75 protein-coding genes and 4 pseudogenes are annotated in these 96,627 nt (G+C 66.9%); 43 read left to right on the top strand and 36 right to left on the bottom strand.

What is annotated here, in order from left to right:
- The first annotated feature begins 74 nt into the window (after nt 1-74).
- The 3 genes from AB4Y92_RS09900 (at nt 75) to AB4Y92_RS09910 (ending at nt 3,827) form a co-directional block, all read left to right on the top strand.
- On the top strand, nt 75-1,436 hold the full coding sequence (locus tag AB4Y92_RS09900; RefSeq protein ID WP_441819477.1) for an FAD-dependent oxidoreductase: 1,362 nt from the start codon (nt 75-77) through the stop codon (nt 1,434-1,436).
- Nucleotides 1,437-1,438: 2 nt separating this feature from the next.
- Entirely contained in the window at nt 1,439-2,890 is a 1,452-nt protein-coding gene (gene sbcB, locus AB4Y92_RS09905; protein WP_441819478.1) for an exodeoxyribonuclease I, read from the top strand.
- A gap of 250 nt (nt 2,891-3,140) precedes the next feature.
- On the top strand, nt 3,141-3,827 hold the full coding sequence (locus AB4Y92_RS09910; RefSeq protein ID WP_057943066.1) for a DUF2461 domain-containing protein: 687 nt from the start codon (nt 3,141-3,143) through the stop codon (nt 3,825-3,827).
- 92 nt (nt 3,828-3,919) lie between these two features.
- Here AB4Y92_RS09910 and AB4Y92_RS09915 read toward each other — a convergent pair whose 3' ends face one another.
- Both AB4Y92_RS09915 and AB4Y92_RS09920 read right to left on the bottom strand, forming a co-directional pair.
- Nucleotides 3,920-5,257: an XVIPCD domain-containing protein gene (locus tag AB4Y92_RS09915; RefSeq protein ID WP_441819479.1), complete on the bottom strand. Its 1,338-nt coding sequence runs from the start codon at nt 5,255-5,257 to the stop codon at nt 3,920-3,922.
- A gap of 63 nt (nt 5,258-5,320) precedes the next feature.
- The gene (locus AB4Y92_RS09920; protein WP_441819480.1) at nt 5,321-6,151 is read right to left on the bottom strand and encodes a hypothetical protein; all 831 of its coding nucleotides are present in this window, start codon (nt 6,149-6,151) and stop codon (nt 5,321-5,323) included.
- 292 nt (nt 6,152-6,443) lie between these two features.
- Between AB4Y92_RS09920 and AB4Y92_RS09925 the strand changes: the two genes are divergently transcribed.
- From AB4Y92_RS09925 to AB4Y92_RS09950, 6 genes are all read left to right on the top strand, one after another.
- Nucleotides 6,444-7,610, top strand: coding sequence for an MFS transporter (locus tag AB4Y92_RS09925; protein WP_441819481.1), 1,167 nt, complete (start codon nt 6,444-6,446; stop codon nt 7,608-7,610).
- Nucleotides 7,611-7,746: 136 nt separating this feature from the next.
- Entirely contained in the window at nt 7,747-8,202 is a 456-nt protein-coding gene (locus AB4Y92_RS09930; RefSeq protein WP_441819482.1) for a DUF6196 family protein, read from the top strand.
- Nucleotides 8,203-8,564: 362 nt separating this feature from the next.
- Nucleotides 8,565-9,473, top strand: coding sequence for a hypothetical protein (locus AB4Y92_RS09935; protein WP_441819483.1), 909 nt, complete (start codon nt 8,565-8,567; stop codon nt 9,471-9,473).
- An 11-nt stretch (nt 9,474-9,484) separates the two neighbouring features.
- Nucleotides 9,485-10,660: a DUF4785 domain-containing protein gene (locus AB4Y92_RS09940; protein ID WP_441819484.1), complete on the top strand. Its 1,176-nt coding sequence runs from the start codon at nt 9,485-9,487 to the stop codon at nt 10,658-10,660.
- Between the two features lie 417 nt (nt 10,661-11,077).
- The gene (locus AB4Y92_RS09945; protein ID WP_441819485.1) at nt 11,078-11,629 is read left to right on the top strand and encodes a DUF2939 domain-containing protein; all 552 of its coding nucleotides are present in this window, start codon (nt 11,078-11,080) and stop codon (nt 11,627-11,629) included.
- Nucleotides 11,630-11,830: 201 nt separating this feature from the next.
- On the top strand, nt 11,831-12,220 hold the full coding sequence (locus tag AB4Y92_RS09950) for a lysozyme inhibitor LprI family protein (protein WP_441819486.1): 390 nt from the start codon (nt 11,831-11,833) through the stop codon (nt 12,218-12,220).
- Between the two features lie 294 nt (nt 12,221-12,514).
- Here AB4Y92_RS09950 and AB4Y92_RS09955 read toward each other — a convergent pair whose 3' ends face one another.
- On the bottom strand, nt 12,515-13,435 hold the full coding sequence (locus AB4Y92_RS09955) for a 5'-nucleotidase (RefSeq protein ID WP_215058479.1): 921 nt from the start codon (nt 13,433-13,435) through the stop codon (nt 12,515-12,517).
- A 158-nt stretch (nt 13,436-13,593) separates the two neighbouring features.
- On the opposite strand from AB4Y92_RS09955, the gene AB4Y92_RS09960 reads away from it, so the two are divergent.
- Nucleotides 13,594-14,967: an amino acid permease gene (locus AB4Y92_RS09960; RefSeq protein WP_441819487.1), complete on the top strand. Its 1,374-nt coding sequence runs from the start codon at nt 13,594-13,596 to the stop codon at nt 14,965-14,967.
- 27 nt (nt 14,968-14,994) lie between these two features.
- Here AB4Y92_RS09960 and AB4Y92_RS09965 read toward each other — a convergent pair whose 3' ends face one another.
- Nucleotides 14,995-15,591: an NADPH-dependent F420 reductase gene (locus AB4Y92_RS09965; RefSeq protein WP_441819488.1), complete on the bottom strand. Its 597-nt coding sequence runs from the start codon at nt 15,589-15,591 to the stop codon at nt 14,995-14,997.
- Between the two features lie 168 nt (nt 15,592-15,759).
- Between AB4Y92_RS09965 and AB4Y92_RS09970 the strand changes: the two genes are divergently transcribed.
- Together AB4Y92_RS09970 and AB4Y92_RS09975 are read left to right on the top strand one after the other, a co-directional pair.
- Nucleotides 15,760-16,710 (top strand): LysR family transcriptional regulator, encoded by a 951-nt coding sequence (locus AB4Y92_RS09970; protein WP_441819489.1) that lies wholly within the window; start codon nt 15,760-15,762, stop codon nt 16,708-16,710.
- Nucleotides 16,707-17,132 carry an NUDIX hydrolase gene (locus AB4Y92_RS09975; RefSeq protein WP_441819490.1) on the top strand — a complete coding sequence of 142 codons (426 nt, stop codon included), beginning with the start codon at nt 16,707-16,709 and terminating at the stop codon, nt 17,130-17,132. Before AB4Y92_RS09970 ends, AB4Y92_RS09975 begins: the two co-directional genes overlap by 4 nt.
- 172 nt (nt 17,133-17,304) lie before the next feature.
- On the opposite strand, the gene AB4Y92_RS09980 is transcribed toward AB4Y92_RS09975, so the two are convergent.
- On the bottom strand, nt 17,305-18,084 hold the full coding sequence (locus AB4Y92_RS09980) for an NAD kinase (protein WP_441819491.1): 780 nt from the start codon (nt 18,082-18,084) through the stop codon (nt 17,305-17,307).
- 102 nt (nt 18,085-18,186) lie between these two features.
- Here AB4Y92_RS09980 and AB4Y92_RS09985 point away from each other — a divergent pair, with 102 nt between their 5' ends.
- Complete coding sequence (locus AB4Y92_RS09985; protein WP_441819492.1) at nt 18,187-18,309, top strand: DUF6053 domain-containing protein; 123 nt, start codon at nt 18,187-18,189, stop codon at nt 18,307-18,309.
- Here AB4Y92_RS09985 and AB4Y92_RS09990 read toward each other — a convergent pair.
- The 3 genes from AB4Y92_RS09990 to AB4Y92_RS10000 all read right to left on the bottom strand — a co-directional run bounded on the left by AB4Y92_RS09990 (nt 18,291) and on the right by AB4Y92_RS10000 (nt 25,027).
- Nucleotides 18,291-18,425 carry a DUF6053 domain-containing protein gene (locus tag AB4Y92_RS09990; protein ID WP_441819543.1) on the bottom strand — a complete coding sequence of 45 codons (135 nt, stop codon included), beginning with the start codon at nt 18,423-18,425 and terminating at the stop codon, nt 18,291-18,293. The genes AB4Y92_RS09985 and AB4Y92_RS09990 overlap by 19 nt on opposite strands.
- Nucleotides 18,422-23,296 (bottom strand): NAD-glutamate dehydrogenase, encoded by a 4,875-nt coding sequence (locus tag AB4Y92_RS09995; protein WP_441819544.1) that lies wholly within the window; start codon nt 23,294-23,296, stop codon nt 18,422-18,424. Before AB4Y92_RS09995 ends, AB4Y92_RS09990 begins: the two co-directional genes overlap by 4 nt.
- Nucleotides 23,297-23,866: 570 nt before the next feature.
- The gene (locus AB4Y92_RS10000) at nt 23,867-25,027 is read right to left on the bottom strand and encodes an acyl-CoA dehydrogenase family protein (RefSeq protein WP_441819493.1); all 1,161 of its coding nucleotides are present in this window, start codon (nt 25,025-25,027) and stop codon (nt 23,867-23,869) included.
- A 437-nt stretch (nt 25,028-25,464) separates the two neighbouring features.
- Between AB4Y92_RS10000 and AB4Y92_RS10005 the strand changes: the two are divergent.
- From AB4Y92_RS10005 to AB4Y92_RS10020, 4 genes and pseudogenes are all read left to right on the top strand, one after another.
- Nucleotides 25,465-26,394: pseudogene (locus AB4Y92_RS10005) on the top strand (ArsR/SmtB family transcription factor); the annotation flags it as partial.
- 43 nt (nt 26,395-26,437) lie between these two features.
- Nucleotides 26,438-27,565 (top strand): homocysteine S-methyltransferase family protein, encoded by a 1,128-nt coding sequence (locus tag AB4Y92_RS10010; protein ID WP_441819494.1) that lies wholly within the window; start codon nt 26,438-26,440, stop codon nt 27,563-27,565.
- Nucleotides 27,566-27,713: 148 nt separating this feature from the next.
- Complete coding sequence (metH, locus tag AB4Y92_RS10015; RefSeq protein ID WP_441819495.1) at nt 27,714-30,467, top strand: methionine synthase; 2,754 nt, start codon at nt 27,714-27,716, stop codon at nt 30,465-30,467.
- Nucleotides 30,468-30,584: 117 nt separating this feature from the next.
- Nucleotides 30,585-31,307: a hypothetical protein gene (locus AB4Y92_RS10020; protein ID WP_441819496.1), complete on the top strand. Its 723-nt coding sequence runs from the start codon at nt 30,585-30,587 to the stop codon at nt 31,305-31,307.
- A 144-nt stretch (nt 31,308-31,451) separates the two neighbouring features.
- Here the strand turns inward: AB4Y92_RS10020 and AB4Y92_RS10025 are convergent, their stop codons facing one another.
- The 3 genes from AB4Y92_RS10025 to AB4Y92_RS10035 all read right to left on the bottom strand — a co-directional run bounded on the left by AB4Y92_RS10025 (nt 31,452) and on the right by AB4Y92_RS10035 (nt 34,050).
- Nucleotides 31,452-32,303, bottom strand: a complete 852-nt coding sequence (locus AB4Y92_RS10025; protein ID WP_441819497.1) for a hypothetical protein — start codon at nt 32,301-32,303, stop codon at nt 31,452-31,454.
- A 155-nt stretch (nt 32,304-32,458) separates the two neighbouring features.
- A complete protein-coding gene (locus AB4Y92_RS10030; protein WP_441819498.1) occupies nt 32,459-33,265 on the bottom strand; it encodes a right-handed parallel beta-helix repeat-containing protein in 807 nt (268 codons plus the stop codon).
- A 194-nt stretch (nt 33,266-33,459) separates the two neighbouring features.
- Nucleotides 33,460-34,050, bottom strand: a complete 591-nt coding sequence (locus tag AB4Y92_RS10035) for a TetR/AcrR family transcriptional regulator (protein ID WP_441819499.1) — start codon at nt 34,048-34,050, stop codon at nt 33,460-33,462.
- Nucleotides 34,051-34,158: 108 nt separating this feature from the next.
- Between AB4Y92_RS10035 and AB4Y92_RS10040 the strand changes: the two genes are divergently transcribed.
- Nucleotides 34,159-34,947 (top strand): SDR family NAD(P)-dependent oxidoreductase, encoded by a 789-nt coding sequence (locus AB4Y92_RS10040; protein ID WP_441819500.1) that lies wholly within the window; start codon nt 34,159-34,161, stop codon nt 34,945-34,947.
- Nucleotides 34,948-35,081: 134 nt separating this feature from the next.
- A complete protein-coding gene (locus AB4Y92_RS10045; RefSeq protein WP_441819501.1) occupies nt 35,082-35,948 on the top strand; it encodes an alpha/beta fold hydrolase in 867 nt (288 codons plus the stop codon).
- A gap of 1,084 nt (nt 35,949-37,032) precedes the next feature.
- Here the strand turns inward: AB4Y92_RS10045 and AB4Y92_RS10050 are convergent.
- The 6 genes from AB4Y92_RS10050 to AB4Y92_RS10075 form a co-directional block, all read right to left on the bottom strand.
- Nucleotides 37,033-37,821, bottom strand: coding sequence for a DUF2058 family protein (locus AB4Y92_RS10050; RefSeq protein ID WP_441819502.1), 789 nt, complete (start codon nt 37,819-37,821; stop codon nt 37,033-37,035).
- Between the two features lie 14 nt (nt 37,822-37,835).
- A complete protein-coding gene (locus tag AB4Y92_RS10055; protein ID WP_251047346.1) occupies nt 37,836-38,069 on the bottom strand; it encodes a SlyX family protein in 234 nt (77 codons plus the stop codon).
- 45 nt (nt 38,070-38,114) lie between these two features.
- Nucleotides 38,115-39,461 (bottom strand): UDP-glucose dehydrogenase family protein, encoded by a 1,347-nt coding sequence (locus AB4Y92_RS10060; RefSeq protein WP_441819503.1) that lies wholly within the window; start codon nt 39,459-39,461, stop codon nt 38,115-38,117.
- Nucleotides 39,462-39,625: 164 nt separating this feature from the next.
- Nucleotides 39,626-40,456, bottom strand: coding sequence for an FKBP-type peptidyl-prolyl cis-trans isomerase (locus AB4Y92_RS10065; RefSeq protein WP_441819504.1), 831 nt, complete (start codon nt 40,454-40,456; stop codon nt 39,626-39,628).
- A gap of 136 nt (nt 40,457-40,592) precedes the next feature.
- Nucleotides 40,593-41,537, bottom strand: a complete 945-nt coding sequence (locus AB4Y92_RS10070) for an FKBP-type peptidyl-prolyl cis-trans isomerase (protein ID WP_441819505.1) — start codon at nt 41,535-41,537, stop codon at nt 40,593-40,595.
- Nucleotides 41,538-41,754: 217 nt separating this feature from the next.
- Nucleotides 41,755-42,393, bottom strand: a complete 639-nt coding sequence (locus AB4Y92_RS10075) for a glutathione peroxidase (protein ID WP_441819506.1) — start codon at nt 42,391-42,393, stop codon at nt 41,755-41,757.
- A gap of 180 nt (nt 42,394-42,573) precedes the next feature.
- Here AB4Y92_RS10075 and AB4Y92_RS10080 point away from each other — a divergent pair, with 180 nt between their 5' ends.
- The 6 genes from AB4Y92_RS10080 to AB4Y92_RS10105 all read left to right on the top strand — a co-directional run bounded on the left by AB4Y92_RS10080 (nt 42,574) and on the right by AB4Y92_RS10105 (nt 46,880).
- Nucleotides 42,574-43,068, top strand: coding sequence for a hypothetical protein (locus AB4Y92_RS10080; RefSeq protein ID WP_441819507.1), 495 nt, complete (start codon nt 42,574-42,576; stop codon nt 43,066-43,068).
- A gap of 3 nt (nt 43,069-43,071) precedes the next feature.
- A complete protein-coding gene (locus AB4Y92_RS10085; protein WP_215059955.1) occupies nt 43,072-43,464 on the top strand; it encodes a GntR family transcriptional regulator in 393 nt (130 codons plus the stop codon).
- Nucleotides 43,461-44,345 carry an ABC transporter ATP-binding protein gene (locus tag AB4Y92_RS10090; protein WP_441819508.1) on the top strand — a complete coding sequence of 295 codons (885 nt, stop codon included), beginning with the start codon at nt 43,461-43,463 and terminating at the stop codon, nt 44,343-44,345. The genes AB4Y92_RS10085 and AB4Y92_RS10090 overlap by 4 nt, the downstream gene beginning before the upstream one ends.
- Before the next feature lie 77 nt (nt 44,346-44,422).
- Nucleotides 44,423-45,364, top strand: a complete 942-nt coding sequence (locus tag AB4Y92_RS10095) for an ABC transporter permease (RefSeq protein ID WP_441819545.1) — start codon at nt 44,423-44,425, stop codon at nt 45,362-45,364.
- A gap of 121 nt (nt 45,365-45,485) precedes the next feature.
- Nucleotides 45,486-46,253, top strand: a complete 768-nt coding sequence (locus AB4Y92_RS10100) for a DUF4097 family beta strand repeat-containing protein (protein ID WP_441819509.1) — start codon at nt 45,486-45,488, stop codon at nt 46,251-46,253.
- 75 nt (nt 46,254-46,328) lie between these two features.
- Nucleotides 46,329-46,880 carry a DUF2884 family protein gene (locus tag AB4Y92_RS10105; protein ID WP_441819510.1) on the top strand — a complete coding sequence of 184 codons (552 nt, stop codon included), beginning with the start codon at nt 46,329-46,331 and terminating at the stop codon, nt 46,878-46,880.
- Nucleotides 46,881-46,971: 91 nt separating this feature from the next.
- Here AB4Y92_RS10105 and yiaA read toward each other — a convergent pair whose 3' ends face one another.
- The 3 genes from yiaA to AB4Y92_RS10120 all read right to left on the bottom strand — a co-directional run bounded on the left by yiaA (nt 46,972) and on the right by AB4Y92_RS10120 (nt 49,939).
- Nucleotides 46,972-47,394: an inner membrane protein YiaA gene (gene yiaA / locus AB4Y92_RS10110; RefSeq protein ID WP_441819511.1), complete on the bottom strand. Its 423-nt coding sequence runs from the start codon at nt 47,392-47,394 to the stop codon at nt 46,972-46,974.
- A 378-nt stretch (nt 47,395-47,772) separates the two neighbouring features.
- Nucleotides 47,773-47,952, bottom strand: coding sequence for a hypothetical protein (locus AB4Y92_RS10115; RefSeq protein WP_057943099.1), 180 nt, complete (start codon nt 47,950-47,952; stop codon nt 47,773-47,775).
- Nucleotides 47,953-48,466: 514 nt separating this feature from the next.
- On the bottom strand, nt 48,467-49,939 hold the full coding sequence (locus AB4Y92_RS10120) for a class II fumarate hydratase (protein ID WP_441819512.1): 1,473 nt from the start codon (nt 49,937-49,939) through the stop codon (nt 48,467-48,469).
- 262 nt (nt 49,940-50,201) lie between these two features.
- Here AB4Y92_RS10120 and purB point away from each other — a divergent pair, with 262 nt between their 5' ends.
- The 11 genes from purB (at nt 50,202) to AB4Y92_RS10175 (ending at nt 63,355) form a co-directional block, all read left to right on the top strand.
- Nucleotides 50,202-51,578, top strand: a complete 1,377-nt coding sequence (gene purB, locus AB4Y92_RS10125) for an adenylosuccinate lyase (protein ID WP_441819513.1) — start codon at nt 50,202-50,204, stop codon at nt 51,576-51,578.
- Nucleotide 51,579: 1 nt separating this feature from the next.
- The gene (locus tag AB4Y92_RS10130; RefSeq protein WP_441819514.1) at nt 51,580-52,008 is read left to right on the top strand and encodes a DUF695 domain-containing protein; all 429 of its coding nucleotides are present in this window, start codon (nt 51,580-51,582) and stop codon (nt 52,006-52,008) included.
- A 120-nt stretch (nt 52,009-52,128) separates the two neighbouring features.
- The gene (locus AB4Y92_RS10135; RefSeq protein WP_441819515.1) at nt 52,129-52,527 is read left to right on the top strand and encodes a VOC family protein; all 399 of its coding nucleotides are present in this window, start codon (nt 52,129-52,131) and stop codon (nt 52,525-52,527) included.
- 150 nt (nt 52,528-52,677) lie between these two features.
- Nucleotides 52,678-53,910, top strand: coding sequence for a ribosomal protein uL16 3-hydroxylase (locus tag AB4Y92_RS10140; RefSeq protein WP_441819516.1), 1,233 nt, complete (start codon nt 52,678-52,680; stop codon nt 53,908-53,910).
- 73 nt (nt 53,911-53,983) lie between these two features.
- Nucleotides 53,984-54,472: a DUF7931 domain-containing protein gene (locus AB4Y92_RS10145; RefSeq protein ID WP_441819517.1), complete on the top strand. Its 489-nt coding sequence runs from the start codon at nt 53,984-53,986 to the stop codon at nt 54,470-54,472.
- A gap of 665 nt (nt 54,473-55,137) precedes the next feature.
- Entirely contained in the window at nt 55,138-57,969 is a 2,832-nt protein-coding gene (locus tag AB4Y92_RS10150) for a 2-oxoglutarate dehydrogenase E1 component (RefSeq protein WP_441819518.1), read from the top strand.
- Nucleotides 57,970-58,032: 63 nt separating this feature from the next.
- Complete coding sequence (gene sucB / locus AB4Y92_RS10155; protein ID WP_441819519.1) at nt 58,033-59,241, top strand: dihydrolipoyllysine-residue succinyltransferase; 1,209 nt, start codon at nt 58,033-58,035, stop codon at nt 59,239-59,241.
- A 170-nt stretch (nt 59,242-59,411) separates the two neighbouring features.
- Entirely contained in the window at nt 59,412-60,836 is a 1,425-nt protein-coding gene (gene lpdA / locus AB4Y92_RS10160; RefSeq protein WP_441819520.1) for a dihydrolipoyl dehydrogenase, read from the top strand.
- A gap of 147 nt (nt 60,837-60,983) precedes the next feature.
- Complete coding sequence (locus AB4Y92_RS10165) at nt 60,984-61,577, top strand: TIGR00730 family Rossman fold protein (RefSeq protein ID WP_441819521.1); 594 nt, start codon at nt 60,984-60,986, stop codon at nt 61,575-61,577.
- Between the two features lie 353 nt (nt 61,578-61,930).
- The gene (locus AB4Y92_RS10170; protein ID WP_441819522.1) at nt 61,931-62,923 is read left to right on the top strand and encodes a YhdH/YhfP family quinone oxidoreductase; all 993 of its coding nucleotides are present in this window, start codon (nt 61,931-61,933) and stop codon (nt 62,921-62,923) included.
- Between the two features lie 60 nt (nt 62,924-62,983).
- Nucleotides 62,984-63,355: a response regulator gene (locus AB4Y92_RS10175; RefSeq protein WP_215059996.1), complete on the top strand. Its 372-nt coding sequence runs from the start codon at nt 62,984-62,986 to the stop codon at nt 63,353-63,355.
- A 64-nt stretch (nt 63,356-63,419) separates the two neighbouring features.
- Here AB4Y92_RS10175 and AB4Y92_RS10180 read toward each other — a convergent pair whose 3' ends face one another.
- Nucleotides 63,420-64,328 (bottom strand): DnaJ C-terminal domain-containing protein, encoded by a 909-nt coding sequence (locus AB4Y92_RS10180; protein ID WP_441819523.1) that lies wholly within the window; start codon nt 64,326-64,328, stop codon nt 63,420-63,422.
- 167 nt (nt 64,329-64,495) lie between these two features.
- Between AB4Y92_RS10180 and AB4Y92_RS10185 the strand changes: the two genes are divergently transcribed.
- The 3 genes from AB4Y92_RS10185 (at nt 64,496) to AB4Y92_RS10195 (ending at nt 66,712) form a co-directional block, all read left to right on the top strand.
- The gene (locus AB4Y92_RS10185; RefSeq protein ID WP_441819524.1) at nt 64,496-64,972 is read left to right on the top strand and encodes a peroxiredoxin; all 477 of its coding nucleotides are present in this window, start codon (nt 64,496-64,498) and stop codon (nt 64,970-64,972) included.
- Nucleotides 64,973-65,079: 107 nt separating this feature from the next.
- Nucleotides 65,080-65,667, top strand: a complete 588-nt coding sequence (locus tag AB4Y92_RS10190; protein ID WP_441819525.1) for a ferritin-like domain-containing protein — start codon at nt 65,080-65,082, stop codon at nt 65,665-65,667.
- A 319-nt stretch (nt 65,668-65,986) separates the two neighbouring features.
- Nucleotides 65,987-66,712, top strand: a complete 726-nt coding sequence (locus AB4Y92_RS10195; protein ID WP_441819526.1) for a hypothetical protein — start codon at nt 65,987-65,989, stop codon at nt 66,710-66,712.
- A 15-nt stretch (nt 66,713-66,727) separates the two neighbouring features.
- On the opposite strand, the gene AB4Y92_RS10200 is transcribed toward AB4Y92_RS10195, so the two are convergent.
- A complete protein-coding gene (locus AB4Y92_RS10200; RefSeq protein WP_441819527.1) occupies nt 66,728-67,786 on the bottom strand; it encodes an adenosine deaminase in 1,059 nt (352 codons plus the stop codon).
- A 265-nt stretch (nt 67,787-68,051) separates the two neighbouring features.
- Here AB4Y92_RS10200 and AB4Y92_RS10205 point away from each other — a divergent pair, with 265 nt between their 5' ends.
- A complete protein-coding gene (locus AB4Y92_RS10205; RefSeq protein WP_441819528.1) occupies nt 68,052-68,681 on the top strand; it encodes a hypothetical protein in 630 nt (209 codons plus the stop codon).
- Between the two features lie 21 nt (nt 68,682-68,702).
- On the opposite strand, the gene pbpC is transcribed toward AB4Y92_RS10205, so the two are convergent.
- From pbpC to AB4Y92_RS10220, 3 genes are all read right to left on the bottom strand, one after another.
- Complete coding sequence (gene pbpC, locus AB4Y92_RS10210; protein WP_441819546.1) at nt 68,703-71,036, bottom strand: penicillin-binding protein 1C; 2,334 nt, start codon at nt 71,034-71,036, stop codon at nt 68,703-68,705.
- A gap of 166 nt (nt 71,037-71,202) precedes the next feature.
- Entirely contained in the window at nt 71,203-72,255 is a 1,053-nt protein-coding gene (locus tag AB4Y92_RS10215; protein ID WP_441819529.1) for a hypothetical protein, read from the bottom strand.
- Nucleotides 72,252-77,231 carry an alpha-2-macroglobulin family protein gene (locus AB4Y92_RS10220; protein ID WP_441819530.1) on the bottom strand — a complete coding sequence of 1,660 codons (4,980 nt, stop codon included), beginning with the start codon at nt 77,229-77,231 and terminating at the stop codon, nt 72,252-72,254. Before AB4Y92_RS10220 ends, AB4Y92_RS10215 begins: the two co-directional genes overlap by 4 nt.
- A gap of 803 nt (nt 77,232-78,034) precedes the next feature.
- On the opposite strand from AB4Y92_RS10220, the gene AB4Y92_RS10225 reads away from it, so the two are divergent.
- Together AB4Y92_RS10225 and AB4Y92_RS10230 are read left to right on the top strand one after the other, a co-directional pair.
- Nucleotides 78,035-79,585, top strand: coding sequence for a M4 family metallopeptidase (locus AB4Y92_RS10225; RefSeq protein ID WP_441819531.1), 1,551 nt, complete (start codon nt 78,035-78,037; stop codon nt 79,583-79,585).
- 861 nt (nt 79,586-80,446) lie between these two features.
- Nucleotides 80,447-82,357: a M4 family metallopeptidase gene (locus AB4Y92_RS10230; protein WP_441819532.1), complete on the top strand. Its 1,911-nt coding sequence runs from the start codon at nt 80,447-80,449 to the stop codon at nt 82,355-82,357.
- A gap of 230 nt (nt 82,358-82,587) precedes the next feature.
- On the opposite strand, the gene AB4Y92_RS10235 is transcribed toward AB4Y92_RS10230, so the two are convergent.
- The 11 genes and pseudogenes from AB4Y92_RS10235 to ligA all read right to left on the bottom strand — a co-directional run bounded on the left by AB4Y92_RS10235 (nt 82,588) and on the right by ligA (nt 95,822).
- On the bottom strand, nt 82,588-82,944 hold the full coding sequence (locus AB4Y92_RS10235; protein ID WP_441819533.1) for a DUF1428 domain-containing protein: 357 nt from the start codon (nt 82,942-82,944) through the stop codon (nt 82,588-82,590).
- A 48-nt stretch (nt 82,945-82,992) separates the two neighbouring features.
- Entirely contained in the window at nt 82,993-84,456 is a 1,464-nt protein-coding gene (locus tag AB4Y92_RS10240) for an MFS transporter (RefSeq protein ID WP_441819534.1), read from the bottom strand.
- A 289-nt stretch (nt 84,457-84,745) separates the two neighbouring features.
- On the bottom strand, nt 84,746-85,300 hold the full coding sequence (locus AB4Y92_RS10245; protein WP_441819535.1) for a YceI family protein: 555 nt from the start codon (nt 85,298-85,300) through the stop codon (nt 84,746-84,748).
- Between the two features lie 298 nt (nt 85,301-85,598).
- Nucleotides 85,599-86,096, bottom strand: a pseudogene (locus tag AB4Y92_RS10250) (DNA gyrase C-terminal beta-propeller domain-containing protein); the annotation flags it as partial.
- A 123-nt stretch (nt 86,097-86,219) separates the two neighbouring features.
- Nucleotides 86,220-88,346: pseudogene (gene gyrA / locus AB4Y92_RS10255) on the bottom strand (DNA gyrase subunit A); the annotation flags it as partial.
- A gap of 1,007 nt (nt 88,347-89,353) precedes the next feature.
- A complete protein-coding gene (gene mtnA / locus AB4Y92_RS10260) occupies nt 89,354-90,412 on the bottom strand; it encodes an S-methyl-5-thioribose-1-phosphate isomerase (RefSeq protein WP_441819536.1) in 1,059 nt (352 codons plus the stop codon).
- A 51-nt stretch (nt 90,413-90,463) separates the two neighbouring features.
- Entirely contained in the window at nt 90,464-90,544 is an 81-nt protein-coding gene (locus AB4Y92_RS10265; protein WP_441819547.1) for a DUF6053 domain-containing protein, read from the bottom strand.
- A 76-nt stretch (nt 90,545-90,620) separates the two neighbouring features.
- A complete protein-coding gene (locus tag AB4Y92_RS10270; protein ID WP_441819537.1) occupies nt 90,621-91,406 on the bottom strand; it encodes a DUF3011 domain-containing protein in 786 nt (261 codons plus the stop codon).
- A 228-nt stretch (nt 91,407-91,634) separates the two neighbouring features.
- Nucleotides 91,635-92,369: a DUF3011 domain-containing protein gene (locus AB4Y92_RS10275; protein ID WP_441819538.1), complete on the bottom strand. Its 735-nt coding sequence runs from the start codon at nt 92,367-92,369 to the stop codon at nt 91,635-91,637.
- Between the two features lie 103 nt (nt 92,370-92,472).
- The gene (gene epmA, locus AB4Y92_RS10280) at nt 92,473-93,462 is read right to left on the bottom strand and encodes an EF-P lysine aminoacylase EpmA (protein WP_441819539.1); all 990 of its coding nucleotides are present in this window, start codon (nt 93,460-93,462) and stop codon (nt 92,473-92,475) included.
- Nucleotides 93,459-95,822 (bottom strand): NAD-dependent DNA ligase LigA, encoded by a 2,364-nt coding sequence (ligA, locus tag AB4Y92_RS10285; RefSeq protein ID WP_441819540.1) that lies wholly within the window; start codon nt 95,820-95,822, stop codon nt 93,459-93,461. The genes epmA and ligA overlap by 4 nt, the downstream gene beginning before the upstream one ends.
- A 706-nt stretch (nt 95,823-96,528) precedes the next feature.
- Here ligA and AB4Y92_RS10290 point away from each other — a divergent pair.
- Nucleotides 96,529-96,627, top strand: a pseudogene (locus AB4Y92_RS10290) (IS1595 family transposase); the annotation flags it as partial.

The raw sequence follows: 96,627 nt of genomic DNA on the forward strand, positions 1-96,627 counted from the left end.
CTGCGCGGGAATGACGGTCTGGAGGGTTTCACCCGACAACCAATCAACACGCAGTCGATGGCAGGGCTTACCACTTGAATACCCCCAACCACATCACCCTGATCGGCGCCGGTCTCGCCGGCGCCCTGCTCGCCACCCTGCTCGCCCGCCAGGGCTGGCAGGTGGACGTGTACGAGAAGCGCGGCGATCCGCGCCTGAAGGGTTACGCCGGCGGCCGCTCGATCAATCTGGCGCTGGCCGAACGCGGCCGTCACGCGCTGCGGCTGGCCGGCGCGGATGAGGCGGTCATGGCGCAGGCGGTGATGATGCGCGGGCGCATGGTGCATTTCCTCGACGGGCGCACCGATCTGCAACGTTATGGCCGCGACGACAGCGAGGTCATCTGGTCGGTGCATCGCGGCGAGCTCAACGTGATCCTGCTGCAGATCGCCGAAGACGCCGGCGCCAAGCTGCATTTCCACCGCGGCCTGAGCTCGGTCGATTTCGACGCGCGCATCGCCCGCTTCAACGACGATCGCGACGACAGCACGCACGAGATCGTCTTCGACAGTCTGGTCGGCGCCGACGGCGCCGGTTCGGCGCTGCGCGCGGCGATGAATCAGGCCACCGATCTGGGCGAGCGCACGGAATTCCTCGGCCATTCCTACAAGGAACTGGAAATCCCGCCGGCGCCCGACGGCGGCTTCAGCGTCGAGCCCAACGCCCTGCACATCTGGCCGCGCGGCCGCTACATGTGCATCGCCCTGCCCAACGACGAACGCACCTTCACCGTCACCTTATTCCTGCCCAACGAGGGCGAGCCGAGTTTCGACAGCATCCGCACCGGCGCCCAGGCGCGCGCGTTGTTCGAGCGCGACTTCGCCGACGCCCTGCCGCTGATCCCGCAACTGGAACGCGATTTCGAGCACAACCCGACCGGCCTGCTGGCGACCTTGTACTTGGATCGCTGGCATCTGGACGACCGCGCCGTGCTGCTGGGCGACGCCGCGCACGCGATGGTGCCGTTCCACGGTCAAGGCATGAACTGCGCCTTCGAAGACTGCGTCGCCCTGGCCGAGCGCCTGCTCGCCGGCAACGACCGCGCCCAGGCCTTCGCCGATTTCCAGCAGCAACGCCTGCGCAGCGCCCGCGCGATCCAGGCGATGGCGCTGGAGAACTATCTGGAAATGCGCGACCGCGTCGACAACGACGACTACCTGCTGCAACGCGCACTGGAACGCGAACTGGCCGAGCGCCACCCGGATCGCTTCATGCCGCGCTACGCGATGGTGACTTTCCACCGGATGCCGTACGAAGTCGCCTTCGAACGCGGCCAGCGCCAGCGCGAGCTCTTGGTCGAACTCACCCGCGGCCACGACAGCCTGGATTCGCTGGAATGGAGTGCGGTCGATGCGGCGGTGCGCGAACGCCTGACCCCGTTGCCGGCGGACGCCTGACCATGCCCGCGAGCTTTCTGTTCTACGACCTGGAAACCTTCGGCGCCGACCCGCGCACGACCCGCATCGCCCAGTTCGCGGCGATGCGCACCGATGCCGACCTCAACGAAATCGAAGCGCCGATCAGCGTCTTCGTCAAACCCGCCGACGATCTGCTGCCCTCGCCCGCGGCCACGCTGATCACCGGCATCGCCCCGCAGGACGCCCTGCGCGACGGCGTCAGCGAGGCGGAAATCTTCGCGCTGATCTTCGACGAAATGGCGCGGCCGGAGACTTGCAGCGCCGGTTACAACTCGCTGCGCTTCGACGACGAGTTCGTGCGCCACGGTTTGTTCCGCAATTTCTACGATCCTTACGAGCGCGAGTGGCGCGGCGGCAATTCGCGCTGGGACCTGCTCGACGTACTGCGGCTGGCGCATGCGCTTCGCCCCGACGGGCTGATCTGGCCCAAGCGCGAGGACGGCGCGACCTCGTTCAAGCTCGAACATCTGGCCACCGCCAACGAGGTCCGCATCGGTGACGCGCACGAAGCGCTGTCGGACGTGCGCGCCTTGATCGGCATCGCCCGCAAGTTCAAGCAGGCGCAGCCCAAGCTGTGGGAGTACGCGCTGCGGCTGCGCGACAAGCGCTTCGCCGCCGGCCTGCTGGACGTGATCGCGATGACGCCGGCGCTGCATGTCTCGCAGCGCTATCCGGCCGCGCGCCTGTGCGCGGCGCCGGTGATCCCGCTGTCGCGGCATCCGCGCATCGACAACCGCGTGCTGGTGTTCGATCTGGCCCAGGACCCGCAGGCGCTGCTGACTTTGGCGCCCGATGAGATCGCCGACCGCCTGTATACGCCGTTCGCCGATCTGCCCGAGGGCGAGGAACGCGTCGCGCTGAAGGAAGTGCATCTGAATCGCTGCCCGGCGCTGATCGCCTGGAATCATCTGCGCCCGGCCGATTTCGAGCGCTTGCAGATCGATCCGGCCGTGGCCGAACGCCGCGCCGCGCAGATTCGCGAAGCCGGCCCGGAACTGGTCGAGAAGGTGCGCCGGGTCTACGCCAACGATCAGGCGCGCGCGCCGTCGGACGTCGACGCCTCGCTCTACGACGCCTTCATCGGCGACGGCGACAAGCGCCTGTTCCGCAACGTGCGCACCACCCGGCCCGAAGCGCTGGGCGCGGCCGCGTTCGAATTCCGCGACGCGCGCCTGCCCGAGCTGCTGTTCCGCTATCGCGCGCGCAACTGGCCGCAAACGCTGAGCGCGACCGAGCACCAGCGCTGGAACGAGTATCGCCGGCAGCGTCTGTACACCGAGTCCGGGATGTCGGAATACAGCTTCGACCGCTTCCGCGCCGAGCTGCTGCAGGCCCGCGCCGCGGCCGGCGAGGACGGCGCCAAGCAGGCGCTGCTCGATCGCCTGGAAGCCTGGGCCGGCGAGATCGATCGGGATCTGAATGCTTCAGCTTGAATGCGATCCGGCCGGGCGCGTAACCGCATTGCCCTGCGTTCATGGCCGGCTCGCTTGGAATCTGTGCAGTCGCCGCTATATGTGAGGCAGGCGATGTTTGTGGGAGGGGCTTCAGCCCCGACGCTATCTCTCAGTCATCGGCGATCTGAGCCGAAAGCGTCGGGGCTGAAGCCCCTCCCACAAAACCCGCCGCAGTCGCCGCGCACGAACCGATGTCCGCCGCTTCGCTTCAAGCTTTCGAGACCTTTGAATGAGCCGCTACTTCTCCGAAGCCAGCTTCAAGTTCCTGCGTTCGCTGGCGCGCAACAACAATCGCGAATGGTTCCACGCGCACAAGGACGCCTACGAGCAGCACGTGCGCGGCCCGTTCCTGAGCCTGCTCGGCGACCTGCAGCCGGTGCTGGCGCAGGTCAGCCCGCATTACCGCAGCGAGCCCAAGACCGTCGGCGGCTCGCTGTTCCGCATCCATCGCGACACCCGCTTCGCCAACGACAAGACCCCGTACAAGAACTGGCAGGGCGCGCGCCTGTTCCATGAGCGCAGCCGCCAGGTCGAGGCGCCGTCGTTCTACATCCACCTGCAAGGCGGCGAATGCTTCATCGCTTCGGGCGTGTGGCATCCGCAGCCCGACTCGCTGCGCAAGATCCGCCACTTCGTGTTCGACAATCCCGGCAGCTGGAAGGCGGCCGCGCACGATCCCAAGTTCCGCCGCCGCTTCGATCTGGACGACAGCGAAATGCTGACGCGCTCGCCGCGCGGGTTTCCGCCCGAGTTCGAGTTCGCGGAGGACCTGCGCCGCAAGAACTTCGTCGCCCTGCGCGCGCTCGACGACGAAACCATGACCGGCCCGCGCCTGCTCAAGACGCTGGAGAAGGATCTGACCGGGCTGGCGCCGTTCACCGATTACCTGTGCGCGGCCCTGGATCTGGAGTTCTGAGCCGAAGGCGTTCGCGTCCTGCGATCGCCGCCGGCTGAAACGATGAAGGCGGCCATCGGCCGCCCTCATCCACTGCATACCGGCCGCGCCTGTCAGCGCCCGGGAGCGGCCATCGTGACCTGCTGCGGCTCCTGCGTCCGCGCCGGCTGCGCCACGTCCTGCTGCAACTGCTGCGAGGACTGCTGGATCGGCTGGTTCTCGGCCTGCTGCTTGTCCATCACCACGCGCTTGTGGGCGGGATCGTTCAACTCGCCCTGGACCGCGAACAGGCCGGTGCCGTTGGCGTTCTGGACCACGTGATCGATCTTGTTCAGCCCGCTCACCCGCGCTTCGTAGGTCATCGTCGCCGCCGCCCGTTCCAGCGCGTCGTGATCCTTGAACGCCTGCGGCCCGAGCTTCTCCAGTCCCTTGACCGCGTCGTTGTACATGGCGTGATCGGGATGGTTCGGGTTGTTCAACAACGGCGCGCGTTCGTTGCTGCTGCGCTTGATCGCTTCCAGCGTCGCCGGCCCGGCGATGCCGTCGTCGTCCAGCCCGTGCGTGCGCTGGAACGATTGCACCGCCTCGCGCGTGCGTTCGCCGTAGTTGCCGTCGGCGGTAAGCGGACGGCCGCGCGCATCGACGGCGCCCAGCGCGTTGAGCTGCTCCTGCAACTGGCGCACGTCGCTGCCGTGCTCGCCTCGCCGCAACACGCCGTCGGCGCTCGCGGGCGCGGCCGGCGCGTTGGGCGCGTGCGGAGCCGGCGGGACGACGCCCGGCGTCGCCGCCGCGGGGTTCTGCGCGGGCTGCCCTTGCTGGGCCTGCTGCGCATAGCCGTCGTACCGCGCCATGTGCTGGCCCATCACCGCATAGGCCTCGGCCACCGTGCGGCTGCCGTCGCCGTACAGCGCCGGATTGCCGCTGATGACGCGATCGCTCAGCACCGCATCCACGCGCTGGTTCGGATTGTTGCGCAGCGCGTTGAGAAAGGTCGGGCCGTCGCCGCCGCCGAGATTGTGCATGGCATAGACGTTGGCGTCGGGATTCGGCCCGCCCAGACGCGCGCCGGCGGCCATGTTGTCGCGGGTGTGCTCGGCCAGCATCGCGGCCTGCAGGCCGGTGTTGGCGCGAATCTCGGGCGCGTCGGTCTGGGCGCGGGTCATCTGCGCGGCGCCGGCGATTCCGTACTGTTCGCCGTACTGGCGAATCATCTGGTTCCAGGTGTCGCCGGTGAACTGGCCGTAGCCGTAAGCGCTGGAGATCGCCATCGTGCCGTCGAACTGGCGCACGGTATTGCGCGCCGGATCGCGCGCGATCGGCTGCGCCGCCGGGTTGTAGCCTGATTCGAAGCCGGCGATGCGGACCATCGTGCCGACATCGACGCCGGTGTGGCGGGCCGCTGCTTCCAATTCGGCCCGGTGCGCTTCCCATCTTTCGTCTCTGGTTGCCATGACTCCTCCTGAGCAGGCTGGGCTGACGGTTGAATCTGGATCGTTCGGATCAGGGTTTCGCCATCAATGCGCGGCCGGCAATTCGTAGCGGCCCTTGCCGGGGTCGAACTCCACCCGCACCGGCGCCGCCGCGGTCTTGCCGCTCTTGCGCGTCACCAGCAACGGGTACATCGCCTTGGCCGGATCGGAGGCATCGATGCTGAAGCTGTATTCGGTGCCTTGATCGCTCTCGGTCACGCGCGGGATCGCGCTGAGATCCTTGAAACTCTTGTCGCTCGGCGCGACCAGGCTGTACTTGGTGACCGCCACGCCCTGCCAGACGCCGCCGCTGGTGAATTTCCAGCCATAGGTGCCGGCGCCGAGGCGGACGAACTCGGCCTTGCGGCAACCGCAATCGCCGATCGTGCCGAAGTCCAAATCCTTGCTCGCGGCCAGCACGGTCCACTGCCCGGCCGCGTCGATCGCCAGCTGGAACGCCCCCATCAGGCCCGAATCGACTTGCGAATAGACGTAGCGCGGGTCGTCGTTGATGTCGGCGACACTGGAGGCGGCGATGTAAATCTGGGTCTGGCCCGCGGCTTCGACGGATTGGGTCTGGTCGGCGCGCATGCAGTAATCGTGCGAGTCGCCGTTGAATTCCAGCGTATAGGCCCAGCACGAGTGCTTGGCGTCGAAGCTCTTGCCGTATTGCTGCTCCATCAGTTCCTTGACGATGGCGGCGACGCGCTGCTGGTTCGGCGCGGCGGTTTTGGGCGGCGTCGGTTGCGCGGCCGCGGCCGGCGTTGCGGCGGCGGTCGGCGCCGCGGGAGCGGCCGAGGACGCCGGGGCGGCGGCGTTGCATCCGCTCATCATCACAGCCGCGCCGCACAGCGCCAGCGCCGAAAGCCGTTTCAATCTGATATCCGATTTCATCCTGAATTCCCGATGGTTCGATTCGATATACCGCGGTAACCATACTAGCTCCGGCCGGGAGCGAATATGACCGGATACTCCCGGGCGCATCTTTGCGCAGTGAAAACGCGGGTTCAGGGCGCTTGGCCTGAATCAGTCCGCGGCTCGATCGCGACCGGCGAGCATCGCCGTCCCGAACTTGCCGACCCGCCGCGATTCCGAGTGCAAATCTCGATGGGAATCCGCAGCCGTTCCGGTATCGTGAGCGCCAGTCCGCCCCATCGCCGAGCCGCGCTTGCCCACCGCCGAATTCCGCCGTTACGCGCTGTTCTACCTCGGCTACTACGGCGCGCTCGGCGCCTATACGCCTTACATCGGTCGCTGGGTCAGCGCCAACGGTCACGGCGCGTATGCGGTCGGGGCGATGTTGGCGCTGTGGTACGGGGGCCGCATCCTGGCGCCGCCGACCTGGGCGCGGCAGGTCGCCCGCAGTCCCGCGCCGGGGCATTGGCTGGTCGCCGGTTGCGCGATCGCGCTGGCGATGTTCGCCGGCTTCCTCCAGTTCGATCATGGCGCGATGCTGTTCGTGGTCATGGGCGCGTTCGCGCTGTTCTTCAACGCGGTGATGCCGCAGTTCGAGGCGATGACCTTGAACGCGCTGGGTACGCGCAATCACGATTACGGCAAGATCCGCATGTGGGGCTCGGTCGGGTTTCTGATCGTGGCCGCCAGCTACGGTTGGCTGCTCGACCGGCTCGGCAACGATGCTTTCGTCTGGCTCACCCTGCCCTGGGTGGCGTTGACCGTCGCGGCGGCCTGGCTGCATCGCGCCGACCCGCCCTCGCCCGCGCCTGAAGCCGGCGCGCCGCGCGAACCATTGTGGCGACGGCCCGGCGTGCGCGCCCTGCTCGGCACGGCGATGCTGATGCAACTGGGCTTCGGCCCGTTCTATGTGTTCTACACCTTGCAATTGCAGGCGCATGGCCACGACGGCTTCGCGGTCGGCTTGCTGTGGGCGATCGGCGTGCTGTGCGAGATCGTGATGTTCTGGCAGGCGCCGCGCTTGGTGCAGCGCTTCGGCGCGCACCGGCTGATGGCGGCGTGTCTGCTCGCCACTGCGCTGCGTTGGATTCTGGTCGCGTTCTTCGCCGACTCCTTCGCCTGGATGGCGGTGGCGCAGACCGGCCACGCGGTGAGCTTCGCCGCTTTCCACGCAGGCTGCATGCGGCGCATGGCCGAACTGTTTCCGGCGCGGCGCGACATGGCCTCGGCGCAAGGCATGCTGTACGGCTTCAGCGGCGGCATCGGCGGCGTGCTCGGCGCGGGCATGGCGGCGTTCTTCTGGCAGCACGGCGGCGGCGCGGCGGCGTTCGTGGCCGGCGCGGTCTGCGCGCTGTTGTCGCTGACCGTGCACTTGGGCACGCAGCGCCGGACAAGCACCGCGCCAGCCGCTGAGACATAAGCGAACACGCGGGCCGGTCGCGATCGGGCGCGTAACGGCAAGGAAGTCAGGGCCGCGCGGTTCAGCGGCTTCAGACGAGCCATGATTCCCAGTGTCTGTCTCTAGTTAGCCCTTCTTCGCCATCTGGAGTCGCAGCATGTACATAAGCCATGAGACTCCAAGCCAAACTCAGACGCGATTGCGGCGCGTCGTCGCCGCTGCGGATCTGGTCTGGTACGACGGTGCGTATGCGTTCTATGAGCTGCCGAAAAACGAACTCGGCCTCGACACGTTGAGCGGGGCTTTGGCGGCGGTCGCGGACGATGAGGTGTGGAGCATTCTCAAGCCGGCCGATCGCCCCGCGGCAGAAACCTTCGCTGTGTTTTCGTTCCACTTCCAGGACGGTCTGGACAACAGCGGCTTCGTCGGCTGGCTGGCGTCGGAACTCAAGCGGCGACTGGGCACGGGCGTGTTCGTGGTATGCGGCCAGAACTCCCGGCGTGGCGGCATTTTCGACTATTGGGGCGTGCCGGTGTCGATGCGCGATCTGGCTGCGCAAGCCATCGACGATCTTCGCGCTTCGCCCGTCGAAGACCATCGCGGCGGCGTCTAGGCCGCACCGGCGCGGATCGGTTTCCCGATCGAAGTCATCGCATCGATGACGTCGACAGGCCGGCGCTGCTTATCCGTCCTGCCCGCAAAAGAAATGACCAAACATCGCAGCTGCGCCCAGCCGCGACACGGTAGCCGCCAGAGCCCATTTGCGCTCGCGTTTGGCGTATCTGTGCGCTGAGTCGTTTTCGCTTCTGGTGGCGATCACGTTTTACCGCGCCGCGCTGCGGCGTTGCGGCATGACAGCAACATTCGCCCACGTATGCTCGGTCGATCGCCGTGCAGGAGCGCGCGGCATATCGACCGAAGGCCTGCGGGCAGGACGCCCGTGATCTCGCGCCCTCGGCCTCTTGGGGAGGAGACATGCATCAGCTTCGCATCACGCAGCGGCCGCTCGCCGCGGCGCTGCTCGCGGCCGCGCCTTTGTTCGGCCTGTCGTTGCTCGCCGCGCCTTCGCCCGCGCACGCCGCCGCCACCGGCGTCGCCTTCGTGCACGGCACCGGCAAGCAGACCAACGCCTATCAGGATTACTGGCAACCCACGATGGTCGACAGCGTCCGCGGCGGCCTGGCCAATCCGTCCAACTACACCGTGGTCAACTGCGATTTCGAGCAATACATGTGGGACAGCCGCGCCGCCGGTTGCCTGGCTCAGCAGCTCACCGACTTCATCAACGCCCGCGGCATCACCCAGCTGATCGTTATCACCCATTCCAACGGCGGCAACGTGATGCGCTGGATGATGTCGAACCCGACCTACGACAGCCGCTACCCGAACATCATCAGCAAGATCGTGAGAGTCGACGCGATCGCGCCGTCCTCGGCCGGCACGCCGCTGGCCGACGCCGCCATGAACGGCAACGCCTTCGAACAGGCGGTGGGTTGGCTGCTGGGCTACAAGTCCGACGCGGTGAAGATGCAGCAGGTCAGCTGGATGGCGACCTACAACGCGAACAATCTCTACGGCACCGCCGGACGCCCGGCCCTGCCCAAGACTTTCCGCGCCGTGGTCGGCACCGACGTGGATTCCTCGCCGTTCGACAGCGACAGCTATTGCGGTGGTTACACCGAGAACGTCGGTCTGGAGACCACGCAGAACTGGTTGAACAGTTGCTCCGACGGTTTCCTCAACTGCTCCAGCCAATCGGCCGCGGGCAGCGTGTGGTTCCAGGACAAGCAGCGCACCGCCGGCGCCGAACCGCTCAGCCACAACCAGAGCCGGCGCGCGTGCTTCAACCTCAACACCATCCTGCGCAGCGACATGACCCCGTGAGGCCGACGACCATGCGAACGATATTGACCCTCGCCCTGCTCGCCGCGCTCAGCGATGCCGCCGCGGCCGATGCGCCGATGCTGCCGGCCGCGAAGTCCGATCAGATTCCACAACGCCTGGCCGTGCTCGCCGCGCCCAAGGCCGCGTCCGAACGCGCGCCCGTGCAGTTTTCCTGGGCCTTGAATCCCGATGCAGAACTTATCGCCGACGCCGCGCCTGCCGTGGTGGAAAGCCGCGAGTACTGGCAGGAAACCGACGGCGCCGCCTTGCAGCGCGGCCTGGACATCGCCACCAGCGCGCCGGGCGCGTTGATCCGGGTCAGCCCGGTCGCGGGCGCTGCGAAGGTCGCCGCCGACGCGGTGCGCATCACCCAGGCCGGACGCAACATCGGCGCGGCCAAGCGCACCGGCGCCGAACAACTGCAGGCCGCCGGCCTCGCGGTCGGCGCCGGCACCGCCGCGGTGCAACTCGGCGCCGACGCCGCGCCGGGCCACTACGCGGTGCAGGTTGCCCAGGCCAGCGGCCGTTACGTCGTGCACGTGTTCGAACCGCGCAGCGACGTGCGCCTGCTCGCTCGTCTCAGCGGCGATCACGCCCTGGCCGGCGGCACGCGCGAAGTCGTGGTCGACCTCAAGCGCGGCGACGCCACGCTGAAGGCAGAGGGCGGCGCGCTGCTGGTGGCGCCGTCGGGCCGCAGCTGGCCGCTGGCTCTCAAGCGCGCCAGCGACGGCACGCTGCGCGCGTCGGTGCCGTTGCCGAGCGACGCCGGCGAGCAACCGCCGGGCTTGTGGGAAGTGCAGGTGTTCGCCGGCGACGGCGAGATCCAGCGCGATGCGCGCACCGCGATCGCGGTGGCCCAGCCGACCGCCAAGCTCGACGGCGCGTATGCCTTCGACGCCGGCAAGCTCAGCTTCGGCCTGCCCTTGCGCGCGGCCTCGCCGGGCCGCTTCGAAGTGCGCGGCACTTTGTACGCGAGCAACGCCCGGCGCGAGCTGCGTCCAGTGGCGATCGCGCACAGCGCGCAGTGGCTCGACGGCGGCGCGGCGCGGATCGAACTCGCGTTCGATCGGTCGCAATTGCCCAAGGGGTACGGCGCGCCATATGAGTTGCGCGATGTCGAGCTCAACGATCAGACGCGGTTGGCGCCGATCGAGCGGCGGCAGCGGGTGGCTCGAGTGGGGCGTTGAGGACGGCAAGCGTGTCGTACTAAAAGCATGGCTTTCGGCGCAGGTCATACCTTAAGCGTGAAATAGCCCCTCTCCCGCTTGCGGGGTGAGGCGACGCGGCTTGCGAGCCACCGGCTCGCGCGTCGCCGAACGCCCGAACGCCATGCGTTCGGGCCGGGGACGGGGTTGGGGTGAGGGCAGCAGGGTCTGGTTGCCCTCATCCGCCCTTCGGGCACCTTCTCCCGCAAGCCGGGTGAGGCGACGCGGCTTGCGAGCCACCGGCTCACGCGTCGCCGAACGCCCGAACGCTATGCGTTCGGGCCGGGGCCGGGGTTGGAGCGAGGGCCGCAAGCGATAGAACGGCTATCAGCTCCGGCGCCTTAAGCCCAGGTAATGCCAACCCCGCTAATCTGACGGTCCGCAACCTGGATCGCCGTCATGAAGAAATGGATTGCCGCTCTCGTTCTGATCGCGGTGCTGCTGCTCGGCTACCTCGCCGCGGGCCCGTTCCTGACCGTCAACGCCATCCGCGCCGCGGTCAAGGAAGGCAACACCGGCGAATTGTCCAAGCACATCGACTTCGCCCAGGTCCGGCTCAGCCTCAAGGCTCAGGTCGATGATTACCTGGTCCGCCGCGCCGGTCCCAGCGTGCAATCCAGCGTGCTCGGCGCGATCGGCCTGAGCCTGGCCAGCACCGTCACCGGCACCGCGGTGGACGCGATCGCCACGCCGGTAGGCATCGGCGCGGTGCTCGAAGGCCGCAAAGTCTTCAAGCGTTTCGACGGCAGCGGCGCGGGCCGCGATACCTACGCGCCGGTGGAACCGGCCGAGCCGCTCAAGCATCTGAGCTATCGCTTCGAATCGCCCTCGCGCTTCACCGCCACGGTGAACAACGCCGACGGCGATCCGGTGGTGTTCGTGCTCACCCGCGACGGGCTGAGCTGGCAGGTGACCGACATCCGCCTGCCGCTGGACAAGATGCTGCCCTGAACGGCGCGGCCGCCCGCGCCTGACCGCCGTGGAAATTTCCGGCGATGAGCGCGGGCCGCATCTGCCTCGCGCTCGCAGGCTTGCGTTTGCGCACCGCGCGAAATACTTTGCAGCGTGCCCGCGGCGCCGATGCGCGCGGCGGGCACCGGGACAGGCATGTCCCGCACCGATCGTCACTCACATCGTTTGGACAGGAATTCCATGAAAGCGATTTTCTCCGCCCTGGCTCTGGGCCTGCTCGGTTTCGCCTCCTTCGCCGCAAACGCCCAGGGCGAATGCGACAAGTACCGGACCAGCTACGACAAGACCTATTGTTTCGCCAAGCTGTTCCTGGAATCGGACAAGGAACTCAACACCGCTTACAACGACCTGCGCGGCCTGATCAAGGAGCCGGTGAAGCAGCAGTTGAAGGCCACCCAGCTGGACTGGATCAAGTACCGCGACACCAGCTGCGAGTCGTCGGGCGCCATCAATGTCGATTGCAATTACCGGGTCAACCGCGAGCGCGGCGAGTACCTGCGCGATCGCGTGCGCGAGTGCAAGGCCGGCACCTGCCGCAACGATGAGATCGTGAAGAAGTCCTGGAATTGATCGCAGGACTATGGCTTTCGTCCCGGCTCGCCTGTGGGCGGGTCGGGGTCGGCCTGGTCTGAGCGGAAAGCATCGGGGCTGAAGCCCCTCCCACAGAGACTTCGCGGGCTGCGCGGTCTTTTGGATGTCTTGGAATTGATTGCGAGGCGATGGGTTTTGTCCCGGCTCGCCTGTGAGCGGGTCGGGGGCGGCCGGGTCTGAGCGGAAAGCATCGGGGCTGAAGCCCCTCCTACAAAAGACTTCGCGGGCTACGCAATCTTTTGTGGGAGGGGCTTCAGCCCCGACGCCTTTGTCTCAGCGATTCGCAACCCCATGCGGCACATGCCCGGCGGCGACGTGATCGCGCGCCGACAGGATGTTGTGCTCGGAATCGTCGAAGAAGATGTCCGCGCCGAAGGCTTCCAGGAACGGACCCTTGGCGCGGCCGCCGAGGAACAGCGCTTCGTCCAGGCGGATGCCCCACTCGCGCAAGGTGCGGATCACCCGCTCGTGCGCCGGCACCGAGCGCGCGGTCACCAGCGCGGTGCGGATCGGCGCGTCCTGGCCGACCGGGAACGCCGCCTGCAGACGGTGCAATGCATCGAGAAACCCGCGGAACGGGCCGCCCGACAGCGGTTCGCCGGCATGGCTGCGTTCGTGCTCGGCGAATGCAGCCAGGCCGCCTTCGCGCGAGACCCGCTCGCCTTCGTCGTCGAAGATCACCGCGTCGCCGTCGAAGGCGATGCGCAACTGGTCCGGGCGCAGATGCGGCGCCAGCTTCGAATTGGGCGTGGCCGGCAACAGCGTCGCCGCCGCTACTCCGGCGGCGAGCGCGGCGCTGACGTCCTCGGCGTTGGCCGACAGGAACAGGTCCGCGCCGAACGGCCGGATGTACGGGAACGGCGGTGCGCCGTTGCTGAAAGCCGCGCGCTTGATCGACAGGCCGTGGTGGGCGATCGAATTGAAGATGCGCAGGCCGCTGTCGGCGGAGTTGCGCGAGATCAGGATTACCTCGACCCGCGGCGCGTCGGCCGGCGCGCCCTGGTTGAGCGCGAGCAGTTTGCGCACCAGCGGGAAGGCGATGCCGGGACGCAGCAGATCGTCCTCGCGCTCGCGCTGGAACGCGGCATAGGCGTCGATGCCCTCGCGCTCGAACAGCGCATGGCTCTCTTCCATGTCGAACAAGGTGCGCGAGGAAATCGCGACGATCAACGGGTCGGCATCACGGTCGGGCATGGGGCTATTGTGCACCGCGGAACGCCGCGCCGTACGCGCGCGATGCCGATCCGGCCCAAACCGCCCGGTGCCGCGCGGGATGCGAGCGCCCCACCTCGTCGCGCGACGCGGTATCGTTCCGCACCGCCCCGACCCGCCTGTTAGGCCCGGACCGCCCTATGTCGATCAGCTCCGCCTCGCCCGCCGCCGATTCGCAACTCGGCCACGCCCTCAAATCCCGCCAGTTGGTCATGATGGGCCTGGGCAGCGCGATCGGCGCCGGCCTGTTCCTCGGCTCGGGCGTGGGCGTGCAGACCGCGGGGCCGGCGGTGCTGCTGTCGTATCTGATCGCCGGCGTGCTGGTGATCATCGTGATGCGCGCGCTCGGCGAAATGGCCGCGGTGCGGCCGACCAGCGGCGCGTTCTCGGTCTACGCCGCCGATGCGATGGGCCCGACCGCGGGCGCCACCCTGGGCTGGCTGTGGTGGGTGCAACTGGTGATCGTGATCGCCGCCGAATCGGTGGGCGCGGCCGGGCTGCTGGCGACGATCTGGCCGCAGCTGCCGGTCGCGGCGATGTCGCTGGTGTTCATGAGCGTATTCACCTGCGTCAACCTGCTCGGGGTGAAGAACTTCGGTGAGTTCGAATTCTGGTTCGCGATCCTCAAGGTCGCGGCGATCCTGGCCTTCATCGTGATCGGCGCGCTGTTGCTGCTGGGGCTGCTGCCGGAGGTGGCTTCGCCCGGTTTCGCCAATTTCACCGCCCACGGCGGCTTCGCGCCCAAGGGCTGGGCCGGCGTCGGCGCGGCCTTGCTGGTGGTGGTGTTCGCCTTCGGCGGCACCGAGATCGTCGCGGTCGCCGCGGCCGAAACCCAGGACCCGGAGCGCAGCATCACCCGCGCGATCCGCACCGTGGCCTGGCGCATCCTGGTGTTCTACATCGGCTCGCTGGCGGTGATCATCGCGGTGGTGCCGTGGAACAGCGAAAGCTTGAAGTCGCCGTTCGCGGCGGTGCTGGAGGCGGCGCGGATTCCCGGCGCGGCCACGGCCATCACCCTGGTCGCGGTGGTCGCGCTGCTGTCGGCGCTCAACGCCAATCTCTACGGCGCTTCGCGCATGATCTTTTCCCTGGCGCAGCGGCGCGAGGCGCCGGGCTTCCTCGCCCACCTCAGCGGCAGCCGCGTGCCGGTGGCGGCGGTGCTGGCCAGCGTCGCCTTCGGCTTCATCGCCACCGCGCTGGAGCTGCTGTATCCGGAGAAAGTGCTGCCGGCGCTGCTCAACGTGGTGGGTTCGACCTGCCTGTTGGTGTGGACCTTGTCGCTGGTCTCGCAGCTGATCCTGCGCCGCCGCGCCGACCGCGCCGGCACCGTGCTGCCGTTCAAGATGTGGGCCTTCCCGTACGTGACCTGGCTGGGCTTGGGCATCCTGGCGATGGTGTTCGTGCTGGCGCTGCTGACCGAGGGCCCGCGCATGCAACTGCTGTCGACCGCGGCGCTGACCCTGTGCATCGCCGCGATCAGCGAAGTCGCGCGGCGGGTGCGCGCGCGCGGCTGAGGCCGGCGCGCTCCAAACCGGCCCGGCTCAGGCCTGTTTGACCAGATGCTGCACCGCCAGCGGGCCGCCCGGGAACTGCTGAATGCGGCCGCCTTCGACCAGCCCGCCCAGATCGATGACGGCGTAACCGGTGCCCTGCAGCAGCGCCGTGACCTCGGCCTTGGCCGCGGCGTCGTCGCCGGACACGAACAGCACGCGCTGGCCGCCGTGGCCGCGCGGATCGGTGCCCAGCACTTCCGCGAGCAGATGATTCAGCGCCTTGACCACCCGCGCGCCCGGGACCAGGTCGGCGAACACTTCGCTGGAGGTGCGGCCGTGCAGATCGAAGGGCTTGAACTCCGGCGCCTCGATCGGGTTGTTGGCATCGACCACGATGCGGCCGCTCAGGTCCAGGCCCTTCAAGGCCTGCGGCAGCTTCGACCAACCGATCGCCACGAACACCAGATCCGCCTGCGCGACCTGTTCCGGCGTGGCCGCGGTGACGCTCGGCCCCAGCTCGGCGACCAGGGGCGCCAGCGACTGCGGGCCGCGGCTGTTGGCGATCGAAACCGCGATGCCGGCGCGGGCCAGGGTACGAGCGATGGCGGTGCCGATGTGGCCCGCGCCGAGAATGCCGATCTGCATGAGGTTTCTCCTTCAAGTGACTAATAAAATTGGATAATCGACCGGAACCTCAAGTCGTTTCGAACCCGGTTCCGCCGCCGTGCAACGAACTATGCGCGCCCTACTCATGCCGGATAAGCCGGCAATGGCTAGAATGAATTTCAAGCATTACTTGAAGGCTGCGCACCCGTGGAAACCCTGGCCAACCTGGAATCCTTCGTCCGCAGCGCCGATCTGCGCGGTTTTTCCGCGGCCGCGCGCCAACTCGGGCTGACGCCGGCGGCGGTAAGCCGCAATGTCGCGGTGCTGGAACGCAACCTGGGCCTGCGCCTGTTCCAGCGCAGCACCCGCAAGCTGACCCTGACCGAATCCGGCGAGCGCTTCCTCGGCTCGGTGCGCGAGCACGTCGAGGCCTTGAACAGCGCGCTCAGCGTCGCCGCGGTCGAGAGCGAGGAACCAGCCGGCACTTTGAAGCTCAGCATGGCGCCGGGATTCGGCATGGATTACGTGCTGCCGCTGATGCCCGAGTTTCTGCGCCGGCACCCGCATATCCGCCTGGACTGGCTGCTGGAGAACCGTCAGGTCGATCTGATCGCGGAAGGTTTCGATGCGGCGATCGGGGGCGGCATCGAACTGGCGGCCGGAATGGTGGCGCGGCCGCTGGCGCCGCTGCACGTGATCGCGGTGGCCGCGCCAACGTACCTGCAAGGCCGGCCGCTGCCGGCCGAGCCGGAAGATCTGGCCGAACACGACGGCATCGCCATGCGCTCGGCGCGCACCGGCCGCGTGCGTCATTGGGCGATGCGCGACTCGCGCGGGCGCGAAGCGGTGGCGCTGACCCGCGAACGCATCGTCCTCAACGATCCCGAAGCCATGTGCCGCGCCGCGCTCAACGGCCTGGGCGTGACTCTGGTCGCGGTGCAGCACGCACTGCCCTACCTCGACGACGGACGCCTGCAACGGCTACTGCCGGATTGGTTTGCCGACCTGGGCTCGATCTCGCTGTACTACGCTAGTCGCACTCTGTTGCCGAGCAAGACGCGGGTGTTCGTGGACTATCTGATCGAAGCATGCGAGCGCGCCCGGCTGCCGCAACGGCTGTCCGGCCGCGCCGACGCGGGCACGGGAGCTGCGGCATGAGCGAGAGCGCGAACCCGCCGCCCGCCGACAGCCAGGCCGGCGCGCCGATGGTCGGCGCGGTACTGATCCGCGACGGCCTCCTGCTGCTGGGCCTGCGCAACGCCTACAAGCGCCTGGCGCCGAACTGCTGGGACATCCTCGGCGGCCATGTCGAGGCCGGCGAGACTCTGGAACAGGCCTTGCTGCGCGAATTGGAGGAAGAAGCCGGCGTCGTCGCCACCGACTACAGTCAACTGGGCGAGCCGCTGATGTGGGCCGGCGCCAGCCTGACCGTCTACCGCGTCGACGCCTGGCAGGGCGAAGTGGCCATGCGCGGCGACGAACACGTGCGGCTACAGTGGTTCGATCCGGCGCAGGCGCGGGCGCTGCCTAATCTGGCCGATGGGCGTCTGATCGAATTGATCGGGCGGTTGCGGCGCTGAGGGCAGTAACCGCCGCTGACATAGGAAGCGGCGTTGAAGCCCCTCTCCCGCTTGCGGGAGAGGGGTTGGGGTGAGGGCCCTCGGTCAGCACCTAAGAGCAAGAGCATTCGCGCCTGCGGCGCTCAGCCCTCACCCCAGCCCTCTCCCGCAAGCGGGAGAGGGAGAGAGAGACTCAGCCGCTGGTGAACTGCTCAATCAACATCCGCTCTTCCAGATTGTGCTCGGGATCGAACAACAACGTGACCGTGCGGTCGCGCGATTCGCGGATCATCACCTCGACCACGTCGCGCACTTCGTGCGAGTCGGCGGTGGCGCTGACCGGGCGCTTGTAGGGATCGAGCACGCGGAAACGCACTTCGGTGTCGGCCTTGAGCAAAGCCCCGCGCCAGCGCCGCGGGCGGAACGCGGCGATCGGGGTCAGCGCGATCACCGCCGAACCCAGCGGCAGGATCGGCCCGTGCGCGGAGAAGTTGTACGCGGTGCTGCCGGCCGCGGTCGCGACCAGCACGCCGTCGCAGATCAGTTCGTCGAGCCGGGTCTGGCCGTTGAGGTCGATGCGCACATGCGCGGCCTGACGGGTCTGGCGCAGCAGCGAGACTTCGTTATAGGCCAGCGAACCGAAGCTCGCGCCGGACTCGGTCTGCGCGACCATTTCCAGCGGACGCAGCACCGCCGGCTCGGCGCTGGCGATGCGATCGAGCAAGTCGCCGCTGGCGTCGGCGTACTGGTTCATCAGGAAACCGACCGTACCCAGCTTCATCCCGTACACGGGTTTGCCGAGCGCGCCGTGGCGATGCAGGGTCTGCAGCATGAAGCCGTCGCCGCCGAGCGCGACCAGTACGTCGGCATTGTCGGGTTGGTGCTGATCGTGCTGGGTCAACAGCGTCGCGAGCGCGCGCTGGGCGTCGTCGGTGTGACTGGCGAGGAAGGCGATGCGTGGCGTCGCGGTCATCGGCGGCTCCGGAAGGATGCCGTCAGCATAACCCGGCCGATGCGGGGGATTCGTGTCGGGACCGCGGTCCGCGCACCAAGTCGGGTATCGCCGCGGCGACGGATGCCTCGGCGGTTTCGCGACGTATTCGCGATTTCGCCCGCGACAGCGCTTTTGTGGGACGGCAATGCTTTTGTGGGAGGGCCTTCAGGCCCGATGCTTTTCTTTCAGATCGCCGCGACCTGAAAGAAAAGCATCGGGCCTGAAGGCCCTCCTACAAAAAACCCCCGGCCGCGAACGGTCGGGGGATTCTCGAAACCATGCAGGACCGGCGCGAACGCCGGCCCCGCCGCCGCTATCAGCCGCGCGCCGCCAACTGCGACAGACGCTGCACCGCGACCGAAGCGGTCGGATAGTCCAGGGTCTTCTGCGCCGCCAGTTCGGTCAGCATCGCCAGGGTGAAGCGCAGCGACTGGTCGTCGCGGCTCAGCCACTGCTTGACCTTGGCATCGGCGTTGGCGCCGGCCATGTTGAGCACCTGGCCGACCAGGATGCGCTGCTGGGTCGCCAGTTCTTCGCGCAGCACGCCGCGCGCCACCGCATGCCAGCGGCCGTCGACGGTGAGCGCGTCGATCTGCTCCTGCAACCACGGCAAACGCAGGGCTTCGCCGAGGCGGAAGTGCACCTTGGCCACATCGACCGGCTTGAGCTTGCGCTCGCGCGCCAGTTCGATGATGTCGCAGCTCGGCTCCAGGTAGCGCAGCGCGGCCAACTGCGCCGCCAGCGACTCGGGCACGCCCTTGGCCTTCCAGTCGGCGAAGGCGGCATCGTGGGCCGGACGCTCGCCGTCGCCGAGGATGCCGTGGCCGGCGCGGATGTTCTTGAAGCCGTCGTGGTAGCGATCGACCGCGGTGGTGATGTCCGGAATCGCGCCCGGACGCGACAGCAGCCAACGGGTGAAGGAACGCTGCAGCGTCCAGATCACCTGCAGGGCGTCGATCTGGGTCGATTCGGCGACCTTGCCGTCGAGCGCGTCGATCTGCGCCCACAGCTCGCGCGCGTCCAGGGTCTCACGGGTAATCGTGAAGGCCTTGGCGACCTCGCCCGGGGTGCGGCCGCTGTCTTCCTGCATGCGCAGCAGGAAGGTCGCGCCCATCCGGTTGATGGTCGAGTTGGTCACCGCGGTGGCGATGATTTCGCGCTTCAGGCGGTGGTTCTCCATCGCCTTGGCGTACTTGGCCTGCAGCGGCTGCGGGAAGTAGCGCACCAGTTCCTTCGACAGGTACGGGTCTTCCGGCACGTCGGAATCCAGCATCTGCTGGAACGCGACCAGCTTGGAGTACGACAGCAGCACCGACAGTTCCGGACGGGTCAGGCCCTGGCCGCGCGCCTTGCGCTCGGCGATCTCGGCATCGCTGGGCAGGAACTCGATCTGGCGATCCAGCAGGCCCTGCGATTCCAGGGTGCGGATGAAGTGCTGCTTGGAGCCCAGGCGCGACAGGCTCATGCGCTCCATCAGGCTGATCGCCTGGTTCTGGCGATAGTTGTCGTTGAGCACCAGCTCGGCGACTTCGTCGGTCATCGACGCCAGCAGCTTGTTGCGATCGGGCAGCGACAGCTTCTTCGCCTGGACCTGGCCGTTGAGCAGGATCTTGATGTTGACCTCGTGATCCGAGGTGTCCACGCCGGCCGAGTTGTCGATGAAGTCGGTGTTGAGCAGCACGCCGTGCTGCGCCGCTTCGATGCGGCCGAGCTGGGTCAGGCCCAGGTTGCCGCCCTCGCCCACCATCTTGCAGCGCAGATCGTTGCCGTTGACGCGCAGCGCGTTGTTGGCGCGGTCGCCGACGTCGCTGTTGGTTTCGCTGCTGGCCTTGACGTAGGTGCCGATGCCGCCGTTCCACAGCAGATCCACCGGCGCCTTGAGGATCGCGCTCATCAGCTCGACCGGGCTCATCGCCGTGGCGTTGCCTTCGATGCCCAGCGCGGCCTTGATCTCCGGCGACAGCGGAATCGACTTGGCCGAGCGCGGGTACACGCCGCCGCCCTTGCTGATCAGGGCCTTGTTGTAGTCGTCCCAGCTCGACCGCGGCAGCTTGAACATGCGCTCGCGCTCTTTGAAGGTCTTGGCCGCGTCCGGATTCGGGTCGAGGAAGATGTGGCGGTGGTCGAACGCGGCCAGCAGGCGGATGTGCTCGCTCAGCAGCATGCCGTTGCCGAACACGTCGCCGGACATGTCGCCGATGCCGACGGTGGTGAAGTCCTGGGTCTGGCTGTCGCGGCCGATGCTACGGAAGTGGCGCTTGACCGACTCCCACGCGCCCTTGGCGGTGATGCCCATGCCCTTGTGGTCGTAACCGACCGAGCCGCCCGAGGCGAAGGCGTCGTCGAGCCAGAACTTGTGCTCGGCGGCGATGCCGTTGGCGATGTCGGAGAAGGTCGCGGTGCCCTTGTCGGCGGCGACGACCAAGTAGGGGTCGTCATTGTCGTGGCGCACGACTCTCGCCGGCGGGACGATCTTGCCGCCGACGATGTTGTCGGTGATGTCCAGCAAGCCGTTGATGAACATCTTGTAGCAGGCGATGCCTTCGGCCAGCACCGCGTCGCGGTCGCCGCCGATCGGCGGACGCTTGGCGAAGAAGCCGCCCTTGGAACCGACCGGCACGATCACCGTGTTCTTGACCATCTGCGCCTTGACCAGACCCAGCACCTCGGTGCGGAAGTCTTCGCGGCGGTCGGACCAGCGCAAACCGCCGCGGGCGACCGGGCCGAAGCGCAGGTGCACGCCTTCCACGCGCGGACCGTACACGAAGATTTCGCGGTACGGACGCGGCTTGGGCAGATCCGGCACCTGGGCCGAATCGAACTTGTAGCTGACATAGCCGCGTTCGGAACCGTCGGCGGTGGTCTGGTAGTAGCTGGTGCGCAAGGTGGCGTTGATCACGCCGATGAAGCTGCGCAGGATGCGGTCTTCATCCAGGCTGGAGACGCGGTCGAGCAGCGCCTTGATCGATTCGACCGTGGCCTGGGCCTGTTCGTCGCGCTTGCCGCTGCGCGCCTGGATCACCGGCTTGAGCGCGGCCATGACCGCGGCGTCGCCGCCGGACAGGGTGTCGAACTGCTGGACCAGGCGTTCCTGGCCGGCCTTGATTTCGTCTTTGCTTTCACTGCCGGTGCACGGATCGAAGCGCGCTTCGAACAGTTCCACCAGCAGGCGCGCCAGCAGCGGATAGCGGCTGAAGGTTTCTTCCACGTAGCTCTGCGAGAACGGCACGCCGACCTGCAGCAGGTACTTGCAGTACGCGCGCAGCATAGCGACCTGGCGCCAGGACAGGTTGGCGGTCAGGATCAGTCGGTTGAAGCCGTCGTTCTCGGCGTTGCCGCGCCAGATCTGGGCGAAGGCTTCTTCGAAATTCTCGTCCAGGCGATCGACGTCGATGTCGTTGTTGGCGGTCTCGACTTCGAAGTCCTGGATGTAGACCGGCTGGCCGTCCACCGTCAGGCGATAGGGGTGTTCGGAAATCACCCGCAGGCCCATGTTCTCCATCATCGGCAGCGCGTCGGACAAAGGGATGTCGTCGAGCTGGCGGTAGAACTTGAAGCGCAGGCCGCCTTCGCCCTGGCGGGTGCGGCACAGGCTCAGGCGCAGATCGTCCGGGCCGCTGAGCGCGGCGAGATGGGCGATGTCCTGCGCCGCCACGCCAGCCGAGACTTCGTCGATATAGCCCGGCGGCAAGGCGCGGCCGTAGCGGTTGGCCAGGGCCAGGCCTTGTTGTTCGCCGTTGTTGCGCACCAGCGCTTCGCGCAGGTCGTCCTGGCGATTGCGCACGATCTCCGACAGCTCGGCTTCGATGGCGGCGTTGTCGATGACGCGCGCACCGTTTTGCGCGGCTTCGCCCGACTTCGGACGCACGATCAGGTGCAACTGCGCCAGCGGCGATTCGCCGATGTGCACGGTGGTGTCGATGTGCTCGCCGTGCAGCTTGTCCTTGAGCATCGCCTCCACGCGCAGGCGCACGTCGGTGTTGAAGCGCTCGCGCGGGATGTAGACCAGGCCCGAGTAATAGCGGCCATAACGGTCGCGGCGCAGGAACAGCTTGCTGCGCACGCGCTCCTGCAGGCCGAGGATGCCCGAGGTGGTCTTGAGCAGTTCGTCCTCGCTGGACTGGAACAGCTCGTCGCGCGGCAGGGTTTCCAGTACGTGGCGCAGGGCCTTGCCGCTGTGGCTGTCGGGCGCCAGGCCGGACTGCTCCATCACGTAGGCATGGCGCTGACGCACCAGCGGGATATCCCAGGGGCGGCGGTTGTAAGCGCTGGAGGTGTACAGGCCGAGGAAACGCTTCTCGCCGGTCGGACGGCCCTGAGCGTCGAAGCTCAGCACGCCGATGTAGTCCATGTAGCCCGGACGGTGCACGGTGGAACGCGCATTGGTCTTGGTCAGGATCAGCGCGTCGACCGCGCCGGACTGCGGCATGTAGTGCGCCGCCAGCGAAGTCAGCAGGCGCGGCTTGCCGACTTCCTTGCCGCGCAGCAGGCCCAGGCCGCTGTCCTTGACCGCGCGCAGCACATCGTCGCCGCCATGCTTGACGACTTCGTACTCGCGATAGCCCAGGAAGGTGAAATGGTTTTCGGCGGCCCAGTGCAGGAACGCCTGCGCCTCGCGCTTGCCGTCTTCGTCGATCGGCAGGTTCTGGCCCGGCAGTTCGTCGGCGACCTGATTCATCTTGTCGCGCATCTGCGACCAGTCGCGCACGATCGCGCGCACGTCGGCCAGCACCACTTCCAGCGCGTGCTTGATCTTGGCCGCCGATTCGGCGGTCTGGCGGTCGATTTCCAGATGCATCAGCGACTCGGCCACGCCCTGCCCGACCGCCAGCAGCTTGCCGGCCTTGTCGCGCTGGAACGTCACCACCGGATGGCCCAGCACGTGCACGCCGATGCCCTGGTCGGCCAGCGCCATGGTCACCGAATCGACCAGGAACGGCATGTCGTCGTTGGCGATCTGCAGCACGGTGTGCGGCGATTCCCAGCCATGCGACTTCAGCGTCGGGTTGAACAAGCGCACCAGCGCCGAGCCCTGCTTGCGGTCGCGCGCGTAATCCAGAAAGTCCGCCGCCAGCGCCGCCCAGCCGTCGGGCTGGTGCTGCGGCAGCTCATCGGCGCTCATGCGCTTGTAGAACGCCTGCGCGAAGGCTTCCGCCTCGGCGTGGCGCGTCTTGGGCAGGCGCTTGTGCATCGCGGCGATGATCGGCTGCAGATTCACCGCCTGTGCATCGACCGGCGGCGCCGACTGGCTGCGGCCGGGCGCGGCGGCTTTCTTCGGCGCAGCCGCTTTGCCGGCCGGCGCCGTCGTTTTCTTGACCGGGGCCTGCTTGGCCGACGCCGGCTTCGCGGCCGGTTTGGCGGCGGCGCGTTTGGCGGGTTCGGACTTGGAAGCTTTGGGTTTATTGCTCATGGGAACGTTGAGGTCCGGGTGGAATGAGGTCAAGAGACATGGCTGGCACCGGAGGTCTGCTTGAAAATCGGGTGTCGGCGAAGAAAGCCGAACTACCGCGCCAGGATCTGACTGGATCGTGAAGTGATTTAAGAATCGGGGGTAGCGGACAAAACCAAACCGGCGCGCCGGGCTTGAACCCGGCGCGCCGTGTGCGAATGAAATAGCGAAGAGGAAAACGCCGTCGCGGCAGCGGCCTGGACGCGCGCCTGGACTTGCGAGCCCGGCCCGCCGTTGTCGCAGCGATGGCCGGGCCAGGATGAAGCGGAGCGTTTCATCGAGAGGCTGATCGACTCGGCTCAGTCGGCGTGTTCAGCGCAGACCGGTTTCGTTGCGGGCGATGACCAGACGCTGGATCTCGCTGGTGCCTTCGTAGATTTCCGTGATCTTGGCGTCGCGGAAGTACCGCTCCAGCGGCATTTCCTTGGAATAGCCCATGCCGCCGTGAATCTGCACGGCCTGATGGGCGATCCACATCGCCGCCTCCGACGCGGTGAGCTTGGCGATGGCGGCCTCGTTGCTGAAACGGCCGCCGTGCTTCTCGGTCTGGCCCTTGGTCCAGGCCGCGCGCAAGGTCAGCAGCAAGGCTGCGTCGAGCTTGCACTTCATGTCGGCGATCTTGGCCTGGGTCATCTGGAACGCGCCGATCGGCTGGCCGAAGGCCTTGCGCTCGCGCACGTAGGCCAGCGTGGCCTCGTAAGCGGCGCGGGCGATGCCGATGGCTTGGCTGGCGATGCCGATGCGGCCGGCGTCGAGCACGCCCATGGCGATCTTGAAACCGTGGCCTTCCTCGCCCAGCACCTCGTCGGCCGAGGCGACATAGTCCTCGAACTCGATTTCGCACGTGGCCGAAGCGCGGATGCCGAGCTTGGGCTCGGTCTTGCCGCGGTGGAAACCGGGCTTGGCGGTGTCGATCATGAAGGCGGTGATGCCGCGCGCGCCCTTGTCCGGGTCGGTCATCGCGAACAGCACGATGTACTTGGCCACCGGGCCGGAGGTGATCCAGCTCTTCTTGCCGTTGATGACGAAGCTGCCGTCGGCCTGCTTGACCGCCTTGCAGCGCATGGCCGTGGCGTCGGAGCCCGACTGCGGCTCGGTCAGGGCGAAGGCGCCGATTTCACGGCCCTCGGCGATGGCGCGCACGTACAGCTGCTTCTGCGCCTCGGTGCCGAACTTGAGAATGCCGTTGCAGAACAGCGAATTGTTGACCGACACGATGGTCGAGTGGGCGGCGTCGCCGGCGGCGATTTCGACCATCGCCAGCACGTAGGAGATCGGGTCCATGCCCGCGCCGCCGTATTCGGCCGGCACTTCGATGCCCATCAGGCCGTTCTCGCCGAGGGTGCGGATGTTCGCCAGGGGGAATTCGCCGGTGTGATCGTGGTGCTCGGCGCTGGGAGCAATCTTTTCCTGGGCGATACGGCGCGCCACGTCCTGGATCATCAACTGCTCTTCGGTAAAGCCAAAATCCACGTCGACACCTCTTCATGTGGTGATTGCAGGCGGTGAGCGCTGGCGAACCGGCGGCGCCGCGCTGTCGCCGCCATGGCGCCGACGCGGTACCTCCTGCCCGTTGCACATCGGCCCGTTTCAGGGGCCGCGGCCCGTTGAGCGAGCCGCGAACGCGAATTGTAGCCGCGCGCGCGCAATAACCCCACCCATCGGACTGCCCCGATCTGGCGTTACGCCCGCCCGCTTTCAGTCCGCGTTCTGACTTGCTGCGCCGCCGCACGACTTGACCTGAGGGCCCTTCGCCACCACACTTATCGCTATATCGCGATACGTTGATGAAAGGCAGCGTTCGCAAGCCGGAGAGCAGTTGAAGCCTGGGCCTTGCCCGATTCGTCGCGGTTCAAGTTCCAAGTCCCCGCTCCTGGTCTCGTCTCTTTCAACCGAGTTGCGTATCTCTCATGGATCTCGAAGGCTGGTCGTCCCGTCTGAAAGTGTTCGCCGACGCCACCCGCGTGCGTCTGCTGGCCCTGCTCGAGCGCGAGGAGCTGACCGTGGCCGAGCTGTCGGCGATCACCCGCCTGGCCCAGCCGCGGGTGTCCACGCACCTGTCCAAGCTCAAGGAAGCCGGACTGGTGCGCGATCGCCGCGCCGGCGTGTCGGCGTATTACCGCTTCGACGAAGGCGCGCTCGACCACGCCCAGCGTGCCCTGTGGCAGACGCTGAGCACCGGCAGCGACGATCCGCTGCTGCGCCAGGACGGCGAACGCGTGACCGCGGTGCTGGCGATGCGCGCCTCCGACCAGAACTGGGCCGACTCGGTCGCCGGCGACATGGAACGCCACTACTCGCCCGGCCGCACCTGGGAAGCGCTGGCGCGTTCGGCGCTGCCGCTGCTGCAGCCCGGCGACGTGCTCGACATCGCCTCCGGCGACGGCGTGCTGGCCGAGCTGCTGGCGCCGCACTCGCACCGCTACATCTGCCTGGACGCCAGTACCAAGGTCGTGGCCGCCGCTTCCGAGCGCCTGCGCAAGCTCAAGAACGTGGAAGTGCGCGAAGGCGACATGCATGCGCTGCCGTTCGACGACGAGACCTTCGACCTGGTCGTGCTGATGCACGCGCTGACCTACGCCGAACACCCGGCCCAGGCCGTGGCCGAAGCCGGGCGCGTGCTGCGCCCGGGCGGCCGCGTGCTGGTCACCAGCCTGGCCAAGCACGAACACCGCGGCGCGGTCGAAGCCTTCGGCCACGTCAACCTGGGCTTCGCCGAGAAAGACCTGCAGAAGTTCGCCACCAAGGCCGGCTTCGACATCGTCAGCTGCCAGACCGTGACCCGCGAGCGCCGCCCGCCGCATTTCGAAGTGATCGCGCTGATGGCGCGCAAGCCCGGCGGCGAGCCGGTGCGCAAGCCCGGCAAGAAGTGAGGACCGATCAATGAACCGACTTCCGTGGATCAACCCCGAACGCGCCCTGGCGCTGGAAACCGGACTGGCCCAGCGCATCCTGATCATGGACGGGGCGATGGGCACGATGATCCAGCAGCATGAGCTGGCCGAGGCCGACTACCGCGGCGAGCGCTTCGCGCAGGGCTACGACCGCCTGTACGCGCCGCGCGATGAGCACGGCGGCGAGCACGCCCACGGCGAAGGCTGCGGCTGCGAGCGCGACCAGCGCGGCAACAACGACCTGCTGACCCTGACCCGGCCGGACATCATCGGCGACATCCACGCCCAGTACCTGGCCGCCGGCGCCGACCTGATCGAGACCAATACCTTCAACTCGACCACGATCTCGCTGAGCGACTACGGCCTGGAGCATCTGGCGCGCGAGTTGAACCTGGAAGGCGCGCGGCTGGCGCGCAAGGCCTGCGACGAGGCCGAAGCGCGCGATGCCGCCGCCGGCAAGCACAAGCCGCGCTATGTGATCGGCGTGCTCGGCCCGACCAGCCGCACCGCATCGCTGAGCCCGGACGTCAACCGCCCCGGCTACCGCGCGATCACCTTCGACGAATTGCGCATCGCTTACCGCGAAGCCACCGACGGCCTGATCGACGGCGGCGCCGACGTGATCATGGTCGAGACCATCTTCGACACGCTCAACGCCAAGGCCGCGCTGTTCGCGATCGAGGAAGCCTTCGATGCGCGCGGCGCGCGGTTGCCGGTGATGATCTCCGGCACCATCACCGACGCCTCCGGCCGCACCCTGTCGGGGCAGACGGCGGAAGCGTTCTGGTATTCGGTGCGGCACAACCAGCCCGTCGCGATCGGCCTGAACTGCGCGCTCGGCGCCAAGGACCTGCGCGTGCACATCGACGTGCTGGCGCAGATCGCCGACGCCAACATCAGCACCCATCCCAACGCCGGCCTGCCCAACGCCTTCGGCGGCTACGACGAGACCCCGGAAGACATGGCCGCGGTGCTGGGCGAATTCGCCCGCGCCGGTCTGCTGAATCTGGTCGGCGGTTGCTGCGGCACCACGCCGGCGCACATTGCCGCGATCGCCGCGGTGGTCGAAGGCGTGGAGCCGCGGCGGCCGTTGCAGTTGGTCGATGCGGCGGCGTGAGTTTTCCCTCGCCGCCCGCGCCACCTTCCTGCCGTCATTCCCGCGAACGCGGGAATCCAGTGGCTTTGACCGCACCCGCACGAAAGTCGCTGGATTCCCGCGTTCGCGGGAATGACGAGCAAAAACAAATTCAGACACCCTTGAAGCAATGACCGCAACCCTTCCCCGCCAAACCCGCCTGAGCGGTCTCGAACCGCTGCAGATCACGCCGGAAAGCAACTTCGTCAACGTCGGCGAGCGCACCAACGTCACCGGCAGCGCGCAGTTCAAGAAACTGATCATGGAAAGCCGCTACGACGAAGCCATCGTCGTGGCGCGCCAACAGGTCGAGAACGGCGCGCAGGTGCTCGACGTCAACATGGACGAGGGCATGCTCGATTCCGAGCTGGCCATGGTCACCTACCTCAACCTGATCGCGGCCGAGCCCGACATCGCCCGCATTCCGGTGATGGTCGACAGCTCCAAGTGGACGGTGATCGAGGCCGGCCTGAAATGCCTGCAGGGCAAGGGCATCGTCAACTCGATCTCGATGAAGGAAGGCGAAGCCGAGTTCCTGCGCCAGGCACGGCTGGTGCGGCGCTACGGCGCGGCGGTGGTGGTGATGGCCTTCGACGAGGTCGGTCAGGCCGACACCATCGATCGCAAGGTCGATATCTGTTCGCGCGCATACAAGCTGCTGACGGAAGAAATCGGCTTTCCGCCGGAAGACATCATCTTCGACCCGAACGTGTTCGCCATCGCCACCGGCATCGAAGAACACAACAACTACGCGGTCGATTTCATCGAGGCCACGCGCGAGCTCAAGCGGCGCTTTCCGTACAGCCATATCTCCGGCGGCGTATCCAACGTCTCGTTCTCGTTCCGCGGCAACGAACTGGTGCGCCAGGCGATCCACGTGGTGTTTTTGTACTACGCGATCAAGGCCGGCATGGACATGGGCATCGTCAACGCCGGCGGCCTGCCGCTGTACGACGATCTGGACCCGGACCTGCGCGAACGGGTCGAGGACGTGGTGCTCAACCGCCGCGCCGACGGCACCGAGCGTTTGCTGGAAATCGCCGATCGCTTCAAGGGCAAGAAAGGCGAGAAGAAGGTCGAAGACCTGCGCTGGCGCGACAAGCCGGTGCGCGACCGCCTCAGCCATGCGCTGGTCTACGGCATCGACCAGTGGATCGAGGAAGACACTGAAGCGGCGCGCGCCGAATCCACGCGCCCGCTGGACGTGATCGAAGGCCCGCTGATGTCGGGCATGAACGTGGTCGGCGACCTGTTCGGCGCCGGCAAGATGTTCCTGCCGCAGGTGGTCAAGTCGGCGCGGGTGATGAAGAAGGCCGTGGCCTACCTGCTGCCCTACATCGAAGCCGAGAAGCTGCGCACCGGCGATGTCGGCAAGTCCAACGGCAAGATCATCATGGCGACCGTCAAGGGCGACGTGCACGACATCGGCAAGAACATCGTCGGCGTGGTCCTGGCCTGCAACAACTTCGACGTGGTCGACCTGGGCGTGATGGTGCCGGCGCAGACCATTCTGGACCGCGCCCGCGAGGAGAAGGCCGACCTGATCGGCCTGTCCGGCCTGATCACGCCGTCGCTGGAGGAAATGAGCCACGTCGCCCGCGAAATGCAGCGCCAGGGCTTCACCATGCCGCTGCTGATCGGCGGCGCGACCACCTCGCGCGCGCACACCGCGCTGAAGATCGACCCGCATTACAAATCGCCGACGGTCTGGGTCAAGGACGCCTCGCGCGCGGTCGGCGTGGCGCAGTCGCTGATCTCCATCGAGCTGCGCGAGCCTTTCGTCGCCGCCAACGCTTCGGACTACGCGGAGATCCGCGAGCGCCACAAGAACCGCGGCGACGGCAAGCGCCTGGTGTCGCTGGAGAAAGCGCGCGGCCAGCGTTTCGACGGCGGCTGGGACGATTACGTTCCGCCGGCGCCGAAGCATCCGGGCCTGCACGTGTTCGACGACTACCCGCTGGCTGAGCTGGTGGAGTACATCGACTGGACGCCGTTCTTCAACACTTGGGAACTGGCCGGGCGCTATCCGGCGATCCTGAGCGACGAAATCGTCGGCAAGCAGGCCACCGAGCTGTACCGCGACGCGCGCAAGATGCTCAAGCAGCTGGTCGAGGAGAAGTGGATCCGGGCCAAGGCGGTGTTCGGGCTGTGGCCGGCGAATGCGGTGGGCGACGATGTCGTGGTCTGGGAATCGGGAATAGAGAATCGGGAATCGGCTCAGGCCGCCGAGGCTTCTTCCGATTCCCGATTCTCGACCCCCCATTCCCGAACCTTGCACTTCCTGCGCCAGCAAGCCGACAAGCCGGCCGACCGCCCCGACTTCTGCCTCGCCGATTTCATCGCGCCGAAGGAGTCCGGCCGCCAGGACTGGATCGGCGGCTTCGCCGTCACCGCCGGCATCGGCATCGAGCCGCACGTGGCGCGTTTCGAGGCCGATCACGACGACTACAACTCGATCATGGTCAAGGCGCTGGCCGACCGCCTCGCCGAGGCCCTGGCCGAGCGCCTGCACCAGCGCGTGCGCAAGGAGTTCTGGGGCTACGGCAGCGACGAGACCCTGGACAACGAAGCGCTGATCGACGAAGGCTACCGCGGCATCCGCCCGGCCCCGGGCTACCCGGCCTGCCCGGAGCACAGCGAGAAGGCCACGCTGTTCCAGATGCTGGACGCCACCCGCCACACCAGCCTGGAGCTGACCGAGAGCTTCGCCATGTACCCGGCCGCGGCGGTCTCGGGCTATTACTTCAGCCATCCGGGCAGCCAGTATTTCGTGGTCGGCCGGGTCAACAAGGAACAGGTCGAGGACTACGCCCGCCGTAAGGGCGTCAGCGTGATCCAGGCCGAACGCTGGCTGGCGTCGAATCTGGATTACGATCCGGATTGACGCGCCGACGCGGGCCGCCCAGCCCGCGCGGCTCGATCCCCAGCCCTCGCCGGTCGCTGCGCGTACGCCGGCCTGAAGCCATTGCCGATCCACCGGACCGATACGAGAGTTGCACGGATGAGCGACATTCTCCTGCCCGAAGACATCGACGACGAAGCATCCTCGGACCCGCGCGGCAATGCCGTCTTCATCGAGAAGCACGCCGGCCCCGGCCGCATCGGCCTGTGCGGCGGCCGCGACTTCATCAACAAGCTGATCCGCAAAGCGCAGTCGCCGCTGACCGTGGACGGCCACCGCAGCCTGTGGTCGCACGCGTTCTTGTTCAGCGAGCGGCGCATCGACGGCCACTGGTGGGTGATCGAGTCCGACCTGGACATGCGCTACAAGCAGATCCGCCTGGGCGTGCAGGAAAACCGCGTCGAGCGCTATTACGATGCCGAAGCGTTTCCGAACATCGCCATCCTCGATTTCGGCCTGAACGACGAACAGCTGCGCAAGATCCAGATCGCCGGGCTCGACCTGCTGTCGGGGCTGTCCAGCTATTCGATCAGCGAGTTGGTCGGCACCTTGATGGCCATGCACAGCCGCCGTCTGCGCAAGCGCAGCAATCTGCTGGCCAAGGAAGGCGCGCTGTATTGCTCGGCGTTGGTGCAGCATTGCTACGCCGCCGGCGGCATCGAATTCCTGCCCGGCGTGCCCGGCAAGAACATCGCCCCGCACGACATCGACGAATCGCCGCTGCCGCACAGCACCCATCGCATCATCCGCGACCTGGGCGTGTCGACCGTGCGCGAACTGGGCCATCGCTCGCTGCAGTGGATCGATGCCGCGCTCGATTGAGCGGCGGTTGAACGGGTAGCACTCGGCCGAGGCATGTCTTGCCGCCTCGGCTCCGATCCGGCATCGCCGATCCGCAAACAAAAACTCCGCCGGCGGTGACACCGCCGGCGGAGCGCGGACGACCCGAGACCGGGTCCGAACCGCTTACGGGCCTTGCGGCGGCGCCGGCTGTTCGACGTTGTAGCGGGTGACCGCGCACTCGGAGAAGCCCGAGCGCTGGGTGTTGATGAACACGTTCTCGATGCAGGTGGCGTCGGTCGCGCCGCTGATGCCCTGCGCCACGTTCGGCTCGCGCGACATGATGGTGTTGTGCACCACGCGCACGCGCGGCGACTGTTCCAGACGAATCATGCGGTTGACCGCGTGGAAATCCAGGAACTGGTTGCTGATCAGCTGCGCGTCCGGCGACTCCATCAGCTCCAGACCGGTCTGGCCGCTGTAACCGGCGATCACGTTGCTGCTGATCACGCCGCGGCTGAGTCCGATCAAACGCATGGCCGGACCCCAGTTGGGCGGCTGGCTGCCGTTGTTGACGTAACCGACGATGCGATTGCCGACGATGCGGTTGGGCTCGGCCAGCGGATCGCCGTTATTGCCCTGACCGTGGAACATGATCGGCGTGTCCTGCGCGCGCAGGACGGTGTTGTTCAACAGCTGGCCGCCGGACTGCGCGGCCATGTCGATGCCGATCGGGAAACCGTCCACGCGGCAGTTGCGCACCGTCACCTTGGTGCCGGGGTTGACCCGGATACCGTACGGCGCGCCGCCGCCGGGGCCGCCGTTGACCGCGGGATTGGTCAGGGTGCGGCTGCGGCAATCGAGTTCGACATCGGAGCCGAAAATTTCGATCGGCAGGCTGCGGTTGGCGCTCAGGCAGTACTTGCCCGGGCCGTTGATCGCCACCCGCGTCGGCTCGAGAATGGTGTCGCAGGCCAGTGCGTTGGCGCTCAGCATCAGGCCGGTCAGTGCCAGGCCTGCAATAGGGATCAGTCGCATGGAATTCCTTTTCGTTGGTGGGATGTTTCGCGCGTATCGGCCGTGCGAAGCGAACGCCGGGCGTCCGATGCCGCGCTCGAAAGTATGCGGTGAACGCGTATCAGCGGCTGCGATGGATGCGTCCTCGCGCTGCGAAGTGATGCCGCGCGTTCGCCTCAATCGTTGTTGATGCGCTCGACGTTGTAGCGCCGCACCGCGCAGCTCTCCAAGCCCGAATACACGGTGTTGATGAAGACGTTCTCGATGCAGGTCGCATCGATTGCGCCTTGCACCGCGCGTGCGTTCACGCCGTGGCGCAGCATGATCGTGTTGTGGACCAATTGCGCGCGCGGCGACTCGTTCAACAAGATGGAGGTGGCGCCGCCCTCATGCAGATCCAGCAACTGGTTGCCGGTGAGCTGCGCATCGGGCGAACGCTCCAGACGGATCGAGGCGCGGCCCTGGAAGCCGACCACGACGTTGTTGGTCAGCACCGGCCGCGGCGAATGCCAGATCGCGATGGCGTCATCGGAACTGTTGACCGCGTCGTAATAGATCGTGCGGTTGCCGATCACGCGCAGGCCGTCGCCTTCGGGGCGGTCGCCGCCGAATACGTTGATCGCCATGCCGGCCGGTTCGACGATGGTGTTGTTGAGGATCTGCACGTTCGAGAATTCTTCGACCTGCAGCGCGACCGGCCAATGTTCGAGCCGGCAGTTGCGGATGATCACGTTGTTGCCGCGGCGCACGTGCACGCCATGGTTTTCGACCTGATCGGCCGGCAGCGAAACGGTACGGCCGCGGCAGTCGAGTTCGACGTTGTCGGCGGAGATGACGATCTGGCGGGCGCGATCGGCGTTGAGGCAGTACGAGCCCGGCGCCTCGATATAGCGCGCGTCCGGCGCCAGCACGGTGTCGCAGGCGGCAAGCGCGGAGTGGCTGAAGAACAGGCCGGACAGTGCCAGGCCCGCAAACGGAAGCATGCGCATGAGTTCCCTCTCTGTGTGGATATCCATGAAGACACGGCAGGCCGCGATCGTTCCGGCATCGCGAATCCTTGCGAGCCTGGATAGTAGCCATAAGCGATCTCAGCCATGGCGATGACGACTGTTTTTTTGTGTGCGATGCCCTCGCCTTCGCGAACGGCGACGCCGCATGCGCGGCGAGACCGTGCGGTTCAACCCGCGGCGGTCGAATCCGCCGCTTCGCCAGGCGCCGTCCCGGCCGCCTGCATCCCGGCGATCCACGCCCGGGTCTGGCCGAGCACTTCCTGCGACAGCGCCGGATCGTCGCTCAGGCGCGCCAGGATCAGCGCGCCGACCATCGCCGACCACTGCCCGATCGCCTGGCGGCGGCGCTCGTCCTCGTCCGCGCCGGGAATGCGCGCGGTCATGCGCCGCAACTGCTCGCGCAGGCCGGCGGTCATCGCGGTGCGCGCCGACGGCGACTGGCGGATGGTGTCCGCGCCCAGCCCGGCGGTGGCGCAGCCGCCGGCCAGATCGGCGCAGTGGTCGGGCGACAGATAGCCGTCGAGGAACGCGGCCGGATCGTCGCCGGTGCGGGTATGGGTCAGCACGTGGGTCAGGGTCTGGGCGATCAAGTCGTCCTTGGACTGGAAATGGCCGTAGAAGGCGCCGTGAGTCAGGCCGGCGGCCTTCATCACCTCGGACACGGTGACCGCGTCGAAGCCGCGGGCGCGGAACAGGCGTCCGGCCGCATCGAGGATCCGACGGCGGTTTTCGCTGACTTGCTCGCGGCTGACTTTCATGGAACGCCCTCCTTCCGGGTGCTTGACATCTTACATGACGATCATCATGATAACTCATACATGATAATCATCATGAATAAACCCCTCCCCCATCCCGAGGTTTTCCCCGTGAGCGCACTTCCCTCCGTTTTGATCACCGGCGCCTCCACCGGCATCGGCGCCGTCTATGCCGACCGCTTCGCCCGTCGCGGCCACGATCTGATCCTGGCTGCCCGCGATTTGACCCGCCTGAACGCCCTGGCCGCGCGCCTGCGCCAGGATTACGGCGTCGCCGTCGATGTGGTCCCCACGGATCTCAACGATCCGGTCGCCCTGGCCCGGCTCGAAGCCTTGCTGCACAACGACGAGCGCATCGGCGTGCTGATCAACAACGCCGGCGCCGCCGGGGCCGGCGGCTTCCTCGACCAGTCTCCGGATCAGGTCGCGCAGCTGATCGGCCTCAACATCACCGCCCTGGCCCGGCTGAGCGCCGCGGTCGCCCCGCGTTTCGCCGCCGCCGGCCGCGGCGCCATCGTCAACGTCGGCTCGGTGGTCGGCTTGGCGCCGGAGCTGGGCATGACCGTGTACGGCGCGACCAAGGCCTTCGTACTGTTCCTCAGCCAGGGTCTGCAGCTCGAACTCGGCCCCAAGGGCGTGTACGTGCAGGCGGTGCTGCCGTCGGCGACGCGCACCGAGATCTGGGAGCGCTCGGGCAAGGACATCGACGCTTTGCCGGCGGTGATGGAAGTCGATGATCTGGTCGATGCCGCCCTGGCCGGTTACGACCGCCGCGAGCCGGTGACGATCCCGCCCCTGCACGACGCCGGCCAGTGGGACGCCTTCGAAGCCGCGCGCACGGCGATGCTGCCGAATTTCATGCAATCCCAGCCCGCGCCGCGTTACCGCGCCGCCGCCTGAGTCCGGCCGGCCGGATTTTCGACGGCCGCCGCGTCCGGCGTCCTATCGCCGGACAGTACGCAATGGTATGTTCTTGCCCGTCATCGTGTCGGCGGCCGTTCCCGGCCGCCGCCCTCTCCCCAGACGCGGCCCGCATGCCTGATCTTCTGCTGTTCTCCCATGCCAACGGTTTTCCCGCGCCGGTTTACAGCGTGATGCTCGATGCGCTGGCCGCGCGCTACCGCGTCGTGCGGCCGGAGCGGATCGGCCACGACCCGCGTTATCCGGTGACCTTGAACTGGCCGCATCTGGTCGATGAGCTGGCGGCGCGGGTCGAGGCGGCCGCCGGCAACGCGCGCCGGATCTGGCTGGTCGGGCATTCGCTCGGTGGCTACCTGAGCCTGCTGGCCGCGCACCGCCTGGCCGATTCGGCGATCGCCTCGCGCCTGGCCGGGGTGATCATGCTCGACTCGCCGCTGATCGCCGGCTGGCGCGCGCATCTGGTCTCGATCGGCCGCCGCACCGGCCTGGACAATCTGGTGATGCCGACGCGCGCGACCCTGCAGCGGCGCAAGCACTGGCCCGACCGCGCCGCGGTGCGCGCGCATTTCCTGGCCAAGCCGGCGTTCGCGCGTTGGGATGCGCGGGTGTTGAACGACTACGTCGAACACGGCACCCGCGCCGACGACGACGGCGCGCGCGAACTGGCGTTCGAGCGTGAAATCGAATACCGGATTTATCGCAGTCTGCCGACTACGACTTTGAGCGGATTGTCGTCGAAGCTGCGGGTTCCGGTCGGTTTTCTCGCAGGCACGCATTCGCGAGAACTGCGCAACGCCGGCACCGCCGCGACGCGGCGCTTGGTCGGCGAACGCTGGGCCTGGATCGAGGGCGGGCATCTGTTTCCGATGGAGCGTCCGATGGAAACGGCGCGGGCGATCGAGGCGATGATCGATACGATCGCGCCGAGTGAAGATTTGGAAGTCGCGGAGGCTTCGCTGGCTACGGCTGTGAGGGCCTGAGATCGTGGGTTTCTGATCTGCGCTATTGCGTCATTTCGACAGAAGCCGACTTCCGATTCCATCGCTCCGATGGGAGTCGATCTTTCACGCCTGTCATTCCGGCGAAATCTGCAATCGATTTCGCCGTTGCCGAGATTTTGACTTGCCTCGGTTTCGCTTTGCTGTGCTTCGGCTTCGGCTTCGGCTTTGCTTTTGCCGTTGCTGGGCGCCGCTTGTAACTCGCGAGACCGAAGGACACCCGGAGGGCGGCGCACATGGACGTGCGCCGGGTGCCACCTTGGGCAGGATGCCCAATGTGGCACCTGCCTGCATCGGCATCGCACTCGTGGCTTTTGACTCGAAACAGCCAAAGCGTTTTCTTTGGTTACTTTCTTTGTCGCTTTGGACAAAGAAAGTGACCCGCCGCTCCATGGCGGAAGCTTTAGGCGTTTGATCTTGCTCTTGCTCTTGCTCTCGCTTGAGGCTCCTGCCTTTTTGCTCGTCATTCCCGCGAAGGCGGGAATCCAGCGACTTCAAGCGCTCTCGCACGAAAGGCACTGGATGTTCGGCTACGCCGAAGTAAAGCGGAGCCCGCCTTCGCGGGAATGACGGAAGGAGGGAGTGCGCAGGGCTGGTTGTTTCGATCAGAGATGTTGGGCCCTTAGAAGCCTCAAGCAAGATCAGAAGCTTCAAACAAGATCGGAAGCCTCAAGCAACATCAAAAGCCTCAAGCAAGATCAAACGCTAAACGCTTCCGCCATGAAGCGGCGGGTCACTTTCTTTGTCCAAAGCCACAAAGAAAGTAACCAAAGAAAAGGCTTTGGGCTGTTTCGAGTCAAAAGCCACGAGTGCGGTGCTTGCGCAGGCAGGTCCCGCAGTGGGCATCCTGCCCACGGCGGGACCCGGCGCACGTCCATGTGCGCCGCCCTCCGGGTGTCCCTGGTCTCGCGAGTTACTAGCGCCGCCGGGCAACGGCTAAAGCAAAGCCGGAGCGAAGCCTAAGCAAAAGCGAAGCCGATGCCGAAGCAAAATCCTGGCAACAGCAACAGCAACAGCAACAGCAACAGCAGCAACAACAGCGGTACTGACAACCGCCAGTCAGGACTTACCAGACCAGATCGTCCGGCACCTGATATTGCGGATCGGCGTAAGGATCCTCTTCCGCGGTCGCATTCGGATCGACCCGCAAAGCCACCGCCGGCGCGAACACCGCTTCGGCCTGATCGAGCATCGCCGCGGTCACCAGCACATAACGGCCTTCAAGCTGGACCACGCCCAGCTCGCCCGCATTGAGCTGCTTGAGCTGATCGGGCGTGACGTAAACCCGCTTGATCTTGCCGCCGTAAGGGAAATGCCGCGCGATCTCGGCATCGGCGACATTGAGCCCCTGATCCTTGAGCAACTCGGCCAGCTTGGCGCGCGCTTCGCGGCGCAAACGCGCCTCTTCCTGCTTGGCCTGCTCGGCGGCGATGCGCTCGTCTTTCTCGCGCTGAGCGCGGATCGCATAAGCCTTGGCCAGATCGATGTCTTCGCGCGAGCGCGGCTTGCCCTGCCCCGGCCCCTGGCCCGGACGCGGCGGACGGCCCTGTCCCGGCTTGCCGCCGCGCGGGGCGTCGCCGGGTTTCTGCCCGGGACGTGTATGCGCGGGGCGATTCGGATTCGGATTTGGGCGCGGTTCGCCGGACGCGGGCGCAGGACGGCCGGAGCGTTGCTCGCCGGGCTTGCGCGCGTCGCCGCGGTTGGCGCCGTCGGCGCGATGCTGCGGTTTGCCGTCGCCGCGGCCGGCGCCGGGCTTGCCGCCTCGGCGGTCGTCGGGCTTGCGCTCGGTACGTTCGGGCTTGGGCGCGGGCTTGAAGCCCAGACCCAGCAATTGGTCGCGGAGAGTGTCGCTCATTGCTCGTCGTCGGATCAGTAATGCGGCGGGGGTGGTTCGCTGGCGGCTTCGCCGGTCAGCGGGCTCGTCGCCAAGGCGGCGCGCATGTGTTTGATCTCTTCGAGCGCGCGAAACAGCAGCAACGAATTGCGCGCCTCTTCGCTGCGCGCGGCGGCGAGCGCGTCGCTGAGTTCGCTCAGCGCGTGCTCCTGGAACGCCACGCGCGTTTCCAGGTCGATCAGACGCTGCTGGAGTTCGGTATCGGCCAAAACAATCAATCCGGTGGGGCTACGGGGTGAAATCCGAACGACGGCTCAGGCGCCGTCGATCAGGATCGAGCGGCCGCGACCGATGCCGTAATAGGCCAGGTCCGCGGCTTCGACTTCGTCGGGATGGTACAGGTTGCGTCCGTCGAAGATCACGCCGTCGGCCAGCGCCTGGCGGACGCGGATGAAATCCGGGCTGCGGAATTGCTTCCACTCGGTCACCACCACCAGCGCGTCGGCATCGGCCAGCGCGGCGCGCGCCGAATCGCACAGCGCCAGGTCTTCGCGCTCGCCGAAGATGCGCTGCGCTTCCTCGCCGGCTTCCGGGTCGTAGGCGCGCACGCGCGCGCCGGCGGCCCACAGCTGCGCGAGCAGCTTGCGGCTGGGCGCTTCGCGCATGTCGTCGGTGTTGGGCTTGAACGCCAATCCCCACACCGCGAAGGTCTTGCCGCGGATGTCGCCGCCGTAATGGCGCTGGATCAGTTCGAACAGATGGCCCTTCTGGCTGTCGTTGACCTCTTCCACCGCGTCGAGCAGCCGCGCGTTGTAGCCGTGCTGCTGCGCCGTGCGCGACAGCGCCTGCACGTCCTTGGGAAAACACGAGCCGCCGTAACCGGCGCCGGGATAGATGAAGTGCCAGCCGATGCGCGGGTCCGAACCGATGCCGTGGCGGACCATCTCCACGTCGGCGCCGACTTTCTCCGCGATGTTGGCGATCTCGTTCATGAAACTGATCTTGGTCGCGAGCATGGCGTTGGCCGCGTACTTGGTCAGTTCCGCCGAACGCAGGTCCATCACCACGATGCGTTCGTGATTGCGGTTGAACGGCGCATACAGGCGCTTGAGCTTTTCCACCGCGACCTGATTGGACGCGCCGATCACGATGCGGTCCGGACGCATGCAGTCGTTGACCGCATCGCCTTCCTTGAGGAATTCGGGATTGGAGGCGACGTCGAAGGCGACTTGCACGCCGCGGTTTTCCAGCTCGCGCGCGATGGTCGCCTGGACCTTGTCGGCCGTGCCGACCGGCACGGTGGACTTGTTGACCACCACCACCGGGCGCTCGATGTGCCGGCCGATGGTCGAAGCCACCGCGAGCACGTAACGCAGGTCGGCGCTGCCGTCCTCATCGGGCGGCGTGCCGACGGCGATGAAGATCAGATCGCCGTGGACGATGCCGGCGGCGGCGTCGGTGGTGAAGTGCAGACGGCCGGCGGCGTGGTTGGCCTTGACCATCGGTTCAAGGCCGGGCTCGTAGATCGGGATCACGCCGCGGTTGAGGCCCTCGACCTTGGCCTGGTCGATATCGACGCAGACCACGTCGTGACCGACATCGGCCAGGCAGGTGCCGGTAACCAGGCCCACGTAACCGGTGCCGAAGATGGTGACGCGCATTCGTTGTTCTCTTTCAGGTGGAAACGAAAACGGGAGTGGCGCGCGGACCGCGAACGCCGGATGTGAAGACTGTAGCCGCGTCGCGTATCAATCGCGACGGAAACTGCAGCCCCTGCCCTGCGCCTGGGTACCGCTACGCCACTCCCGCCTTATTCCTCAATCGATCAGTGCTTCGGACCGGTGCCCATGGCCGCCGAACCCGGGCCGCCGACCGGAGCGTCGGGCTTGACGATGTCCAGCAGCTCGACGTCGAACACCAAGGTCGCGTTCGGGCCGATCGGGCCGCCCGGGGTGCCTTGCTCGCCGTAGCCGAGCTTGCTCGGGATCCACAGCTTGAACTTGCTGCCGACCGGCATCAGCGCGATGCCTTCCTGCCAGCCCGGGACCACCGCGCCGAGCGGGAACACCGCCGGTTCGTTGCGATCGTAGGAGCTGTCGAAGGTCTTGCCGTCGAGCAGCGTACCCTTGTAATGCACGCGCACGGTGTCGGTGACCTTGGGCTTGACGCCCTTGCCTTCGGTCAGGATCTGGTACTGCAGGCCCGAAGCGGTGGTCACCACGCCGGCCTTCTTGCCGTTGTCGGCCAGGAACTTGACGCCGTCTTCCTGGTTCTTCTTGGCCATCGCGACCATCTTCTCGACCTGCTTGTTGCGCACCTTTTCCTGCAGGCGCTGGCGGATCTGCTGCGCTTCCTCATCGGTCAGCAGCGACTTGTCGCCCTTCATGTTGGCCTGCATGGCCTTCTGCAGCACGGCCATGTCCAGATCGTCTTTCAGCAGTTCCAGCGAACGGCCCATGTCCGAGCCGATCAGATAGCTTTCCTGCTCTTTTTCGGTCTTCATGCCGCCGAGCACCTTGACCTCCTTGCCGTCGGCCGCCTTGTCGCCGGGCTTGGCCTCGGCGGCCTTGTCGCCGGCCGGCTTGCCGGTCTTGTCGCAACCGGAGGCGAACAACGCCATCGAGGCCACGGCGAACGCGAGGGCGGTGTTACGCATGAAAGGCTTCATCAAACTGCACTCCTAGGAGACTGATAACCGGATAGGTGGGAAACCGGGCCGGCGGGCAACACGCTGCCGGCCGGCGGTCGAACGCTACGCTACGGCCGCATGCGTCGCCGCACGCGGAGCGCAATCACAGGATGTCGAGCAACTCGACTTCGAAGGTCAACGTCGCGTTGGGGCCGATGCTCGGCGGCGCGCCGTTGGGGCCGTAGGCCAGCTCGGCCGGAATCCAGAACTTGAACTTGCTGCCGACCGGCATCATCGCCAGGCCTTCCTGCCAGCCCTGGATCACGCCGTTGACCGGGAATTCGGCGGGCTGGCCGCGATCGTAGGAACTGTCGAAGGTCTTGCCGTCGAGCAGCGTGCCCTTGTAGTTCACGCTGACCTTGTCGGTCGGCTTGGGACGCTCGCCCGAGCCTTGGCGCAGGATCATGTACTGCAGGCCCGAACCGGTCACGAACACGCCCTTGACCTTTTTGTTCTCGGCCAGGAAGGCGACGCCCTGCTGCAGGTTCTTGTCCCCGGCGGCGGCGGCTTCGGCCTTGATCTTGGCCTGCATCTTCTCGCTGAAGTTGGTAAGCACAGTGCGCGCGTCGCCGTCGGCCAGCAGGGTCTTGCCGCCGCCGAGCGAAGTGCGCACGGCCTGCACCAGGATCGGCAGTTCGATTTCGCCTTTGATCTGCTGCAGCGCCGGGCCGACCATGAAGGTGCCGATCAGCAGGCCGACCTTGCTCTTGTCCACCGCCGGCGGCGTAGCGCCCGGCGCGGCGCCGGCGGCGGGCTTGCCTTCGCGCGAGGCGATGCGCGCGCGCAGGGCGGTGTCGACGGTGCGCGCCTCGTCCTGGGTGATCAGCGGCTTGCCGCCGTCGAATACGTTCTTGACCGCGCGTTCGAACGCGGCCGCATCCAGGTCCGGACCGACCGGCTTGAGCGAGGACGCCACGTCCATGCCGATGGCGTAGCTGATTTTTTCTCGGTCGTTGGCGAGCACGGTCTTGTCCTGAGCAGAAGCGGCGCCGCCGAACAGCGCTGCGGTGGTGATCAACACGGCAGCGCCGCGCACGAAAGCCTTCATCGGGGTCCAGCTCCTGGTTGCTTGTCCTGATTACGTAATGTGTGCGCCGCGATCCGGCGCCAGCCCGGCATTGTCGCGGGCCCAGCCTGATGCGGCAATGTTCCAGTGTGACGGCGGACAAGCGGCGAAGTTCCGCAGCCGGTCCGCGGGCGCCGCCGCGAAACCGGACCGCGCGCGCAAATCCGCGCGCGATCGGCCTGGATTTCGCAGCCGCGGCTTATTTGCCGGCCGCCGCCGCGGCCGTCTTGCCGGCGGGCTTGGCCGCCTTGGCCGAGGGCGCGGCCAGCGCGCGCTCGATCGCCGCGACCACCGCCGGATCGTCCGGAGTGACTTTGCTGCCGTAGCTGGCGATCAACTTGCCGTCGCGGCCGATCAGATACTTGTGGAAATTCCACTTCGGCGCTTCGCCGGAGACCTTGGTCAGGTCCTTGTACAGCGGCGTGGCCTGATCGCCGATCACGTGCACTTTCTCGAACATCGGGAACTTCACGCCGTAGGTCAGCGTGCAGAACTCCTGGATCTGTTTCTCGTCCTCGAATTCCTGCGCCTTGAAGTCGCCCGAGGGGAAGCCGAGCACGGCGAAGCCCTTCGCCTTGTACTTGGCGTGCAGGCCTTCCAGGGCTTCGAACTGCGGGGTGAAGCCGCATTTGCTCGCGGTGTTGACCACCAGCACGACGTCGCCGCCGTAGGCCTTGGCCAGATCGACCGGCACCTTGCCGGCCAGCGGACGGAAGCTGCGGTCGAGCAGACCGGTGCCGGCCGCGGCGGCGACGCCGGCGGACAGGGCCAGGGACAGCAGCAGTACGGAACCGGCGGCGCGGGCGCGGCGCGGACTCGATTGAGACAGGAAAGTCATCGGGGGCGGGCTCGGATGGACGGTGGGAGGGGCCGTCGCCGCAGGGCGAGGGCCGCGTGGGACGAGGCTGGGCCCAAGTATGACGCCTATGTCTTCAGTTGGGTCCGCGCCGGTTGACTCGGCGTGTTTAGGTGTTATAGTTGCATACAACACCGGCCCACTAACGAGCAGGACGTCCCCATGAACCGCAAGCTGCACAACTCCATATCGGCCCTGATGGCCGCCGGCGGCGCCCTGGTCCTGGGCCTGGTGATCATGCTTCCGCTGCCCGGCCCGGTCGCCACGCCGGCGCAGGGCCTGGCCCAGTTCGCCGGCGACATGCCGGCCACCCGCCCGATCGAAGTCGATCTGGGCGCGGTCAAGGCCCGTATCAGTTTCGACCGCGGCTTCCTCGAACGCGCCCGCAGGCGCTCCGGCGACGTCAGCGGCGCGGCCCGCAGGATCGAAGCCAGCGCCGCCCGTCTCGAAAACGCGGCCAGCGCCAGCGAACTGGCGCAATTCGCCGGCGTGCTCGCCGGCGATGTCGCCGATCTCAGTGCGATGGCCAACGCCATCGAACCCATTGCAGCCGCGGAGCCGGCACGCACCGAACCCAAGCGCAAAGCCGGGACCGCCTCGCGCCGCAACCGAAGCAATCTCGTTATGCCCTATTTCTCCTTCCTGACGCGGGGCTGAGCCATGACCGCAATCCAATGGAGCGACGGCGCTCCGATCTATCGCCAGCTCAAGGAGCGCGTCGTCGCGATGATGCTCGACGGCGTGCTCAAGCCCGGCGATGCCCTGCCCTCCGTGCGGCAGGTCGCAGCCGAATACCAACTCAACCCCATCACCGTCTCGCGCGCCTACCAGGAGTTGGCCGACGAGTCGCTGGTCGAAAAACGCCGAGGCCTGGGCATGTACGTGACCGAAGAAGCCGCAAGGAAACTGCTCATCAACGAGCGCGAACGCTTCTTGCGCGAAGAATGGCCGCTGGTCATCGAGCGCATCACCCGACTGGGCCTGAGCGCGCAGGAACTGCTCGGCGGCGCGGCGGCCGACAACGCCGGCAACCACAAGGCGGACGCACCATGACCAATGCCATCCATATCGATCCGGGCCACATCGTCACCGCGCGCGGCTTGCGCAAGGCGTACCGCAACAAGCTCGCGCTCAACGACACCACCTTCGACATCCCCGCCGGCCGCATCGTCGGCCTGATCGGCCCCAACGGCGCCGGCAAGACCACCGCGCTCAAGGCCATCCTGGGCCTGATCGCGTTCGACGGCGAACTGTCGGTGCTGGGCCGCGATCCGCGCACCCAGCGCGACGAACTGATGCGCGATGTGTGCTTCATCGCCGACGTCGCGGTGCTGCCGCGCTGGCTGAAGGTGCGCGAGGCGATCGACTTCGTCGCCGGCGTGCATCCGCGCTTCGACCGCGCCAAGTGCGAGCGCTTCCTGCACGGCACATTGCTCAAGCCGGACCTGCGCGTTCGCGAAATGTCCAAGGGCATGATCGTGCAACTGCACCTGGCCCTGGTGATGGCCATCGACGCGCGCCTGCTGGTGCTGGACGAACCGACCCTGGGCTTGGACATCCTGTATCGCAAGCAGTTCTACCAGCGCCTGCTGGAGGATTACTTCGACGAGAACAAGACCATCGTCATCACCACCCACCAGGTCGAGGAGATCGAACACATCCTCACCGACGTCATGTTCATCCGCGACGGCAAGATCGTCCTGGACTGCCCGATGGAAAACCTCGGCGAGCGCTTCACCGAAGTGCTGATCGACCACGACAAGGCCGAGCACGCGCGCAGCCTGGGACCGCTGGACGAACGCGCCCTGCCCTTCGGCAAGACGGTGATGCTGTTCGACGGCGTCAACGCCGCCCAGCTCACCGGCCTGGGCGAAACCCGCACGCCGGGCCTGGCCGACCTGTTCGTCGCCACCATGAAGGGGACCTACGCATGAATGCCGCCGCCCAAGACCTGACCACCCCGGCCGCACCGCGCGCAGTGGCCGCCTTCCCGCCGCAGCAAATCTTCAAGATGCTGCTCAAGCGCGAGTTCTGGGAACACCGCGGCGGTTTCCTGTGGGGGCCGCTGATCGCCGGACTGATCGCGATCGGCTTCGCGGTGATCGGCATCCTCGCCGGTTCCGTACTGTTCCATAAGGTCGCCGCCAACCGCGGCGACGGCGTCAACGTCCACATGAGCGGCGGCGACAGCCTCGGCGGGGTCGGCGACATCGCCCTGGCCGGCGGCCTGGGCATGGTGTTCACGGTGTTCGTGTTCGTGGTGTTCTTCTACGCCCTGGGCTCGATCTACGACGAACGCAAGGACCGCAGCATCCTGTTCTGGAAGTCGCTGCCGGTCTCCGACACGCAGGCGGTGTTGTCCAAGCTGGTGTGGGCGCTGGTGCTGGCGCCGTTGCTGGCGGCGGTGATCGGGCTGGGCGTGGGACTGGTGATGTGGGTGCTGGCCTGGCTGGCCGCCGTGCTCAACGGCCTGGACGGCGCTTCGGCGATCTTCACCCAGGCCCATCCGCTGCAACTGATCGCGCAGATCGCGCTGGCGATCCCGGTCTATGCACTGTGGGCACTGCCGACGATCGGCTGGCTGATGCTGTGCTCGGCGTGGGCGCGCAGCGTGCCCTTCGTCTGGGCGGTGGTGATCCCGCTGCTGGCCTGCGTGTTCATCAGCTTCCTCGACATCATGCCGGGCATCGAGATCCCGCACGGCGCGGTCTGGTACACGGTCGGCCTGCGCGGACTGCTCAGCGTGGTGCCGGGCACCTGGTTCTTCAACGAACAGGTCGCCGCCAACGCCCAGAACGCGGCCACGCACGGTCCCGAAGCGCTGGCCCAGTCGATCAACATCACCAGCAGCCTGCACGCCCTGACCACGATCGACCTGTGGATCGGCGCGGTTCTCGGCGCGGCGATGGTCTACGCCGCGATCCGCCTGCGCCGCTGGCGCGACGAGGGCTGAGTCCGCGCCTCCCGCCCGCGCGCCCCGCGGGCGGGATCGGCGGCTGCGCGCCGCCGGACGGCCTCAACCGTTTGCGCCTTCGCCGCATCTCTAAGCTTCCACCCTTATCCGGAGCGCCCAAATGCGCCTGCCTATCGCCCTCCTCTGCGCCGCCATGGCGCTGCCGCTGGCCGCCCAAGCCGCCGACCGCTGCGACAACGCCCAGCCGCGCAACCTGCAACTCGATCTGGCCGGGGTCAAAGCCGTGGTGTTCGCGATCGGCTCCGACGATCTGAGCGTCAAGGGCGCCGCCGGCGCCAAGGGCGCGGTCGAAGGTTATGCCTGCGCGTCCAACGCCGCCGACCTGGCCGGCCTGACCCTGACCCAGCAACGCGTCGGCGACAAGCTGGTGGTCACCGCCGCGCACGCCGACAAGATCAGCCTGAATTTCAACGGCCAGCGCCACATGAAGCTGCACGCCACGGTGCCCGACAACCTGATGGTGCAGCTCAAGGTCGGCTCCGGCGACGCCTCGGTCGAGAACGTGTCGGCGCTGAGCGCGGACGTGAACTCCGGCGACATCAACATCAGCCGCGTGCGCGGCCTGGTCACCGCGCAAGTGGGCTCGGGCGATATCGACCTGGACAAGATCGGCTCGCTGCAGTTGCTGCACCTGGGCTCGGGCGATCTGAAGGCGCGCGGCATCGCCCACGACGTCAGCATCGGCTCGGTCGGTTCGGGCGATGTCGAACTCAACCAGGTCGGCGGTTCGGTCGAACTCAAGCGCCTGGGCTCGGGCGACCTGGACGTCAGCGACGTGCGCGGCAATCTGCGCGTGAGCAGCGTCGGCAGCGGCTCGGTGCATCACCGCGGCGTCGCCGGCCGCATCGACATTCCGCAGGAAGACTGACCCGCGACGGCGCGTGTACGCACGCGCCGCCGCTTCCCTCCTACCGCCAGCGCCGCGCGCGCTCAGGACTCCGTCATGAAAGCTCCGCTTTCGCTGCTGCATCCCGTCGCCGTGCTCGCCGTCCTGGCGCTGAGCGTGTCGAGCGCGGGCTGCTCGAAGTCGCCCGAACGCTCGATCCACATTTCGGTGATCGATCACATCAACATGGTCGGCGACCATGTGCTGGTGAAGGGCGACGGCGAGCATCGCGCCGAAATCGCCCCCGACGGCGCCCTGAGCATCGACGGCAAGGCGCAAACCCTGAGCGCGGCGCAGCAGGCGATCAGCCGGCGGTACTACGAACAGGCCATGGGTGTCGGCCAGGACGGCGTCGCGATCGGCAAGGCCGGCGCGGCGATGGCCGGCCAGGCGGTGAGCACCGCGTTCGAGGAGCTGAGCAAGGGCCAGCCGGAGGAGATCGGCAAGAAGGTCGAAGCCGAAGCCTCGAAGCTGCAGGCGCAGGCGATGAAGATGTGCGACCGCGTCGCCAGCCTGCGCGGCGCGCAGGAGGAACTGCGCGCTTCATTGCCGGCGTTCGCGCCGTTCGCCAAGATCGACGCCGACGTGGCGAAGGATTGCCGCCGCTAGATCAAAGCGAGCCGCGAGTCGCGGCCCGCCGTTCGCCACGCGGCCTTGCGCGAGCAAGGCCGGTGGCCGATATCCGGCCCGCGACGCCGGCTTATTCCAGCTCGTCGCCCGAGCCCATGCCCGCGCCGCTGTCGCGGGTGTTCTTCTGCACCGCGATCGCCGCGAACAGGCTCAACGCATAAGCCATGCCGTAGAAGCCTTTCTCGCTGAAGCTGATCTGCGCGTTCCACAGGCCGATGAACAGCAGCAGCAGAGCGCTGACTACCGACACGCAGGCCAGGCCGTAGTAGATGTTCGTGACCGGCACGCCTTCCATCCGGTCGCGCACCGCCTTTTGCACCGACACGGCCGCGAACAGGCCGTAGAGCAGCAGGGTCAGGTAGTAGCCTTTTTCGTTGAGTTGCATGCTCGCGTTCCACAGGCCGATCAAATAGGCCAGTGCGCCGAGCATGAGCGCGGTCCACGAAGCGCCGACGAAAGCCGCCGAGGGCTTGCCGGAAATGGCACGGTTCATATCGCATCCTTGAGCGTTGGTAGCGGCGGGCAAATGCCAAAGTCGCCGTCGTGAAAGACGGGCTGCCGTGCGGGCGCTCCCAGCCCGCGCGCTCACTATGCCAAGCGCCCGCGGCGCTGTCATCCGCGCTCAAGCGATCGCGCACGCGAACGCATCACGCCGGCCGGAGCGGCCCGCATGATGCGCAGCGTGATTGCGTGGGTTCGCGGCCCGCGGCGGCCGCGCCGCGTTGAGACTCGAAGAGAAACCGCGAACCTGTGTGAGCCGGCGCGCGGGCTTGAACGCCTGCGCCGGCGCGCGACGGCGAAACCGTCGCTCACCTTGTCCGTTGCTTTACCGATGCCCGGGCCGGAACCAGTCCCGGCCCGGGGCGACCGGTCAGTGCTTCGGTGCGACTTGAGCGACCGTGGCCTGCGCGGCTTGCGCCGCCGCGGGCGCGGCCTTCGCGGTCAGATCGATCTTGACGCTCTCGCCGAAGGGAATGAATTGCGGCTTGCAGGCAGCGCAAACCAGCAGCGAGAGGACAGCGGCGTACCGAAGAAAATGCCTGGACTTCATGAGCGATGCTCCATCGTTATGGCTGGTCGGATCGGACCAGTGATTTCTGGGGGAGAAACTCGTCCGCGCGGAGCATCCGGCGCCGCGCGGAACGGACTACATAAACCGCCAATATGAAACCCGGCATGGCGCCACGGTTACCGCTCAATAACCGTCCGCCCTCGCCGGGTATCGGCGGGTGCGCCCGGCGGCCGAAACCGCCGGATCCGCGGCGCAACGCCGCGAGGACGGCGCGCCAGGGAATCTGTACGCGGATAAAGATAGCCTTGGGACCGTAACGGTCCAATCCGCATGGCCCCTAGTCGCAGCCCGGCGCGGCCCCCTGTCCGACACGCGGAAAGAATATCCGGCGCGATGCCGGTTAATCCCCCCTGTGCGCGCCGAGGATATCCAAGGGCCGACAACGGAACCCCCAATTCGGTCGCGAAACAAAATCCTGGAACATTTACGCGCTAAAACCTTCACCTGGCCTTGACGCGACGCGCGAGGATTTTGCGCGAAGCCGCGGCCCGGCTCAACCTCCCCCTCCCGCGCCGCCGGCCTGGATGCCGCCGCGGGTCAGCGCGCCCGGATCGAGCAGGCGGCGCAATTGTTTCTCCGACAGGCCGCTGGTCTCCACCGCCACCTCCAGCACCGGCCGTCCTTCCTTATAAGCCTGTTTGGCGATCGCCGCGGCTTTTTCGTAACCGATGATCGGATTGAGCGCGGTGACCAGGATCGGATTGCGGTCCAGCGCTTCGCGCACGTGCGCTTCACGCACCTTGAGCCGGGCGATCGCGCTGTCTGCCAGCAGCGGCATGCTGCGGGCCAGCAGGCGGATCGAATCGAGCAGGTCGAAGGCGATCAGCGGCAGCATCACGTTGAGCTGGAAATTGCCGCTCTGCCCGGCCACGGTGATCGCGCTGTGGTGGCCGATCACCTGCGCGCAGACCATCGCCAGCGCTTCGGGAATCACCGGATTGACCTTGCCCGGCATGATCGAACTGCCCGGCTGCAGCGCCGGCAATTCGATCTCGCCCAGGCCGGCCAGCGGCCCGGAGTTCATCCAGCGCAGATCGTTGGCGATCTTCATCAGCGCCACCGCCAGCGTGCTCAGCTGGCCGGACAGTTCGACCGCATCGTCCTGCGCGGCCAGGCCCTCGAACTTGTCCGCGGCCGATTCGAAACGCGTGCCGGTCGCCGCCGACAGCGCCTTGGCCATCGCCTTGCCGAAGCGCGGATCGGCGTTGATGCCGGTGCCGATGGCGGTGCCGCCGATAGGCAGCCGGCGCAGGCGCTTGAGGCTGTCCTCGATGCGCTGCTGCGCCGAATCCAGTTGCGCGGCCCAGGCGCCGAACTCTTGTCCGAAGGTAAGCGGCATGGCGTCCATGAGATGGGTACGCCCGGTCTTGGTGACCTTGGCCAGTTCCTTGGCCCGCTTCTCGATGGTCTTGCGCAAATACTTCAGCGCCGGCAACAAGGACTCCACCACCGCCAACTGCGCCGACACCCGGATCGCGGTCGGGATCACGTCGTTGGAACTCTGGCCCAGGTTGACGTGATCGTTCGGATGGATCTTGTGCTTGCCCGCGCGCGAGGCCAGCGTGGCGATGACCTCGTTGGCGTTCATGTTGCTGGAAGTGCCCGAACCGGTCTGATAGACGTCGATCGGGAAATGCGCGTCGAAGCGGCCGGCGGCGACTTCGCCCGCGGCCGCGCCGATGGCCTTGGCCGCGCCGGCGTCCAGCAGGCCGAACCCGCCGTTGACCTGCGCCGCGGCGGCCTTGACCAGGGCCAGGGCGCGGATGAATTCGCGCGGCATCGGCTGGCCGGAAATCGGGAAGTTCTGCACCGCGCGCTGGGTCTGCGCGCCCCACAAGGCATCGGCGGGAACGTTGAGTTCGCCCATGCTGTCGTGTTCGAGGCGGAACCCGGCGGCGGCGGATTTGGCCGCCGGTTTCGCGGGCTGGCCGGAGGTCCGGGCCGGGGTCTTGCGTTTGCTCGCCATTGCCAACTCCATTGAGTCGTGGGGGAGACGCGCCGCAGATCGCGCCGCGCGTCGTATCAATCAGGTCTGGGGCGAGCCCGGTTATCGCAAGGGCGCACGCCGTGCTGGCATCGTTTTTCGCTGGCGGCCGTCATGATCGCCGCGCACGCGGCGCGCGTCGAGTGCGCGGCGGATTTCCGCCCGATCCGGCAGGGTCGGCGGCGCCCGGCACGGCGCGGGCGCTGGGGTAGAATGGCGGACTGCTTACTCCCCACCGCGTGCCATGTCCGCCGATTCCCAGACCACCCTGCTCGCCCTGTCTCCGCTCGATGGCCGCTACGCCGGCAAAGTCGATGCGCTGAGGCCGATCTTTTCCGAATTCGGCCTGATCAAGGCCCGGGTCAAGGTCGAGGTGGAATGGCTGCTGGCGCTGGCCGATGAGCCGGGCATCGTCGAGCTCAAGCCGTTCTCCGCCGCCGCCGCCGCGCGCCTGCGCAAGCTGGCCGAGGAGTTGTCGATCGAGGACGCCGCCCGGGTCAAGGAGATCGAGCGCACCACCAACCACGACGTCAAGGCGGTCGAGTACCTGATCAAGGAACGCCTCAAGGACGACGCCGAGCTGGGTCCGGCCCTGGAATTCGTGCACTTCGCCTGCACCAGCGAAGACATCAACAACCTCAGCTACGCGCTGATGCTCAATCAGGCGCGCCAGCAGGTGCTGCTGCCGCGCCTGGACGATCTGATCCAGAAGCTGCGCGCGATGGCCCACGAACACGCCGCGCTGCCGATGCTGTCGCGCACCCACGGTCAGACCGCCTCGCCGACCACGGTCGGCAAGGAAATCGCCAACGTGGTCGCGCGCCTGCAGCGCCAGGGCGAGACCCTGGCCGGCGCGCAGATGCCGGGCAAGATCAACGGCGCGGTCGGCAACTACAACGCCCACCTCGCCTCCTACCCGGACATCGACTGGGCCGCGTTCTCGCAGCGCTTCGTCACCTCCCTGGGCCTGGACTGGCAGCCCTACACCACTCAGATCGAACCGCACGACGGCATCGCCGAGGTCTGCGACGCGCAGCGCCGCATCGACACCATCTGCATCGACCTGTGCCGCGACGTGTGGGGCTATATCTCGCTGGGCTATTTCAAGCAGGCGGTGAAGGCCGGCGAAGTCGGCAGCTCGACCATGCCGCACAAGGTCAATCCGATCGATTTCGAAAACGCCGAAGGCAACTTCGGCATCGCCAACGCCTTGTTCGAACATTTCGCCGCCAAGCTGCCGATCAGCCGCTGGCAGCGCGACCTGACCGACTCGACCGTGCTGCGTGCGCTCGGCACCGCCTTCGGCCATGCGCTGATCGGCATCGACGCGCTGCTGCGCGGCTTGAACAAGCTCAGCGTCAACCCCGAGCGCCTGGCCGCCGACCTCGACGCGGCCTGGGAAGTGCTGGCCGAAGCGGTGCAGACGGTGATGCGCCGTCACGGCCTGCCGAACCCCTACGAACAACTCAAGGCGCTGACCCGCGGCCACGGCATCAACGAGGCCTCGATGCGCGAGTTCATCGCCTCGCTGGACCTGCCGGCCGACGACAAGCAGCGCCTGCTGACGATGACGCCGGGCAGCTACACCGGCCTGGCCGAACGCCTGGCGCGTGAAATCTGATATGGAAGACACCCGCGCCTGGACCCTGGCCGAGCAAGCCACCGACGATGGCCTGTCCCTGACCCGGATCAAGCAGTTCGAGCGCGGCTTCGATTTTCGCGGCTATCCGGAACGTTTGAACCTGATCTGGGCCTACCAGGACGACCACCGCGCCGGCACCGCCTCGGCGGAGGAAATGGCGGCCATGGAGCGCTTCGAGGACCGGGTCTGCGAGCGCATCGAAGCCGCCGGCCACAGCGTGCTGGCGATCGTGTTCACCGAGCCCGACCATCGCGAATACGTGTTCCACACCCGCGACGTGAATGCCTTCATCGGCGTGCTCAACGCGATGCCGCAGGACGCCACGCCCTATCCGATCGAGATCGACCACGAGAGCGATCCCAAGGGCGAGTTCTACCGCTCCTTCGCCGACGCGATCGGCCTGCGCTGAGTTCGAAGGAACGCGGCGACGCCAAGCCGTGATCGGGACGCGGTGAGCGACCGGGCCGCGACCACGCGGCCTTAGCGCCGGCTCGCGCAGACTCGCCGTCGGCGTTGACGGAGGATGGCGATGCAACAGTTGATCAATATCGACGTACCCGATCTGGATGCGGCGCTGGCGTTCTATACGCGCGCCTTCGGCCTGCATGTCGGACGCCGGCTCGGCGGCGAGGTGGTCGAACTGCTCGGCGGGCAGGCGCCGATCTATTTATTGCTCAAGGCCGAAGGCTCGCTCGCGGCCGGCGCGGAGACTCGGCGTTATGCGCGGCATTGGTCGCCGCTGCATCTGGACGTGGTGGTGTTGGATCTGGATGCGGCCTTGCGCAGCGCGCTGGCGGCCGGGGCGGTGCAGGAAGGCGATGTGCGCAGCGCCAACTGGGGCCGGCTGGTGCGGATCGCCGATCCGTTCGGGCATGGGTGGTGCCTGCTGCAGTTTTTGGGGCGGGGCTATGATGAGATTGCGGGGTGAGGCAGGAGCAAATCCCCCCTGCCCCCCTTTTTCAAAGGGGGGAACTGCAACGGCAACAGCTAGGGCAATGGCGCACGGCCGACATGCGCGGCTCGCTTGAGCGACAATGGGCTTATCGGCGCGAATACGCCCGCCTGCCTGTCTCGCCTCATGGCCACCAAGTCCACTAGCTCCGACCTTCCGATCGAAATCGACGCCAGCCGCAAACCGCCGCTGGGCATCGCCCCGGCCGCGTTCCTGCGCGATTACTGGCAAAAACGCCCGCTGCTGATCCGCAATGCGTTCGCCGGGCTGCAATCGCCGATCCAGCCCGAGGACCTCGCCGGCCTGGCCTGCGAGGAAGGCGTGCTGGCGCGATTGATCCAGCACGACCGCGCCAGCGACCGCTACACGCTGCGGCACGGGCCGTTCGACGAGGCCGAGTTCCCGGGCATGCCGCACCAGGACTGGACCTTGCTGGTGCAGGACGTGGACAAGTGGGACGCCGATGTCGCCGCGCTGCTGCCGGCCTTCGACTTCCTGCCGCGCTGGCGCATCGACGACATCATGGTGTCGTTCGCCGCGCCCGGCGGTTCGGTCGGCGCGCACGTGGATCAGTACGACGTGTTCCTGCTGCAGGCCCAGGGCCACCGGCGCTGGCAGATCGACGCGCGCGCGGATGCGCCGCAGGACTTCCGCCCCGATGCCGACCTCAAGCTGCTGCGCGAATTCGATCCCAGCCACGACTGGGTGCTGGGCCCGGGCGACATGCTGTATCTGCCGCCGGGCGTGCCGCATCACGGCGTCGCCGAAGACGCCTGCCTGACTTTCTCGATCGGCATGCGCGCGCCTTCGGCCGCCGAGCTGATGGGCGACTACATCGATACCCTCGCCGGCGACGCCGACGAAAGCCTGCGCTATCACGATCCCGACCTCGCCCCGCCGCGCGATCCCAACGAGATCGACGCCGCCGCCATGGTCCGCGTGGTCGAGGCCTTGAACGCGCTGCGCATGAACGATCCCGACCGCCTCGGCGACTGGTTCGGCCGCTTCATCACCGTGTACCGCGCCGCCGGCGAAGTGTCCGCGGGCCATGAGCCGGCGCGTTCGCGCATCGAGATCGAATGGGACCTGCAGCGCGGCGCGGCGCTGTGGCGGCATCCGTGGTCGCGCATGGCCTGGCGCCGCGCGCACGCCAAGGGCCGCGCCGCCAGCCTGTACGTCAGCGGCCTGGAATTCGCCCTGCCCGCGCGCGACGCGCAGGCGATCGCGGGCGCGGCCGAGCTCGATCTGGCTAGCTATTCCGCGCTGTCGGAGGCCGGCCGCGAATGCGTGCTCGAACTCATCGCCGGCGGCCACTACCGGCTGGGGCTGGATGACGACGCCGGCGCCGAGGAGGAATAAGCTCCGGCGCGGCCCGACCCGGCCGGCTCGCCCGCGGCGGCTCCGGCCTTAACCTGCAATAGATTCAGACACTATGAATTCACCCGCCACCGCCGGCGACCAAGTGGAAACCCGCGACGCCGCATTGGCGGCGCTGAGCGCGATCGTCGCCGGTGCCCGCCGCGGCCTGTTGATCTACAGCCGCGAACTCGACCCGGGCCTGCTCGACCGCGCGGACGCGGTCAGCCTGTTGCGCCGCTTCGCCACCGCCGGCGGCGTCACCCGCGTGCTGCTGCAGGACCCGGCCGCGCCGCAACGCGCGCTGGCGCCGCTGATCGGGCTGGCGCAGCGCCTGCCCAGCGCCTTCGAATTCCGCGCGATCGAGGAACCGGTCGATCAGAACTACCCGGCCGCCTACATCGTCAACGACCGCGACGGCTGGTACTTCCGCCCGCTCGGCCATCGCTTCGACGGCGAGACCCGGATCGACGGCGGCGCCCGCGCGCGCCAGTTGCGCGCGCACTTCGAGCCGGTGTGGGAACGCGCCCGCGCCTGCACCGAGTTTCGCGCGCTCGGAATCTGACCAAACGATCGCCGCGCGCGACACCGGGCCGGGCACGGCCCGCAGCGACGCCGACAGTCCCGGTTCGAACTCGCGCCTGCCGCCGGGCGGCGCCGTGACCCGATCAGCCTCCACGCCAAGGGCGGCGCCGCCAGAGCCTGCGACTGCGCAATCGCCGGAACGACGTCGCCGCTATCGCCAGCCGCCCGGGCGGGGCCGAACCGGCCACCTTATTTGTTGCCGCGGCACTGGAGACTGCAGCGCCCGACGGCGACCGAGCCGGTTCGGCGGCCCAGGCCGCGGACGTCCCATCACCTCCGCAGCGCGCCCGTTGCACCCGCGCCCCGCCCCGACCTGCGGATCTGAGTGCCGGCTAAACCGTGACCGCGAACCTGGGCATGCCCAAGAGCGCGGCCATCCGGACCGCCGCCGCCCCCGGCCTTGCTTGAAACCCCGCGCCACGGCCCAAGACTTTGTCCAGCATTGCCGGAACGGTCCACTCAACGTTCCGGTCCCCTCCGGCGCCCCCGATCGACCCGAAATCGAAGCAAATCGGTCGCTTAGACGTAAGTAGTTATGCCGTTGGGCTTAACACTACCGCTATAATTCCGAGCCTTGTCCGCGCCCAGCACCCCGTGTGCGTGCGCGACGCCACTTCCGCCCCCAAGAGTTTCCCGATAGCCATCGTGGACAGCCTCCTCAAGCAGTTTTCGCAATCCTCGCAACTCGGCGCCAATGCCGCCTTCATCGAAGACCTGTACGAGCAGTACCTGGTCGATCCCGACAGCGTCGGGGCCAAATGGAAAGCCTATTTCGACGGCTTCAAAGGCCGTGAAGCGGGCGATATTCCGCATTCGGCCGCGATCGAAAGCATCACCCAGGCCGGCAAGGCCGCCTCGCGCGGCGTAGTCGCCGCCGCCGGCGCGCCCTCCGGCAGCGACGAGCGCGAACGCGCCGTCGGCAAGGTGATCACGGCCTACCGCTCGCGCGGCCACCTGGCCGCCGACATCGATCCGCTGGGCCTGCTGCAGAAACCCGACGCGCCCGACCTGGCGCTGGGTTTCCACCGCCTGTCCGAGAGCGACCAGTCGGTCGAGTTCTCGACCGGCGGGGTGGCCGGCAAGGAGCGCATGAAGCTCGGCGACCTGCTCGCCCTGCTCAAGGCGACCTACACCGGCCCGATCGGCGCGGAGTTCATGCACATCGCCGACGCCGAACAGCGCCGCTGGATGTACGAGCGCCTGGAAACCGCCGGCGGCAAGTTCGGCCGCAGCGTCGAAGACAAGAAGCGCATCCTCGAGCGGCTCACCGCCGCCGACGGCCTGGAGCGCTACCTGGGCACCAAGTACGTCGGCCAGAAGCGCTTCTCGCTGGAAGGCGGCGACGCGCTGATCCCGCTGATGGACGTCACCATCCGCCGCTCCGGCGAGCAAGGCGTGCAGGACGTGGTGATCGGCATGGCCCACCGCGGCCGCCTCAACGTCCTGGTCAATACCCTGGGCAAGCCGCCGCGCAAGCTGTTCGACGAGTTCGAAGGCAAGTTCGACCACGACGAGCACGCTCACACCGGCGACGTGAAGTACCACATGGGCTTCAGCGCCGACGTCGCCACGCCCGGCGGCCCGGTCCATCTGGCCCTGGCGTTCAATCCCTCGCACCTTGAAATCGTCAACCCGGTGGTCGCCGGCAGCGTTCGCTCGCGCCAGACCCGCCGCGGCGACAAGGGACGCGCCCAGGTGTTGCCGGTGCTGCTGCACGGCGATGCCGCCTTCGCCGGCCAAGGCGTGGGCATGGAGCTGTTCCAGATGTCGCAGGCGCGCGGTTTCGCCGTCGGCGGCACCGTCCACATCGTCATCAACAACCAGGTCGGCTTCACCACCAGCGAGCGCCAGGACGCGCGTTCCACGCTGTACTGCACCGACGTCGCCAAGATGGTCGGCGCGCCGATCCTGCACGTGAACTCCGATCACCCCGAAGCGGTGGTGTTCTGCGCCGAGCTGGCGCTGGACTTCCGTCAGCGCTTCGGCCGCGACGTGGTCATCGATCTGGTTTGCTACCGCCGCCACGGCCACAACGAGGCCGACGAGCCGGCGGCGACCCAGCCGCTGATGTACCAGGTGATCCGCAAGCACAAGACCCCGCGCGAGCTCTACGCCGAGCAGCTGGTCGGCGAAGGCGTGCTCAAGGCCGAGGACGCGCAGGCGTTGGTCGACCAGTACCGCGACAAGCTCGACGCCGGCGCGGTCACTACCGAGCTGGTCGAGGTCAAGCCGGACGAGTTCACCATCGACTGGTCCAAGTACCTGTCGGGCAAGCTCAGCGACCCGGTCAACACCACGGTGGAGCGCGGCAAGCTCGACGCGCTGGCCACGCAGATCAACGCCGTGCCCGACACGGTCAAGCTGCATCCGCGCGTGGCGAAGATCTACGAAGACCGCCGCAAGATGGCCGCCGGCGAACAACCCGGCGACTGGGGCTTCGCGGAAAACCTGGCCTACGCCACCTTGGTCAGCGAAGGCTACAAGCTGCGTCTGGTCGGCCAGGACAGCGGCCGCGGCACCTTCTTCCACCGCCACGCGATCCTGCACGAGCAAACCAGCGACGAGTACATCCTGCCGCTGCGCGAGCTGGTGACCAACCCCTCCGACGTCACCATCATCGACTCGCTGCTCAGCGAAGAAGCGGTGATGGCGTTCGAGTACGGCTACTCCACCGCCGATCCTCAAACCCTTGACATCTGGGAAGCGCAGTTCGGCGACTTCGCCAACGGCGCCCAGGTGGTGATCGACCAGTTCCTGTCCTCGGGCGAAGCCAAGTGGGGCCGCCTGTGCGGTCTGGTCCTGCTGCTGCCGCACGGCTACGAAGGCCAGGGCCCGGAGCACAGCTCCGCGCGCCTTGAGCGCTTCCTGCAGCTGTGCGCGCTGGAGAACATGCTGGTCTGCGTGCCGACCACGCCGGCGCAGGCCTACCACATGATCCGCCGGCAGATGTGCATGAGCACGCGCAAGCCGCTGGTGGTGATGACGCCCAAGTCGCTGCTGCGCCACAAGCTGGCGGTGTCGAGCCTGGACGAGCTGGCCAACGGCGAGTTCCAGCACCTGATCCCGGACGCCGCGGCCAACCCGAAGAAGGTCAAGCGCGTGGTGCTGTGCTCGGGCAAGGTCTATTACGACTTGTTCGAACAGGCGCAGAAGGACGGTCTGGAAGATGTCGCCATCGTCCGCATCGAGCAGCTCTATCCGTTCCCGCGCGAAGTCCTGGCCGCCGAGCTCAAGCGTTTCAGCGCGGCCAAGGATGTGGTGTGGTGCCAGGAAGAGCCGCAGAACCAGGGCGCGTGGTACCAGATCCGCCATCACCTCACCGCCTGCCTGGCTCCGAAGCAGGCGCTGCATTACACCGGACGCGCGCGTTCGCCTTCGCCGGCGGCCGGGCATCTGGCCGACCACGTCGCCGAGCAGACCAAGCTGGTCGCCGACGCGCTGGTCAACTCGCTGCATGGAGAGTCCAGCGCCGAATAAGGCGCTGGTTCTTCCCGAAACAACTTACATACCCACATTCAAGCACTCCAGGATGCCTGCCCCATGAGCACCGAGATCAAAGTCCCCGTCCTTCCCGAGTCGGTCTCCGACGCCACGATCGCCACGTGGCACAAGAAGCCGGGCGATGCGGTCAAGCGCGACGAGAACCTGGTCGATCTGGAAACCGACAAGGTCGTGCTGGAAGTGCCCTCGCCCGTCGACGGCGTGCTCAAGGAAATCAAGTTCGAAGAAGGCGCGACCGTGACCAGCCAGCAGCTGATCGCGATCGTCGAGGCCGGCGCGGCGGCTGCCGCACCAGCTGCTGCCGCGGCTCCGGCCGCCGCCAACGTTGACGCGACTCCGGCCGCCGGCGCCCAGCCGATCACGCCGAAGGCCGACGCGCCGAAGGCTCCGGCCGGCAACGACCAGCTGCCCCCGGGCGCGCGCTTCACCGCCAACACCCAGGGCATCGACGCATCCCAAGTCGAAGGCACCGGCCGCAAGGGCGCGGTGACCAAGGAAGACATCGTCAATTACGCCAAGAGCGGCGGCGTCGGCAACGCCGCCGGCGCGCGTCCGGAAGAGCGCGTGCCGATGACCCGCATCCGCGCCCGCATCGCCGAGCGCCTGATGCAGTCGAAGAACTCGATCGCGATGCTGACCTCGTTCAACGAAGTCAACCTCGGCAAGGTCATGGCCATGCGCAAGGAGTTGGGCGAGTCGTTCGAGAAGGCCAACGGCGTCAAGCTCGGCTTCATGAGCTTCTTCGCCAAGGCCGCGGCCAACGCGCTGCAGCGCCATCCGGTGGTCAACGCCTCCGTCGATGGCAACGACATCGTCTATCACGGCTACGCCGACATCTCGATCGCGGTGTCCACCGACAAGGGCCTGGTCACGCCGGTGCTGCGCAATGTCGAGCGCATGGGCTTCGCCGACGTCGAGAAGGCCATCGGCGATTACGCCAAGAAGGCCCGCGACGGCAAGCTGGCGCTGGAAGACCTGCAGGGCGGCACCTTCACCATCACCAACGGCGGCACCTTCGGCTCGCTGATGTCGACCCCGATCGTCAACCCGCCGCAGTCGGCCATCCTCGGCATGCACGCGATCAAGGAACGCGCCATCGTCGAGAACGGCGCCGTGGTCGCCGCGCCGATGATGTACATCGCGCTGAGCTACGACCACCGCATCATCGACGGCAAGGACGCGGTGCTGTTCTTGGTGGACATCAAGAACCAGCTGGAAAATCCGCATCGCATGCTGCTGGGCATGTAATGCCTCTGAGCCCCTCTCATACCGCTTGAGCCCCTCTCCCGCTCAGCGGGAGAGGGGTTGGGGTGAGGGCCCGCGGCGATCGTGCCACGCCGCCCTCCCCGCCTCCCTCATCCGCCCTTCGGGCACCTTCTCCCGCCAGCGGGAGAAGGGACAAGGCAAAGGAATATCTGATGTCTGAGCAATTCGACGTAGTCGTCATCGGCGCCGGCCCCGCCGGCTATCACGCCGCCATCCGCGCCGCACAGCTCGGTCTGAAGACCGCGTGCATCGACGCCGCGCTGGGCAAGGACGGCAAGCCGGCCCTGGGCGGCACCTGCCTGCGCGTGGGCTGCATTCCGTCCAAGGCGCTGCTCGACAGCTCGCGCCAGTTCTGGAACCTGCAGCACCTGTTCGGCGAACACGGCATCAGCGCCGACAACGCCAAGATCGACGTCGCCACCATGGTCGGTCGCAAGGACAAGATCGTGAAGCAATTCACCGGCGGCATCGCGATGCTGTTCAAGGCGAACAAGATCACCCCGTACTACGGCTTCGGCACCCTGCACCCGGGCAACATCGTCAAGGTCAAGCAGCACGACGGCTCCGAGGTGGAACTCAAGGGCACCAACGTCATCATCGCCGCCGGTTCGGATTCCATCGAACTGCCATTCGCCAAGTTCGACGGCGACAAGATAGTGGACAACGTCGGCGCGCTGGACTTCACCGAAGTGCCCAAGCGCTTAGGCGTGATCGGCGCCGGCGTGATCGGCCTGGAACTGGGCAGCGTGTGGAAGCGCCTGGGCTCGGAAGTCACCATCCTGGAAGCCCTGCCCGACTTCCTCGCCGCCGCCGATGCCGAGGTCGCCAAGACCGCGGCCAAGGAATTCAAGAAGCAGGGCCTGGAAATCAAGCTCGGCGCGAAGGTCAGCAAGGCCGAGATCAAGAAAGACGGCGTGCACCTGACCTACAACGACGGCAAGTCCGATCAGGAACTGGTCGTGGACAAGCTGCTGGTGGCCGTCGGCCGTCGTGCCGCCTCGAAGGGCCTGTTGGCCGAAGGCACCGGCGTCAAGATCAACGAGCGCGGCCAGATCGAAGTCGATGAGCATTGCCACACCGGCGTCGACGGCGTGTGGGCGGTCGGCGACTGCGTGCGCGGGCCGATGCTGGCGCACAAGGGCTTCGAGGAAGGCATCGCGGTTGCCGAACTCATCGCCGGCCTGCCGGGCCACGTCAACCTCGACACCGTGCCGTGGGTGATCTACACCGAGCCGGAAATCGCCTGGGTCGGCAAGACCGAACAGCAGCTCAAGGCCGAGAACATCCCGTACAAGACCGGCAGCTTCCCGTTCGCGGCGATCGGCCGCGCGGTGGCCATGGGCGAGCCGGCCGGCTTCGTCAAGGTCATCGCCCATGCCGAGACCGACCGCGTGCTGGGCCTGCATCTGGTCGGCGTCGGCGTGTCCGAACTCGTGCACGAAGGCGTGCTGACCATGGAGTTCAACGGCTCCGCCGACGACCTCGCCCGCATCTGCCACGCGCACCCGACCTTGTCGGAAGCGATCCACGACGCGGCGATGGCGGTCGACAAGCGGGCGATTCACAAGGCCAACTGAGGCCGGGAATCGGGAATGGAGAATCGGGAATCGGAAAGAGCGCAATGCGCTCGTCCGGTTCCCGATTCGCTTTTGGGCCTCCCGAAACCTGCGTCGCCGCTCTTGCCGTTCCGATTCCCTATTCCCCATTCCCGATTCCCGTTGCCCATGAAAACCCTCTGCGTCTACTGCGGTTCCAACTCCGGCGCCAAGCCGATCTACACCGAGCGCGCGATCGCGCTGGGTTCGCGCATGGCCCGCGACGGCATCGCCCTGGTCTACGGCGGCGGCAACGTCGGCCTGATGGGCACCGTCGCCGATGCCGTGCTCGATGCCGGCGGCGAAGTGATCGGCGTGATTCCCGAGCACCTGGTCAATTGGGAAGTCGCCCATCGCGGCCTGACCAAGCTGGAGATCGTAGGCTCGATGCACGAGCGCAAGGCGCGCATGTTCGACCTGGCCGACGGCTTCGTCGCCCTGCCCGGCGGCTTCGGCACGCTGGATGAGATGTTCGAGATGCTGACCTGGCGCCAGCTCGGCATCGGCAACAAGCCCTGCGCCTTCCTCGATATCGACGGCTTCTACGCGCCGCTGATGGCGATGCTCGATCGCATGGTCGCCGAGCGCTTCCTCCACGCCGACCAGCGCCAGGACCTGTGGCACGGCGACGACATCGACGTCCTGCTGAGTTGGATGCGCGACTACACCCCGGCCTCGGCGTCCAAGTGGATGGACGAAAAGCGGCGCAAGGCGCTGCGCTAGAGCGTCATCCTTCCGGGCCGTCATTCCAGCGAACGCGGGCTCCGCTTTACTTCAGCGGAGCCGAATATCCAGAGACTTCAGCGCCCCCTTTCCAGAACGTCATTCCCGCGAAGGCGGGAATCCAGAGACTTAAGCGCCATCTCTCAAGATCGCCATTCCCGCGAACGCGGGAATCCAGCGACTTCAAACGTTCTCGCACGAAAGGCCCTGGATTCCCGCCTTCGCGGGAATGACGAGCAAAAACAACGCATCCACCTTCGCCCCACTTTGCCCGGATCGCCGCATTGCAGCCCCACCCAACGGCATCCACAGCCGCTCAGCTATGATCCCAACTCGTCCGACGAGACCGTCCCATGAGCGTTCCCGCCTCGTTCAACGCGTTCCGCATTCATAACGACGACGCCGGCTATCGCGCCGGCGTCGAAGCGGTCGGCATCGACGATCTCGCCCCCGGCGAGGTCGTGATCAAGACCGCCTACTCCTCGGTCAATTTCAAGGACGCGCTGGCCGGCACCGGCGAGGGCAAGATCCTGCGCAAATTCCCGCTGGTCGGCGGCATCGACGTGGCCGGCCACGTGGTCGCCTCCAGCGACGGCAAGTTCAAGGAAGGCGACGCGGTGCTGGTCACCGGCTGCGGCCTCAGTGAGACCCGCGACGGCGGCTACAGCCAGTACGCGCGGCTGCAGGCGCAGTGGGTGGTGCCGCTGCCGTCCGGGCTGAGCCTGCGCGAGAGCATGGTGCTGGGCACCGCCGGCTTCACCGCCGCGCTGGCGCTGCACCGCATGCTCGACAACCGGCAGACGCCCGAACACGGGCCGCTGGCGGTCAGCGGCGCCACCGGCGGCGTGGGATCGCTGGCGCTGGACATCTTCAGCCGCGCAGGCTTCGAAGTGCACGCCATCAGCGGCAAGCCGGAGCAGACCGATTATCTGAAATCCATCGGCGCTCATCAGGTGTTCGGCCGCGACGCGCTGCAGACGCAGCGGCCGATGGAATCGGCGCGTTTCGGCGGCGGCCTGGACAATGTCGGCGGGCCGATGCTCGCCAGCCTGCTCGCGCAGACCGCGCCCTACGGCAACGTCGCCACCGCCGGTCTGGCCGCCACGCATGCGCTGGAAACCACGGTAATGCCTTTCATTATTCGCGGCGTGTCCCTGCTGGGGATCGCCTCGGCCGGCACCGCGCGCGCGATCCGCGACGAAATCTGGCAGCGTCTGGGCAGTCAATGGAAGCCCGCGCATCTGGACCGGATCTGCACCCGCGAGGTCGGTTTGGCACAGTTGGCGCAGGTGTTTCCGGCCATGTTGGCCGGCGGTTCGCTGGGCCGGACCCTGGTCGTGATCTAGTTGGCATTGCAGCCGCGCGGCGCGTCGCTACAATCGGCCGCAGATCCTTGGGGGAAACACATGGCGCGTATTTTGATCGTCGATGATTCGCCGTCCCAGTTGATGGGCATCCGTCGCATCGTCGAGAAACTGGGGCATGAGGCCTTGACCGCTGAAGACGGCGCCGCCGGCGTCGAAGCGGCCAAGCGGGAGTTGCCCGACCTGATCCTGATGGATGTGGTCATGCCGAACCTCAACGGTTTCCAGGCCACCCGCTCGATTTGCCGCGAGGCCACGACCAAGCACATACCGATCGTCCTGGTCACCACCAAGGACCAGGACACCGACCGCGTCTGGGGCATGCGCCAGGGCGCGAAGGCTTACATCACCAAGCCGTTCAGCGAGACCGACCTGTCGGAGATCATCGGCCAGCTGCTGCCCTCGCTGGGCTGAACACGCGTCGCGGCACAGCCGCGCGCATTCATCCCGATCCCGGCGCGAGCCGGGATTTCGCGTTTCAGGGCCGGCGCCAGTCCTCGCCGAAGGCCTCGCGCATGGCCTCATAAGCCCCGTGCTGCGCCGGTGTCTCCGCGCGCGGCGCCAGCACTTCCAGCTCGACGATCTGATCGCCGGCCGGCGTGCCCGGCAGGCCGCGGCCACGCAGGCGCAGCTTGCGCCCGGCTTCGGAGTTGGCCGGAATCTTCAGCTCCACCGGCCCACCCAGGGTCGGCACGCTGATCGTCGCGCCCAGCGCCGCTTCCCACGGCGCCAGCGGCAGCACGTGGATGATGTTGCGGCCATCGACCTCGAACTGCGGATGCGCGGCGTATTCGATCTCCAGCAGCAGATCGCCGTGCGTGCCCTGGCCGGCCAGGCGGATCAGCTGGCCCGGGCGGATACCCTTGGGCACGCGCACGTCCAGGGTCTTGTTGTTGACCGAAATACGCACGCTGCCGCCTTCGAACACCGTTTCCAGCGACACCGCCAGCCGGGCCCGGGTATCGCCGCGCGGCGGCTGCGCGCTGCGCGGATTGCCGCCAAAGCCGCCGCCGTTGGAGGAACGGCCGCGGCCGAACAGGTTCTCGAAGAAGTCGCTGAAACCGCCGCCCGCGCCGCCGCCGGCGAAGATTTCCTCGAAATCGGCATTGCCGCCGCCGTAGCCGCCGCCGAAACCGCCCGGAGGCGGCTGCACCTCGTCGCCGGGGCGATAGCCGCGCGCGCGCAGTTGATCGTAGGCCGCGCGCTTGGGCGGATCGCGCAAAGCCTCGTAGGCCTCGTTGACGGCCTTGAATTTCTCTTCCGCGCCCGCTTCTTTACTGACGTCGGGATGGTACTTGCGGGCCAGACGGCGATACGCCGTCTTGATCTCCGCCTCGCCCGCGCTGGGCTCAAGGCCCAGGGTTTCGTAATAGTCCTTGAACTGCATCGATCGATCGCTCCAAACGCGCAAACGCAGGAGCGGCGCTGTCCGCTCACGCCGCCTTGACGCATGATTAAGCTCACAGCATGGCGATTACGACCGCGATTTCAAGTCACGTTGACGCGGTATTTAGAACCGGCTGCCTAGACTGCACCCCACATCAGGAGAACCCCATGAGCATCCAGGTCGGCGAACGCCTTCCCGAAGTCGCACTCAAGCGCATCACCAACGGCATCGAGACGGTAGACACCCGTTCGCTGTTCGACGGCCGCAAGGCGGTGCTGTTCGCCGTCCCCGGCGCGTTCACCCCGACCTGTTCGGAGAAGCACCTGCCCGGTTTCGTCGAGCACTTCCAGCAGTTCCGCGACAAAGGCATCGAAGTGGCCTGTCTGGCCGTCAACGATCCGTTCGTGATGCAGGCCTGGGCGCAGAGCCAGCACGTTCCCGAGGGCATGCTGATGCTCGCCGACGGCAACGGCGATCTGACCCGCGCGCTCGGCCTGGAGCTGGACGCCAGCTCCTACGGCATGGGCACGCGCGCCAAGCGCTTCGCGCTGTACATCGACGACGGCGTGGTCAAGCAACTGCATGTCGAGGAGCCCGGCGAATACCGCGTGTCCTCGGCCGAGTACATGCTGCAGCAGGTCTGACCCGCGCCGCACCATCACGACGCCGTCCGGGCTCCGCCCGGCCGGCGTTCCCATCACTGCTTATCGCCGAGGTTCCCCGCCCCATCCCCCGACCGCCAGGAGACGTCATGTCCGCCAAGCCCGTCACCAAGATCGAAAGCCGCAAGCCCGCCCCGAAGTCCTCGCCGTTCGTCAGCGACATCAGCGCGATCCGCGCACGCGCGCGCAAACACATCGAGGACGGCGCGATCACCGACAGCTACACCGCGGACCGCCAGGCGGTGATCAAGCTGCTCAACGAGGCCCTGGCCACCGAAATCGTCTGCGTGCTGCGCTACAAGCGCCACTACTTCATGGCCAGCGGCCTGATGGCCGACGCGGTCAAATCCGAATTCCTCGAACACGCCAACGAAGAACAGGCGCATGCCGACCGCATCGCCGAGCGCATCGTCCAACTGGGCGGCGAACCCGACCTCAATCCCGACGTCTTGTCCAAGCGCTCGCACGCCGAGTACGTGGAAGGCCACGACCTGCGCGACATGGTGAAGGAAGACCTGGTCGCCGAGCGCATCGCCATCGACAGCTATCGCGAGATCATCAACTACATCGGCGACAAGGACACCACCACCAAGCGCATGATGGAAGACATCCTGGCGCAGGAAGAAGAACACGCCGACGAACTGGCCGACATGCTCGACGGCTGGACCGGCAAGTAAGCATTGTCGTCTGCCGCGAGCGCGGCGGGTCTGCGCTCGTGGCTTCCAGCCGCGATAGCGTCGTCCTTCCAGCTCGTCATTCCCGCGAACGCGGGAATCCAGTGCCTTTCGTGCGAGAACGCTTGAAGTCGCCGGATGTTCGGCTCCGCCAAAATAGCAGAGCCCGCGTTCGCGGGAATGACGGGCAAAAAACGCAAGAACCGGATGCGCCGCCAAACGCGCCGTTAACAATTCGCTGACGAATCCATAAACGCTCACCGCAGCGCCCCCTGTTCGAAGCGCCCGTGATCGCGGCAGACTCGATCGCATGAGCAGACACATGGAAGTCTCCCGCTTGCGCGCTTATCTGGAGCGCGCGCACTGGCCGCGCTTGCAGATGAGTCTGATCGTGCTGATGACCGGCGCGATCGGGTTCCTCGCCTCGTACTCGATGCTCAGCTCGGGACTGCAGGCGATGTGGCTGCGCTACCCGCTCGCGGCCGGCTTAGCCTATCTGGCGTTCATGGTGCTGCTGTGGACTTGGGCGCGCACGCACGGCCGCGATTTCTGGGACAACTTCGACCTGCCCGATTTCGGCTCCGGCTCGAACAGCTCGGGCGGTTATTCGCCGCAGTGGCAATCCGGCGGCGGCCAATCCGGCGGCGGCGGTGCCTCGTCGTGGTTCGATCGACCCTCCTCGATGTCCAGCCGCGGCGCGAATTCCTCCGGCGGCGACTGGTCGCCGGTCGAGGCGCTCGACGACGCGATCTGGGTGCTGGTCGCGCTGATCGTCGCCGCCGTCGCGCTGCTGGCGATGGGCTGGGTGATCTGGATCGCGCCGGGCCTGATGGCCGAACTGCTGCTCGATGTCGCCCTGGCCGGCGGCCTGTACCGGCGGCTGCGCAAGATCGAATCGCGGCATTGGCTCAGCACCGTGCTGCGCCGCACCGCGCTGCCGTTTCTGGGCGTCGCGCTGATGGCCGGGCTGGCCGGTTACGCCGGCGCGCATTACGCGCCGGGGGCGGACTCCATCGGCGACGTGATCGCCGCGCACGCCGCGCGCTGAAGCCGCCGCGGCGGCTCAGAACGTCGCGAACACCTGATTGAGCCGATCCATGTACGCGCGCTTGGCCGAGGCGTCAATGAAGCTGCCTTCGAAGCTGTTGGCCGCGAGCTGCCAGGCCTGACGCGCGCCCAGGCCGGTGGCGGCGAAAGTTTCGGTGAAGTTCTGATTGACGTAACCGCCGAAGTAGGCCGGATCGTCCGAGTTCACCGTCGCCACCAGACCGGCGTCGAGCAGCGCGCCCAGATTGTGCTGGCTCAGCTGCTCGAACACGCACAGTTTCAGATTCGACAGCGGGCACACGGTGAGCGGGATGCGGTCCTGCGCGAGCCGCTTCATCAGCGCCGGGTCTTTAACGCTCTGCACGCCGTGATCGATGCGTTCGACCTTGAGCACGTCGAGCGCGCTCCACACATACGCCGGCGGCCCCTCCTCGCCCGCGTGCGCAACCAGGCGCAGGCCCAGCTCGCGGCAGCGCGCGAACACCTGCGCGAATTTCTCCGGCGGATGGCCCAGCTCGCTCGAATCCAGGCCCACGCCGATGAACTTGTCGCGCAGCGGCAAGGCCTGTTCCAGGGTCTCGAAGGCTTCGCGCTCGCTCAGATGGCGCAGGAAACACAGGATCAACAACGCGCTCACGCCCAACTGAGCGCGCGCATCCACACAGGCGCGATGCAGGCCGTTGATGACGGTCTCCATCGCCACCCCGCGCGCGGTGTGCGTCTGCGGGTCGAAGAACATCTCGGTATGGACGACGTTGTCGGCCGCGGCGCGCTGCAGATAGGCCCAGGCCATGTCGTAGAAATCCTGCTCGGTGAGCAGCACGCTGGCGCCGGCGTAGTAGATGTCGAGGAAACTTTGCAGATTGGTGAAGGCGTAGGCCTCGCGCAGCGCCTCGACATCGGCATAGGGCACGCTGACGCCGTTGCGCCTGGCCAGGGCGAAGATCAGCTCCGGCTCCAGCGAGCCTTCGATGTGCATGTGCAGTTCGGCCTTGGGCATGGCCCGCAGCAGCTCGGGCAAGCGCTGCGCATCGATATGGGCGAATGCCGCCGGGGTGGGGGTGTCCTGAGTCATTGGAACTCCTGTGCCTGCCAGGATCGGTACGAACCGATCCGGTGGGAAATCTGGTCGACGTCGCAAGACCGCTGCCTCGCGCCTCATTGCCGCGGGCCGCGCGTTGATGCCGGGCGGCCGTTACCCGCGATGTATACCACCGCGCCGATGCGGATGCAGCCGCCCTGCCCCGCGCGCAACGCACCGACGGCGGCGCGCGGCCGGATCGGACACCTTGCGCTACCATGCCCGCTCATCCCTCGGCGTATCGGCTTCGCGAACTCCCATGGCCCAACGTCGCAGCGAACTGACCTTGTTCCGCCTGTTCGGCGCGCCGGTGTTGGTGCATTGGACGGTGCTGCTGATCGTCCTGCTGGCGTTGTTGTTCAGTCGCGATCCGCTCGTGCTGAGCGCCAGCTTCGCCGCGTATCTGTCGCTGATCCTGGCTCACGAAATCGGCCACGCCTGCATCGCCCGGCTCAACCGCCTGCGCGTGCACGAACTGCTGGTGTTCCCGCTGCACGGCTGGTGTCGCTACCAGGCCGGACGCACGCGCGGCCAGGACATCGCCGTGGCCTGGGGCGGCGTCGCCGCGCAGGCGCTGTTGTTCGCGGTGGCCGTGGCCTTGTCGATCCTGGCGCCGAATCCGGGCGGCCCGTTCGGTCCGACCCTGGCCGCGATCGTGCTGGTGTGGGGCCCGCTGAACCTGTTGAACATCGTGGTCAATCTGCTGCCGATCGCGCCGTTCGACGGACACACGGCCTGGGGCGTGCTGCCGTGGGGGCTGCAACGCATCCGCGCGTCGCTGCGCGCGCCGTCCAAGGCGCCCGCGATCAAGCAGCCGCCAGCCGCCGAGGCGAAGAAAAACACGCACGAGAAAGTGGTTTCGCTGAGCGAGCGACGCAAGCGCCGTTGAATCTGCGCCGCCGTCGTTCGCCTAACGCAAGACCTTGAACCGCACCCGCGACCACGCGCCGGTATCGGCCAGCGCGGTCAGGCTGTGCTCGCCGGCTTCGCCGAAATCGTGATCCAGGCGCGAGCGGCCCTGCGATTCGCCGATCAAGCGCCCGTCGAGCAACCAGCGCACGCGCGCATCGCTGCCGAGCGCGCGCACCGACAAACGCAGCGGCGTCGCGCTGCCCGGAGCGCGGGCGAGCGTGGCCAGATCGTCGATGCCTTCGATCCGCAGTTCTTCGACCGCGTCGCGGCCGTCGTCGATGCAGTCCGGCGACAGCGGCGGCAATCGCGAGGCCTTGCGCGTGTCGGCGGCCAACCAAGGCGACGCCAAGGCAGGCCAACGCGCCAGCTCAAGCGACTTGCGCTCGTGCGGCTTCGCGCACTCCCCCGACAACCGCAAACCACTGCGCGCATCGACCTCATAACGCTCCACGCCCGCATTCCACAACCGCGCATCGCGCTCGGCCAGGGTCGGCGGCACCGAACCGTCCAGCGTCCACGCCTGCAAGCGGCGATGGCACAGCTGCGGCGCCTGCGGGTCCGGCGCCACGCCCAGCGGCCAGCACACCTCGATCTGGCGCACGTTGGCCGGCGGCGGCCGCGGCACGGAGTCGCCGCGCAAACGCGGCAGGCTGTCGATCACTTCGAACAACAGCGGCAACGCGGTGACCGCGCCGTACTGGCCGGGCAGCGGCGTGCCGTCGGGCCGTCCGACCCACACACCGACCGTATAACGCCGCGTGCTGCCCAACGCCCAGGCGTCGCGGAAGCCGTAACTGGTGCCGGTCTTCCAGGCCACGCGCGGGCGCGCGGCGGAATCGAAGGTTTGTTCGACGCTGCCGGGGCGCGGATTGGCTTCCAGGATTTCTCGCACGATCCATGCCGCGCCCGGCGACAGCAACCGCCGTTCTGTTTTCTGCGAGCCCAGTTGATAACGCACGCGCCCGGCGATGCCGCCGCGATTGAACGCCGAGTACGCACCGACCAGATCCTCCAGGCGCGCACCGGTGCCGCCGAGAATCATCGCCAGATTCGGCTGCGCCCCGCGCGGCCATTGCAGGTCGATGCCGGCGTGGGCCAGGCGCGCGGAGAACCGCGCCGGCCCGACCCGGTCGAGCAGATCCACCGCCGGTACGTTGAGCGACAAGCGCAGCGCCGTGGCCGCGCCCACCGGCCCGTTGAAAGCGGCATCGAAGTTGCCCGGCCGGTAGCCGTGAAACGATTGCGGCGCATCGACGAACAGACTCTCGGAATGGATCAGCCCGTCGTCGATCGCCAGCCCGTACAGAAACGGCTTCAAGGTCGAACCGGGCGAGCGCCAGGCCTGGACCATATCGACGTGGCCCAATCGCGCCGCGTCGCCGAAGGTCACCGAGCCGACGTAGGCACGCGCTTCCAGGCTGGCGTTGTCGACCACCAGCAACGCCGCCGAGGTGCGCTCGGGCAAGGTGGAGAAATAAGCGCTGAGCCGGTCTTCCAGGGTGCGTTGCAACTGCGGATCGATGGTGGACACCACCCGCGCCGCATCGGGATTTTCGAAACGCAGCCGCTGCGCGAGCAAGGGCGCGTAGCGCGGCGGCTGCAGCGAACGCGCCACCACCGGCTCCACCCGCGCGTCATTGACCTGCGCGCGCGACCACACGCCCAGCGCGGCCATGCGCGCGAGCACCTTATCGCGGGCGATGCGCGCGCGCTCGGGTTCGCGATCCGGGCGCAGACGGCTCGGCGATTGCGGCAGCACCGTCAACAACGCGGCCTCGGCGTGCGACAGGCGCGAGGACGGCTTGCCCAGATAGGCCCAACTGGCCGCCTCCACGCCTTCGACCGTGCCGCCGAACGGCGCGCGGTTGAGATACAGGGCGAGAATCTGCGCCTTCGACAGATGCGTTTCCAGTTGCAGCGCACGCAGCATCTGCCGGCTCTTGGCCCACAGGCTGCGACGATGTTCGCCGGGCTCGGCATCGAGAATGCGCGCGACCTGCATGGTCAACGTCGATCCGCCCGACACCACCCGCCCGCTGCGCAGCCACTGCCCGGCCGCGCGCAGCATCGCCACCGGGTTGATGCCCGGGTGCTTCCAGAACCAGCGGTCTTCGTAGTTCAACAGCGCCTGCAGGTACAGCGGCGAGACCTGCTCGGCGCTCACCGGATAACGCCACACGCCGTCGCGGTCGGCGAAGGCGCGCAGCGGCGTGCCGTCGCGCGCGACCACCACCGCGCCGGCATCGCGCGGTTTCGGCAGGGGCAGCGGGAACGCCAGGTCCAGCAGCATCGCCGCGATCGTCAGCGACAACAGCGCCAGCAGGGTTTTCAGCGCGAACCGGCGCGCGCGGCCGCGTGCGGCGGCGCGAGGGGATTCGGTGGCGGCGGGCGATGTGGACAAGAGCGGCTGGCGATGAGGTCAAGGCAACGAAGGTGAAGCGCTTGCGCGCAGGGTACGCGGCCGGCCGGCGCGGACATCGCGGCCGCGGCGTCCGCGCTCACTCGCCCATGTCGTGTTCTTCGTGATCGGCCAGATACAGCTCGCCTTCGATCAGACGGAAGTTCATGTGATAGCCCACTCCGCCGCTCTCGGGCCACTGCAGCATGGCGGTGGCATCGATCACGTAGCTGCCGCCGGCGACTTCGGCCATGGCGCCGTCGGGCGCCAGATCGATCTGCAAGGCGCGTTCGCCCGGCGCGGCGGCGGCGCGCGGGGTGACCGAGGCGAAGCGCCGGTGCTCGTCTATCCGGCTCAGCTGCACGTGGCTGAGCATGCCGACGGTATCGATGAAGGCGCGGCGCCGCTGCGCGTCGGCGAACACGGCTTCGGGTTCGGCGGCGTTCTTGTCCGCGGCCGCGGGGGCCGGGCGCAGATGTGCGGCGAGATCGCTGTCGCGGCCGGCCTGCAAGGCCTCGCGCATGGCCTGCAATTGCGCGATCACCCGCTCCTCCGGCGATTGTTCGACGACCCGGCGCAGCGCCTTGCCGTCCCATTCGAAGGCGTAGTAACCCAGCGTCTTGGGAAACGGCAGCATGCACGCCTCCAGGCCGTCGACCCACAGGCGGCCGTCGCGGATTCCGCGCACCTGCGGGCAGTCGGCGAACAGGTCGGTCTGGTCCGGCTGCAACTGCAGGCCGTCCTTGCGCGCCAGCAACAGGCGCACGCGCTTGGCGACGTGGCGCATCGCGCCTTCCTCGCCGATGCCGTATTCGATCACCACATCGTTGCGGCCGTCGCGGTCGAGATCGCCGACGAAATGGTCCACGTAGAAGCGGTCGAATCCGGGATCGGTCTTGCGCACGATCGCGTCGGCCTGCTCGATCAGCGGGGCCAGCGGCGGGGTGTCGTGCGGCGAGGTGCCGCCCCAGTTCAAGGCCGGGTCCGTGGCCGGACTGGCGGAGGCATCGGCGGTTTTAACCGGCGCCGCCGGTTCGACCGCGCCGCCTTTGCCGCCATCGCCGCCGCAACCCGCCAGCGCCAGCAACGCCGCCAGCGACGCGGCGCGCGCGGCGGGAAGCGCGAAGCTTCCCGCCTGGAACGCCGGACTCACGGCTGGCGCACCGACAAGCTGGCCGGGCTGGCTTTGCCGACGCCGCGCAGCTCGGGACGGTACATGTCCTCGACCAGCGACGGCGGCACCGTGTAAGTACCCGGCGTCACCGCGCGCACCAGGTAGAACACGCGCGCGGTCTGGTTGGCGTCGAGCTTCAGCGCGGCGATGTAGCGATCGTCGCGGAACTCTTCGTGCTTGACCTCGGCGGCGCTGGAGCGCTCGGAGACTTCGATCCCGTCCACCACCACGCCGGCCCATTGTTTGCCGTCGCCGAGATTGAAGTTCTCGATCTCAAGGCCGGCCGGCAACAGATCGGTGAGCAGCGCATCGGGCATGGCGCTGTGGGCCTTGATCTTCACCTGCACGATCAACGCCTCGCCCTCGACCAGACTGCCGCCGCTCCAGTCCTTGCCCTCGGTGGTGTAGTACTTGCGCGCGACCTCGATCTGCGAATCGTCGGCGGCCGGCGCGGTGCGCGGCACGCCGGCGACTTCGAAGCTGGCGTACAGCGGCGGCTGGCCGCTGGGCGCGAAGCTCACGCCGGAGGCGAGCGTGGCGTAATCGAACACGCGGCCGATCAGCTTGGCCGGATCGGCGTCGGTGGAGGCGCCGGCCACGGTCCAGCGGCCGGAGATCTGCTTGCCCTGCTCGGCCATCAAGGCCTTGCCCAGGCGCGCCAGCGCGACCTGTTCCTGCGTACTCAGATACAGCCAGCCGCTGTTGCGGCGCGCATCCAGGTCGCGGCCCATCGACACCGTGCGCGCGTCGTATTCGGGCTGCGACAGCTTGTGCTCGTGCACCAGCGCGATCATCAGCGCGTCGTCGCGCAGGCGGCTGCCGTAATCGCCCAGATACGGCGGACGCTGGGCCGGATCGCGCGCGAAGCCTTCCTTGATCGCCTTGCCGCCGCGCGCCTTGTCGCCCTGCAGCGACAGCGCCAGGCCCAGGTGCACCAACGGCAGACCGGTCAGACTCTGCTTGCGATCGTTGTCGTACAACGCGCGCAGCGTTCCCAGCGGCGCGCGGTTGACGCGGGCCAGCACGTAACCGGCGTGGGCCTGATAGGCGAACTTCAGATGCTCGCGCCGGTCGTAGCCGTAGAACGAGGCATTGCCGGAGAGCAGATCCTCGCTGAGCACCTTCAGCGCTTTTTGCAGCATCGCCTCGGGCACGGCGAAGCCGCCGTCGCGCGCATCGAGCAGGAACTCGACCACATACGGCGTCAGCGCCGGATTGACGGTATCGCCGTCGCCCCACATCGAGAAATGGCCCGAGGCGATCTGCATCGCCGCCAGACGCCCGAACGCGCCTTCCATGCGCGCGCGCCGCTGTTTGGCGTCGATGCCCTTGACCCCGAGCATCTTCGCCGTGGCATCGTCCAGTTCCAGCGCGGCATAACCCTTGCTGGTGGTCTGCTCGGCGCAGCCGTAGGGATACTCCAGCGCGCCCTGCAAGGCGCTGGCGAAGGGAATCGGCGGCAGCGCGCTGACCACCATGCGCGCGTTGACCGAATCGGGCATCAGGCCGTCGGCGAAATCGGTGCCGAGCTGGATCGCGCCGATCTCATCGAGCACGCGGGTGCGCGAACGCAGCACCGACGGCCAGGCCGGACGCACCGGCAGGTCGTAGCGGCGGTCGACCTTGTAGCCGTTGCCGTCCACCCGCACCCGCACTTGCGCGGTGGTGTAGCCCTCGCGCGCAACGACCGGGAACGTCAGGGTCTTCTTGGCTTCCACGCCCAGGCTGAGCTTGTGCTCGCCGTCGCTGAGCGACAGCGGGCCGATGCCTTCGACCTTGACCGCGAACTCGCCCGGCTTGCCGGTGAAGTTCTGCACGTCGAGGGTGACGTTGCTCTTGTCGCCCGGCGCCAGCACGCGCGGCGTGCTGGCTTCGGCCAACACCGGCGCGCGCACCACGGTCTCGGCATCCTTGTTGCCGTAACTGCCGCCGGAGTAGACCAGGGCCGACACCCGCACGGTGCCGTTGAAGTCGGGCACGGCCAGCTTGATCCGGGCGATGCCCTGCGCGTCGAGCTTCACCGGCCCCGCGAACAGGTCCACGGTCTGCACCCGCGCGGTCGGACGCCGCGCCTGCGGCAACGCCTCCAGCGCCATGTCGCCGCCGAAGCGGATCTTGGCGGTGTCGCCTTCGTAGCTTTCGATCACCCGCCCGTACACGTCGTAAGCGTCCACGCCCAGGCGGCGCTGCGCGAAGAAATGCGCGGCCGCGTCCGGCACCGGGAAGCGGGTGATGTTGAGGATGCCGACATCGACCGCGGACACGGTGACGTAGGCGTCCTTGCCGGCCAGTTGCGGCGCGCTGACGATCACCGGCAGATCCTGCTCGGGCTTCATCAGCTTGGGCACGTTGAGGCCGACGGCGATCTTGCGATCGCGCCGGTCCATCGGCACGTGCACCACGCCGACCGCGCGCGCCGGGGTGATCTTGCTCGGCGCACTGCCGCCGCGGAACACCAGCGCGGTGACATAGATGTCGTGACGCTCCCAATCGGCGGTGACCGGAATCTTGAACTTGCTGCCGGCCTTGGCTTCGATCGCCTGCACGTAGAGCATGCGGTCGGCTTCCACCATCAGCAGGCCGGGGCCTTCGTGCGGCGGGGTGATCGCGACTTCCAGCGTGTCGCCGGCCTTGTACGAGGTCTTGTCCAGCGCCAGCTTGACCTTGTCCGGGCGCGCGTCCAGGCCGCGGTTCTGATCGTCCCAGCTCCAGCCGGCGCGGAACGGATAACGGGTGGTGAGCTTGGTCGCCGGATCGAACACGTCCAGGCGGTATTCGCCCCACTCCACCGGGAAGCTGAGCTTGGCCACCGAGGCGCCGACATCGACGTTGCGCACTTCCACGTCCTGATAGCGGCGGGTGAAGTCGTAATCCCAGCCGCCGTCGTCGGCGTAGTTCCAGTGGTAGTCGCGATGCTCGCGCACCAGGGTCACGCGCAGGCCCGTGGCCGGACGCGTCTTGCCGTCGCTGCCGACGCGGGTGATCTCGAAGCCGGCGTTGCCGTTGCTGTCGGTGCCATCCTTGTCGTCGAACAAGGGCCGCACGCCGACCAGCGCATCGGCCGGCCACAACACCCGCTTGACGCTGCGGTTGACGCTGCGGCCGCCGGTTTCGTACACGCTGCCGGTGACGATGGCGGCGATGGTGCTGACCGGCTTGGCTTCGTCCGGCAGGGCGATGTCCTGGGTCAGCTTGCCTTGCTCGTCCAGGGTCGTGTCGATCACGTCCTTGGCTTCTTTCGGCAAAGTCAGGGTCGGATCGCCGAAGAAATAACCCGGCAGTTGTTCCAGCGGATGCTGCTCGACCGCGACGGTCATCTTCGCGGTAAAGCGATTGCCCGCGGCCGGCGCGCCATACAGATAGGCCGCGTCCACGCCGAGCTTGAACGGCTGGCCGGGCTTGAGCACCGGCTGCGCGCTCAGGTCCATCTTCAGCCGCTCGGGCAGGAATTCCTCGATGCGAAGGGTCATGCCCTGCACCGCTTCCTTGCTGCTCGGATCGGTGCGGAATTCAACGCGCCAGCGGCCGGTGGCGGCATCGGCGGGAATCAGCTGCGAATGGCGCACATAGCCCTGCGCATCGGGCTGCAGGCGCGTTTCCAGGAAGGTCTTGCCGTCGGGCTGCACGTAGCGCAGGAACACCGGCTGCAGGGCCTTGCCCTTGGCGTCGATCGGCTTGCCGTCCTGATCGCGCAGCAGCGCCGACAGGCGCACGGTCTCGCCGGGACGGTACAGATCGCGGCCGGACCAGGCGAACACGTCGAACCAGGCCTGCTCGCGGCCGGCGACGGCGAATTCGGACAGATCCAGCGCCGGCTGGTTGAACGGCAGCATCGACACGTCGCTGCCCTTGCTCGCGATCAGCACATGGCCGGCGTCGAGCTTGTAGCCGAGCATGGCGTTGCCGTTGCCGTCGGTCTCGCCCTTGAGCACCGGCTCGCCTTGCGCGTCGATCACTTTCAACGTCACGCCGCCGACCGCGCCGCCTTTCTCCAGCGAGGCCACGTGCACGAACAGCTTGTCCTTGTAGGCGCGCGCATGCAGGCCCAGGTCGCTGACGGTGAAGAAAGCGGTCTCGAACTCGTCCTTGAACTGGCCGGCGCGCTTCATCACCGCGAAGTACAGGCCCGGTTCCTGCAGTTCCTTGATGTCCTGCAGCGGCAGATAGGTCAGCACGCGCTCGTTGGGCTTGCCGCCCAGCACGAAGCGATTGACGTAGACCGGTTCGGCCAGCTTGGACAGCGGCTTCTTGTCGTCCCAGTCGCGCTCCAGTTCCCAGCTGCCCTTGCGGCCGCCGCGCTGGTATTCGGAGAAGAACTTCGGCAGTTCCTTTTCCTTGACCCGCAGGAATTCGACATCGACCTCCGGCACGTTGATCGACACCACCGGCAGGCCGCGGCTGTCGCGCGCCGGCAGCACGCTGCCCTGCGAGGCGAAACCGACCACCGGGTCCAGCGGGCCGGTGTAGACCTGCTTGCTGATCGGCTGGCCGATGCGGTCGCCGGCGGCGGCGGTCAGGCCGGCCTTGATCGTGACGGTGTAGTCCTTGCTCGCTTCCACGTGCGGGAAGCGCAGGATCTTGCCGCCGTCGTCCAGCACCCAGCCGCCCTGCACGGCCGCGCCGTTCTTGTCGGTCACCGCCAGCAGTTCGTCGAAGCTTTGCGTGCCCACCAGCGGCTGGCTGAATTCCAGCGCGATCGCCAGTTCGTCGCCGCGCTTCTGGTCCGGATAGGCGGCGACCAGGGCGAAGCCCTTGACCGCTTCGCGCTTGGCCTGGATCGCTTCGCCGCTGACCGTGGGCAGCTGGCCGGTGGTGTCGCGCTTGCAACCGGCGACCAGCGCGGTCGCGGCGATCAGCAGCGCCGCCGCGGTGCGCGCCCAAGCGCCGGCGCGCGGCGCGGAGAGGTTCGAGAGAGCGGTTTTATCCGCGAGTCCATCCAGGGGCTTAGCGCGCATCATGCGTATCTCTCAGGAAACTGCGACTGAGTATAGAACGAGCGCATGCAGGCGGTAATCGCGCAGCGAGCTGTGTCGCGGCGGCCGGCGGTGCGCGATCGGCGAGGTCGGCGCGGGGTTGCGTATCGCCAGCTTGAGTGCGCGTTACGGCGATGCGCTCGCGGGCTCATCGCGGACATGTCGCGCCGTGGTTCGATCCGCGTTTTGTGCCGGCGCACAAATTTCGGCCATATACCCCGGGCATTACTAAAAGTTATGGGCGGACCTGCGTGACCGAGAGTGCTACGGCTGGTCGCATATTCGCGGCGACGGCTGTCACGGCGTGGCATTGACTAATCCCATCGACAGTGAATTTCGACTCGCCGAAGTAATTGCGGCGGCGGTGCCAGGCTCGCGGCCTGGCCGCGAAATTCAATCGCGATCACATTATCTGGCCGCCGCTGCTTAAAAATCGACCTGCCGGCCCTTATTATTTATGCTGCACTGCAACATTAGCGTTGAAACATTATTACCAAAGATATTATTCGGTGCGTAAACAGGGAAAATAGCCAAGCCCAAGCGGCGCAAGGCTTTCAGCCCAATCCCCTCCTCCGCCGGGAAAATCACCGCCGACGGCTCCATGTGATCGCCGCCGTCCGATTTGACCGATCTTCCGGCCGATCCCTAGCGTCGATTCCGTCGAACGGCCTTGCCGCGCGGCATCCGCGCAAATCCCTCTCCCAATCGGACGCGGATACGAAACATCGCGAACCGGCCGCGAATAACGCGGCCGTCATTTAATCACTCACTTCGGGGTATTAACGATGAACCGCAACGTATCGGTACTGAGCTTCGCTGTTTCCCTGGTCCTCGCCGCCGGAGCCGCCGGAGCGGCCCAACGCGTGGATCTGCACAGCGTGGACGTCGCCAAACTCGACCAGCAATTCAAGGCCGCCACCGCCAAGTCCGGGGTCGCCGCCAAGGCCAACGTGCGCCACGCCGAACTGATCGCGCTGGACGCCGACTCGGCCCTGAGCCAACTCAAGAGCAGCCAGGACGCCGACGGCTCGCACAACTATCGCTACCAACAAAGCTTCCGCGGCGTGCCGGTGTTCGGCGAGCACGTAGTCGTGCGCGAAGACGCCCAGGGCAACGTGCGCGCCCTGTTCGGCCGCTCGGTCGCCGGCCTGGCCGCGGACCTGCCGACCCTCGACGCCAAGCTCAGCAGCGCGCAGGCCCTGAGCCTGGCCAAGGGCGCCGCGCTCGGCAAGCGCGCGGCCACGCTCCGCGTCAGCAACGAGAACAGCCGCAAGGTGATCTACCTCGACGATGCCGACCGCGCCCATCTGGCCTACGCGGTCGATTACTTCGCCGACGCCCCCAAGGGCGGCGAACCGACCCGGCCGTTCGCGATCATCGACGCGCGCAGCGGCCAGGTGCTCAAGCAGTGGGAAGGACTCACCCACGAACTGGTCGGCACCGGCCCCGGCGGCAATCAGAAGATCGGCCAGTACGAATACGGCAGCGGCGGCCGTCCCTTCCTCGATGTCACCCGCAGCGGCAGCACCTACACCTTCAACACCGCCAACGTGAAGACGGTGAACCTCAACGGCGGCACCAGCGGCTCGACCGCGTACTCGTACGCCGGCCCGCGCAACACGGTCAAGACCATCAACGGCGCCTACTCGCCGCTCAACGACGCGCATTACTTCGGCAAGGTCGTGTTCGACACCTACCAGGCCTATCTGGGCCTCTCGCCGCTGACCTTTCAGCTGAGCCTGCGCGTGCACTACAGCACCAACTACGAAAACGCGTTCTGGGACGGCCGCGCGCTGACCTTCGGCGACGGCCGCACCACCTTCTATCCGCTGGTCTCGCTCGACGTGGTCGGCCACGAAGCTTCGCACGGCTTCACCGAGCAGCAGTCGGGCCTGATCTACTCCGGCCAGTCCGGCGGCATCAACGAATCGTTCTCCGACATCGCCGGCGAGGCGGCCGAGTTCTTCTCGCGCGGCCGCAACGACTTCCTGGTCGGCGCGGACATCTTCAAGGCCTCCGGCCGCGCGCTGCGCTACTTCGACGATCCGACCCGCGACGGCCGCTCCATCGGCCACGCCAGCAACTACACCAACGGCCTGGACGTGCACTACTCTTCGGGCGTGTTCAACAAGGCCTTCTACATCCTGGCCAACAAGCCGAACTGGGGCACGGTCAAGGCGTTCAAGGCTTTCGCCAAGGCCAACAAGGACTACTGGACGCCGAGCACCAACTTCAACCAGGGCGGCGTCGGCGTGCGCCAGGCCGCGGCCGATCTGGGCTACAGCACCGCCGATGTGGTCAACGCGTTTTCGCAGGTCGGCGTGAACGCGCAATAAGAACGCGCGGCTCTTGCCGCGGCGCTCATGCCGACCTCCCGGCGTGCGCCGTCGCGGCTTGCGATCGCGACGGCAACAACGAAAACCCCGGCCTCGGCCGGGGTTTTCTTTTGCCGGCGCGGCAATCGCGCGGTGTGCGCGCACGCAACGCGAGCCGATCGCTCCGGGCTCGACCCGGCCAGATCACCACGCCCGGTTCGAAGCCGGCCGCCACCGCCGTAGTGCGGCGCCGTTCCGGTTTTCGCAAAACGCCTTCGGCTTATGAATAAACATAATAATCGAATAGTGCTATGCAGCCTGCAGAACCATGCGTGCAGGGGTCACACCAGCCGATGGACATAATCGCTCTAGCGGTGAACTGCGCAATTCGACAGAAACGCACGCAATCGTCGATATGCACACCGCCCGGGGATTTAAGGCACTTCGACGACTGCAGTCACATTAATCCAACGCACCAAGGCGGCCGCACCCTACCCGGGGTTCGCAATACCTTGCTGCAGCGCAGCAACATAAGTGAAATATTATTACGGCGATTTTCAACCGCCCCATTCGGGCGGCAATCGCCGCGAGCGAGGCGGCAGAACGCTTTCAGAAGAAATCATGTTGCGGACGCACACGCACAGGTCGCACTCGGTTTGTGACCTTCGTACCCGTCGTTGACGGCTTTTTCGGCTCGTCCATAGCGTCCCTCCGCCGCGCTACGCGTCAGCGCGGTATCCGCATCGAAGTTCGACGACACGCACGGCCTCGGGCACGGATCGCCGGAGGCGGCGCGTGCGAACTACGGGGGAGCGGATGCACGAGCAATGAGAGCCGGCCGCGAATGCGGCCAACATCCACACTCGTTTAGGGGTAATTCCAGTGAATCGCAACGTATCGCCGACTGCCCTGTCCTTCGCCTTGTCGCTCGTCCTCGCCTCCGGTGCCGCCGGCGCCGCTCAGCGCGTCGATCTGCACGGCCAGGACATCGCCAAGCTCAACCAGCAGTACAAGGCCGCCGTCGCCAAGTCCGGCGCCGCCGCCAAAGCCAACGTGCGCCACGCAGAACTGATCTCGCTCGACGCCGACTCCTCGCTGACCCAGATCAAGAGCAGCCAGGACGCCAACGGCACCCGTAACTATCGCTATCAGCAAAGCTTCCGCGGCGTGCCGGTGTTCGGCGAGCACGTGGTCGTCAGCGAAGATGCTCAAGGCAATGTGCGCACGCTGTTCGGCCGCTCGGTCGCCGGCCTGGCCGCCGAACTGCCGGCCACCGCGCCGAAGCTGAGCAGCGCGCAGGCGCTGGATCTGGCCAAGAGCGCCGCGCTCGGCAAGCGCCTGGGCGCGCTGCAGGTGCGCAACGAAAGCAGCAAGCAGATGATCTACATCGACGATAACGGCCGCGCGCACATGGCCTATGTCGTCAACTACTTCGCCGACGCGCCCAAGGGCGGCGAGCCGACCCGTCCGTTCGTGATCGTCGATGCGAACAGCGGCAAGGTGCTCAAGCAGTGGGAAGGCCTGACGCACGCTCTGATCGGCACCGGCCCCGGCGGCAACACCAAGACCGGCCAGTACGAATACGGCACCAACTTCGGGTTCAACGACGTCACCCAAAGTGGCAGCACGTGCACGATGAACAACGCCAACGTCAAGACCGTGAACCTCAACCACGGCACCAGCGGCACGACGGCGTTCTCGTACACCTGCCCGCGCAACACGGTGAAAACCATCAACGGCGCGTTCTCGCCGCTGAACGACGCGCATTACTTCGGCCATGTCGTGTTCGACATGTACAACAGCTATGTCGGCACTCCGCCGCTGACCTTCCAGCTGACGATGCGCGTGCACTACAGCAACAGCTATGAGAACGCGTTCTGGGACGGCTCGGCCATGACCTTCGGCGACGGCGCGACCACGTTCTATCCGCTGGTCAGCCTGGACGTGTCGGCGCACGAAGTCTCGCACGGCTTCACCGAGCAGCAGTCGGGCCTGGTGTATTCGGGCCAGTCCGGCGGCATCAACGAAGCCTATTCGGACATCGCCGGCGAAGCGGCCGAGTACTTCATGAACAACACCAACGACTTCCTCGTCGGTGCGCAGATCTTCAAGGCCAGCGGCGCGCTGCGTTACATGGCCAACCCGCCGCAGGACGGACGCTCGATCGGCCACGCCAGCAACTACACCAACGGCATGGACGTCCACTACTCCTCGGGCGTCTACAACAAGGCCTTCTACACCCTGGCCAAGACGGCGGGCTGGGACACGGTCAAGGCGTTCAAGGTCTTCGCCAAGGCGAACAAGGACTATTGGACCCCGAGCACCGACTTCAACAACGGCGCTTGCGGCGTGGAAACCGCCGCGACCGATCTGGGCTTCGCCAAGGCCGACGTCACCGCCGCGTTCGCGGTCGTTGGCGTCACCTGCCCCGGCGGCCCCGGCCCGGGTCCGGGCACGAAGTACACCAACGACACCGATTACGCGATCAACGACAACTCCACCGTTGACAGCCCGATCACCGTGTCCGGCCGTACCGGCAACGCCCCGACCAACGCGCAAGTGTCGGTCAACATCATCCACACCTACCGCGGCGACCTGAAGGTCGACCTGGTGGCGCCGGATGGCTCGCTGTACAACATCAGCAACCGTGCCGGCGGCAGCGCCGACAACCTCACCGGGACCTTCACCTTCAACCTGTCCAGCGAACCGCTCAACGGTACCTGGAAGCTGCGCGTGAACGATAACGCCAACGCCGACGTTGGCCGCATCGATACCTGGAGCATCACGTTCTGATCCATCGGCGACCCGCATGATCGCCTTGGAAACCCCGGCTTCGGCCGGGGTTTTCTTTTTTTCTACAAGACACCGCGCACTGTTCCCCCCTTTGAAAAAGGGGGTTAGGGGGATTTGCTGTTGCTGTTGCTTTTCCGGTAAAGCGTCAAAAGCAAATCCCCCCTAGCCCCCTTTTTCAAAGGGGGGAACTGCACGGGAGGGAACGGCACAAAATGGAACAGCGCGTTGGCTCAGAAACTCACGATCGGCTTGAACCCGCCGTAGATCATCCGCTTGAGGTCGAACGGCATCTTCTTGGGATCCATATTCGCCAACCGCGGATCGTTGATGACCAGCTTGTTGACCTTGTCGCGCTGCGCGCGCGTCTTGTACACGATCCACGAGAACACCACCACTTCCCCCGGCTTGAGCTTCACCGCTTGCGGAAACGAAGTGGTCTTGCCGGGCGTGACGTCGTCCTCGACCGTCTCCATATACGCCTGGGCGCCATGCTCCATCCAGATCTTGCCGGCCTTGCGCGCCAGCGCGCGATACGCGGCGAGATTCTTCTTCGGCACCGCCAGTACGAAACCATCCACGTAGCTCATACATCCTCCGATAGAACAGTGGCCCCTGTGTTGGACAAGCCCGCGCGATCAGTGCAGCGCAGGCGCGGTCTCTTGCGCCGTGTCCTGCGCCGGCGCGCGCAGCAACAAACCGCCGAGCAAGGCCGCGCTGAAACCGAATACCGCGCCGACCAGAAACGCGATGTGATAACCGCTGGCCAGCGCCGCGAGCGGATCGCCGCCGCCAGCGAGCGCGCCGCTCGTGCGCGAGGCCGCCAGACTGGCCAGAATCGCCAGGCCGAGCGCGCCGCCCATCATGAAAGCGGTGTTGACCACGCCCGAGGCCAGCCCCGATTCCGACGGCGCGACATCGCTCATCGCCGCCAGCAGCATCGGATTGAACGCGATGCCCGCGCCCAGGCCCAGCAACAACATGCCCGGCAGCACGTCGCGCAGGAATTCGCCGTTCACCGGCGCGCGCGCGAACAGCAGCAGGCCGACGGTCGCCAGCGCCAGGCCGAAAGCCAGGGGCCAGCGGGTGCCGAAACGCATCACCAGCTTCGCCGACAAGCCCAGCGAAAACGCCGCCATGATCAGGTTAGCCGGCAGAAACGCCAGCCCCACCTGCATCGGCGTGTAGTGCAGCACCAGCTGCATGTACAGCGCCGAGAGGAAGAACCACGCGAACATCGCCGCCGCCCACAGCACGCCGACCACGTTGGCGACCGCGACATTGCGCAGGCGGAACAGGCTCAACGGCATCAGCGGCGCGCGCACGCGCGATTCGATCCACAAGAACGCGGCCAGCAACGCCGCCGCCGCGCCCAGCAAACCCAGCGTGCGCAGCGAAGTCCAGCCGGCTTCGTTGCCGTTGACGATGGCGTACACCGCCAGCATCAACGAGGCGGTCACGGTCACCGAACCGGCCACGTCCAGATGCCCTTCGCCCTGCCCGGGCGCGGCCGGCAGCAGCTTCAAGGTGGCGGCGAGCACGATCACGCCGAGCGGAATATTGACCAGGAAGATCCAGTGCCAATTCAGCGTGTCGGTCAGCAGGCCGCCGAGCAGCACGCCGACGCTGCCGCCGCCGGCGCAGACGAAGCTGTACACGCCCATGGCCTTGGCGCGATCGGCCGGCTCGGTAAACAGATTCATGATCAGCGACAACGCCACCGCGGTGACCACGGCGCCGCCCAATCCCTGCACGCCGCGCGCGGCGACCAGGAACACCTGACTGCCGGCCATGCCGCAGGCCAGCGAAGCCAGGGTGAAAATCGCGATGCCGATCAGAAACACGCGCCGATGTCCGAACAGATCGCCCAGGCGTCCGCCCAACAGCAGGAAGCCGCCGAAGGTCAGCAGATACGCGTTGACCACCCAGGCCAGCGAGGTCTCGGTGAACTTCAGATCGGTGCGGATCGACGGCAGCGCCACGTTCACGATGGTGGTGTCGAGCACGATCATCAGCGCGCCCATGCACAGCACGGCCAGCGCGACCCAGCGGTTGTCGTGGACGCTGCGCGCGGATGAGGAAACGGATTCAGGTGTGGTCATCGGCAAATCCTGGTATCGCGCGTGATGGCGGATTGCAGCGCCGGCGAATCGAACGCGGGCGCGGTGCCGCAACGCGGGGTCGCGGACGTAAGTCGCGCGTCGCATCCGTGGCGGAGCGATCGCGCGTTCGAAAGAGGGCCGCTCCAATATCCCCACTCGTGCGCGGCCGCCACAGTGTGGTTTGTCATGTCCGGCCAGGCCGGCGGCGCGCCCATACGCGGGCGGGCGCATAACGCAACACGCCGCCCGAGGGCGGCGTGTTGTGAGCTAAAAACGGTTCTTTCCGGACTTATTCGACCGCGATCGCCTCGACCTGGATACGCAGCACCACCGCCATATTGAAGCCCCAGTCCTTGCCCGCGCTCATGCCGAACTGATCGCGCTGGAAGGTTCCGCTGGCGTCGGCGCCGCAGACTTCGCGCTTGAACATCGGATGCGGCATGCACTTGAACTTGTTGATCGTCAGCGTCAGCGGCTTGGTCACGCCGAGCAGCGTCAGTTCGCCTTCGACCTTGCCCGGCACGCCGGCCTTGAAGCCGGCGAGCTTGCCCTTGTAGGTCGCCTTCGGGAACTTGGCCGTGTTGAACAGTTCTTCTTTGTTGGCGTGTTCGTTCATCGCATCTAGGCCGAAATCCAGGCTGGCGGTATCGACGGTGACATCGACGGTGCCGCTACCGGCCTTCTTGTCGAGGGTGATCGAGCCTTCGGACTTGTTGAACTTGCCGCGCCAGGTGGACAGGCCCATGTGATCGGCATCGAAGCTGGGATAGGTGTGGGACGGATCGATCTTGTAGGTCACCGGCGCGGCGGCGGCGGCGCCGGCGAACAGGACGAGCGAGGTCATAGCGCAGAGCGTGAGCTTGTTCATGATGCGGTCCGGTGGCGAAAGTCGGGGCACGCTACCACCGGCTCGGCGCGAGTCGCAATCACGGCGGCGCGCGGAATCGCTCCATCAGTGGAGTATGCGAAAACGGTTCGGATTTACGATGCGGTGCAGCATCGGCCGGTGCGCGGGCGATGGTGCGGCGGCGGCGCAGGCCGGCATGCATCGCCGACCCCCAATCGCCCAAGCACTCATCCGCATCACCAAAAAGAAAACGCCGCCCGAAGGCGGCGTTTTGCTGGTTGCTTCAGCGTATCGCTCAGGATTCCGGCGACGGAGTGTCCTGCGCCTCGGCCGGAGCCGCGGCGACCGGCGTCGCCGGCAATTCGCCTTCGGCGCCTTCCTCGACTTCATCCAGCGAAGCATCGACGCGTTCGATGGTCTGCAGAGTCTCGTCGTCAGCCAGACGCATCAGGGTCACGCCCTGGGTGTTGCGGCCGACCTGGGAGATTTCCGCCGCGCGCGTGCGCACCAGGGTGCCGCCGTCGGAAATCAACAGCACTTCGTGGTGATCGCTGAGCTGGATCGCGCCGACCAACGCGCCGTTGCGCTCGGTGGTCTTGAGCGCGATCACGCCCTGAGTGCCGCGGCCCTTGCACGGATACTCATCGACCGGAGTGCGCTTGCCGTAACCGCGCTGACTGGCGGTGAGGATGTCGCCGTCGCCGTCGATCACGATCATGCTGACCACCAGTTCGCCCGGCGCCAGCTTGATGCCGCGCACGCCGCGGCTGTTGCGGCCGGTCGAACGCACGCCGCCCTTGCCGCGCCTGGACTTGTCCGCGCCCTCGCCTTCGCCCGCGGCTTCCGCCTCGACGCCGTCGTCGGGCGCATCCGCGTCGGCCGAATCCTCGGCCACGTCGGCATCGTCCTCGCGCCCGCTCTCGGCGAAGCGCACGGCCTTGCCGTTGCTAGCGAACAGCATGACCTCGCGCTGGCCGTTGGTCAGCGCCACGTCGACCAGTGCATCGCCGTCGTCGAGATTGATCGCGATCTTGCCGCGCGCCAGACGGAACGCGAATTCGGTCAGCGGCGTCTTCTTGACCATGCCGTTGCGGGTGGCGAAGAACACGAAGTGGCTGTCGTCGTATTGGCGCACCGGCAGCACCGCCTGCACCTGCTCGCCGGCTTCCAGCGCCAGCCAGTTGATGATCGGACGGCCGCGCGCGTTCGGCCCGGCCTCCGGCAACTGGTGCACCGGCAGCCAGAACACCCGGCCGGTGCTGGTGAAGGTCAGCAGCGTGTCGTGGGTGTTGACCAGCCACAGCTTGTCGATGAAGTCCTCGTCCTTGGTCGCCGCGGCGTTGCGGCCCTTGCCGCCGCGCTTTTGCGCGCGATAGGCGCTGACCGGCTGACGCTTGGCGTAACCCGAATGCGACAGGGTCACCACCACGTCTTCCGGCGCGATCAGATCGAGGATGTCGAGGTCTTCTTCGCTGGCGCGGATTTCGCTGCGACGCGCATCGCCGAACTCTTCCTTAAGGTTGAGCAGCTCAGTGCGGATCACTTCCAGCAGCACTTCGGGGTTCTCGAGGATCTCGATCAGGCCGCGAATGGCTTCCAGCAGCAGCTTGTATTCTTCCGTGAGCTTTTCCTGCTCCAACCCGGTCAGGCGGTGCAGGCGCATTTCCAGGATCTGCGTGGCCTGGACGTCGGTCAGCTGATAACGGCCGTCGTGCAGGCCGAACTCGGCCGCCAGATCTTCCGGACGCGAGGCCTCGGCTCCGGCCGCGCCGAGCAGCGCGCCGACCAGACCCGGTTCCCAGGTCTTCTCCAACATGCGCTCGCGCGCTTCGTTGGGATTGGCCGAGGTCTTGATCAGCTCGATCATCTCGTCGATGTTGGCGAGCGCGACCGTCAGGCCTTCCAAGATGTGCGCGCGCTGACGCGCCTTGCGCAGTTCGAAGATGGTGCGGCGGGTCACCACTTCGCGGCGGTGACGGATGAAGGCTTCCAGGATCTGCTTGAGGTTCAGCAGTTGCGGGCGGCCGTCGACCAGCGCCACCATGTTGATGCCGAACACCGACTCCATCTGCGTCTGCTGATAGAGGTTGTTGAGCACCACTTCGGCCGATTCGCCGCGCTTGACCTCGATGAAGATGCGCATGCCGTCCTTGTCGGACTCATCGCGCAGCTCGCTGATGCCTTCGAGCTTCTTTTCCTTGACCAGCTCGGCGATCTTCTCGATCAACCGCGCCTTGTTGACCTGATACGGGATCTCGGTGACCGCGATCGCTTCGCGACCGGTGTCCTCGTTGACCTCGATCTCGGCGCGCGCGCGCATACGCACGCGGCCGCGGCCGGTGCGGTAAGCGTTGATGATGCCGGCGGTGCCGTTGATGATACCCGCGGTCGGGAAGTCCGGACCGGGGATGTATTCCATCAGCGCATCCACGTCCAGGTCAGGCGCGTTGATCAGCGCGATGGTCGCGTTGATCACTTCCGACAGGTTGTGCGGCGGGATGTTGGTCGCCATGCCCACGGCGATACCGGCCGAGCCGTTGATGAGCAGGTTCGGAACCCGGGTCGGCATGACCGTGGGTTCGAGTTCCTTTTCGTCGTAGTTGGGCTGGAAATCGACGGTTTCCTTGTCGATGTCGGCCATCAGCTCATGGGTGAGCTTGGCCATGCGCGATTCGGTGTAACGCATCGCCGCGGCGGAGTCGCCATCGACCGAACCGAAGTTGCCTTGGCCGTCGACCAGCAGATAGCGCAGCGAGAACGGCTGGGCCATGCGCACCAGCGTGTCGTAGACCGACTGATCGCCGTGCGGGTGGTACTTACCGATCACGTCGCCGACGATACGCGCCGACTTGAAGTGAGGCTTGTTGCTGTGGGCGCCGAGCTCGCTCATCGCGTACAGGACGCGGCGATGCACCGGCTTGAGTCCGTCTCGTACGTCGGGAAGCGCGCGGCCGACGATCACGCTCATGGCGTAATCGAGATAGCTGCGGCGCATCTCGTCTTCGAGATTGACCTGGATGATTTCCTTGGCGAGTTCGGCCATCAGGGTTCCGTTGCGTGCGGTGGTTCGAACGACCCGGGCGAACGCAGCCGGCATTCCGTGGGGAACGCCGGTAAAACCACCGGAAACAGTCCCTCGACGGGCCTGTCCTGCAGCTCGCTCGGGGCGGCATCAAAGAGACGTGAAATCATATCACGAAACGCGCTTTCACAGGGCCCCGATTCCCACGCAGAAACAAGCACTTGGCGGGGATTTTCAGCTGCGCTGCAGCATCGCTCGCGGGGCTGGGTTGCCGGGGTGGCGCGACGGGGTTTTGCGGTGGGTCGAAGTTGCGCCGGGCGGGGTGTGGATGGGGCTTTACGCAGCTCTCTTGCGGGCGTCGTCCTGTGCAGGGGAATCCGGGGCTTTAGCGCCTGCGAATACGATTTACGCAGCCCTCAAGGGCGCCATCGTGTGGCCGCGGCTGCGGGCATGGCTGCGACATGACTAGCGGCCTTCGCAGGATGTCGTTCCTGTGAAGGCGGGCTCTGCCTTACTTCGGCGTAGCCGAACATCCAAAGCCTTCAGCGCCATTTCCCAAGGCCGTCATTCCCGCGAAGGTGGGAATCCAGCGACTTCAGCGTCATCCTCCCAGTCCGTCATTCCCGCGAACGCGGGAATCCAGAGACTTCAGCGCCATCCTTCCAGTCCGTCATTCCCGCGAACGCGGGAATCCAGCGACTTCAAGCGTTCTCGCACGAAAGGCCCTGGATTCCCGCCTTCGCGGGAATGACGATCTTGGAAGTTTCGCGGGATTGAGGCCTTGGAGGAAACGTGGGAATGACGATCTTGGGGGTTTCGCGGGATTAAGGCCTTGGAGGTAACGCGGGAATCCAGCGACTTCAGGCGTTCTCGCACGAAAGGCCCTGGATTCCCGCGTTCGCGGGAATGACGATCCTGAGGGTTTCGCGGGATTGAGGTCTTTGTAGATTTCGCGGGATTGAAGCACTTGAAGGTTCCGCGGGACTCACATCATCGAAGCCGACGCCGCATACCCCACGCACCTCCCCTCAATCCCCGAACGCCGCCTTCATCGCCGCCGCATCCGGCCGCTCGATCACCCCGCGCTCGGTCACGATAGCGTCGATCAGTTCGTGCGGTGTCACGTCGAAGACCGGGTTCCAGGCCCCCACCCGCTCAGCCGCGGTGCGGGTGCCGCCGACCGAGAACAGCTCGCCGGGGTCGCGTTCCTCGATCTCGATCAGATCGCCCGACGCGGTGGCCATGTCCACGGTCGACGACGGCGCGGCGACCATGAACTTGACGCCGTGGTGGCGCGCGGAGATCGCCAGTTGGTAGGTGCCGATCTTGTTCGCGGTGTCGCCGTTGGCGCAGATGCGGTCGGCGCCGACGATCACCCAGCCGATCTTGCCGGTCTTCATCAGGTGGGCGGCGGCCGAGTCGGCGATCAGGGTCGGCGCGATGCCGTCCTGTTCGAGCTCCCACACCGTCAGGCGCGCGCCCTGCAGCCACGGCCGGGTCTCGCCCGCGAACACCTGCGCGATGCGGCCCTGGGCCACGCCGGCGCGGATCACGCCCAGCGCGGTGCCAAAGCCGGCGGTGGCCAGCGAGCCGGTATTGCAATGGGTCAGCACGCCGCTGCCCGGCACGATCAGGGCCGCGCCCAGCGCGCCCATCCGGCGGTTGGCGGCCAGGTCCTCGTCGGCGATGGCCTGCGCCTCGCGGCTCAGGACCTCGCGCCAGTCGGCGCCGGCCGCGGCCAGCACCCGGCGCATGCGTGCCAGCGCCCAGGCCAGGTTGACCGCGGTCGGGCGCGCGGCGTTGAGGCGCTGCATGGCCGGTTCGACCGCGATCAGCGCCTGCGCGCCGTCGGCGGCGGCGATATCGCGCGCGGCCAGGACCACGCCCCAGGCCGCGGCGATGCCGATCGCCGGCGCGCCGCGCACGGTCAACGCGTGGATCGCGGCGGCGACCGCGTCGCTGTCGTCGCAGCGCACGTATTCCACCGCGAACGGCAGCTTGCGCTGATCGAGCAATTCCAGGGCCTCGCCGGTCCAGCGGATCGGGCGGATGCGGTCGTAACGGTCGAAATCGATGGCGTCGTTCATGCCCCCGAGTTTAACGGATGCATGTGTCGGTCCCGAAATCGGCCGCGTCCGCTATTGCGGGAAGGCTTTTGTGGGAGGGCCTTCAGGCCCGACGCTCTTCGCCCCAATGCGAAGCAACCCCAAGCAAACCACCGCCCCGCAAACGACAACGCCCCAGTCCTGCGACCGGGGCGTTGCGCGAATCAAACGCTCTACAAGCTAAACGCGATCAATCGACCTGGAAGCGCCCGCGGCAACCGCCGGACACCCACACGCCGGCGCGGTCCCAGCCCCAGGTCTGGCCTTCGATGCACGGCGAGCCCGAGTTCTGGCGCAGCAGGCGCACGTCGCGGCGCACGCTCATGTTGCAGCGGTTCTGCCGGTTGTTGTTTGACTCGCAGCTGATCTCCTGACCGCCGCCGCCGTTCCAACCGCCGCCGTTGCCGCCGCCATTCCAGCCGCCGCCACCGCCGTTCCAGCCACCGCCGCGTCCGGCGACGAATTCGCCGCGGCAACCCTTGTTCACCCACACCTCGCCCTGACGCGAGCCCCAGCTCTGGCCCTCGATGCACGAGGTGCTGGACAGCTGGCGCTGCAGGCGCGCGCGATTACCGTCGATGGGACAGGTGCGATAACGGCCGCTGTCGGATTCGCAGCGCACGACTTCGCCGCTGCCGTTGCCGCCGCCGTTCCAGCCGCCGCCACCGCCGTTCCAACCGCCGCCGCCGCGGCCCAGTTCGAATTCGGCGCGGCACCCTTCCGAAACCCACACGCTGCCGCGATCGTAACCCCAGCTACGGCCCTGGATGCAGGAAGACTTGGACAACTGGCGCGACAAGCGCACACCGCCGCGCGTGTCGGCATCGCAACGGCGCTGACGGCCGCTGTCGGATTCGCAACGGATCACATTGCCGCCGTTGCCGTAGTCGTCGTACTGCGGCGCGGCCTGGACGGCGCCGGCGGACAGGCCCAGGCCGATTACCAAACCCATACCGGAAAGCATGCGTGCGGACATGTAGGTGCTCCTTGTCGTTGTCGATTTGCCGAGGACTCTAGCTGAGCGGGCTTAACGCCAGCCCAAGATTTCCCGTACTTCGATGGTCAAGACAGAAACAGTCCCGAAACATTCATGACTCACTAATTTTGCGCCTTGTTTTGCGCCAAATCTCCGCCGTTGGTCGTATGACCTTCGGCCTACGCGGTGCCATCCGCGCGCAATGTTGCGCAACTATTGCGCAGTGCATCAACCGCCGCTGCGGCGGAAGTCGAGTTCGAATTCGGCCCGGCACCCGTCTTCCACCCACACGCCGTGCGCATCGAAACCCCAGCTGCGGCCTTCGACGCATTCCGACTTCGACAGCTGCTTGACCATGCGCACGCCGGTGCCGGTTTCGCCGTCGCAACGGCGCGCGCGGCGGTCCAGCGATTCGCAACGCAGCACGTTGGGCGGCGCGGCGGCTTCGGGTTCGGGCTCGGCGCCGAGCAAGCGGAATTCGCCGCGGCAACCGCCGGCGACCCACACGCCGCTGGCGTCGGTGCCCCAACTTTGATTGCGCAGGCAAGGTTGTTTGGACAATTGCTGGGCCAGTGCGACACCGGCTTCGGTCTGGGCCGGACAATGGTTCCAGCGCCCGCCGCGAGACTCACACTTGATCACCCGCGCGCCGCTGGTGCTGCCGGCGCCGCTGCCGCCCTTGCCGAGCACGAAGTCGGCCGCACAGCCTTGCGACACCCACACACCGCCGCGATCGGCGCCCCACGTGGTGCCTTCCACGCACGGCTTGCCCGAGGTGCGCCGGATCAGGCGCACGCCGCCGCGCGTGTCGGCCGGGCATTGCACGGTTTCTTCATTGCTGGATGCGCAGCGCAATACATCGCCGCCGTAAAGCCGTTCGCCGGCCGGTTCCGCGCGCACCGTGCCGGCGCACGCCATCGCGGCGAACGCAAACAGATGGATCGCGGCTTTCACATTGCGCATGCATGGCCCCCGCACCCGATGCGGTCACTCTAACCGCGAACTGCTAACTTGCAATGAAAAACACAGGGACGGCGGCCCGTGTGAAGCACGGGGTTCATCGCGGTCAAGCACGCGTGAAATCGAAGGCCAGCACCTCGGCGATGCGATCGGTGCCAAGCATCGCCATCAGCAGCCGGTCCATGCCCATGGCGACGCCGGCGCAATCGGGGAAACCCGCGCCCAGTGCGCTCAGCAAGGCCTCGTCGCGCGGCGGCGCGGCGACGCCGCGCTGAACCCGCACGGCGCGGTCGCGATCGAAGCGCGCGCCCTGCTCGCCCGCCTCGGCCAGTTCGTGGTAGCCGTTGGCCAGTTCCAGCGGGCCCAGGTACAACTCGAAACGCTCCGCGACCGGGTGGCCGTCGCCGTCGTCGCGCAGCCGCGCCAGCGCGCACTGCGAGGCCGGGTAGTCGTACACGGCGAGCAATTCGTCGCGCGCGAACGAGGGCTGCAGGCGATGGGTCATCAGCAGGTCGAGCCAGTCGTCGCGGTTGAGTCCGGACGGATCGATCACGACGTCGCCCAGCGCCGCGCGCAGTTGCGCTTCATCGGCGGTGAACGGGTCCAGATCCAGCCGCTGCCGATACAGATCGCGATAGGTCACTTCGCGCAAGCCGGCATCGCGCCCGACCAGGGCCAGGGCGCCGCGTACCAGTTGCGCGGTTTCGCCGATCAGGCGGCGATGATCCCAGCCGGTGCGGTACCACTCCAGCATGGTGAATTCCGGATTGTGGCGGCCGCCGGCTTCGCCGTCGCGGAACACCCGGCCCAGCTCGTAGCAATCGCCGAACCCGGCCGCGAGCAGGCGCTTGAGCGCGAACTCCGGCGAGGTGCGCAGCCAGCGCGTGCGCGGCGCGCCGTCGGTGCGGCCGCTGAATTCCAGGGTGAACGAGGCGATATTCGGATCGGTGTTGCCGGCCACGGACATCGCCGGGGTTTCGACCTCGATCACCCCGCGCTCGGCGAAATACGCCCGCACCGCGGCGTTGAGCCGCGCGCGCAGGCGCAACGCATCGAAGCCCGCCGACGGCCGCCAGCGAGAATCGCCCGCACTCATTCGTTGTCGGCCAGGAACGCGAGCAATTTCGCTTCGTCCCAGATGTCCACGCCCAGCTCCTGCGCCTTGTCGAGCTTGGACCCGGCCTCGGTGCCGGCGACGACGAAGCTGGTCTTCTTCGACACGCTGCCGGCGACCTTGGCGCCCAGCGCTTCCAGACGGGTCTTGGCTTCGTCGCGGGTCAGCGCGCTCAGCGTTCCGGTCAGCACCGCGGTCTGGCCGTCGAGCGGTCCAACCGAAGAGGAAGAAACAACAGGCGTCAACGCATCCAGCCGCTTCAGCGCGTCCCCTACCCGCGTCAACAACTGCGAATTCTCATCCACGCTCAACCACGACACCAACGCCTGTGCACTATCGGCCGGCAAACCGGCAGTGATGTACGAATGCTCGGGCGCATCGCGCAGCTTCTCCGCACTGTCGAACGCCGTCGCCAATTGCTCGGCGCGAATCTTGGTGACCTTCGGGATTTCCAGATCGACCAGCAAGGTCGCCAGGTTCAAACCATCGCGCAGCTTCGGCGACGGCGCGTGGGTGTCGCCGATCAGCACGCCGCGGGCGAGCAGATCGTCGATCACCTGCTGATTGCCGGGCTGGTCGAAGAAATGGCCGAGCGAACGCGCCACTTCGCCGCCGACGTCGGGCAGGCGCTTGAACACCGGCCACGGCAGTTGGCGGATCAGCTGCAGATCGCCGAGCCAGATCGACAAGGCCTTGGCCGTGCTTTCGCCGACGTGCTGGATGCCGAGCGCGAACAAGAAGCGCTCCAGGGTGGTCTTGCGGCTGTGGTCGATCGCTTCGATGAGGTTGTCGGCCCATTTGGTCGCGACCTTGCCGGCCTTGACCGTCTCCGGCGTGGTGCCGTCGCGCTCGTCGGCGCGGCGCTTCATCTCCAGCAGATCGTCCAGGGTGAGCTTGAACAGATCCGCGACCGATTGCAGATAGCCCAGGTCCGACAAGTCCTCGATATAGCGGTCACCCAGGCCTTCGATATCCATCGCCCGGCGCGAGGCGAAGTGGCGGATGGCTTCCTTGCGCTGCGCGGGGCAGCTCAGTTCGCCCGAGCAGCGCCACGCCGCCTCGCCTTCCTCACGCACGATTTCCGAACCGCACACCGGGCATACCGTCGGCATCTGCCACTGCGGCGCATCGGGCGCGCGGTACTCGGGCACGACCCGGACGATTTCCGGAATCACGTCGCCGGCGCGACGCACGATCACCGTATCGCCGACGCGCACGTCCAGACGCGCGATCTGGTCGGCGTTGTGCAAGGTCGCGTTGGTCACCACTACGCCTGCGACCTGCACCGGCTTGAGCCGCGCGACCGGTGTCGCCGCGCCGGTGCGGCCGATCTGGATTTCGATCGCCTCCAGCACCGTGGATTGCTCCTGCGCCGGGAATTTGTGCGCGATCGCCCAGCGCGGCGCGCGCGAGACGAACCCCATCTCGCGCTGGCCGGCGTAGTCGTCGAGCTTGTAGACCACGCCGTCGATATCGAACGGCAACGAGTCGCGCTTGGCGCCCATCTGCCGGTAGTAACCGAGCAGGCCCTCGCTGCCGGCGACCACGCCGCTTTCGCCGCTGACCGGGAAACCCCATTCGCGCAATTGCTTGAGCGTGGCCGAATGCGTGGCCGGCAACGTATAGCCTTCGACCACGCCGACCGCGTAGGCGTAGAACGCCAGCGGCCGCTGCGCGGTGATGCGCGGATCGAGCTGGCGCAGCGAACCGGCGGCGCCGTTGCGCGGATTGGCCAGGACCTTGCCGCCGTCCTTGAGCGCTTTTTCGTTGTAGGTCTTGAACGCGGCCAGCGGCATATAGACCTCGCCGCGCACTTCCAGCACCGGCGGCCAGCCTTTGCCGCGCAGCTTCATCGGAATGGCCTTGACCGTGCGCAGGTTGAGGGTGACGTCCTCGCCGGTGGCGCCGTCGCCGCGGGTCGCGCCCTGGACGAACTGGCCGTTTTCGTAGCGCAGGCTGATCGCCAGGCCGTCGAGCTTGGGTTCGACCGAGAACTCGGGCGCTTCGATGTCCAGGCGCTCGACGATCTTGCGCACGAAGTCGGCGACTTCCTCGTCGCTGAAGGCGTTGCCCAGCGACAGCATCGGCACCTGGTGGGTGACTTGCGCGAAGGCGCCCGAGGGCGTGTTGCCCACGCGCTGGGTCGGCGAATCGGCGCTGGCCAGTTCCGGATGCGCGGCTTCCAGAGCCTCCAGCTCGCGCAGCAGGCGGTCGTAGTCGGCGTCGGTCAGGGTCGGGTCGTCGAGGACGTAATAGCGGTAGTTGGCGTCATCGAGCTGGCTGTGCAGTTCGGCGGCGCGCTTGGCGGCCTGGGTGGCGTCTTTCTTGTTGGCGGTCGTCACGGGCGGGTTGTCCTTGCGCTGCCGTTCGAGCGGGGCGACCGGCATTTTGAACGGATTTGTCACGATTGTGGGCGTTGTGGGTGTCGTGGGTTGCGACTGCTGCGTTGCAGCGCGTGGGGATGAAGATGCGTTCGCTATGGCGGCAGAAACACGCCCCCTTTGAAAAAGGGGGCTGCGCGCTGCGAGGCTTGGAGGTCTGTACCGACAACCGGCGCGCGGGGGATTTGCTTTGGCGGTGCTAAGAGCAAAAAGCAAATCCCCCCTAGCCCCCTTTTTCAAAGGGGGGAAGAGACTTCGGGGGGACGCGGGGATGTGCTGGCGCAAATGCGGGCGCGGAAATATGCCCCCTTTGAAAAAGGGGGCTGCGCGCTGCGGGGCTTAGAGGTCTGTACCGACAATCGGCGCGCGGGGGATTTGCTTTGGCGGTGCTAAGAGCAAAAGCAAATCCCCCCTAGCCCCCCTTTTTCAAAGGGGGGAAGAGACTTCGGGGGGACGCGGGGATGTGCTGGCGCAAATGCGGGCGTGGAAATATGCCCCCTTTGAAAAAGGGGGCTGCGCGCTGCGAGGCTTGGAGGTCTGTACCGACAATCGGCGCGCGGGGGATTTGCTTTGGCGGCGCTAAGAGCAAAAGCGAATCCCCCCTAGCCCCCCTTTTTAAAGGGTCTTAGGAAGCAAAGCTGTCCCATAACGCAGCTATCTTCCTGAAATGCAAAAGAAAAACAGGTACTACAGCCGTTCGAAAATCAGCGAGGCCCGATTTCGGGCGCTCGTGCGCTGTTGGGCACTGGATCTCACCGCCACCAAC

The organism is Lysobacter sp. TAB13 (assembly GCF_052113885.1).
GTDB lineage: Bacteria > Pseudomonadota > Gammaproteobacteria > Xanthomonadales > Xanthomonadaceae > Lysobacter > Lysobacter gummosus.

Coding starts and splice junctions, on each gene's coding strand:
- sbcB (WP_441819478.1), top strand. CDS start 1,439: ATGCCCGCGAGCTTTCTGTTCTACGACCTGGAAACCTTCGGCGCCGAC.
- AB4Y92_RS09910 (WP_057943066.1), top strand. CDS start 3,141: ATGAGCCGCTACTTCTCCGAAGCCAGCTTCAAGTTCCTGCGTTCGCTG.
- AB4Y92_RS09915 (WP_441819479.1), bottom strand. CDS start 5,257: ATGGCAACCAGAGACGAAAGATGGGAAGCGCACCGGGCCGAATTGGAA.
- AB4Y92_RS09930 (WP_441819482.1), top strand. CDS start 7,747: ATGTACATAAGCCATGAGACTCCAAGCCAAACTCAGACGCGATTGCGG.
- AB4Y92_RS09935 (WP_441819483.1), top strand. CDS start 8,565: ATGCATCAGCTTCGCATCACGCAGCGGCCGCTCGCCGCGGCGCTGCTC.
- AB4Y92_RS09940 (WP_441819484.1), top strand. CDS start 9,485: ATGCGAACGATATTGACCCTCGCCCTGCTCGCCGCGCTCAGCGATGCC.
- AB4Y92_RS09945 (WP_441819485.1), top strand. CDS start 11,078: ATGAAGAAATGGATTGCCGCTCTCGTTCTGATCGCGGTGCTGCTGCTC.
- AB4Y92_RS09950 (WP_441819486.1), top strand. CDS start 11,831: ATGAAAGCGATTTTCTCCGCCCTGGCTCTGGGCCTGCTCGGTTTCGCC.
- AB4Y92_RS09955 (WP_215058479.1), bottom strand. CDS start 13,435: ATGCCCGACCGTGATGCCGACCCGTTGATCGTCGCGATTTCCTCGCGC.
- AB4Y92_RS09960 (WP_441819487.1), top strand. CDS start 13,594: ATGTCGATCAGCTCCGCCTCGCCCGCCGCCGATTCGCAACTCGGCCAC.
- AB4Y92_RS09965 (WP_441819488.1), bottom strand. CDS start 15,591: ATGCAGATCGGCATTCTCGGCGCGGGCCACATCGGCACCGCCATCGCT.
- AB4Y92_RS09975 (WP_441819490.1), top strand. CDS start 16,707: ATGAGCGAGAGCGCGAACCCGCCGCCCGCCGACAGCCAGGCCGGCGCG.
- AB4Y92_RS09980 (WP_441819491.1), bottom strand. CDS start 18,084: ATGACCGCGACGCCACGCATCGCCTTCCTCGCCAGTCACACCGACGAC.
- AB4Y92_RS09985 (WP_441819492.1), top strand. CDS start 18,187: ATGCCTCGGCGGTTTCGCGACGTATTCGCGATTTCGCCCGCGACAGCG.
- AB4Y92_RS09995 (WP_441819544.1), bottom strand. CDS start 23,296: ATGCACAAGCGCCTGCCCAAGACGCGCCACGCCGAGGCGGAAGCCTTC.
- AB4Y92_RS10010 (WP_441819494.1), top strand. CDS start 26,438: ATGAACCGACTTCCGTGGATCAACCCCGAACGCGCCCTGGCGCTGGAA.
- metH (WP_441819495.1), top strand. CDS start 27,714: ATGACCGCAACCCTTCCCCGCCAAACCCGCCTGAGCGGTCTCGAACCG.
- AB4Y92_RS10020 (WP_441819496.1), top strand. CDS start 30,585: ATGAGCGACATTCTCCTGCCCGAAGACATCGACGACGAAGCATCCTCG.
- AB4Y92_RS10025 (WP_441819497.1), bottom strand. CDS start 32,303: ATGCGACTGATCCCTATTGCAGGCCTGGCACTGACCGGCCTGATGCTG.
- AB4Y92_RS10030 (WP_441819498.1), bottom strand. CDS start 33,265: ATGCTTCCGTTTGCGGGCCTGGCACTGTCCGGCCTGTTCTTCAGCCAC.
- AB4Y92_RS10035 (WP_441819499.1), bottom strand. CDS start 34,050: ATGAAAGTCAGCCGCGAGCAAGTCAGCGAAAACCGCCGTCGGATCCTC.
- AB4Y92_RS10045 (WP_441819501.1), top strand. CDS start 35,082: ATGCCTGATCTTCTGCTGTTCTCCCATGCCAACGGTTTTCCCGCGCCG.
- AB4Y92_RS10050 (WP_441819502.1), bottom strand. CDS start 37,821: ATGAGCGACACTCTCCGCGACCAATTGCTGGGTCTGGGCTTCAAGCCC.
- AB4Y92_RS10060 (WP_441819503.1), bottom strand. CDS start 39,461: ATGCGCGTCACCATCTTCGGCACCGGTTACGTGGGCCTGGTTACCGGC.
- AB4Y92_RS10065 (WP_441819504.1), bottom strand. CDS start 40,456: ATGCGTAACACCGCCCTCGCGTTCGCCGTGGCCTCGATGGCGTTGTTC.
- AB4Y92_RS10070 (WP_441819505.1), bottom strand. CDS start 41,537: ATGAAGGCTTTCGTGCGCGGCGCTGCCGTGTTGATCACCACCGCAGCG.
- AB4Y92_RS10075 (WP_441819506.1), bottom strand. CDS start 42,393: ATGACTTTCCTGTCTCAATCGAGTCCGCGCCGCGCCCGCGCCGCCGGT.
- AB4Y92_RS10080 (WP_441819507.1), top strand. CDS start 42,574: ATGAACCGCAAGCTGCACAACTCCATATCGGCCCTGATGGCCGCCGGC.
- AB4Y92_RS10085 (WP_215059955.1), top strand. CDS start 43,072: ATGACCGCAATCCAATGGAGCGACGGCGCTCCGATCTATCGCCAGCTC.
- AB4Y92_RS10090 (WP_441819508.1), top strand. CDS start 43,461: ATGACCAATGCCATCCATATCGATCCGGGCCACATCGTCACCGCGCGC.
- AB4Y92_RS10095 (WP_441819545.1), top strand. CDS start 44,423: ATGCTGCTCAAGCGCGAGTTCTGGGAACACCGCGGCGGTTTCCTGTGG.
- AB4Y92_RS10100 (WP_441819509.1), top strand. CDS start 45,486: ATGCGCCTGCCTATCGCCCTCCTCTGCGCCGCCATGGCGCTGCCGCTG.
- AB4Y92_RS10105 (WP_441819510.1), top strand. CDS start 46,329: ATGAAAGCTCCGCTTTCGCTGCTGCATCCCGTCGCCGTGCTCGCCGTC.
- yiaA (WP_441819511.1), bottom strand. CDS start 47,394: ATGAACCGTGCCATTTCCGGCAAGCCCTCGGCGGCTTTCGTCGGCGCT.
- AB4Y92_RS10115 (WP_057943099.1), bottom strand. CDS start 47,952: ATGAAGTCCAGGCATTTTCTTCGGTACGCCGCTGTCCTCTCGCTGCTG.
- AB4Y92_RS10120 (WP_441819512.1), bottom strand. CDS start 49,939: ATGGCGAGCAAACGCAAGACCCCGGCCCGGACCTCCGGCCAGCCCGCG.
- purB (WP_441819513.1), top strand. CDS start 50,202: ATGTCCGCCGATTCCCAGACCACCCTGCTCGCCCTGTCTCCGCTCGAT.
- AB4Y92_RS10130 (WP_441819514.1), top strand. CDS start 51,580: ATGGAAGACACCCGCGCCTGGACCCTGGCCGAGCAAGCCACCGACGAT.
- AB4Y92_RS10135 (WP_441819515.1), top strand. CDS start 52,129: ATGCAACAGTTGATCAATATCGACGTACCCGATCTGGATGCGGCGCTG.
- AB4Y92_RS10140 (WP_441819516.1), top strand. CDS start 52,678: ATGGCCACCAAGTCCACTAGCTCCGACCTTCCGATCGAAATCGACGCC.
- AB4Y92_RS10145 (WP_441819517.1), top strand. CDS start 53,984: ATGAATTCACCCGCCACCGCCGGCGACCAAGTGGAAACCCGCGACGCC.
- sucB (WP_441819519.1), top strand. CDS start 58,033: ATGAGCACCGAGATCAAAGTCCCCGTCCTTCCCGAGTCGGTCTCCGAC.
- lpdA (WP_441819520.1), top strand. CDS start 59,412: ATGTCTGAGCAATTCGACGTAGTCGTCATCGGCGCCGGCCCCGCCGGC.
- AB4Y92_RS10165 (WP_441819521.1), top strand. CDS start 60,984: ATGAAAACCCTCTGCGTCTACTGCGGTTCCAACTCCGGCGCCAAGCCG.
- AB4Y92_RS10170 (WP_441819522.1), top strand. CDS start 61,931: ATGAGCGTTCCCGCCTCGTTCAACGCGTTCCGCATTCATAACGACGAC.
- AB4Y92_RS10175 (WP_215059996.1), top strand. CDS start 62,984: ATGGCGCGTATTTTGATCGTCGATGATTCGCCGTCCCAGTTGATGGGC.
- AB4Y92_RS10180 (WP_441819523.1), bottom strand. CDS start 64,328: ATGCAGTTCAAGGACTATTACGAAACCCTGGGCCTTGAGCCCAGCGCG.
- AB4Y92_RS10185 (WP_441819524.1), top strand. CDS start 64,496: ATGAGCATCCAGGTCGGCGAACGCCTTCCCGAAGTCGCACTCAAGCGC.
- AB4Y92_RS10190 (WP_441819525.1), top strand. CDS start 65,080: ATGTCCGCCAAGCCCGTCACCAAGATCGAAAGCCGCAAGCCCGCCCCG.
- AB4Y92_RS10195 (WP_441819526.1), top strand. CDS start 65,987: ATGGAAGTCTCCCGCTTGCGCGCTTATCTGGAGCGCGCGCACTGGCCG.
- AB4Y92_RS10200 (WP_441819527.1), bottom strand. CDS start 67,786: ATGACTCAGGACACCCCCACCCCGGCGGCATTCGCCCATATCGATGCG.
- AB4Y92_RS10205 (WP_441819528.1), top strand. CDS start 68,052: ATGGCCCAACGTCGCAGCGAACTGACCTTGTTCCGCCTGTTCGGCGCG.
- AB4Y92_RS10220 (WP_441819530.1), bottom strand. CDS start 77,231: ATGCGCGCTAAGCCCCTGGATGGACTCGCGGATAAAACCGCTCTCTCG.
- AB4Y92_RS10225 (WP_441819531.1), top strand. CDS start 78,035: ATGAACCGCAACGTATCGGTACTGAGCTTCGCTGTTTCCCTGGTCCTC.
- AB4Y92_RS10235 (WP_441819533.1), bottom strand. CDS start 82,944: ATGAGCTACGTGGATGGTTTCGTACTGGCGGTGCCGAAGAAGAATCTC.
- AB4Y92_RS10240 (WP_441819534.1), bottom strand. CDS start 84,456: ATGACCACACCTGAATCCGTTTCCTCATCCGCGCGCAGCGTCCACGAC.
- AB4Y92_RS10245 (WP_441819535.1), bottom strand. CDS start 85,300: ATGACCTCGCTCGTCCTGTTCGCCGGCGCCGCCGCCGCCGCGCCGGTG.
- mtnA (WP_441819536.1), bottom strand. CDS start 90,412: ATGAACGACGCCATCGATTTCGACCGTTACGACCGCATCCGCCCGATC.
- AB4Y92_RS10270 (WP_441819537.1), bottom strand. CDS start 91,406: ATGTCCGCACGCATGCTTTCCGGTATGGGTTTGGTAATCGGCCTGGGC.
- AB4Y92_RS10275 (WP_441819538.1), bottom strand. CDS start 92,369: ATGCGCAATGTGAAAGCCGCGATCCATCTGTTTGCGTTCGCCGCGATG.
- epmA (WP_441819539.1), bottom strand. CDS start 93,462: ATGAGTGCGGGCGATTCTCGCTGGCGGCCGTCGGCGGGCTTCGATGCG.